The sequence below is a fragment of the Rhodoferax sp. genome, assembly GCF_034520025.1.
In the GTDB taxonomy this organism is placed as follows: domain Bacteria; phylum Pseudomonadota; class Gammaproteobacteria; order Burkholderiales; family Burkholderiaceae_C; genus Allorhodoferax.
In genome coordinates, this window is sequence record NZ_JAXHNZ010000001.1 from 1075872 (window position 1) to 1187890 (window position 112019).

Annotated in this window: 111 protein-coding genes, 1 tRNA gene and 2 pseudogenes (2 of these 114 cut by a window edge); 67 read left to right on the top strand and 47 right to left on the bottom strand. The window is 60.2% G+C overall.

All coding sequences use genetic code 11. From position 1 onward, the window contains the following. The 3 genes from U5L73_RS05135 to U5L73_RS05145 form a co-directional block, all read right to left on the bottom strand. A protein-coding gene (locus tag U5L73_RS05135) for a peptidase M61 (RefSeq protein WP_322561335.1) crosses the window boundary here: on the bottom strand, positions 1-333 show its beginning. Its footprint begins 1527 nt before the window's first position; 333 of the gene's 1860 nt are visible here — the first part of the coding sequence; it begins with the start codon at positions 331-333; its stop codon lies off the left edge, out of view. Between the two features lie 110 nt (positions 334-443). Then, positions 444-1169 (bottom strand): DsbC family protein, encoded by a 726-nt coding sequence (locus tag U5L73_RS05140; RefSeq protein WP_322561336.1) that lies wholly within the window; start codon positions 1167-1169, stop codon positions 444-446. A 47-nt stretch (positions 1170-1216) separates the two neighbouring features. Next, a complete protein-coding gene (locus U5L73_RS05145; RefSeq protein WP_322561337.1) occupies positions 1217-2341 on the bottom strand; it encodes an FAD-dependent monooxygenase in 1125 nt (374 codons plus the stop codon). A 56-nt stretch (positions 2342-2397) separates the two neighbouring features. On the opposite strand from U5L73_RS05145, the gene U5L73_RS05150 reads away from it, so the two are divergent. Both U5L73_RS05150 and U5L73_RS05155 read left to right on the top strand, forming a co-directional pair. Then, entirely contained in the window at positions 2398-2757 is a 360-nt protein-coding gene (locus U5L73_RS05150; RefSeq protein ID WP_322561338.1) for an MOSC domain-containing protein, read from the top strand. A 27-nt stretch (positions 2758-2784) separates the two neighbouring features. Next, on the top strand, positions 2785-3294 hold the full coding sequence (locus tag U5L73_RS05155; RefSeq protein WP_322561339.1) for an MOSC domain-containing protein: 510 nt from the start codon (positions 2785-2787) through the stop codon (positions 3292-3294). Positions 3295-3328: 34 nt separating this feature from the next. Here U5L73_RS05155 and U5L73_RS05160 read toward each other — a convergent pair whose 3' ends face one another. Next, positions 3329-5080, bottom strand: coding sequence for a diguanylate cyclase domain-containing protein (locus tag U5L73_RS05160; protein ID WP_322561340.1), 1752 nt, complete (start codon positions 5078-5080; stop codon positions 3329-3331). 31 nt (positions 5081-5111) lie between these two features. Here U5L73_RS05160 and ychF point away from each other — a divergent pair, with 31 nt between their 5' ends. From ychF to mnmH, 3 genes are read left to right on the top strand one after another with little or no spacing between them, the layout of a single operon-like run. Then, a complete protein-coding gene (gene ychF, locus U5L73_RS05165) occupies positions 5112-6203 on the top strand; it encodes a redox-regulated ATPase YchF (protein WP_313875138.1) in 1092 nt (363 codons plus the stop codon). 22 nt (positions 6204-6225) lie between these two features. Then, positions 6226-7122 carry a DMT family transporter gene (locus tag U5L73_RS05170; RefSeq protein WP_322561341.1) on the top strand — a complete coding sequence of 299 codons (897 nt, stop codon included), beginning with the start codon at positions 6226-6228 and terminating at the stop codon, positions 7120-7122. Between the two features lie 26 nt (positions 7123-7148). After that, positions 7149-8228, top strand: coding sequence for a tRNA 2-selenouridine(34) synthase MnmH (gene mnmH, locus U5L73_RS05175; RefSeq protein ID WP_322561342.1), 1080 nt, complete (start codon positions 7149-7151; stop codon positions 8226-8228). On the opposite strand, the gene U5L73_RS05180 is transcribed toward mnmH, so the two are convergent. Further along, positions 8203-8676, bottom strand: coding sequence for a YqaA family protein (locus U5L73_RS05180; protein ID WP_322561343.1), 474 nt, complete (start codon positions 8674-8676; stop codon positions 8203-8205). The genes mnmH and U5L73_RS05180 overlap by 26 nt on opposite strands. Positions 8677-8824: 148 nt before the next feature. On the opposite strand from U5L73_RS05180, the gene dusB reads away from it, so the two are divergent. From dusB to U5L73_RS05205, 5 genes are all read left to right on the top strand, one after another. Next, positions 8825-9877 carry a tRNA dihydrouridine synthase DusB gene (gene dusB, locus U5L73_RS05185; RefSeq protein WP_322561344.1) on the top strand — a complete coding sequence of 351 codons (1053 nt, stop codon included), beginning with the start codon at positions 8825-8827 and terminating at the stop codon, positions 9875-9877. Continuing rightward, a complete protein-coding gene (locus tag U5L73_RS05190) occupies positions 9874-10110 on the top strand; it encodes a Fis family transcriptional regulator (protein WP_313875143.1) in 237 nt (78 codons plus the stop codon). The genes dusB and U5L73_RS05190 overlap by 4 nt, the downstream gene beginning before the upstream one ends. 72 nt (positions 10111-10182) lie before the next feature. Continuing rightward, positions 10183-11793 carry a bifunctional phosphoribosylaminoimidazolecarboxamide formyltransferase/IMP cyclohydrolase gene (gene purH, locus U5L73_RS05195; RefSeq protein ID WP_322561345.1) on the top strand — a complete coding sequence of 537 codons (1611 nt, stop codon included), beginning with the start codon at positions 10183-10185 and terminating at the stop codon, positions 11791-11793. A 10-nt stretch (positions 11794-11803) separates the two neighbouring features. Then, positions 11804-12775 carry a tripartite tricarboxylate transporter substrate binding protein gene (locus tag U5L73_RS05200; RefSeq protein WP_322561346.1) on the top strand — a complete coding sequence of 324 codons (972 nt, stop codon included), beginning with the start codon at positions 11804-11806 and terminating at the stop codon, positions 12773-12775. A gap of 187 nt (positions 12776-12962) precedes the next feature. Continuing rightward, on the top strand, positions 12963-13556 hold the full coding sequence (locus U5L73_RS05205) for an SIS domain-containing protein (protein ID WP_322561347.1): 594 nt from the start codon (positions 12963-12965) through the stop codon (positions 13554-13556). An 81-nt stretch (positions 13557-13637) separates the two neighbouring features. On the opposite strand, the gene hemL is transcribed toward U5L73_RS05205, so the two are convergent. Next, complete coding sequence (gene hemL, locus U5L73_RS05210) at positions 13638-14939, bottom strand: glutamate-1-semialdehyde 2,1-aminomutase (protein ID WP_322561348.1); 1302 nt, start codon at positions 14937-14939, stop codon at positions 13638-13640. A gap of 14 nt (positions 14940-14953) precedes the next feature. Further along, positions 14954-15877, bottom strand: a complete 924-nt coding sequence (gene thiD / locus U5L73_RS05215; protein WP_322561349.1) for a bifunctional hydroxymethylpyrimidine kinase/phosphomethylpyrimidine kinase — start codon at positions 15875-15877, stop codon at positions 14954-14956. A gap of 141 nt (positions 15878-16018) precedes the next feature. On the opposite strand from thiD, the gene U5L73_RS05220 reads away from it, so the two are divergent. The 6 genes from U5L73_RS05220 (at position 16019) to U5L73_RS05245 (ending at position 25733) form a co-directional block, all read left to right on the top strand. Next, positions 16019-16171 carry a rubredoxin gene (locus U5L73_RS05220; RefSeq protein WP_296509851.1) on the top strand — a complete coding sequence of 51 codons (153 nt, stop codon included), beginning with the start codon at positions 16019-16021 and terminating at the stop codon, positions 16169-16171. Between the two features lie 71 nt (positions 16172-16242). Further along, a complete protein-coding gene (locus U5L73_RS05225) occupies positions 16243-16635 on the top strand; it encodes a response regulator (protein ID WP_322561350.1) in 393 nt (130 codons plus the stop codon). Then, on the top strand, positions 16635-17000 hold the full coding sequence (locus U5L73_RS05230) for a response regulator (protein WP_313875149.1): 366 nt from the start codon (positions 16635-16637) through the stop codon (positions 16998-17000). Before U5L73_RS05225 ends, U5L73_RS05230 begins: the two co-directional genes overlap by 1 nt. A gap of 12 nt (positions 17001-17012) precedes the next feature. After that, positions 17013-17540: a chemotaxis protein CheW gene (locus tag U5L73_RS05235; protein WP_313875150.1), complete on the top strand. Its 528-nt coding sequence runs from the start codon at positions 17013-17015 to the stop codon at positions 17538-17540. A gap of 20 nt (positions 17541-17560) precedes the next feature. Beyond that, positions 17561-19822: a methyl-accepting chemotaxis protein gene (locus tag U5L73_RS05240; RefSeq protein ID WP_322561351.1), complete on the top strand. Its 2262-nt coding sequence runs from the start codon at positions 17561-17563 to the stop codon at positions 19820-19822. Positions 19823-19874: 52 nt separating this feature from the next. Next, on the top strand, positions 19875-25733 hold the full coding sequence (locus U5L73_RS05245; protein ID WP_322561352.1) for an Hpt domain-containing protein: 5859 nt from the start codon (positions 19875-19877) through the stop codon (positions 25731-25733). Here U5L73_RS05245 and U5L73_RS05250 read toward each other — a convergent pair. After that, positions 25706-27202: a deoxyribodipyrimidine photo-lyase gene (locus U5L73_RS05250; RefSeq protein ID WP_322561353.1), complete on the bottom strand. Its 1497-nt coding sequence runs from the start codon at positions 27200-27202 to the stop codon at positions 25706-25708. The two genes, U5L73_RS05245 and U5L73_RS05250, sit on opposite strands and share 28 nt — an antisense overlap. A gap of 21 nt (positions 27203-27223) precedes the next feature. On the opposite strand from U5L73_RS05250, the gene U5L73_RS05255 reads away from it, so the two are divergent. The 7 genes from U5L73_RS05255 (at position 27224) to U5L73_RS05285 (ending at position 33362) form a co-directional block, all read left to right on the top strand. Beyond that, positions 27224-27823, top strand: a complete 600-nt coding sequence (locus tag U5L73_RS05255; RefSeq protein WP_322561354.1) for a YqgE/AlgH family protein — start codon at positions 27224-27226, stop codon at positions 27821-27823. Further along, the gene (gene ruvX, locus U5L73_RS05260; RefSeq protein ID WP_322561355.1) at positions 27820-28233 is read left to right on the top strand and encodes a Holliday junction resolvase RuvX; all 414 of its coding nucleotides are present in this window, start codon (positions 27820-27822) and stop codon (positions 28231-28233) included. Before U5L73_RS05255 ends, ruvX begins: the two co-directional genes overlap by 4 nt. A gap of 80 nt (positions 28234-28313) precedes the next feature. Next, a complete protein-coding gene (gene pyrR, locus U5L73_RS05265; protein ID WP_322561930.1) occupies positions 28314-28811 on the top strand; it encodes a bifunctional pyr operon transcriptional regulator/uracil phosphoribosyltransferase PyrR in 498 nt (165 codons plus the stop codon). A gap of 2 nt (positions 28812-28813) precedes the next feature. Then, a complete protein-coding gene (locus U5L73_RS05270) occupies positions 28814-29776 on the top strand; it encodes an aspartate carbamoyltransferase catalytic subunit (RefSeq protein ID WP_322561356.1) in 963 nt (320 codons plus the stop codon). A gap of 24 nt (positions 29777-29800) precedes the next feature. Beyond that, positions 29801-31096 carry a dihydroorotase gene (locus tag U5L73_RS05275; RefSeq protein ID WP_322561357.1) on the top strand — a complete coding sequence of 432 codons (1296 nt, stop codon included), beginning with the start codon at positions 29801-29803 and terminating at the stop codon, positions 31094-31096. 22 nt (positions 31097-31118) lie between these two features. Further along, positions 31119-31853: a lysophospholipid acyltransferase family protein gene (locus U5L73_RS05280; RefSeq protein ID WP_322561358.1), complete on the top strand. Its 735-nt coding sequence runs from the start codon at positions 31119-31121 to the stop codon at positions 31851-31853. 363 nt (positions 31854-32216) lie between these two features. Next, a complete protein-coding gene (locus tag U5L73_RS05285; protein ID WP_322561359.1) occupies positions 32217-33362 on the top strand; it encodes an ABC transporter substrate-binding protein in 1146 nt (381 codons plus the stop codon). Positions 33363-33404: 42 nt separating this feature from the next. Here the strand turns inward: U5L73_RS05285 and U5L73_RS05290 are convergent. The 5 genes from U5L73_RS05290 to U5L73_RS05310 form a co-directional block, all read right to left on the bottom strand. Then, positions 33405-33479 (bottom strand) — tRNA-Arg (locus tag U5L73_RS05290). Positions 33480-33534: 55 nt separating this feature from the next. Beyond that, on the bottom strand, positions 33535-34749 hold the full coding sequence (locus U5L73_RS05295) for a VWA domain-containing protein (protein ID WP_322561360.1): 1215 nt from the start codon (positions 34747-34749) through the stop codon (positions 33535-33537). A gap of 10 nt (positions 34750-34759) precedes the next feature. Next, complete coding sequence (locus U5L73_RS05300; protein WP_322561361.1) at positions 34760-35356, bottom strand: GNAT family protein; 597 nt, start codon at positions 35354-35356, stop codon at positions 34760-34762. 4 nt (positions 35357-35360) lie between these two features. Then, complete coding sequence (locus tag U5L73_RS05305; RefSeq protein WP_322561362.1) at positions 35361-35492, bottom strand: hypothetical protein; 132 nt, start codon at positions 35490-35492, stop codon at positions 35361-35363. A 10-nt stretch (positions 35493-35502) separates the two neighbouring features. Continuing rightward, positions 35503-36357 (bottom strand): MoxR family ATPase, encoded by an 855-nt coding sequence (locus U5L73_RS05310; RefSeq protein WP_322561363.1) that lies wholly within the window; start codon positions 36355-36357, stop codon positions 35503-35505. Positions 36358-36477: 120 nt separating this feature from the next. On the opposite strand from U5L73_RS05310, the gene U5L73_RS05315 reads away from it, so the two are divergent. Next, entirely contained in the window at positions 36478-37143 is a 666-nt protein-coding gene (locus U5L73_RS05315) for a c-type cytochrome (RefSeq protein WP_322561364.1), read from the top strand. A gap of 62 nt (positions 37144-37205) precedes the next feature. Here the strand turns inward: U5L73_RS05315 and U5L73_RS05320 are convergent, their stop codons facing one another. Next, positions 37206-37733, bottom strand: coding sequence for a hypothetical protein (locus tag U5L73_RS05320; protein WP_322561365.1), 528 nt, complete (start codon positions 37731-37733; stop codon positions 37206-37208). A gap of 81 nt (positions 37734-37814) precedes the next feature. On the opposite strand from U5L73_RS05320, the gene lplT reads away from it, so the two are divergent. Continuing rightward, positions 37815-39047, top strand: coding sequence for a lysophospholipid transporter LplT (gene lplT, locus U5L73_RS05325; protein WP_322561366.1), 1233 nt, complete (start codon positions 37815-37817; stop codon positions 39045-39047). A gap of 63 nt (positions 39048-39110) precedes the next feature. Continuing rightward, positions 39111-40394 (top strand): glycosyltransferase family 1 protein, encoded by a 1284-nt coding sequence (locus U5L73_RS05330; protein WP_322561367.1) that lies wholly within the window; start codon positions 39111-39113, stop codon positions 40392-40394. On the opposite strand, the gene asd is transcribed toward U5L73_RS05330, so the two are convergent. After that, positions 40338-41219 carry an archaetidylserine decarboxylase gene (gene asd / locus U5L73_RS05335; protein WP_322561368.1) on the bottom strand — a complete coding sequence of 294 codons (882 nt, stop codon included), beginning with the start codon at positions 41217-41219 and terminating at the stop codon, positions 40338-40340. The genes U5L73_RS05330 and asd overlap by 57 nt on opposite strands. 41 nt (positions 41220-41260) lie before the next feature. Between asd and U5L73_RS05340 the strand changes: the two genes are divergently transcribed. Continuing rightward, positions 41261-42925, top strand: a complete 1665-nt coding sequence (locus tag U5L73_RS05340; RefSeq protein ID WP_322561369.1) for an aminotransferase class III-fold pyridoxal phosphate-dependent enzyme — start codon at positions 41261-41263, stop codon at positions 42923-42925. A 35-nt stretch (positions 42926-42960) separates the two neighbouring features. Here the strand turns inward: U5L73_RS05340 and U5L73_RS05345 are convergent, their stop codons facing one another. From U5L73_RS05345 to U5L73_RS05360, 4 genes are all read right to left on the bottom strand, one after another. Next, complete coding sequence (locus U5L73_RS05345) at positions 42961-43575, bottom strand: hypothetical protein (RefSeq protein WP_322561370.1); 615 nt, start codon at positions 43573-43575, stop codon at positions 42961-42963. A 93-nt stretch (positions 43576-43668) separates the two neighbouring features. Continuing rightward, the gene (locus U5L73_RS05350; protein WP_322561371.1) at positions 43669-44103 is read right to left on the bottom strand and encodes a DUF1841 family protein; all 435 of its coding nucleotides are present in this window, start codon (positions 44101-44103) and stop codon (positions 43669-43671) included. 25 nt (positions 44104-44128) lie between these two features. After that, complete coding sequence (gene kefC, locus U5L73_RS05355) at positions 44129-45955, bottom strand: glutathione-regulated potassium-efflux system protein KefC (RefSeq protein WP_322561372.1); 1827 nt, start codon at positions 45953-45955, stop codon at positions 44129-44131. Position 45956: 1 nt separating this feature from the next. Beyond that, on the bottom strand, positions 45957-46580 hold the full coding sequence (locus U5L73_RS05360) for an NAD(P)H-dependent oxidoreductase (RefSeq protein WP_322561373.1): 624 nt from the start codon (positions 46578-46580) through the stop codon (positions 45957-45959). A 40-nt stretch (positions 46581-46620) separates the two neighbouring features. On the opposite strand from U5L73_RS05360, the gene U5L73_RS05365 reads away from it, so the two are divergent. Both U5L73_RS05365 and U5L73_RS05370 read left to right on the top strand, forming a co-directional pair. Next, positions 46621-47238: a ParA family protein gene (locus tag U5L73_RS05365; RefSeq protein WP_322561374.1), complete on the top strand. Its 618-nt coding sequence runs from the start codon at positions 46621-46623 to the stop codon at positions 47236-47238. Positions 47239-47292: 54 nt separating this feature from the next. Next, positions 47293-47748 (top strand): MaoC family dehydratase, encoded by a 456-nt coding sequence (locus tag U5L73_RS05370; protein ID WP_322561375.1) that lies wholly within the window; start codon positions 47293-47295, stop codon positions 47746-47748. Between the two features lie 28 nt (positions 47749-47776). Here U5L73_RS05370 and trmL read toward each other — a convergent pair whose 3' ends face one another. Together trmL and U5L73_RS05380 are read right to left on the bottom strand one after the other, a co-directional pair. After that, positions 47777-48241, bottom strand: coding sequence for a tRNA (uridine(34)/cytosine(34)/5-carboxymethylaminomethyluridine(34)-2'-O)-methyltransferase TrmL (gene trmL / locus U5L73_RS05375; RefSeq protein ID WP_322561376.1), 465 nt, complete (start codon positions 48239-48241; stop codon positions 47777-47779). Between the two features lie 11 nt (positions 48242-48252). Continuing rightward, a complete protein-coding gene (locus U5L73_RS05380) occupies positions 48253-48807 on the bottom strand; it encodes a ComF family protein (protein ID WP_322561377.1) in 555 nt (184 codons plus the stop codon). Positions 48808-49004: 197 nt separating this feature from the next. Between U5L73_RS05380 and U5L73_RS05385 the strand changes: the two genes are divergently transcribed. The 8 genes from U5L73_RS05385 (at position 49005) to U5L73_RS05420 (ending at position 55268) form a co-directional block, all read left to right on the top strand. After that, complete coding sequence (locus U5L73_RS05385) at positions 49005-49883, top strand: biotin synthase (protein WP_322561378.1); 879 nt, start codon at positions 49005-49007, stop codon at positions 49881-49883. Between the two features lie 152 nt (positions 49884-50035). Beyond that, a complete protein-coding gene (locus tag U5L73_RS05390; protein WP_322561379.1) occupies positions 50036-50512 on the top strand; it encodes a DUF2244 domain-containing protein in 477 nt (158 codons plus the stop codon). 56 nt (positions 50513-50568) lie between these two features. After that, the gene (gene coxB, locus U5L73_RS05395; protein WP_322561380.1) at positions 50569-51753 is read left to right on the top strand and encodes a cytochrome c oxidase subunit II; all 1185 of its coding nucleotides are present in this window, start codon (positions 50569-50571) and stop codon (positions 51751-51753) included. A 41-nt stretch (positions 51754-51794) separates the two neighbouring features. Continuing rightward, positions 51795-53411 (top strand): cytochrome c oxidase subunit I, encoded by a 1617-nt coding sequence (gene ctaD / locus U5L73_RS05400; protein ID WP_322561381.1) that lies wholly within the window; start codon positions 51795-51797, stop codon positions 53409-53411. Beyond that, the gene (locus tag U5L73_RS05405) at positions 53411-53527 is read left to right on the top strand and encodes a cytochrome oxidase small assembly protein (RefSeq protein WP_322561382.1); all 117 of its coding nucleotides are present in this window, start codon (positions 53411-53413) and stop codon (positions 53525-53527) included. The genes ctaD and U5L73_RS05405 overlap by 1 nt, the downstream gene beginning before the upstream one ends. Before the next feature lies 1 nt (position 53528). Next, on the top strand, positions 53529-54125 hold the full coding sequence (locus U5L73_RS05410) for a cytochrome c oxidase assembly protein (protein ID WP_322561383.1): 597 nt from the start codon (positions 53529-53531) through the stop codon (positions 54123-54125). 26 nt (positions 54126-54151) lie between these two features. Further along, positions 54152-54334 (top strand): DUF2970 domain-containing protein, encoded by a 183-nt coding sequence (locus U5L73_RS05415; protein WP_322561384.1) that lies wholly within the window; start codon positions 54152-54154, stop codon positions 54332-54334. Between the two features lie 52 nt (positions 54335-54386). After that, entirely contained in the window at positions 54387-55268 is an 882-nt protein-coding gene (locus U5L73_RS05420; RefSeq protein WP_322561385.1) for a cytochrome c oxidase subunit 3, read from the top strand. A 55-nt stretch (positions 55269-55323) separates the two neighbouring features. On the opposite strand, the gene U5L73_RS05425 is transcribed toward U5L73_RS05420, so the two are convergent. Then, positions 55324-55545, bottom strand: a complete 222-nt coding sequence (locus U5L73_RS05425) for a twin transmembrane helix small protein (RefSeq protein ID WP_313875186.1) — start codon at positions 55543-55545, stop codon at positions 55324-55326. Between the two features lie 27 nt (positions 55546-55572). Between U5L73_RS05425 and U5L73_RS05430 the strand changes: the two genes are divergently transcribed. The 5 genes from U5L73_RS05430 to U5L73_RS05450 are packed head-to-tail and all read left to right on the top strand — an operon-like array spanning position 55573 to position 59639. Continuing rightward, complete coding sequence (locus tag U5L73_RS05430; RefSeq protein ID WP_322561386.1) at positions 55573-56298, top strand: SURF1 family protein; 726 nt, start codon at positions 55573-55575, stop codon at positions 56296-56298. Next, on the top strand, positions 56291-56983 hold the full coding sequence (locus U5L73_RS05435) for a hypothetical protein (protein WP_322561387.1): 693 nt from the start codon (positions 56291-56293) through the stop codon (positions 56981-56983). The genes U5L73_RS05430 and U5L73_RS05435 overlap by 8 nt, the downstream gene beginning before the upstream one ends. An 8-nt stretch (positions 56984-56991) precedes the next feature. Next, complete coding sequence (locus U5L73_RS05440; RefSeq protein WP_322561388.1) at positions 56992-58116, top strand: COX15/CtaA family protein; 1125 nt, start codon at positions 56992-56994, stop codon at positions 58114-58116. A 24-nt stretch (positions 58117-58140) separates the two neighbouring features. Beyond that, positions 58141-59037, top strand: coding sequence for a heme o synthase (gene cyoE / locus U5L73_RS05445; RefSeq protein WP_322561389.1), 897 nt, complete (start codon positions 58141-58143; stop codon positions 59035-59037). Next, on the top strand, positions 59034-59639 hold the full coding sequence (locus U5L73_RS05450; RefSeq protein WP_322561390.1) for an SCO family protein: 606 nt from the start codon (positions 59034-59036) through the stop codon (positions 59637-59639). The genes cyoE and U5L73_RS05450 overlap by 4 nt, the downstream gene beginning before the upstream one ends. A 66-nt stretch (positions 59640-59705) precedes the next feature. Here U5L73_RS05450 and U5L73_RS05455 read toward each other — a convergent pair whose 3' ends face one another. The 3 genes from U5L73_RS05455 to U5L73_RS05465 form a co-directional block, all read right to left on the bottom strand. Continuing rightward, positions 59706-60701 carry a tripartite tricarboxylate transporter substrate binding protein gene (locus U5L73_RS05455; RefSeq protein WP_322561391.1) on the bottom strand — a complete coding sequence of 332 codons (996 nt, stop codon included), beginning with the start codon at positions 60699-60701 and terminating at the stop codon, positions 59706-59708. 85 nt (positions 60702-60786) lie between these two features. Further along, positions 60787-61728 (bottom strand): RNA polymerase sigma factor RpoH, encoded by a 942-nt coding sequence (rpoH, locus tag U5L73_RS05460; protein WP_322561392.1) that lies wholly within the window; start codon positions 61726-61728, stop codon positions 60787-60789. Positions 61729-61872: 144 nt separating this feature from the next. Beyond that, positions 61873-63555, bottom strand: coding sequence for an AMP-binding protein (locus tag U5L73_RS05465; protein ID WP_322561393.1), 1683 nt, complete (start codon positions 63553-63555; stop codon positions 61873-61875). 380 nt (positions 63556-63935) lie between these two features. Between U5L73_RS05465 and U5L73_RS05470 the strand changes: the two genes are divergently transcribed. The 3 genes from U5L73_RS05470 to U5L73_RS05480 are packed head-to-tail and all read left to right on the top strand — an operon-like array spanning position 63936 to position 66113. Continuing rightward, on the top strand, positions 63936-64202 hold the full coding sequence (locus U5L73_RS05470; RefSeq protein ID WP_322561394.1) for a DUF1272 domain-containing protein: 267 nt from the start codon (positions 63936-63938) through the stop codon (positions 64200-64202). Positions 64203-64216: 14 nt separating this feature from the next. Further along, entirely contained in the window at positions 64217-65140 is a 924-nt protein-coding gene (locus tag U5L73_RS05475) for an EamA family transporter (protein ID WP_322561931.1), read from the top strand. 10 nt (positions 65141-65150) lie between these two features. Beyond that, complete coding sequence (locus tag U5L73_RS05480; RefSeq protein ID WP_322561395.1) at positions 65151-66113, top strand: GlxA family transcriptional regulator; 963 nt, start codon at positions 65151-65153, stop codon at positions 66111-66113. Here U5L73_RS05480 and U5L73_RS05485 read toward each other — a convergent pair whose 3' ends face one another. After that, on the bottom strand, positions 66114-66863 hold the full coding sequence (locus U5L73_RS05485; RefSeq protein WP_322561396.1) for an ABC transporter substrate-binding protein: 750 nt from the start codon (positions 66861-66863) through the stop codon (positions 66114-66116). Between the two features lie 184 nt (positions 66864-67047). Between U5L73_RS05485 and U5L73_RS05490 the strand changes: the two are divergent. Together U5L73_RS05490 and U5L73_RS05495 are read left to right on the top strand one after the other, a co-directional pair. Then, positions 67048-68281: pseudogene (locus U5L73_RS05490) on the top strand (multidrug effflux MFS transporter). Beyond that, positions 68281-68772: a C40 family peptidase gene (locus tag U5L73_RS05495; RefSeq protein WP_322561397.1), complete on the top strand. Its 492-nt coding sequence runs from the start codon at positions 68281-68283 to the stop codon at positions 68770-68772. Before U5L73_RS05490 ends, U5L73_RS05495 begins: the two are co-directional and overlap by 1 nt. Before the next feature lie 25 nt (positions 68773-68797). Here the strand turns inward: U5L73_RS05495 and U5L73_RS05500 are convergent, their stop codons facing one another. Beyond that, entirely contained in the window at positions 68798-69433 is a 636-nt protein-coding gene (locus U5L73_RS05500) for an N-methyl-D-aspartate receptor NMDAR2C subunit (protein WP_322561398.1), read from the bottom strand. 131 nt (positions 69434-69564) lie between these two features. Here U5L73_RS05500 and imuA point away from each other — a divergent pair, with 131 nt between their 5' ends. After that, a complete protein-coding gene (imuA, locus tag U5L73_RS05505) occupies positions 69565-70578 on the top strand; it encodes a translesion DNA synthesis-associated protein ImuA (RefSeq protein ID WP_322561399.1) in 1014 nt (337 codons plus the stop codon). A gap of 169 nt (positions 70579-70747) precedes the next feature. Here the strand turns inward: imuA and U5L73_RS05510 are convergent, their stop codons facing one another. After that, positions 70748-71329: a hypothetical protein gene (locus U5L73_RS05510; RefSeq protein WP_322561400.1), complete on the bottom strand. Its 582-nt coding sequence runs from the start codon at positions 71327-71329 to the stop codon at positions 70748-70750. Between the two features lie 730 nt (positions 71330-72059). Here U5L73_RS05510 and U5L73_RS05515 point away from each other — a divergent pair. Further along, positions 72060-72557, top strand: coding sequence for an acyl-CoA thioesterase (locus U5L73_RS05515; protein WP_322561401.1), 498 nt, complete (start codon positions 72060-72062; stop codon positions 72555-72557). Positions 72558-72573: 16 nt separating this feature from the next. Here U5L73_RS05515 and U5L73_RS05520 read toward each other — a convergent pair whose 3' ends face one another. Continuing rightward, the gene (locus tag U5L73_RS05520) at positions 72574-73044 is read right to left on the bottom strand and encodes an Lrp/AsnC family transcriptional regulator (protein ID WP_322561402.1); all 471 of its coding nucleotides are present in this window, start codon (positions 73042-73044) and stop codon (positions 72574-72576) included. A 65-nt stretch (positions 73045-73109) separates the two neighbouring features. Between U5L73_RS05520 and U5L73_RS05525 the strand changes: the two genes are divergently transcribed. Next, positions 73110-74057 carry an EamA family transporter gene (locus tag U5L73_RS05525; RefSeq protein WP_322561403.1) on the top strand — a complete coding sequence of 316 codons (948 nt, stop codon included), beginning with the start codon at positions 73110-73112 and terminating at the stop codon, positions 74055-74057. A 28-nt stretch (positions 74058-74085) separates the two neighbouring features. Here the strand turns inward: U5L73_RS05525 and U5L73_RS05530 are convergent, their stop codons facing one another. After that, the gene (locus U5L73_RS05530) at positions 74086-74847 is read right to left on the bottom strand and encodes an SDR family oxidoreductase (RefSeq protein WP_322561404.1); all 762 of its coding nucleotides are present in this window, start codon (positions 74845-74847) and stop codon (positions 74086-74088) included. A 139-nt stretch (positions 74848-74986) separates the two neighbouring features. Here U5L73_RS05530 and U5L73_RS05535 point away from each other — a divergent pair, with 139 nt between their 5' ends. Beyond that, positions 74987-75739, top strand: coding sequence for a dienelactone hydrolase family protein (locus tag U5L73_RS05535; RefSeq protein ID WP_322561405.1), 753 nt, complete (start codon positions 74987-74989; stop codon positions 75737-75739). Here the strand turns inward: U5L73_RS05535 and U5L73_RS05540 are convergent. Both U5L73_RS05540 and U5L73_RS05545 read right to left on the bottom strand, forming a co-directional pair. Continuing rightward, positions 75648-76046 (bottom strand): helix-turn-helix transcriptional regulator, encoded by a 399-nt coding sequence (locus tag U5L73_RS05540; protein ID WP_322561406.1) that lies wholly within the window; start codon positions 76044-76046, stop codon positions 75648-75650. The two genes, U5L73_RS05535 and U5L73_RS05540, sit on opposite strands and share 92 nt — an antisense overlap. After that, on the bottom strand, positions 76031-76792 hold the full coding sequence (locus tag U5L73_RS05545) for an AraC family transcriptional regulator ligand-binding domain-containing protein (RefSeq protein ID WP_322561407.1): 762 nt from the start codon (positions 76790-76792) through the stop codon (positions 76031-76033). The genes U5L73_RS05540 and U5L73_RS05545 overlap by 16 nt, the downstream gene beginning before the upstream one ends. 74 nt (positions 76793-76866) lie before the next feature. Here U5L73_RS05545 and U5L73_RS05550 point away from each other — a divergent pair, with 74 nt between their 5' ends. Then, complete coding sequence (locus tag U5L73_RS05550; RefSeq protein ID WP_322561408.1) at positions 76867-78054, top strand: alkane 1-monooxygenase; 1188 nt, start codon at positions 76867-76869, stop codon at positions 78052-78054. A gap of 8 nt (positions 78055-78062) precedes the next feature. Here the strand turns inward: U5L73_RS05550 and U5L73_RS05555 are convergent, their stop codons facing one another. The 3 genes from U5L73_RS05555 to U5L73_RS05565 form a co-directional block, all read right to left on the bottom strand. Beyond that, positions 78063-78365, bottom strand: coding sequence for a low molecular weight protein tyrosine phosphatase family protein (locus U5L73_RS05555; protein WP_416221261.1), 303 nt, complete (start codon positions 78363-78365; stop codon positions 78063-78065). 795 nt (positions 78366-79160) lie between these two features. Further along, entirely contained in the window at positions 79161-79559 is a 399-nt protein-coding gene (locus U5L73_RS05560) for a type II toxin-antitoxin system VapC family toxin (RefSeq protein ID WP_322561410.1), read from the bottom strand. Positions 79560-79564: 5 nt separating this feature from the next. After that, a complete protein-coding gene (locus U5L73_RS05565) occupies positions 79565-79819 on the bottom strand; it encodes an antitoxin (RefSeq protein ID WP_322561411.1) in 255 nt (84 codons plus the stop codon). Positions 79820-79921: 102 nt separating this feature from the next. Here U5L73_RS05565 and U5L73_RS05570 point away from each other — a divergent pair, with 102 nt between their 5' ends. From U5L73_RS05570 to U5L73_RS05580, 3 genes are all read left to right on the top strand, one after another. Continuing rightward, positions 79922-83422 carry an error-prone DNA polymerase gene (locus U5L73_RS05570; RefSeq protein ID WP_322561412.1) on the top strand — a complete coding sequence of 1167 codons (3501 nt, stop codon included), beginning with the start codon at positions 79922-79924 and terminating at the stop codon, positions 83420-83422. A 106-nt stretch (positions 83423-83528) separates the two neighbouring features. Continuing rightward, entirely contained in the window at positions 83529-83951 is a 423-nt protein-coding gene (locus tag U5L73_RS05575) for a universal stress protein (RefSeq protein ID WP_322561413.1), read from the top strand. A 64-nt stretch (positions 83952-84015) separates the two neighbouring features. Further along, positions 84016-84900, top strand: coding sequence for an alpha/beta hydrolase (locus tag U5L73_RS05580; RefSeq protein WP_322561414.1), 885 nt, complete (start codon positions 84016-84018; stop codon positions 84898-84900). Here U5L73_RS05580 and U5L73_RS05585 read toward each other — a convergent pair. Next, positions 84897-85538, bottom strand: a complete 642-nt coding sequence (locus tag U5L73_RS05585) for a hypothetical protein (RefSeq protein ID WP_322561415.1) — start codon at positions 85536-85538, stop codon at positions 84897-84899. The two genes, U5L73_RS05580 and U5L73_RS05585, sit on opposite strands and share 4 nt — an antisense overlap. Positions 85539-85752: 214 nt before the next feature. Further along, positions 85753-85851, bottom strand: a pseudogene (locus U5L73_RS17280) (PEP-CTERM sorting domain-containing protein); the annotation flags it as partial. A gap of 1143 nt (positions 85852-86994) precedes the next feature. On the opposite strand from U5L73_RS17280, the gene U5L73_RS05595 reads away from it, so the two are divergent. Both U5L73_RS05595 and U5L73_RS05600 read left to right on the top strand, forming a co-directional pair. Next, on the top strand, positions 86995-87954 hold the full coding sequence (locus U5L73_RS05595; protein ID WP_322561417.1) for a chemotaxis protein CheX: 960 nt from the start codon (positions 86995-86997) through the stop codon (positions 87952-87954). Positions 87955-87999: 45 nt separating this feature from the next. Further along, positions 88000-88371, top strand: a complete 372-nt coding sequence (locus U5L73_RS05600) for a response regulator (RefSeq protein WP_322561418.1) — start codon at positions 88000-88002, stop codon at positions 88369-88371. A 7-nt stretch (positions 88372-88378) separates the two neighbouring features. Here the strand turns inward: U5L73_RS05600 and U5L73_RS05605 are convergent, their stop codons facing one another. Continuing rightward, positions 88379-89749, bottom strand: coding sequence for a PTS transporter subunit IIC (locus U5L73_RS05605; RefSeq protein WP_322561419.1), 1371 nt, complete (start codon positions 89747-89749; stop codon positions 88379-88381). Positions 89750-89879: 130 nt separating this feature from the next. On the opposite strand from U5L73_RS05605, the gene U5L73_RS05610 reads away from it, so the two are divergent. Further along, on the top strand, positions 89880-91049 hold the full coding sequence (locus tag U5L73_RS05610; RefSeq protein WP_322561420.1) for an MFS transporter: 1170 nt from the start codon (positions 89880-89882) through the stop codon (positions 91047-91049). A gap of 170 nt (positions 91050-91219) precedes the next feature. Next, entirely contained in the window at positions 91220-91648 is a 429-nt protein-coding gene (locus tag U5L73_RS05615; RefSeq protein ID WP_322561421.1) for a TfoX/Sxy family protein, read from the top strand. A gap of 43 nt (positions 91649-91691) precedes the next feature. Here the strand turns inward: U5L73_RS05615 and U5L73_RS05620 are convergent, their stop codons facing one another. Beyond that, entirely contained in the window at positions 91692-92165 is a 474-nt protein-coding gene (locus U5L73_RS05620; RefSeq protein WP_322561422.1) for a GreA/GreB family elongation factor, read from the bottom strand. A 380-nt stretch (positions 92166-92545) separates the two neighbouring features. Between U5L73_RS05620 and U5L73_RS05625 the strand changes: the two genes are divergently transcribed. From U5L73_RS05625 to U5L73_RS05650, 6 genes are read left to right on the top strand one after another with little or no spacing between them, the layout of a single operon-like run. Continuing rightward, on the top strand, positions 92546-94234 hold the full coding sequence (locus tag U5L73_RS05625; protein ID WP_322561423.1) for a ShlB/FhaC/HecB family hemolysin secretion/activation protein: 1689 nt from the start codon (positions 92546-92548) through the stop codon (positions 94232-94234). Positions 94235-94249: 15 nt separating this feature from the next. Beyond that, positions 94250-96832 (top strand): filamentous hemagglutinin N-terminal domain-containing protein, encoded by a 2583-nt coding sequence (locus U5L73_RS05630; protein WP_322561424.1) that lies wholly within the window; start codon positions 94250-94252, stop codon positions 96830-96832. A 14-nt stretch (positions 96833-96846) separates the two neighbouring features. Next, a complete protein-coding gene (locus U5L73_RS05635) occupies positions 96847-98178 on the top strand; it encodes a FecR domain-containing protein (RefSeq protein WP_322561425.1) in 1332 nt (443 codons plus the stop codon). Next, entirely contained in the window at positions 98141-100345 is a 2205-nt protein-coding gene (locus U5L73_RS05640; RefSeq protein WP_322561426.1) for an adenylate/guanylate cyclase domain-containing protein, read from the top strand. Before U5L73_RS05635 ends, U5L73_RS05640 begins: the two co-directional genes overlap by 38 nt. A gap of 27 nt (positions 100346-100372) precedes the next feature. Continuing rightward, positions 100373-101134: a GAF domain-containing protein gene (locus U5L73_RS05645; protein WP_322561427.1), complete on the top strand. Its 762-nt coding sequence runs from the start codon at positions 100373-100375 to the stop codon at positions 101132-101134. 41 nt (positions 101135-101175) lie between these two features. Then, positions 101176-101757, top strand: coding sequence for a cyclic nucleotide-binding domain-containing protein (locus U5L73_RS05650; protein ID WP_322561428.1), 582 nt, complete (start codon positions 101176-101178; stop codon positions 101755-101757). A gap of 8 nt (positions 101758-101765) precedes the next feature. Here the strand turns inward: U5L73_RS05650 and U5L73_RS05655 are convergent, their stop codons facing one another. Both U5L73_RS05655 and U5L73_RS05660 read right to left on the bottom strand, forming a co-directional pair. Beyond that, on the bottom strand, positions 101766-102266 hold the full coding sequence (locus U5L73_RS05655) for a hypothetical protein (protein ID WP_322561429.1): 501 nt from the start codon (positions 102264-102266) through the stop codon (positions 101766-101768). Positions 102267-102345: 79 nt separating this feature from the next. Continuing rightward, positions 102346-102981: a HupE/UreJ family protein gene (locus U5L73_RS05660; protein ID WP_322561430.1), complete on the bottom strand. Its 636-nt coding sequence runs from the start codon at positions 102979-102981 to the stop codon at positions 102346-102348. Positions 102982-103222: 241 nt separating this feature from the next. Between U5L73_RS05660 and U5L73_RS05665 the strand changes: the two genes are divergently transcribed. Then, the gene (locus U5L73_RS05665; protein WP_322561431.1) at positions 103223-104086 is read left to right on the top strand and encodes a DUF4198 domain-containing protein; all 864 of its coding nucleotides are present in this window, start codon (positions 103223-103225) and stop codon (positions 104084-104086) included. A gap of 153 nt (positions 104087-104239) precedes the next feature. Here the strand turns inward: U5L73_RS05665 and xylA are convergent, their stop codons facing one another. The 6 genes from xylA to xylF form a co-directional block, all read right to left on the bottom strand. Further along, entirely contained in the window at positions 104240-105556 is a 1317-nt protein-coding gene (gene xylA / locus U5L73_RS05670) for a xylose isomerase (protein WP_322561432.1), read from the bottom strand. A gap of 73 nt (positions 105557-105629) precedes the next feature. Further along, positions 105630-107078, bottom strand: a complete 1449-nt coding sequence (gene xylB / locus U5L73_RS05675; RefSeq protein WP_322561433.1) for a xylulokinase — start codon at positions 107076-107078, stop codon at positions 105630-105632. A gap of 2 nt (positions 107079-107080) precedes the next feature. Continuing rightward, positions 107081-108283 (bottom strand): ROK family transcriptional regulator, encoded by a 1203-nt coding sequence (locus tag U5L73_RS05680; protein WP_322561434.1) that lies wholly within the window; start codon positions 108281-108283, stop codon positions 107081-107083. A 4-nt stretch (positions 108284-108287) separates the two neighbouring features. After that, positions 108288-109061: an ATP-binding cassette domain-containing protein gene (locus U5L73_RS05685; protein ID WP_322561435.1), complete on the bottom strand. Its 774-nt coding sequence runs from the start codon at positions 109059-109061 to the stop codon at positions 108288-108290. Continuing rightward, a complete protein-coding gene (locus tag U5L73_RS05690; RefSeq protein ID WP_322561932.1) occupies positions 109058-110194 on the bottom strand; it encodes a sugar ABC transporter permease in 1137 nt (378 codons plus the stop codon). Before U5L73_RS05690 ends, U5L73_RS05685 begins: the two co-directional genes overlap by 4 nt. A gap of 137 nt (positions 110195-110331) precedes the next feature. Then, positions 110332-111351: a D-xylose ABC transporter substrate-binding protein gene (gene xylF / locus U5L73_RS05695; RefSeq protein ID WP_322561436.1), complete on the bottom strand. Its 1020-nt coding sequence runs from the start codon at positions 111349-111351 to the stop codon at positions 110332-110334. 219 nt (positions 111352-111570) lie between these two features. Between xylF and U5L73_RS05700 the strand changes: the two genes are divergently transcribed. Beyond that, positions 111571-112019 carry the 5' portion of a CRTAC1 family protein gene (locus tag U5L73_RS05700; RefSeq protein WP_322561437.1) on the top strand. 1192 nt of this gene lie beyond the right edge of the window, so the window shows 449 of its 1641 coding nt (coding positions 1-449); it begins with the start codon at positions 111571-111573; its stop codon lies off the right edge, out of view.

Here is a 112019-nt window from a genome sequence, read left to right on the forward strand (position 1 = left end):
CGCGTCAAAGGCATACACCTCGTAACTCACTTCCAAAGGCAGGCCGGCGCGGCAACTGACTTGCCAGGTGGCTTTGTCCAGCTGCGTCACCGGGACGCGTTTGCCGCCTTGCCGGCACTCCAGCTGCTGCAGGTGTTTGGCGAATTCGCGTAGCAGGTAGCTACCCGGAATCCAGGCCGGCAGGCGCAGGGTCTGGGTGCTAGCCGGCGAGGCCACGGTCATGTGCACCGTGAACAGGTGGCTGTGCACATCGGGCACTTCGATCCGGTAGTGCACCGCGGATGCGGGTGCAGCAGTTGTGAGGGATTTGGACGACTTGGACGAAGTTTTCATGCCTAAACACCGGTTGGCGCCCGCCATGCTTGCGCGAGCAGCTATGAATTCAGGAGCAATTTGTGGAGACCGGCGACCCGCGCCGGGCGCTTGTGAGGGAGGCAGTGGCCTTAGCTTTTTGCGTCTTTCAGGTATTTTTCGATTTGCTGGGCGTCAATCGCGCCGGGTACGCGGTTGCCGTCTTCAAACAGCAGGGTGGGCGTGCCCTGAATGCGGTAGGTCTTGCCGAACTCCACATTGCGGGCGAGCGGCGATGTATCGCACATCGCTGCTGCGGCCGGTGCGGGCTGGTCGCGCAGCATCCAGTCTTGCCAGGCCGCCACCTTGTCTCTGCTGCACCAGATCGCCTTGGATTTTTCTGTCGAGTCCGGCCCGAGGATGGGGTAGAGGAACATGTAGATCGTCACGTTGTCGATCTTTTGCAGATCGCGCTCAAAGCGCTTGCAGTAGCCGCAGTTCGGGTCCTCAAAGACGGCCAGCTTGCGCGAGCCGTTGCCCCGCAAGATGGTGAAAGCGTCTTTGAGGGGCAGGCTGCTGAACTTGATGGCAGTGAGCTTGTTGATCCGCTCCTCGGTCAAGTTGCGCAGTCCTTTGGTCTCGTACAGGTTGCCCTGAATCAGGTAGTTGCCCTTGGCATCGGTGTAATAGATCTCGACGCCATTGGCCCGGACCTCATACAAGCCGGGGATGCCGGCCGGGCGCACTTCGTCGATGGACTTCAGCTGGGGCACCCGTTTCGTGATGGCCTCGCGGATGGCGGCCTCCTGGGCAAAAGTGCCCGTAGCAAAGGCGGCGAGCGCCAGGCCCACGGTGGCAAACAAACGGGGGAAGTGCATAAACAAGAGTTCCGGAAAGTGTGAAAAGACGGAGCGAGCCTGAGCGCTCACAGGCCCATGGCCTGCCGGGCGACCCAGTGTTTGAGCGGGGCGCAACTGTCAAAGCCGCGCATGCCCCAGCTGCGGGCGTTTTCCGCCCAAGCGTGGGGGTGGGCAAACAGCTGTTGCAAGGAGTTGCCACTGCCACCCACCACGGCGAAGGCGGCCTTGCGGGCCCGCTCGTAGCGGCGCAGCAAGCGCATATCGTCGACAGGGCGCCAGTAGCCACGGGTATCGAGCACCTGTACCAGTTCGGCCACATCACCCAAGCCCAGGTTCAAGCCTTGGCCCGCCAGCGGGTGCACGTTGTGGGCCGCGTCACCCGCTAATACCCAGGCACGCCGATGGCCGTCCAGGGTGGTGGTGCCGGTCCAGCGGGTGGCGACGGCATGCTGCAAGGCCCAGCTCGCGCGGGGGCTAGCCAGACGCAGGGTACCCACCGCCATGCGGGTGGCCGTTTGCAGGGCGTTGGTGAATTCGAGGTCGGTGTGTTGCATCAGGGCTTGTGCGCGCTCTGGGGACACTGACCACACAAGGGCATGAAAGTTCCCCTCCGGCCCTTGCATCGGCAACAGTGCGGTCACTTCGCCTTCGCTGAACCACTGCCGGGCGGTTTGCTGGTGAGGCAGCGCGCTTTCTACTCTGGCAGCTACTGCGGTCTGGGCATAGCGATGTGCCTCGAACTCCACACCGAGCTCATCGCGAGTGGTGCTGGCGCGCCCTTCACACACGACGGTCAGGGTCGCGGGTTGCGGTGTATCGACTACGGAAATGAGGGGTTGAAACTGCACGGCTTGGGCGAGCTGTTGCTCGAGCACGGGCACGTCCACAATCCAGTTCAGGGCATCTACACCTTGCGGGGCTGCATCAAAATTTACTTGGGCGTCCGCGTCGGCCACGACCGCCATGTGCAGCACCGGTGTGGCATGGGCGTCAGCTGGCCAGCAACGGATGGCTTCGAGCAGTTGGCGCGAGCGCGCGTTCAGGGCGTATGCCCGCACATCCGGGCTAGAGTGGGGGCTGCTGGTCGTCTCGACCAGCGCCACTTTCAGGCGTTTGGCCGCCAAGTGCAGCGCCAGGGTGCGCCCCACGATGCCAGCGCCACGGATACAAATGTCATAGGTTTGGGCCATTGGGTCATTGTAGGAGGGCTGTGCACAATGCTGGCTCTATGCACCAGGAAACCCCCATGACCCCACACTTTGAAGCCGATATGCACGGACACATTGCCGCGCTGATGATTTACCCGGTGAAATCGCTCGCCGGTATCGCGGTGGAGCATGCGCGCCTGCTGGACACCGGGCTGGAGTGGGACCGGCACTGGATGGTGGTGGATGCAGAAGGGCTTTTTGTGAGCCAGCGCGAATATCCCCGCATGGCGTTGGTGCAGCCGCGCCTGCTGGCACAGGCACTGGAGTTGCAGTGCGCCGGCCTGAGCCCGCTGCAGTTGGCGCTCGACGCGCAGGGGCCGCAAACCCGGGTCCAAGTCTGGGATGACACCGTGGATGCCCTCGATATGGGGGATGCTGCTGCTTTGTGGTTGCAATAAGCGCTAGGTTGCGAAGGAGTCCGCCTTGTGCGCTTTGCGCCCGAGGGGCGGCGGGCGTGCAGCCTTCGCTGGACCGGCGGTGCGCAGGGGCACACCCAATTTGCCGACGGATACCCGGTGCTGGTCACAACCGACGCGTCCATGGCACCGCTCAACAGCCGGTTGGCGGCTGCGGGTTTGCCGCCTGCCGAAATGCGCCGTTTCCGGCCCAATGTGGTGTTGGGAGGCATGGAGGCACATGATGAAGACCACATGGCAGTTCTGCAGGTCACGACTGAGGAGGGCAGTGCTACCCCCGCGCAACTCGCCTTGGTGAAGCCGTGCGCCCGCTGCCCGATACCCAATATTGACCCCGACACGGCTGAGAGCCACCCCGGCGCGGGGGATGCCCTTCAAAGCTACCGCCGGGACGCCCGCTTGAATGGCGCGATCACCTTCGGAATGAATGCGATCGTGCAGGCCGGTGCAGGTCAGGTCCTGCGGGTGGGGCAGGTGGTGGCTGCGTCGTACCAATTTGATGGCGCTGCTGCGCCGTAAGTCACGCCGGCCATGGTGAGCGCTCGACCAGCGATCAGCTCGACAGCGAAGAGTGCAAGCTGGCTAATTGAGTGGGTACAGGCTCAAGAAAGCGGATCGGCCGGCGGGTTCGCGGTGAGATGCCGGCCAGCACGCCCGCCAACTCGTTGAGGGCTTGTGCAGGTTCGACCGGGTTTTCGTGCAGCAGTACGCACGCGGCTTGGAACTGCAGCGTGACCTCGGTGGGCATGCCTTGCAAGGGAATCAGCCCCGAGGCCACCAGTTTGACCAACCGCTCGGTGAGCGCCTGCCGCGAACCGACACCCTCCAGCAGTAGGGCGAACCGCGCGCTGCCCACCCGTGCCGCCGGGTCCACATCCCGTAGCACGCGGTGTAATTTAATCACTGCGCGCAAGAGGCATTGTTCTGCGGCCGGGTCGCCCATGCTGTGGCGGATGTGGTCGAGGTTCGCGATATTGACCAGAACCAACGCCAAGGGTTCACGGTGGGTGATGGCACGTTGGTAGGCGTCGGCTACATGGGTTTGAAAGACCTCTGCGGTGAGAAGGCCGGTCAAGGCATCCTGCGTCGGGAGTTGCTCTGCGCGGGCGACGATTTCTTTGCGGTCGTGGGTGGCACGCCCCAGTGCATAGACCAGGGCGGGCACGGACGCTGCCACGATAAATGTGAGCAAGTAGCGCAGCGGCCAGAATGCAGGGAGGTTGCCCCCAGCCTCCAGGGTCGTCCAGATCACGAGACCTAATTTAGGGCTGTAGGTCCACATCAGCCAAGCCCCCAGGGGCGAGCCCGCCCGCCAATTTACGGCGGTGGCCAGCAGGCAGCAAGCGGTGCCCAGCAAAATCACGATGCCAGAGACCGTGTCCGCCATCGCACGGTCCAGTAGCAGGTAGCTGGTGACAGAGGCCAATGCGCTGAACCCCAGCACCCCCAAGAGCTGGTCAAGCCGGGGGTGGTGGGTAGAGAGCGCGTACAGGTGCCGTACGCACAACAAAGTGACACCGATGGCCAGTGACGGCAACACACTGCTTGCGTAGTCCGCCCACACCGGATCGGGCCAGAGCAGCGCATTGAGTATTCCGTTGAACTGCGCCAGCGTGAGGGCGACCATTGCGCTGTAGAGGGCCGCGCCCAAATCTGACATGTGGCGGAACTCGGCATAGCGCATCAAGGAGACGACCGTCGGGGTCAGGATCAGGCCGAACATGACCCCCAGTCCTATCCCCTCCGCCATACGCTGGCCTTCGCGCAGGTTAGCGGGTGCCATGCGCAAGGGGACGGCGAGCGGCTTGAAGTTGCGCACTTGTAGCAGTACCTCAACCGGCTTGCCGGGTGGCAAATACAGCTCAAACTCAGGATACAGGCCGCGCACGTTCCAGTGGCGCTGGGCGTGCTTGTCGCCTGCTGTTTGGGGGTACCAAGCGCCGTCTTGCCGCTCAAAAAGCACTACGTGGTCGAGGTAGGGCTGAGGAATGTTCAGCGTCCACCGGCCGGTGCTTCCGGTCGCCCGAACCAGCGTTAGCTTGATCCAAAGCGTGTTGTTGGCGTTGAGGGGCGCCGCGTGCCCCATGTGGGTGGCTTCAAACGGCGCGGCCCAGGCTTGGGCCGCTGTTGCGTTGCGGCCCGGTTCCAGCCACTGCATGGAGCTGTCTTGGAGGGGCTGCGGCTCGCTGTTGTCTGTCAATAAAAGCGGACTGGCAGCGCGGGCTTCGGCGACAAATCCATGCGCCCAACCCGCTCCCGCCCAAAGTGCCAGCGCCACCAACAGGCGCAGGAACAGGTATGGCATACACTTGTCACCCAGTTTTTAGAGGTTTTTTATGAGTTTGAAGTGTGGCATTGTAGGCCTGCCCAACGTGGGCAAAAGTACCCTTTTTAACGCGCTGACCAAGGCGGGCATTGCTGCAGAAAACTACCCGTTTTGCACGATTGAGCCCAACGTAGGCGTGGTCGAGGTGCCTGATCCGCGTCTGCAGCAGCTCGCTGACATCATCACCCCCGAGCGCATTGTTCCGGCCATCGTGGAGTTTGTGGATATTGCGGGTCTGGTGGCGGGCGCCAGCACCGGCGAGGGCTTGGGCAACAAGTTTTTGGCACACATCCGCGAAACAGACGCCACCATCAACGTGGTGCGCTGCTTTGAAGACGATAACGTGATCCACGTTGCCGGCAAGGTGGACCCGATTGCCGATATCGAAGTCATTCAGACCGAGTTGTGCCTTGCTGATTTGGGCGCGGTGGAAAAAGCCTTGCACCGTGTGACAAAGCTGGCGCGCTCGGGCGACAAGGAGTCCATCAAGCTGGTGGCGATTCTGGAGAAGTGCCAAGCTGCGCTGAACGAAGCCAAGCCGGTGCGCACCCTGGACTTCAGCAAAGAAGAGTTGCCTTTGCTCAAGCAGTTTTTCCTGATCACGGCCAAGCCCGCGATGTTCGTGGCCAACGTGTCGGAAGATGGTTTTGAAAACAATCCTCTGCTCGACCGCTTGACCGCCTTTGCGACCGCCCAAGGCGCGCCTGTGGTGGCCATTTGCGCCAAGATGGAAGCTGAGCTCTCAGAGATGGACGATGCGGACCGGCTGGAGTTCTTGCAGGAACTCGGCCAAACCGAACCCGGTTTAAACCGCCTGATTCGCTCTGCCTACAGCCTGTTGGGCTTGCAAACCTACTTCACCGCTGGGGTGAAAGAGGTGCGCGCCTGGACCATCCATGTGGGCGACACCGGCCCCCAGGCGGCTGGCGTGATCCACACGGATTTCGAAAAAGGTTACATCCGCGCCCAGACTATTGCCTTTGATGACTTCATCAGCCACAAGGGTGAGCAGGGCGCCAAAGACGCGGGCAAGATGCGCGCTGAAGGCAAGGAATACGTGGTCAAAGATGGCGACGTGATGAACTTCCTGTTCAGTTCTTGATGGCACGTGCTGCGGCGGCAGCGTGACGCTGTCTTTTGATTGGTTGGCCCTGGGCGCTGCGGCTTGCTGGGCGGTGACCGGGCTGATTTCAGCCCCCCAAGCGCGCCATCTCGGCGCGTTTGCATTTACCCGTTGGCGTATGGGGCTGGTGTTTGTGATGCTGGCGCCCGTGGTCCTGCTGAATGGGGCTTGGCACAGCATCCATGCCGAGCAAGCTTGGGTCTTGATTCTTAGTGGATTGATCGGCATCTTCATCGGCGACACCGCTCTGTTTGCCTCCATGAACCGGCTAGGCCCACGCCGTACCGGGGTGCTGTTTGCCACGCACGCCTTGTTTAGTGCACTGCTAGGGTTTGTGGTGCTGGGTGAGCGCATGGGTCCTCAGGCCATGATGGGCGGAGGCTTGGTGGTGGGCGGCGTCATGTTGGCGATTGCCTTGGGTAGCCGCAAAGATGAGTCGCACGCTTTGGAGCAGCTTCGCGGGCATATTCCATCAGGGATCGCGCTGGGCCTGTTGGCCGCCTTGTGCCAGGCCACCGGCTCATTGATTGCCAAGCCTGTGATGGCCTCGGGCGTGGACCCTGTCGCAGCCACGGTGCTGCGGGTGGGGGCAACTTGTGCCGCTCACTTGGTGCTTCTGTGGGCGGGTGCTTCGGTGGCTCGTACCCAAAACCCCTTGTCTTTAGCCGTATTGGGTAAAGTCGGTTTGAGCGGCATGATCGGTATGGGCTTGGGGATGAGCCTCATCCTGCTGGCGCTGCAGCGTGGCAATGTCGGCATGGTGGGCATCTTGTCATCGGTGTCGCCGGTGTTGGTATTGCCCTTGTTATGGTGGCACCTGGGCCGCTCGCCCGCGCAGGGCGCTTGGTGGGGCGCCGGTCTCACCGTGCTGGGCACGGTGTTGGTGTTGGTCCGTTAAATGGGGCCGTTAATGAGGGGATGCCCGTGACTTCTGTGAATCACACGTTTGCTGACATCGAGCAGCTGGCCACCTTTGATGCGGTGATCGACGCGCGTTCGCCCGGCGAATACGCGTTAGACCATATTCCCGGCGCCATCAACTGCCCGGTGCTGAATGACGAAGAGCGTATCCGCGTCGGCACCATGTACAAGCAGGTCTCGCCGTTCGAGGCGCGCAAGGTCGGGGCCGTCTTGGTCGCGCGCAATGTGGCAACGCATGTCGACAGCTTGTTTGCCGCGCACCCCAAGTCGTGGCGGCCGCTGGTGTATTGCTGGCGCGGTGGTCAGCGCAGCGGCTCGTTCACCCATATCCTGAACGAGGTGGGTTGGACCGCGCGGCGCTTGTCAGGGGGCTACAAGTCCTGGCGCCACCATGTGCTTGAAGAGTTGGTGCGTCTGCCCGCGCAATTCCGCTTTCAGGTGCTGGCCGGCCCGACAGGCTCGGGCAAGACCAAGGTACTCGAAGCCTTGCAGGCGCAGGGTCATCAGGTGCTGAACCTGGAGGCGCTGGCGGCTCACAAGGGCTCGGTACTGGGTGGCTTGCCAGATCAGGCCCAGCCTTCCCAGAAAATGTTCGAGACGCAGATACTCCATACCCTCTCAAGCTTTGACCCTGGCCGCCCGGTGTATGTCGAGGCGGAAAGCAAGCGCATCGGTTTACTGCGTTTGCCGGATTCGATTTACCAAGGCATCCAGCAAGGCCAGTGGTGGGGGCTGGATGTGCCGGTGGGCCTCAGGGTGCAATTTTTGTTGCAGGACTATGCCTACTTTCTGCACAGTGACACGCTTCTGGAGCAGCTGGACCGTTTGGTCCCGACCTGTGGCAGAGCCCAAGTGGACCAGTGGAAAGAGTGGGTGGCGGCGTCGCGTTATGCAGAGCTGGTGGAGGACCTACTGGTCAAGCACTACGACCGGTACTACGACCGCTCCATGCGCCAGCTCCAATCCGGGGAGGCGCGGGACTTTCTCTTGAGTACCGATGATGTCTCTGACACCGGCTTCATCGACCTTGCCAGCCGCTTGGCACTGCGCGCGCAACTCACCACAGGCGCACCAGCCCGCTAAGCGCTGCCGTCATGGTGATATAGCGTAGGCACTTGCCGATCGCCATGTAAATCACGCACGGCCAAAACGGAAGGCGCAGCCAGCCGGCGACTCCACACAAAGGATCGCCGACGACCGGTAGCCACGACAGCAAACAGGCCTTGGGCCCCAGGCGTGTGAGCCAGGCCAGCGCCCGCACATGACTTGCGGATCGGCCATACCGGTTTGCAAGATGGCAGGCCGCGTGGCCCATCCACCAGGTGATGGCTCCACCTAGGGTGTTGCCGGCAGTCGCCACCGCGATGACCCGCCAGAACCAATCCGGCTGCAATTGCACCAGCCCGAAGACAACCGGCTCTGACCCCATCGGCAACAAGGTGGCAGACATCAGCGAGACCGCAAACACCGTGCTCAGCCCGAACTCAGGGAGCGAAAGCCATTGCAACAAAGAGTGAAACCAAGCATCCATAGCGGCCCAGTATAGGGATCAGAGGGCGGCAGCCAGTGAGGTGCCTGCGCATTTCAATTGCTGAAATTTTGAGCAGTTAGAATGCAGGCCGGGCCCGCTGAAATGCGGGCCTTCACGCTTTCTAACGCCTCCAGCTTTCCTCATACCCATGCAAATCGGCCCATTCGCTTTGGCGAATCACCTCTTTGTTGCCCCCATGGCGGGGGTGACGGACCGGCCCTTCCGCCAACTTTGCAAAAAGCTCGGCGCAGGGTATGCGGTGAGCGAAATGGTGACCTCCCGCAAGGACTTGTGGAAGAGCCTCAAGACCTCGCGCCGGGCCAACCACGATGGGGAACCCGGCCCGATTGCCGTGCAAATTGCCGGTACCGATGCGCAAATGATGGCGGAAGCCGCGGTCTACAACATCGACCGTGGCGCCCAGATCATCGATATCAACATGGGTTGCCCCGCCAAAAAGGTGTGTAACAAGTGGGCCGGCTCTGCCCTGATGCAGGATGAGCAGCTCGCCATCGAGATCGTAGAGGCTGTGGTCAACGCCTGCGCCCCCCGCAATGTGCCCGTGACCCTGAAAATGCGCACCGGTTGGTGCCAAGCAGAGAGGAACGCGGTGGTGCTGGCCCGTGCCGCCGAGGCCGTGGGTGTGCAAATGGTGACGGTGCACGGCCGCACCCGAGAGCAGGGCTACCAAGGAGCTGCCGAGTACGACACCATTGCAGCCGTCAAGGCCGCTTTACGCATCCCGGTGGTGGCCAATGGCGACATCACCACCCCTGAGAAGGCGCGTGAGGTGCTAGCCGCGACCGGTGCAGACGCCATCATGATCGGCCGTGCCGCTCAGGGGTACCCGTGGATATTCAGGGAAGTGGCGCACTTTCTGGCCACTGGCACACACCTTGCACCGCCGCTGGTGAGCGAGGTGAAAAAGCTGTTGGTCGAGCACCTCTACGACCATTACAGCCTGTATGACGAATTTATCGGTGTGCGCTCGGCGCGCAAGCACATCGGCTGGTATTTGCAGGATTTACCCGGTGGTGAGGATTTCCGCCAGGGCATGAATCTACTGGAAGACAGCGCCTCCCAGGTGGCGGCGGTCCAAGGGTATTTGGACACGTTGAACGCAAAAATGGATCGCATCCCTGCACGGGGATCCGCGAACGGTCAGGCAAAGGGACATGACATGACGGAATTGGCAGTATGAGCGGCACGAATTTGGATGATTGCGTGCGCGCGAGCCTGGAGCTTTACTTTGCAGACCTCGACGGCACAGAGCCCGCCGGCATGTATGACATGTTGGTGCGCGCGGTAGAAAAGCCGTTGCTGGAGGTGGTGATGGCACAGGCGGACCACAACCAATCCAAAGCAGCGCAATGGCTGGGCCTGAATCGCAATACCCTGCGCAAAAAATTGGTCGAGCACAAGCTGCTCGCGTAAGCCCCCCACCGGCATCCGCCTTGGTGCGGTTGCCCGGTGAAACGTTTTCTGGTTTCACTTTACTCCCGCACTATGAACGCACAAAAAACCGCACTGCTGTCCGTCTCTGACAAGACCGGCATCGTTGAACTCGCCCAAGCGCTGCACGCCCAAGGCGTCAAGCTTTTGTCCACTGGCGGTACCGCCAAGCTACTGGCCGACAAAGGTTTGCCGGTGACCGAAGTGGCCGAGATGACCGGCTTCCCCGAGATGCTGGACGGCCGTGTGAAGACCTTGCACCCCCGCGTGCACGGTGGCTTGCTGGCGCGCCGCGACTTCCCCACCCACATGGCGGCACTGGCCGAGCACAACATCAACACCATCGACTTTCTGGTGGTGAACCTGTACCCGTTTGAAGCCACCGTGGCCAAGGCTGGTTGCACGCTGGAAGACGCGATCGAGAACATCGACATTGGCGGCCCCGCCATGGTGCGCAGCGCTGCCAAAAACTGGAAAGACGTGGCGGTGCTGACCGACGCGGCTCAGTACGACACGGTGATCGCTGAACTGAAAGCCAAGGGCGTAGTTAGCGACAAGACCAAGCTCGGCCTGTCCATCGCTGCGTTCAACCGCATCAGCCAGTACGACGGTGCTATCAGCGACTACTTGTCGGCCATCCAGATTGGCGACGAAGTGCCCGCAGGCGACAAAGCCCCGGTGCTGGACCTGTTCCCCGGCCAGAGCAACGGCCGCTTCATCAAGGTGCAAGACCTGCGCTACGGTGAAAACAGCCACCAGCAAGCTGCGCTGTACCGTGATTTGATGCCTGCCCCTGGCTCGCTGGTGACTGCCAAGCAGCTGCAGGGCAAAGAGCTCAGCTACAACAACATCGCCGACGCGGACGCCGCGTGGGAGTGTGTGAAGAGCTTTGACACGCCGGCCTGCGTGATCGTCAAGCATGCCAACCCCTGTGGCGTGGCTGTCGGCGCGAATGCCTTGGAGGCCTACAGCAAGGCCTTCCAGACCGACCCCACCAGCGCATTCGGCGGCATCATTGCCCTGAACACCGAGCTGGACGAAGCCGGTGCGCAACAAATCTCCAAGCAATTTGTGGAAGTGTTGATGGCGCCTAGCTTCACACCCGCAGCGCTGGAAGTCTTCAAGAGCAAAGTCAATGTGCGGATTCTGCAAATCGACCTGCCCAAGGGTGGCACTACGCCATGGGACCAGGGCCGCAACCTGATGGACATGAAACGTATCGGCTCCGGCATCCTGCTGCAAACGGCCGACAACCATGAGCTGGCTCTGAGCGACTTGAAGGTCGTAACGACTAAGCAACCTACGGCTGAAGAGCTCAACGACTTGTTATTCGCCTGGAAAGTGGCTAAGTACGTCAAGTCCAACGCCATCGTCTTCTGCAAAGGCGGCATGACCATGGGTGTGGGCGCAGGCCAGATGAGCCGCTTGGACTCTGCCCGCATTGCCTCCATCAAAGCCGGCCACGCCAACCTGTCATTGGCAGGCACCGTGGTGGCGAGCGATGCTTTCTTTCCCTTCCGCGATGGCTTGGATGTGGTGGTGGACCATGGCGCGACTTGCGTCATTCAGCCTGGTGGCTCCATGCGCGACCAGGAAGTGATTGACGCTGCTAACGAGCGCGGCGTGTCTATGGTGTTCAGTGGCGTGCGCCACTTCCGCCACTGATCGGCCTGCCATGAACGCTTTGCGATTCGTCACTCTCGTTGGTGCCCTTGTGTTGGGCGTCTCCAGCAGTTGGGCCCAAGGGGCGAACAAGCCGATCCGCCTCGTGGTTCCTTATGCCGCAGGCGGTCCGCTGGACATTACCGCCCGAGTGCTGGCCGAGCGGGTCAAAGACAGCCTCGGCACAGTGGTGGTGGAAAACCGCCCCGGCGCCGGCGGCAACATCGGTGCGGATGTGGTGGCCAAAGCTGCGCCTGACGGTTACACCATCGGCATCGCGGCCACAGCTACGCACGCGGTGAACCCGTGGCTGTTTGCCAAGATGCCCTACAACGCAGCGACGGACTTTGCCGGCATCACGCAGATGGTGCGTGTGCCCAACGTGCTGGTGATGAATGCCGAGGTGGCGCAGCGCCTGCGCATCGGGACCCTGGCGGACCTGATTGCTTACGCTAAGGCCAACCCTGCCAAGCTCAACTACGGCAGCGGCGGCAACGGCAGTGCCGGACACTTGGCGGGGGAGATGTTCAAGAAAGAAGCCGGAATTTTCGCGCTGCATATTCCTTACAACGGCGGAAACCCTGCGCAACTGGCATTGCTCAGCGCGCAGGTGGATTTCAATCTGGACAACCTGGCCACGGCAGCGCCCAATATCCGCTCGGGCAAGCTCAAGGCCTTGGCGGTCACTTCCCTCAGCCGCAGCGCAGCCCTGCCGGAGGTGCCGGCCATGTCTGAAACGCTCAAGGGTTTTGCGATTGACACATGGTGGGGGCTGGTCGCTCCGGCAGGTACGCCCAAGGAGCGGATCGCGCAGCTCCACCAGGCCTTTACCGCGGCCCTGCAAGCGCCTGAGACCAAGACCCGCTTTAACACTTTGTTCGCCGAACCCGCACCTTCCACTCCCGCTGCCTTTGATGCGTGGATGCAGGCAGAGCGACGCAAGTATGAAAAAGTGGTGAAAGACACGGGCGCCCGCGTGGATTGAAGGGCACTGCATCAATTCAAAAGCCGCTCTTGAGCGGCTTTTTTTATGCCTATTTGATATGTAGCCCACGCGAAATAGGCGTAGCCAGCTATTATTTTGATAGCAATTCAAGATATAAACGGGGCCTGCACCAGGTCTTGCGCTGCTGTTGATCCGGGCTGGTGGGGATTGCGCGAAAATGAGCGCCATGCAAAACCACATCACCTCCAGCCTGCAAGAGGCGCATACCGCTTTGACCAATCTGCTGGCCAACCCGGCCGCATTGGCGACCATCGAGCAGGCCGCGCAACTACTGATCTCCATTTTTGAGAATCACGGTCGGGTTTACTCCTGTGGCAACGGTGGCTCCATGTGTGATGCCATGCACTTTGCGGAAGAGCTGACAGGCCGTTACCGTAAAGACCGCAAAGCCTTGGGTGCCACCGCCATCAGTGATGCCGGCCACCTGACCTGCGTGGGCAACGACCACGGCTATGAGCAAGTGTTCGCCCGCTATGTCGAAGGCCACGGCCGCCCCGGCGATTGCCTGGTGGCGCTCAGTACCAGCGGCACCAGCAAGAATGTGATCAAGGCCGCCGAGGCGGCCAAGGCATTGGGCATGAAGGTCATCATCCTCAGCGGCAAACGCAGCGACAAGCTGGAGCCTCTGAGCGATGTGTACATTTGCACCCCCGGTGGCATGTATGCAGACCGGGTGCAGGAGCTGCACATCAAGGTGCTGCACATCCTGATTGAGCTGATCGAGCGTCACTTCTTTCCTGAGAACTACGTCGGCGAGTGAGTGCGTAGTCCACGGCACCATAAAACAAGGGCTGGAAGCCAAATCGGCTTCCAGCCCTTGTTTTGTTTGCGCGAGTAGCTTCTATTTTGATAGCAATTTGAACACGTCACCCGCCGCGGCGACCGTCTCTGCAATGTCGGCATCGGTATGTGCTGCGCTCATGAAGCCAGCCTCATAAAGCGCCGGGGCGATGTAAACACCGCGGTCTAGCAGGCCGTGGAACAAGGTGTTGAAACGCGCGTTGTCGGTGGTCATGACTTTGGCGTAGTTTTGCGGTAGTTCTTTGAAGAAGAAAAAGCCGAACATGCCGCCCTCAGAGTCGCCGCAGAAGTCGATTCCCGCTTTGTCGGCTTCTGCTTGCAGCCCGCTGATCAGGGCCCGTGTTTTGCGGCCCAGGTCTTCGTAGAAGCCGGGTTTGCTGATTTCTGCCAGCGTCGCCAAGCCGCAAGCGGTGGCCACCGGGTTGCCGGACAAGGTGCCGGCTTGATACACCGGGCCCAAGGGGGCCAGCTGCTCCATGACCGCGCGCTTGCCGCCAAAGGCTGCCAAGGGCATCCCACCGCCGATGACCTTACCCATGACGGTCATGTCAGGCTCAAAGCCGGGGATGCTGCGGGCATAGACCTGCTGGGCGCTGCCGGGTGCGACGCGAAAACCCGTCATCACTTCGTCAAATACAAACAAGGCGCCGTATTCCGTGCACAGCTCGCTGCAGCGTTTGATGAAGGGCACGCTGGCGCGCACGAAGTTCATATTGCCGGCAATCGGCTCGATCATCACGCACGCCAGCTCTTTGCCGTGCAGGGCAAAAGCTTCTTCCAATTGCTGGATGTTGTTGTACTCCAGCACCAAGGTGTGTTGCACCACTTCAGGGGGCACACCTGCGCTGGTGGGGTTGCCGAAGGTGGCCAAGCCGGAGCCGGCTTTGACCAGCAGTGCGTCGGCATGGCCGTGATAGCAGCCTTCAAACTTCAAGATCTTGCTACGGCCTGTAGCGCCGCGGGCCAGGCGGATGGCACTCATGCCGGCCTCGGTGCCGCTGCTGACCAGGCGCACCATGTCCATGCTGGGCACCAGTGCGAGGATGGCTTCGGCCAGTTCGACTTCGCGCTCAGTCGGGGCGCCAAATGAGAAGCCGTCGAGTGCTGCTTTTTGCACCGCCTCCAGTACCGCAGGGTGGCCGTGGCCTAGGATCATCGGGCCCCAGGAGCCGATGTAGTCGATATAGCGCTTGCCGTCGGCATCCCAAAAGTAGGCGCCTTGCGCACGCTGCACGAAGCGCGGCGTGCCGCCCACGGCCTTGAATGCACGCACAGGCGAGTTCACGCCACCGGGAATCACGCGCTTGGCGCGCTCAAAGAGTTCTAAATTACGATCTGTCACAAAATTTCTGCCAGTTAGTGTCGGGTGGAGTTGGGAGGGACTTCGAAGTCGGCTTCGAGGGCGCTGATGGTGCTTTCGTCGTCGTCATCGGATTCCGGCTGTGCCCAGAAAAGCCGGTCTGGAATCACGTGCCCCATGCCGGGGCGGAACCCGTTTTCCAGACATCTGTCCAGGTAACTCAGGGCTTCGGTCACGGCTTCGTTCAGTTCCGTGCCGCTGGCAATCAATGCGGCCAATGCCGCGGAGAGGGTATCGCCTGCCCCCGTGAAGATGGCTTCAAAGCGCTCGAATTTTTCACTGCACAACACCGAGGTTGGCGAAGCCAACACGTTATCAATGAACTGGTCCGGCAGCGGGATGCCGGTGACCAGGGTGTAGGGCACGCCAAAGGCATTGGCTGCTTTGGCGATATCACGGGCCGAGGGGCTCTTGTCGGCGCTCCAGTCCGGTAGCAGCCAGCGCGAGAGCGTGCTGTGGTTTCCTACCAACAGAGTGGTCTGTGGCAAAAGTAACTCTGTGCAAGCGTCTTGATACAAATCGATCTTGTCCTCCTCCCACCAGGAGAGGTCGGGCATGTAGGCAACGAGCGGGATATCGGCATAGTCAGAGGCCAGTTCTGCAATGGCGGAAAGGTTCTCTGGAGTACCTACAAAACCCACCTTGAAGACCTGTGCGGGGACGTCTTCCAGAATGATGCGGGCTTGCTCAGTGACCGCCTCGTCATCAAAGGGGAAATGGTCCACGATCTCTGTGGTGTCGCGGGCATAGGCACCGGTGACTACTGGCAGGGCATGGGCGCCTACGGACGCGATCGCAGTGAGGTCCGCAGAGGTGCCGGCGCTACCGCTCGGGTCGTTGGCGTTAAATGCCATGACGCAAGCCGAAGGGCCGTCATCGTCCATGGTTTCGTCAAGTTCGGGGGGGAGGGATGCCGACATCTAGAGGCCTCTATTAGGGTAAGTCATCGTGCAGAATGGCGTTCTTTAGATGGGCGGTCGTCTTTTTCACAAAACCTGCTCTATACAATCGTTGGATTCTATTTGAAGGCTCAATAAGCTGTGACTGATACCAAAACTTGGATGTGCTTGATTTGCGGTTGGATTTACGACGAAACCGCCGGAGCGCCTGACCATGGCATCGCACCCGGTACTTTGTGGGCGGATGTTCCGATGAACTGGACTTGCCCCGAATGTGGTGCTCGTAAAGAAGATTTTGAAATGGTGCAGATCTGACACCCGTTGCGGGTGTGAAATTTGCTTGTACTGACGTATCTCGCCAACGCGGGGAGTATCCCCCTTAACGTATGACCATTCCCACCTTCAAAGTGCTCGTGATAGACGACAGCAACACGATAAGACGTAGCGCGGAAATCTTTCTCAAGCAGGGTGGGCACGATGTCTTGTTGGCAGAGGACGGTTTCGATGCGCTCGCCAAGGTAAATGATTACCAGCCGCACATCATCTTCTGTGACATTCTCATGCCACGGTTGGACGGCTATCAGACTTGCGCCATCATCAAGCGCAACGCCAAATTCTCTAGTGTGCCGGTGGTCATGTTGTCCTCCAAGGACGGAGTCTTCGACAAAGCTCGGGGTCGCATGGTCGGCGCGCAAGACTACCTCACCAAACCTTTTACCAAAGACCAATTGCTGAAAGCGGTTCAGCAATTTGGAGCTGCCATGCAAGGAGCGAATTGATGCCTATCCAAAAAGTACTGATCGTTGACGATTCCAAAACAGAGTTGCTGTTTTTGACTGAAATTTTGCAGAAGAACGGATTCAGCGTCCGTTCGGCAGAGAACGCTGACGAGGCGTTCAAGCGTCTTACAGAAGACCGCCCGCACTTGATCCTGATGGATGTGGTGATGCCCGGGCAAAACGGCTTCCAGCTGACGCGCGCCATCAACCGCACGCCTGAATACGCGGACATCCCGATCATCATGTGTACCAGCAAGAGCCTGGAGACCGACCGTGTCTGGGGCATGCGCCAGGGCGCCAAAGACTACATCACCAAGCCGGTCGATGCATCTGAGTTGCTAGCCAAAATCAAGGCACTGGGCTAACGCCGACTTGATATGGCCAACAGAGACGCACTCCGAGAATTACAAGCCCGGCTCGCGAGCCGTTTGCAAGCTGCGAAGACCGAAGGTATGTCGGTGGCGTGGTTGGCTGTTCAGGCCGGCGCCCGGAAGTATCTGTTTCCATTGGGGCAGTCTGGCGAAATTGTTCCTGTGTCCCATCTGCAAGCGGTCCCCTACTCGGTGGACTGGTTCTTGGGTGTCATGAATATCCGGGGTGGTCTTTTTGGAGTCGTCGATCTTGCGGCGTATTTGGCGCAAGACGGAGTGGGTTCCAGGCAGGTAGTTGCCGGGGAGCCCAGTGTGGTGACGCTCAATGCAGCATTGGATGTGAATTGCGCGTTACAGGTGGATGTTTTGTCCGGCCTGCGCGGCGCTGATGCGTTCACCCAGTCACATGGTCCGGCAGAAGGCTCTCCGCCTTACCTGGGGAATGTGTTCATCGATAGCGCGGGTGAGTCTTGGCAAGAAATCAACTTGCGCGTTCTCTCTCAGTCTCCGCAGTTTTTAAGCATCACCGCTTAGTTCACCTGTAAGGTCTCAACATGTCTGTCGTCGATCAATTGAAGAATTTGTTTTCTAAGAAGCAGCTTGACTCTGAGCTGGACTCGCGTTTGAGTTTGGCGATGCCCGATGTGACTATCGTCAATACAGACAATGAGATGCAGCCCGAGTCGCGGAACGCGCCTTTGCAGGGTGCAGCAGCGGCAGCAGTTGAAGAGGCGGCGCCGACAGAGGGTGACTTGATCACCATTCCGGTGCTCGGGCGCAAGACGGTGGTGGAGCACCAGCGGACGTTGTTCGTTCTGTTGGGGGGCGCGTTGATTGTGTTGGCCGGCGTTACTTTTTATGCGCTGAATCAATCGGACCGTGTCGCTCAGCAGCTGGGTGCGACGGGTCAATCGCTGATGCAGTCACAACGCTTGGCGAAGTCAGTGTCCCAGGCGGTGGTGGGTAGTGCCCAGGCCTTCCCTGACGTGTCGGACAGTGCCAGTATTCTGTCGAAATCGGTTCGGGGTCTCCAGGCGGGTGACGACGAGATGCGCATTAACCCTCTGAGCGAAGACTACGCGCCGGAGCTCGGCAAGGTTCTCCCCCTCGTAGAGCGCGCTGACAAAAACGCCAAGGCTGTGATCGCGCAACAAAAAATGCTGACCCAGATCGGGTCCGCGCTCCGCTTGATTAACCGTCAGTCCTCTGACTTGCTGGAAGTTGCGGAAACCGTTTCCTCTTTGAAGCTGCAACAGAATGCGCCTGCCGCTGAAATTTCTGCGGTCGGTCAGTTAGTGATGCTGACGCAGCGGATTGGCAAGTCCTCCAACGAGTTCCTGACCGCCGAGGGTGTGAGCCCTGAAGCTGTGTTCTTGTTGGGTAAGGACTTGAACACGTTCAAGGAAATTTCTGAAGCACTGCTGTCAGGGAGCACCGAGCTCCGACTCACCGCCACAAAAGATGAAGCTACCCGCGAGCAACTCGAAGCACTGATCAAGATGTACGAAGAGACCCGGGTTCAAGCGGGCGCGATCTTGGGCAACTTGCAGGGCTTGGTGTCTGCGCGTGAAGCGCAAGGCGCGATCATTGCGGATAGCGAGCCCTTGCGCCGCAACCTGGAAGACTTGCAAGCCAAGTTGTCCGGTCAAGCGGGTATCGGTGGCGCCTCTTTGGCATTGCTAATCTTGGCGGCGCTGTTCGCTTTGGTGTGTGCGGGTGGACTGTCTAATGTGCAGCTGCAAGACAGCCGCAAGCGTCAAGTGGTGGCCGAAGACCAGCGTTTGGAAGCGGAGCGGCAAGAGCAGGAAGCCAAGCGCGTGAACGACGCCAACCAGGCTGCGATTCTGCGTTTGATGAACGAACTCCAAACGGTTGCGGAAGGTGATTTGACCCAAGAAGCGACCGTGACCGAAGACATTACCGGCGCTATTGCTGACTCGGTGAACTACACGGTGGAAGAACTGCGCTCGCTGGTGTCGAACGTACAAAACACGGCGGCCCGGGTGGCGCAGACGACCGCAGATGTGGATGCAACCTCGACCGAGCTGCTTGCAGCATCCAACGAGCAACTCCACGAAATTCGAGAAACCGGCAAGTCGGTTCTTGATATGGCGGGCCGTATTAACGAAGTGTCTGCACAAGCCCAAGAGTCTGCGACGGTAGCCCGTCAATCCTTGCAAGCGGCGGAGTCCGGTTTGCAGGCGGTGCAAAATGCGATCGGCGGTATGAACTCCATCCGTGATCAGATTCAGGAAACCTCCAAGCGGATCAAGCGACTGGGTGAATCCTCTCAGGAGATTGGTGAAATTACAGAGCTGATTTCTGACATTACTGAGCAGACCAACGTCTTGGCTCTGAACGCCGCCATTCAGGCCGCATCGGCTGGTGAGGCTGGTCGCGGATTCTCTGTGGTGGCGGAAGAAGTGCAGCGTCTGGCTGAACGCTCCGCCGATGCGACGCGCCAGATTGCGGCGCTGGTGAAGGCCATTCAGACGGATACGCAGGATGCCATCGGCGCGATGGAGCGCTCCACGCAGGGTGTGGTGGAAGGGGCCAAGCTTTCCGATAACGCCGGTACCGCGCTGACTGAAATTGATCGGGTGTCCCGCCAAGTGGCCGACCTGATTGAGCAGATCTCGAACGCTGCTTCCCGCGAAGCGGGTTTGGCGAACGTGGTGGCTGACAACATCCAGCACATTTTTGCGGTGACCGAGCAGACGGGTGAAGGTACCCGCGCGACTGCTAATCAAGTGCGTGAACTCTCCCGTATGGCCGAGGAACTCCGTCAATCGGTGTCCCGGTTCAAGATTTCCTGATCGCGTGCCCACGTGACCTCCCGCCCCGTGATTTCCAGGAGTGCCTGAACCCATGTCGTCCAACCTTCTTGATTCCGGAGATAACGAACTCGCTATCGGTGACTTGGGGCCGTTGGCTTGGGTGCTCGAAGAGCTGCGCAAGTCCCTAGACGGAGCCACCAAGGCGATGCGTCGTTTTGTCCGCGATGCTGAAATGGCCCGCGGAGCGGATTTGACGGAGTTGGATGCCAGCCACCTGCGCATAGCGCGCCAGCAGCTGCATCAAGCAGTGGGTGCTTTGGAAATGGTGGGGCTAGAGGCGCCCGCTAAGTTTGTGCGAGCCATGGAAACACTGGCTCAAAAGTTCGTGCAGAGGCCCGAGCAGTGCAGCGATGACGCGGCGAACGCCATGGAGCGCGCCAGCTTCGCCCTGACGGAATACCTGGATGGTGTTATCAAGGGCAAGTCTGCTTCCTCGGTGGCGTTGTTCCCGCAGTACAAAGTTCTGCTCGAGATGGCGGGCGCGGAACGGATTCACCCTGCGGATTTGTGGCCACCGGCGTGGCAGTGGATCCCGGTGCAGGTGCCCGAAGGTGTGGAGCCGCACACTGCTGGCCCGCAGGTCCGCCGGGAGATGGATCATGCAGTGTTGCGACTCGTCAAATACGGCGAGAAGGATGCCGCACTTCGCTTGTTGCAAGTCAGTCTGGGCTTGGCTGCCGCAGCGCAGTCTATGGAAGAGCGCACCTTTTGGATGGTCTGCGGCGCCTACTTTGAGGGTGTGTCGCAAGACCTGTTTGATAGCGACATCTACACCAAGCGCGCTGCATCGCGCATCCTGCAGCAATATGTGGCGCTGACAAAGGGTCAAACTGCAGTGTCTGAGCGACTTGCCCAAGACATTGTGTTTTTCTGCTCCCGGGCGATACCTGCAGACCCCACTGTGGCACCTGTGTTGACGGCAGTCCGCACCGCTTACGGCTTGACCCGCAACAAGCAAGTGGACTATGTCAGTGAGCAGTTCGGTCGCTTTGACCCTGCGATGCTGGTTCTCGCGCGCAAGCGTATCGCAGCAGCTGCCGAGACATGGTCGGCCTTGGCAGGCGGAGATGTCAATCGCCTCAAAGCAGCAGCTGAACAGTTTGCTGCGGTGTCGGAGGCCGTGACCAAATTGCATCCTGAGAGTGGTGAGTTGGCTCGCGGCTTGTCGCAGGTGATCGAGGCAACTGCCCGCTCTGGCGTGGCGCCTACACCGGCAGTGGCGATGGAAGTTGCCACTTCGATTCTTTACCTCGAGGCGGCTTACGAGGACCTCGACCCCACAGACAACCAGTTGGCTGAGCGGAGTGCCCGGTTGGCGCAGCGTCTCCAGCATGTGACAGACGGCGAAGAGCCGGAGCCGCTGGAAACGTGGATGGAAGAACTGTACCGCCGCGTGAGTGATCGCCAAACCATGGGCAGTGTGGTGGATGAGCTCCGCACGACCCTGGGAGATATTGAAAAGTCGCTGGATCAATTCTTTCGAGACCCGCGCGACAAAAGCCCCCTTCGCAGCGTGCCCGGGCAGTTTGCCCAAATGCGCGGCGTGTTCTCAGTGCTGGGGTTGGATCAGCCCTCGCTCGCCGCTTTGCGGATGCGTACGACGGTGGAACAGCTCCTGGTCGATGAGGTCGACGCCTCTACCGCGCCCACAGGCGTGTTCGAAAAGCTCGGTAACAGCTTGGGTGTGTTGGGCTTCTTAATCGACATGTTGAGCTTTCAGCGCTCGCTGGCAAAGACCCTTTTCGTTTATGACGAGAGCCTTGGCGAGTTCAAGCCCGTGATGGGCCGCGAGCGTATGGTGGTTCCAGAAATGCAGGTCGTGCAGGACGACGTCCAAGACGATCTGGCCAGCTTGGCGGCGGTTGCAGCGGCTGCCCCAATTCCAGCCAGCGCGCCTGCCCATCCCGCCGCCGCGGACTTGGACGATGACGATGCGGCAGAGCTCCAGGACATCTTCCTCGAAGAAGCCCGTGACGTTATTGAGCGCGGACGTGAGGCGCTTGCCGCATTGCGTCTGGACTCTACCAATCTTGCAGACCAAACCACTTTGCGCAGAGCTTTCCACACGCTCAAGGGCAGTTCCCGGATGGTCGGTTTGGATGACTTCGGTGAGGCGTCTTGGGCGTTTGAGCAGCTCCTCAATACATCGTTGGCCGAACAGCGGCCTGCGAGCAACGCGCTGATGGATGTCGCAGACCAGGCCATCGCTGGTCTGGCTCGCTGGGTCACCGATATTGCTCAGGGGCAAGCATCGGGCTGGAGTTCTGTGCCTTTCCGGGCCACCGCTGATGCATTGCGATTGCATGGCCAAAGCGTGGCACTGGATATTCCGTCAGAACTTCCCGCCGCGGTAATTTCCTCGGATGAGGCCCTAATCGAGCCAGAGGCTTCGCTTGCACAAGACGCTCCGTCAATCGAGCAACCTGCAGAAGAAGCTCCGGAGCTGGAGTTGCCTGACCTCGAAGAGATTCAGGTCGATTTTGCAGCCACCGAAATGGGGTCTGTCGTTTTGGATGACCTGCCTTCTCCGCCGCCGCTCGAAGAGGCCAAGCCAGATTTCGTGGCAACACAGATTTTCGACTTCGACGCGACAAGTCTGGATACGGCCGAGCCCACTGCGCAGTCGTTGGACTCCGTGGAAAGCGTCGAGCTCTCAGACGTCGACTTGGGTGACTTCGACTTTTCTGATTTCGATGCGCCTTCACAAACGATCCATGCGCCTCTGGAAACCCGCTTGCTCGATATCGGCGAGCTGGAGAGCAGTGAAGCTCCGGTAGCAGATGCTCTGGACGAGCCGGAAGAGCTTGTGGCAGAGGAATTCAATAGCGAAGAGCTCGTTGAAGAGCAACCCCAGCCAACCACCACAGGGCTGGTGTTGCAATTCCCTGAACGTGTTTCTGCAGATCCCGATGAAGGCATGAAGGTCATCGGCCCGCTGCGCATGAGTATCCCGCTCTACAACGTCTACCTGAACGAGGCCGACGAATGGTCGCGCAGGCTGCAAACAGAGCTGGGTGAGTGGGCCATAGAGCTTCAAGAGCCAGTGTCCGATACCGTCATTTCTTTGGCCCATTCTTTGCTGGGCAGTTCCGCGACGGTGGGCTTTACTGCGCTTTCAGAAACCGCCAAAGCCTTAGAGCAAGCCCTGCAGCATGTTCAGTTGCATCGGCAAGTGCAGGTAGACCATGCAGATGTGTTTTGCGACGCCGCGGAAGACATTCGCCGCTTGCTGCACCAGTTTGCCGCAGGTTTTGTGAAAGAGGCGGATTCACGCATTTTGCAAGCTTTGCAAGACATCACCGAAACGGAATTCCCGGCACCGGTGATGGAGTCCGGGGATATCTTGCAAGAGCCGGACGAGGAGTCGGACTTCAACATCCTTGAATCGGTTGCGCCCGTGGTTTCCGAGCCAGTGCCACTCGCCGAGCCCGAAGCCTCCGCGGATGTGTCTTTGCCGACTGAAATACCAGCCTCCGAGGCGGTGAATGCGCCTACGCCTTTGCCAGAAGCTGCTCCTCTCATCGTGTTGGATGGGGATGATGAAGAATGGGTCGCGCAAGACAGCCTCGATGTGGACTTGCTGCCCATCTTTGAAGAAGAGGCTAATGATTTGATGCCTCAATTGGGTGCTGCGCTGCGCCAATGGGTGTCTCATCCCGATGAGATGGCCGCCCGGCAAGAAGTGATGCGTTTGCTCCACACACTCAAAGGCAGTGCGCGCCTTGCGGGTGCCATGCGCTTGGGTGAAATGGGGCACCGGATGGAGTCCTCCATCGAGACCTTGGGCGCCGAAGGTTTGCAATCACTGCAGCTCGAACCCCTACTCACTCGCTTTGATGCGATGCAGGCGGTGTTTGTGGGCTTGGGTAAAGCGCTCCGGGACGCGGAACAAGAAGCGGCTGTGCCGGCCCCCCCAGTGCCCACGCCAGCAACCGAAGCAACGGCTCCTGAGTCTGGTGCAGCGGCACGCATGCCCAAGCTGTTGCCCGCAGTGGCCGCCACGGCGCCCCAGCCACGCGCGCAAGGTAACCAATCGGTGCGTGTGCGTGCGCAGCTGTTGGATCGACTCGTTAACCAAGCGGGCGAGGTCATGATTGCGCGTTCGCGGGTGGATGAGCGTATCGGTCAGATCCGCATGTCGCTGGGCGAGCTTTCGGGCAACCTGGATCGCTTGCGGCAGCAACTGCGCGATGTTGAATTGCAAGCCGAGTCACAAATGCAGTCTCGACTGGCGCAGACCAAAGACTCGCAACAGGCCTTCGACCCGCTGGAGTTTGACCGGTTCACACGCGTGCAAGAGCTGACCCGCATGATGGCCGAGTCGGTGAACGACGTGGCGACTGTGCAGCGCAATTTGCTCCGCTCGGTGGAAGGCGCCGAGGACGACTTGATCGCACAAGGCCGCCAAGCCCGCGAACTGCAAAAAGACTTGCTCCGCACCCGGATGGTGGAGTTCGACAGCGTGTCAGACCGCCTCTATGGCGTGGTCCGCCAAGCGGCGAAAGATGTCGGAAAGCAAGTCAAGCTGGACATCATCGGGGACGCGATTGAAGTGGACCGCGGTGTATTAGATCGTATGGCTCCCGCCTTTGAGCACTTGTTGCGTAACGCGGTGGCACACGGTGTCGAGATGCCTGCAGTGCGAGTGGCCGCTGGTAAGCCGGCGGCAGGCGCGATTCAGGTCCAGGTCTTGCAAGAAAGCAATGACATCACGGTGACCTTCAGTGACGACGGTGCCGGGCTGGATCTGGCGCGTATCCGCAGCAAGGCAGAGGCTAAGCAGCTGATTGCGTCGGGCGCCGCGATGAGCGACGCTGATGCGGCGAATTTAATATTTATGCCGGGCTTTTCTACGGCGGATGAAGTCACCGAGCTCTCCGGGCGCGGTGTCGGCATGGATGTGGTGCGCGCAGAGGTGCATGCGCTCGGTGGGCGCATTGAGACCCAAAGCCAAGCAAATGCCGGGACCTCATTCAAGTTGGTGTTGCCACTCACCACTGCGGTGACCCAGGTGGTGATTTTGCGGATGGGGGATTTCTCCATTGGCGTTCCGGCCAACATCATGGAAACCGTGTTGCGAGTGCCGAGCGGTCAGCTCAAAGACGCATATGCCGCGCAGAGTTTTTCATTCGGCGAAGAGCCCTTACCCTTCTTTTGGGGCGGTGCATTGTTGCAAGTGTCCGCACAAAGTGAAGAAATGGCGGGCAAAACTCTGCCGGTAGCCATCTTCCGCAGTGCGGGCCAGCGGCTGGCGGTTCACGTCGACGAAGTTCTGGGCAACCGCGAAGTGGTGGTGAAGAACCTCGGCCCACAATTGGCCCGCTTGCCCGGCTTGACAGGTATGTCTGTGCTGGCTTCGGGTGCTGTGGTGTTGATCTACAACCCGGTCGCGTTGGCATCGGTGTACGGCGATCAAGCCCGCGCCTTGGTGACGCAGCGTCAGGATCTCAGTGCACAAGGCACAGACCTAGCCGAGGCGCAGCAGCCCGCCACCGTGGTTGCGGCTACCCAGCTGCCCCTGGTGCTGGTGGTCGATGATTCGATCACGGTGCGCCGCGTGACCCAGCGTTTGCTCAAGCGCGAAGGTTACCGTGTGGCGTTGGCGAATGACGGCTTGCAGGCCTTGGAGCGATTGCAGGAAGAAGTGCCTGCGGTGGTCTTGTCTGACATTGAAATGCCGCGTATGGACGGGTTCGACTTGGCCCGCAACATCCGTGCGGATGCCAAGTTGCGAAGCCTGCCTATCATCATGATCACGTCGCGTATTGCTGAAAAACACCGCGAGCACGCCCGCGAGCTCGGCGTAGACCACTATCTCGGCAAGCCCTACTCAGAAGATGAGCTGCTGGGCTTGGTGCGAGCTTATTGCTCGGTCGCGGTGCCCGCCTGATCCCCTGACTTCTTGAGAAAGCCATAGCGCGCCAAGGTGCGCTCCCTGGCTTGCGCATGGTCCACGATGGGCGCGGGGTAGTTCGTGCCTAATTCCACACCGGCAGCGAGCAGCTCCATCGGCTTGGCGGCCCAAGGTGCGTGGATCGCTTTGTCTGACAGGCCTGCCAGTTGGGGGATATAGCGCCGGATGAACTTGCCCTGCGCATCAAAGCGCTCACTTTGGGTGACGGGATTAAAAATCCGGAAGTAAGGTTGCGCATCGCAACCACTCGAGGCGACCCACTGCCATCCACCGTTGTTAGCAGACAAGTCAAAGTCATTGAGATGGGTCGCGAAGTAGCGTTCGCCCCAGCGCCAATCCAGCCCCAAGTGTTTCACCAAAAAGCTTCCAGCCACCATCCGCAAGCGGTTGTGCATATAGCCGGTCTGGTTGAGCTGGGCCATGGCGGCATCAACGATCGGGTAGCCGGTGCGGCCTTCGCACCATGCTGCATACAAGGCCTCAGCGTGCTCGCCGCTCTCCCACTGAATGTGGTCGTATTCCGGTTTGAATGCGTGTCGGGCCACACGCGGAAAGTTCGCCAGAATTTGAAAATAAAAATCGCGCCACGCCAGCTCCGCAAGCCAAACAGATGCCCCTTGGCTGCCTGCGCGCACCCGCTCCAAGGCCAGGTTAACCAAGTGCCGGATGGACACGGTGCCAAAGCGCAAATGCACGCCCAGGTAGCTCGGGCCCTTCAGGCTAGGGTAGTCACGGGCCTCGCCATAGCGATCCATGCGGACCACAAAATCGTTCAGGAGTGCTTGACCGGCTGACTCGCCGCCGTGCATTCCGAGTGTCTGCAGATTGGTCTCCTCAAAACCCAGAGAAGTAAGGGCGGGAACGGCGCTAGGCAATTCATCAGGCACCGGGGCCAAAACTGTCGCTATGTTTTCGGGGAGCTGATGTTGGGCTACGGTACTCGCCCCGATACGGGCCAGCCACGCGCGGTGATAAGGCGTGAACACGCCGTAGGGCTTGCCCATCTGCGTCAAAACTTCGCGCTCTTCAAAAATCACCTGGTCTTTGAGCAGCTTGAGCTGACGGCCGTCACGCAACAGTTGTTGTTGCACGGCGGTGTCGCGCTCGAGCGCCGCTGGCTCGTAGTCCCTGGCTGCGAACACGGCTTGCACACCCAAGCGCGCTGCCAACGCGGGAATCGCATCCACCGAGTCCGCATGGAGGACGATCAGTCCCCCACGGTCGGATGCCATCTCTTGAAGCCGGGTGTGCAGTTCAGAAACCGCGCCATGGATGAATTCCACACGCCGGTCCTGCCGGGGCAGGTGTTTCAGGATCGCCTTGTCGAAAACAAAAACGCAATACACCGCCTCACAGGATGCGGCAGCGATGGCCAAGGCCGCGTTGTCTTGGGTGCGTAAATCGCGGCGGAACCAAACCAGCCCTTTGGAGAATTCAGATTGCATGTCAGCCGTTAAAATCAGGGAATGTCCGGCGATTCTGCACCTTTCAATCTCACCCATCATTTCCTGATCGCAATGCCCGGGCTGGACGATGAGATGTTCGCCAAAAGCGTGGTCTTTTTGTGCGAGCACTCAGAGCGCGGCGCCTTGGGCCTCATCATCAATAAGCCCGCAGACATGCCCTTGACGGCATTGTTTGACAAGATCGATCTGACCTTGCAGCGGGCAGACCTGCTCGAGAAGCCGGTTTTTCAAGGTGGTCCCGTACAAACCGAGCGTGGCTTTGTGTTGCACGAACCCGTGATCACAGGGAATTCCGAGGCCGCCGAGACTCTCTATGCCTCCACAATGACCATACCCGGCGGGTTGGAGATGACCACCTCCCGCGATGTGCTCGAAGCGCTGTCGATGGGCTCTGGCCCCAAACGTGTGCTGGTCACATTGGGCTATGCGGCTTGGGGCAAAGGGCAGTTGGAATCCGAGTTGGGCGAAAACAGCTGGCTCACGACGCCCGCAGATCACGCCATCATTTTTGACACGCCAGTAGACCAGCGTTACGAGCGGGCGCTGGGCTTACTCGGTCTGCAGTCGTGGATGATTTCTCAGCAAGTGGGGCACGCATGAGCGAGGTCGCAGTGCCTGTCCCCGCGGCATTCACGACCTTTATTGCTTTTGATTTCGGCTTGAAACGTACCGGCGTAGCAGTGGGTAACCGGCTTATGCGTACAGCCCAACCGCAGGGCTCGATCCATGCCGAAGGCAATGCCCGTTTCGATGGCGTAGCCGCCAAGCTTAAAGAGTGGCAGCCCGACGCCATCGTGATCGGCGTGCCCTACCACCCCGATGGCGCGCCACACGAAAACACCGCTCGCGCCAAAAAATTCGGCCGGCAGTTGCAGGGTCGGTTCGGGCTGCAAGTGTTTGAGGTGGATGAGCGCTACAGCACCACCGAGGCGATTGCCAGCGGCGCCAAAGACGCCGATGCCATGTCCGCCTGCATTATTTTGGAACAATTTTTGAGGAACCTCCCGTGATTACATTGACGAACGCCGCCGGGCCGTCCCAAGGCGAGAGCGCCCCCTCGGGGGGCAGCGAAGTACGCGTTGCGACGAGCGTGGGGGCCTTGTTGCTAGATGCAGAGGCGCTGTACCGCGAACTGCTGCGCGGCGTACAGCAGTTGTGCAATGCAGATACCCGCTTGGTGGGTATCACCTCGGGCGGAGCCTGGCTCGCCGAGCGCCTGCAGGCGGACCTGAAGCTCGCGGGCAAGCACGGAACAATTTCGTCCGCCATGCACCGAGACGACTTCGCGAAACGCGGGCTGTCCTCCAGCGGCCAGACCCAGTTGCCCTTTGATGTGAATGGCGCCCACATTCTGGTGCTGGACGATGTGCTCTACACCGGCCGCACCATCCGTGCGGTGATCAACGAGCTGTTTGACTACGGCCGCCCTGCGCAAGTGCGTTTGGCGGTGCTGGTGGACCGCGGCGGGCGCCAGTTGCCCATCCAGGCCGAATTCGCGGCAGCGCGGGTCAGCCTGGCAGCCCACCAGTCTTTGGCGCTGGCCCGCAGCGCTGAGGGTGTGTTTTCTTTTGATGTGCAGGAGGTCTGAGCATGTTGTACAAGCGCAATCCGCAACTCAACAAACACGGCGAGCTGATCCACCTGCTGTCCACTGAAGGCCTGCCCAAAGGCATCTTGACCCACATTCTGGACACCGCCACCAACTTCGTGTCGCTCAACGACCGCGAAGTCAAAAAAGTGCCCCTGCTGCGCGGAAAAAGTGTCTTCAACCTGTTTTTTGAGAACAGCACCCGCACCCGCACCACCTTCGAGATTGCGGCCACCCGCCTGAGTGCGGACGTCATCAACCTCGACATAGCGCGCTCCAGTGCCTCCAAGGGCGAGTCGCTGCTGGACACTATTGCCAACCTGAGCGCGATGGCCGCCGACATGTTCGTCGTGCGCCACAGCGAGTCCGGCGCGCCTTATCTGATCGCCCAGCATGTGGCGCCCCATGTACATGTGATCAACGCCGGTGATGGCCGCCATGGCCACCCCACCCAAGGGCTGCTGGATATGTTCACCATCCGGCACTACAAAAAAGACTTTTCCAACCTCACCGTCGCCATCGTGGGGGACGTGCTGCATTCCCGCGTTGCTCGCTCTGACATCCATGCACTGACGACACTCGGCTGTGCGGAGGTGCGCGTGGTGGGGCCCAAAACGCTGGTGCCCTCTGACATGGCGCAGATGGGCGTGCGGGTGTGCCACACGCTGGAAGAGGGCATCAAAGACTGCGACGTCATCATCATGTTGCGCCTGCAAAACGAGCGCATGAGTGGCGCATTGCTGCCTTCCATGCATGAGTACTTCAAAAGCTTTGGCCTCACGCCTGAAAAGCTGCAACTCGCCAAGTCCGACGCCATCGTCATGCACCCCGGCCCCATCAACCGCGGGGTGGAAATTGACTCGGCGGTGGTAGACGGTGCTCAAGCCGTGATCCTGCCGCAGGTGACCTTCGGCATCGCCGTGCGCATGGCGGTGATGAGCATCGTCGCGGGCAACGAGGCCTGAGGCCCAGATTCAAGGACTGAAGCAATGCAAATTCTGATTCAAGGCGGCCGCGTTATCGACCCCGCCAGCGGCACCGACACCGTGGCCGATGTGGCCATTTCCAGCGGTCGCATTCTGGCCATTGGCACTGCGCCCGCCGGCTTTGCCCCGCAAACCACCATCAAAGCCCAAGGCTGCATCGTCGCCCCGGGCCTGGTCGATTTGTCCGTGCGCTTGCGCGAGCCCGGCCACGAGCATGAAGGCATGCTGGCCAGCGAAATGGCCGCTGCGGTGGCTGGCGGCGTCACCAGCGTGGTCTGCCCCCCCGATACCGAGCCGGTGCTGGATGAAGCAGGCTTGGTCGAAATGCTGCGCTACCGCGCTGAGCGCTTGCACCAGGCGCGCGTGTTCCCGCTGGGCGCGCTCACCCGCAACCTGCAGGGCGAGGTGCTGACCGAAATGCTGCAGCTCACCCAAGCCGGCTGCGTGGCCTTTAGCCAGGCCGAAGTGCCCTTGCTCAATACCCAAGTCACCCAGCGCGCTTTGCAGTACGCCAGCACCTTCGGCTACACCGTGTGGCTGCGCCCGCAAGAGGCCTACCTCGGTAAGGGCGTGGCCGCCAGCGGCCCCTTGGCCACGCGCATGGGCCTCTCCGGCGTGCCGGTAGCCGCTGAAACCATCGCCCTGCACACCATCTTTGAGCTGGTGCGCGCAACAAAGGCTCGCGTTCACCTGTGCCGCATCAGCAGCGCCGCCGGTGTGGAGTTGGTGCGCCAGGCCAAGGCCGAAGGCCTGCCGGTAACCTGTGATGTGAGCATCAACTCCCTGCACCTGACCGATGTGGACATTGGCTACTTCGACAGCCGCATGCGCCTGAACCCGCCCTTGCGCCAGCAGCGCGATCGCGATGCTCTGCGTGCCGGCCTGGCCGATGGCACTATTGATGCGCTGGTCTCGGACCACAACCCTGTTAGCGCCGACGAAAAAACACTGCCATTTGCTGAAGCCGAACCCGGCGCCACCGGCCTGGAGCTGCTGCTGAGCCTGGCCCTCAAGTGGGCGCAAGAGAGCGGCTTGGGCGTCGCCGATGCAGTGGCCACCGTCACCAGCCGTTCAGCTCAGGTACTTGGCGGCGCATTGGGCACCTTTGCCGCCAGCGCAGGCCGACTCACAGCAGGCGGTGCGGCCGACATCTGCGTGTTTGACCCCGCCGCCCATTGGGTGGTGGAGCCATCCGCGCTGGCCAGCCAAGGGCAGCACACTCCCTTCGGCGGCTACGAACTGCCCGGCCGCGTGAAAGCCACGCTGGTCGGTGGCCGCGTAGCCTACACCGCGGCTTAAACGGCGCGACAGGTTCCATCCCATGCGCCAACTCAAAGCCCTGTGGCGCATTGCCCGCGTTTTATCGCACGTGCTGGCGGGTGCCTGGCGCATTCGCATGGTGTTCCCCCGGCTAACACAGCCGGAGCGTGATGCAGAAGTTCAGGCCTGGGCCCTCGCCATGCTTGCGCGACTAGCTATCAAATTGGTAGTAAATGGCACGCCGCCCGCAAGTGGTCCGGTGCTGCTGGCCGCCAACCATATCTCCTGGTTGGACATCGTGGTCATCCATGCGGCGCGGCATTGCCGCTTTATCTCCAAGGCCGATATTCAGCATTGGCCTGTGGTGGGCACGCTGGCCACCGGCGCCGGCACGCTGTACATCGAGCGCGAATCCCGTCGCGACGCCATGCGGGTGGTTCACCACATGGCCGAGCGCTTGAGCTTGGGCGAAGTGCTGGCCGTGTTCCCCGAGGGCACCACGGGCGACGGCACGGGTGTGCTGCCCTTTCATGCCAATTTGTTGCAAGCAGCCATCTCCGCAGGTGCGCCCATTCAGCCAGTGGCGCTCCAGTTCCTCGACGCAGAAGGACAACAGAGCTTTGCACCATGCTACGTTGGCGACGATACCTTGCTGAGCTCCTTGTGGCGCACCCTGTGCAGCGACGGCATTCAAGTCGTGGTGAGCTTTGGAGCCTTACAAACCGCAAACGGACGCGACCGCAGGGCTTTAGCAGAGGCGGCGCGGGAAGACATCATCGCATTGCGCCAGCGCTGAATTGCTATTGTTTTAATAGCTAATGCGGAATGATGGACAAGCGCTAATGCCAGATTGGACATAAAAACAAACACCTTCTTATGGCAAGGCGAACGCAGCTTTTAGTTTCACAGCCGTTGCCATAAGCGGGTTTTTCTTCAGTCAGCAGTTTGCAGGCAGCTGAACGCTGCGCACGTTCGGCCGCGCATCAAGTTGGCAATACCTTGAGCAAAGTCACAGAAGGGCTTTCAGAGTGGCGACCCTCGCATCAGAATCAAAGCAGATTCGAGCACAATAAAACATGCGGCACTGCAGGTGGCGGCGCGTTTGCCGAGATGGCCAGGGTGGTTTAGGCGCCGCATGGATTTTTTCAGGAGTGTTCCTATGAGTCAGTTAACTATTTTCATGCGCCAGTGGTGCTTCGCCGCATGCGTTGGAATTGCTTGTATTGGCGCTGCGCATGCACAGGGCGTGACGGACTCCACCATTGTGTTGGGGCAGAACCTAAGTCTTCAGAGCGGGAGTAACGGGTATGGCGTTGCTGCTGCCGCAGGAATGAAGCTGTATTTTGACCAAGTTAATGCGGCTGGTGGAGTGCATGGCCGCAAGATCGTGAGCCGCATCTTTGATGACGATAGCAAGGCCGAAAAGGCAGAGGCCAATGCCCGTCAGCTCGTTGCAGATAGTGTTTTTATTTTGTTTGGTTCTATCGATGGTGGGCCGTCTGCAGCTGTGATGAAAGCTGCCAATGAGCTGAAAGTGCCATTTTTTGGTCCCTTGGCTGGCGCGCCGAACTTGCGCAGCCCCCATCAGCCGCTGGTGTTTCCTGTGCGCGCTGAGCATAAAGACGAGTTCGAGGCCCTAATGACGTGGGGCAAAAACACGGGTTTAAAGACAGTAGGTTTTCTGCGCGCGGATACGCCGGTCGGGCAACTGCATTTGGGGAACGTACAGCGCATTGCAAAAGAGCTGGGGCTGCAGTTTGTGCAAGACATCCCCTTCAGTGGGGACGAGAGTGATGCGCAAATTGCTGGATGGATCAAAAGCATTGGAGTCAACAAACCGGACATGGTTCTGAATCACGGATCGGCTACGCTATACACAAAGCTGGTGGCGGGTGCTAAGGCAGCGGGGCTGAAAACTACCTTTATGGCCGTGAACTCCGGGTCGTCGCAAATTGCAAAAGCCTTAGGGCCGTTGGCTAATGGCATGGTCTTTGCCCAGGTGGTTCCCCGCCCCACGGCCCGCAAGTTTGCCATTACTCGCGAATACCAAGATGCTGCGCGTAAGGCCGACTCCAAAGCGGAATTCAGCTACGGTGGGCTAGAGGGGTACATGACTGCAAAAGCATTTGCGATGACCCTGCAGGCCAATGGGCGCGATCTGACACGTGCACGCTGGTTGCAGACCATGTCCAATTCGCGCTTCGATCTGGGGGGAGTGGTCATTCAATATCGACAAGGCAATCACGAGGGAGCCCGCTTCGTAGACTTGTCCATGGTGGACCGTGAAGGCCGTTTCTTGCAATAAACCACTATGGCTCGGCGCGCGGGTTGAGGGCCAGTGTGCATATGGTGCCCCCGACAGGAATCGAACCTGTATCTGTCCCTTAGGAGGGGACCGTTCTGTCCATTGAACTACGGAGACTCCGGGTCGCATTGTATCGGCCCGCGAGGCTGCATCCTGCGCAGCGGAGCCGCACCTATTTGGTCAGGTGCCGCATGGCCTCTTCCAGGCCCTTGAGGGTGAGCGGGTACATTTTGTTTTGCACGATTTGCTGGATGACGCTGATGCTTTGCCGGTACTGCCAGACGCCCTGAGGCTCTGGGTTAATCCACGCGAATTTGGGAAAAGCATTCATGAGCCGTTGCAGCCATTCAGCGCCGGGCTCTTCATTGTTGTATTCCACACTGCCGCCGGGTTGCAAAATCTCATACGGGCTCATGGTGGCATCGCCCACAAAGATCAGCTTGTAGTCCTTGTTGTACTTGCGGATGATGTCCCAGGTGTCAAACTTCTCAGCAAACCGGCGGCGGTTGTTCTTCCACATGAAGTCATAGACGCAGTTGTGGAAGTAATAAAACTCAAGGTGTTTGAACTCGGTTTTAGTGGCACTAAATAGTTCCTCTACCCGTTGGATGTGGTCGTCCATTGATCCGCCAACATCCATTAATAGGAGTACCTTGACGTTGTTGTGGCGCTCCGGGCGCATCTTGATGTCCAGAAAGCCGGCATTCGCTGCAGTCTTGCTGATGGTCTCGTCCAGATCCAGTTCGTCCTCATGGCCTTCGCGCGCGAACTTGCGCAGGCGGCGCAGCGCCACTTTGATGTTGCGGGTGCCGAGTTCCTGGGTGTCGTCGTAGTCTTTGTAGGCTCGCTGGTCCCACACCTTCACGGCGCTGCGGTTGCGGCTCTTGTCTTGCCCGATGCGGATGCCCTGTGGGTTCTGCCCGTAAGCGCCAAAGGGCGAAGTGCCGCCTGTGCCAATCCATTTGCTGCCGCCCTCATGGCGTTCTTTTTGTTCTTCGAGGCGCTTCTTGAGCGTCTCCATCAGCTCGTTCCAGCCCATGGCCTGCAGCTTGGCTTGTTCCTCGGGCGTCAAAAACTTCTCTAAGTTTTTGCGCAGCCACTCGGCCGGAATGTCTTTGGTGAAGTCGCTGACGTGCTCGATGCCCTTGAAGTAAGCGCCGAAAGCCCGGTCGAACTTGTCGTAGTGCTTCTCGTCCTTGACTAGCGTGGTGCGGGCCAGAAAGTAGAAGTCGTCAATGCTGTAGCCGCTGGCCTCGCCTTCACCATCCACCTGCTGAGTGTTGGGCCCGACCACTCCTTTTTGCAGCGCTTCTAGCAGGGTCAGGTATTCCTTGACCGAGACGGGTAGCTTGGCGGAGCGCAGGGTGTAGAAGAAGTCCAGAAGCATGGGGGTGCCCTCAGGTGCGCGGTTTGTCCAGCAGGTACAAGAGTTGTGCCTTCACTTCCGGCCACTCACCACTGCGCAGGCTGTACATCACGGTGTCGCGGATGGTTCCGTCGCGGCGCAGGGCGTGGCCGCGGATCACGCCGTCTTTTTTGGCACCCAAGCGCTCGATGGCGGCTTGGGATGCGAAGTTGAAGTTGTCGGTGCGCCAGCCCACCACGTGGCAGCCCAGCGTCTCGAACGCGTGTGTCAAAAGCAGCAGCTTGGCGGTGGTGTTGACGTGGCTGCGCTGGCTGCTTTTGGCGTACCAAGTCCAGCCGATTTCGACGCGCTTCACAGCCGGCACGATGTCGTGGTAGCTGCTGCAGCCCAGCACCTTGCCGGTGGCCGTTTCGGTGACGGCGAAGGCAAAGCGGTTGCCGGCCTCGCGCATGGCCAGCGCGTCTTCAATGTATTTGCGGGTGTTCTCCGGCTCGGGAACTGAGGTCACGCGGATAGTCCAGAGCTCACCGTCAGCTGCCGCAGCGCGCAAACCGTCTTCGTGCTCCAAAGCCAGGGGCAGGAGTGTGACCCCGCGGGCGCTCAGGGTGACGGGTTCGACGAATGCCATGGGCTTAGTCTGCCTTGTTCTGGTTGTGCTTGCGCCAGCGGCGCGCAGCCTGTTGGTCTGACCACGAGCCTGGCAGTACATCTCTCGAAAAACCTACAGCGCCGGCTAGACCTTCAATCAACGAATTGTTTTTCATCGGGTATGGCTCAGCGGTTGTGGCGTTGCATGAACATCAGCTTTTCAAACAGCGTGACGTCTTGTTCGTTTTTCAGCAGTGCACCCACCAACGGGGGCATAGCCATTTTGTCGTCCTTGCTTTGCAGGGCTTCGGCCGGAATGTCTTCGGCCAGCAGCAGCTTGAGCCAATCCAGCAGTTCGCTGGTGGAGGGCTTTTTCTTGAGGCCCGGTAGGTTGCGCACCTCGAAGAAGGTTTTCATGGCGGCGCTGACCAGCTCTTTTTTCAGGCCGGGGAAGTGCACATCCACAATGCTCTGCATGGTGGCCGCGTCCGGGAACTTGATGTAGTGAAAGAAGCAGCGGCGCAAAAAGGCGTCGGGCAGTTCTTTTTCGTTGTTGGAGGTGATGAACACGAGCGGCCGGTGCTTGGCCTTGATCAGTTGGCGGGTCTCGTAGCAGTAAAACTCCATGCGGTCGATCTCGCGCAACAGGTCGTTGGGGAATTCGATGTCGGCCTTGTCGATTTCGTCAATCAGCAGCGCCACGGGCTGGTCGGCAGTGAAGGCTTGCCACAGCACCCCCTTGATGATGTAGTTGTTGATGTCTTTGACGCGTTCACCGCCATCCACATCGGAGAGCTGCGAGTCGCGCAGGCGGCTCACGGCGTCGTATTCATACAGGCCCTGCTGGGCCTTGGTGGTGGACTTGATGTGCCACTGCAGCAAGGGCATGCCCAAGGCCTCAGACACCTCTTCGGCCAGCATGGTTTTGCCGGTGCCGGGCTCGCCCTTGGCGAGCAACGGGCGCTGCAGGGTGATGGCGGCATTAACCGACAGCATCAGGTCTTGGGTGGCAACGTAGTTAGAGGTACCGGTGAATTTCATAGCAAAAGCGTCTGTGTTGCTGCTTGATAGCGATCAAACATAGGGGTTCTACGGAGGGCCTTCTCGATATAATGGTTTCACAAAACCACCACGTCATCACTCTGTGATTGTCATCGCAAAATGAACAAACTTCTCTTGTCGCTGTCCGCCGCGCTTGTCGCTTCTGTGACCGTTTTCGCTGCTCATGCTGAGGGTGTGCAGGGCGACGTGAAGGCGGGAGCCAAAAAGAACGCCATGTGTATTGGCTGTCATGGCATCGTGGGTTACCAGTCCAGCTTCCCCGAAATCCACAAGGTTCCGAAGATTTCCGGGCAAACCGGCCAGTATATTGCGGCCTCGTTGAATGCCTACAAGAAGGGCGAGCGCAAGCACCCCTCCATGAAGGGTATCTCTGCCTCCTTGACCGACCAAGACATTGCGGACTTGGCGGCTTATTACGAAGCCAGTGGCGTGGTGGCCGGTGCCCCAGCATTGGGCAAAGCGCCGGCAGCCTCTGAAAAGGTCAACGCACTGTTGACCAAAGGCAACTGCGCCTCCTGCCACGGTGAGTCTTTGAGCAAGCCTATCGACCCGACTTACCCCAAAATTGCCGGCCAGCACAGCGACTACCTGTTTGTTGCGCTGAAGGCTTACAAAGTCGAGGGCAACGCCAATATCGGTCGTGGCAACGCCATCATGGGTGGTATTGCCAAGCAGTTCAGCAATGCTGAACTCAAAGAGCTGGCGAATTACGTGGGTTCATTGCCCTCCGATTTGCAAGTGGTGCCGCAAAACCGATTCAAGTAATCGCCACTGTCTCCCACAACAAAAAGCCGCTGTTTCAGCGGCTTTTTGTTTGGGCGTGCGCCTTAAACCCGTGCCGGGTGGATCGGGATGACTGGCTTGTCTTGCCCGCCCGAGACGTAGTAGCTGGGGCATTGGTATCGGGCGATGTCATGGCCGTGGAGCGGAAACGAACCGCAGTTGGACCAACGGCGCAGTGGGGAGTGATAGATACCGCACTGGAATTTTTCTGCGCCTGCAGGCTCCAGAAACATGCATTGGTGGTTCATGCAGCAGTTGCCGCACTGCACGCATTCGCCTTCAATGTGCTCGGGCACTTGTTTCACCTGGCCAGCCACGTCCCGGAAGTAATGCAGTGCAGGGCCCTGCCGCAGCGCCTGAATATGGGTCAGCGTTTTGCGCATCGTGGTCCGGTAGCGGAGCAGGTATCGCCGCCGCCAAAACACCAGGCTGGCCACGGCCGGAGCCACCGGAACGCTGAGATACGCGCAGCCAATCAACGCATGGGTAGCCCAGTGGGCAAGTCGGTGTCGCAAGACGTGCTCCGGTAGCAAGTTTTGCAGCATGCTAGGGACGGATTGCGGCAAATCCATGACACGGCCGCGTCACGAGGGCGTGTCACGCAGGCTTCATAACCCGCGGGCAGCATGCGCAGCTTTACTCTCCGCAACGCCATGCCGAACTCCAGCCGCCCCATGCCCCGCGCGTTCTATTCGTTGTTGGGTGTTCAATTTCTGTCCACGCTTGCGGACAACGCGTTCTTGATTGTGGCGATCGCCCGGGTGATGGAGTTGGCAGAGGCGGATTGGCGGATACCAATGCTCAAAATCGGGTTCACCGTGTTTTATGTGGTGTTGGCACCGTTTGTGGGGCCTGCGTCAGATGCATTCCGCAAAGGGCGGGTGATGGTGTTGTCCAACGCATTCAAGGTCATCGCCATGTTGCTATTGCTGCAGGGGGCGGATCCTCTGCTGGCCATTGCAGTGGCGGGCTGGGGCGCAGCCCTCTATGCGCCTGCGAAATACGGGCTGATGACGGAGTTGCTGCCGCCCGCAGCACTGGTGCGGGCGAATGGTTTTTTTGAAGGGGCCACGGTGTGTGCCGTGATCTTGGGCACGGTTCTGGGAGGGCTCTTAATTAGCCCTCTATTGCTAGCCTGGCAGCCCGCTGAGGGCAGTGCTTATGCGGGTGGCATGGGGGTCTTGCTGCTATTGAACAGCATTGCCATGGTGGTGTGCCTGTGGATCCCTGATAGTGGTGCCTGCTACGACGCCCATTCGATGCACCCGCGTACGTTGGTGCTGCGGTTCTGGCGTGAAAACCTGGTGCTCTGGCGAGACAAGGTCGGGGGCATGTCCATGGCGGTGACCACCTTGTTGTGGGGCGTCGGCGCGACGCTTCAACTCGTGGTGTTGCGTTGGGCGCACGAGGCGTTTGGCCTGCCGTTGGATCAAGCGGCCTACCTGCAGGGGGTCACTGCGCTGGGTGTCGTGGCCGGCGCCATGGCTGCGAGCCGATTTGTGGTGCTGGAGCGGGCTGTCCATCTATTGCCGCTGGGGCTGTTGCTGGGTGTCGTGATACCGATGATGTTGTGGGTGCAGTCGATATATGCCGCCGCGGTGCTGATGGTCGTGGTGGGCGCCATGGCGGGGTTTTTTGTGGTCCCCATGAATGCGCTGTTGCAGCATCGAGGCTACACCTTGCTCACAGCGGGGCGCTCGATTGCAGTGCAGGGTTTTAATGAAAACGCAGGCATGTTGGCCATGCTGGTGGTCTACGCCGGTGTTACTGCGTTCAACCTGCCTTTGCACACCTTGATATGGGGCTTTGGCGTCATGGTGGTTGTGGGGATGGCGCTGGTGTGTGTGCTCTACCGCGGGCAATGGTGGCCGCTGCGGGTGGCGTGAGCGACGCCAAACTGTCAAAAAACCATCATCAAGCTGTTATGTGCGCTGCCTAGTCTCGGGTGTGTGAAAACCTCCGACGACCTCCTCATCGAGTCCTTCGCTCCGCAGCTTTCCAGTTTGCGGATTGCCGTCGTGACTGAAACCTTCCCCCCGGAAGTCAATGGCGTGGCCATGACGCTGGGGTGGCTTGTCAACGGCATGCTGCAAAAGGGCTACTCGGTGCAGGTGGTGCGACCGCGCCAGCCGCGCGAGCAGGCGGGTGTGCAGCATGAGGGCTTGGACGAAGTGCTCTCCAAAGGTGTGCCCTTGCCCGCTTATGGTGAGCTGCGCTTCGGCATGCCATCGAAGAACCGCCTGATCAAGCTGTGGGGTGAGCGCAGGCCCGATATCGTGCACGTGGTCACCGAAGGGCCGCTAGGCTGGTCTGCGGTGGCGGCAGCTCGCAAGTTGCAGCTGCCCATCACCAGCTCGTTCCACACCAATTTTCAGAGCTATTCGCAGCACTACGGCATTGGTCTCTTAAAGACGCCGATCGAGTCTTACCTGCGCAAACTGCACAACCGCACCCAAGCCACCATGGTGCCGACCCGCAGCCTGGTGCAGGACCTGACCGCACGCGGCTACGAGAATGTGACCCTGCTGTCGCGTGGCGTGGCACTGGAGCAATTTGGTCCGCAACACCGCTCGGATGCGCTGCGCCGCCAATGGGGTGTGCAGGGCGATGAGCCCGTCATCTTGCTGGTCGGGCGCTTGGCGAAAGAGAAAAACGTAGGCTTGGTGGTGGCTGCGTTCCGCGCCATCAAAGTCCGCGTGCCGGATGTGAAACTGGTGTTTGTGGGCGATGGCCCTTTGCGCAAGGCGCTGACCGAAGCCTGCCCCGAAGCCCACTTTGCCGGTGTGCAAAAGGGCGGCGACCTCGCGGCGCACTACGCCTCGGCCGACCTGTTTTTGTTCCCCAGCATGACCGAGACCTATGGCAACGTGGTGCCCGAAGCATTGGCCAGCGGGCTGGCGGTGGTGTCATACGACTGTGCCGCGGCGCTGGAATTGATTGAAAGCGGTGACAACGGGGTGCTGGTGCCTACAGGCGACGATGTGTCCTTTGTCAATGCCGCAGTGCAATTGGCGGTGGACCCTGAGCGCCTTGCACGCTTCCGCGCGGCGGCTGCCAAGGCGGTGGCCGACCGCAGCTGGGATGCGGTGGCCGACACGTTTTTGCACACCTTGCGCTCGGTGCTGGAGCGCCATGGACGGCCGTTTGCTTCCGTCCCCGCGAGCAGGGCGAACGCCTCAGGATTGCCAGCGAAGGAGCGGCTGGCCCATTCGCACGCGCGCCCCTTGCTCTAGGCCTGCGTCGAGCACAAAGCCTTTGGGCGCCAGCACGATCACGGTGGAGCCATGCTGAAACCAGCCCATTTCCTGCCCGCGCTCAAAACTTGCGTCACAGGCGATCTTTTTGGGGCCGGTGTACTTCAGGTGAAACAACACATCCAGAAAGTGCAGCCGGATGCTGGCTACCAACACCGCAGCCACCGGAACCAACGCCACCCGTTGTCCATTCAGCGGGCCCGGGCCGTTAAGCCGGGTTCCGATGAAGGCGCGCTCGTTTTTGCAGAACAGTTTTTCCACCCGCTTGAGGGCAATCGGGTTCACGTTCCAGGTGTCGCCCGAGAAGTAGCGCACTTCGTCCACGGTGCAGTGGTGGGGCGCGTGGAAGCGGTGGTACATGCTGGATGTCAGTCGCAAGGTCACAAAGCTGCCGTCGCGCCATTCGCTGACGTCTGCGTCCGGGCCCAGCAGGTCTTCTAGGGTGTATGGAAAGCCCTTGGCCTGAAACACACGGGTGCCTTCGATGGGGCCGCTCGCGCCCACGATGGCATCGACCGGGCTGGTCATCGCGTCAAGGTCTTGCGCCACCGGGCGTGCGCCGTCTTTGAGTTCGCGGGTGAAGCAGTCATGCATGCTGGAAAAGCGCTGCTTTTTGGCTTCGCGCAAGTCCAGGTCACTGAAGAACTTCCAGATACCGATCGAGGCATCCCGCACCAGCGGCTGCTCGATTTTGCTGAACCACCCCAGAAAGCGGGTGAGCGCCTGGCGCGGAATGCGGTTGGTCAGCAGGAAGTTCAGGTCTTCCTGGCTGAGGATTTTTTGAATCTGTGCACGTAGTTGCATGGTGATTGTTGATAGTGAAGTTGGATTGAAAGGTGAATGTCGTGAATGAATCTCTAGAACTCCAAACCCTGCTGCTGGCCGGCGTGGGCACGGCGGCGGCCATAGCGGCTTTGCGCAAACTGAAGGCACGTGCCGAGCTGTCCTTTGCCAAGCATCGCTCGCTGGCAGGCCATCCGCGCAATGCGCGCCTGCTGGCTTCTTTGCTGCCTAACTACAGCTACGACGAGCACCAGGTTTTCGCCGTGGACGGTGCGCCAGTCGATGTGGTGGCACGCCGCAAGGCAGCATTTGCCGCACTGGTACAAGGTATTGCGCAGCGTTACCCCAAGACCCTGGAGGCGGGTGCTTCGGTGATCGATGGCTTGTCGGACATGCAGTTCGTCAGTGCCTACCGCGTGCCCTACCAGTTCAAGTCCATGGTCAAGCAAGGCTTGAAGATCGGCTCGTTTTTGCAGTCGTCTTCCGGCGTGACCGTGACCGACTTGGACGGCAACGTGTTCATCGACCTGACTGGCTCCTATGGCGTGAACCTGATGGGCAATGACTTTTACAAAGAGTGCATTGACGAAGGTGCAGCCATCGCGCGCGACCTGGGTCCGGTGCTGGGCGCATACCACCCGGTCATGGTGGACAACGTGCAGCGCCTGCGCAAAGCCTCGGGCATGGACGAGATGTCTTTCCACATGTCCGGCACCGAGGCAGTGATGCAAGCCGTGCGCCTGGCCCGCTACCACACCGGCCGCAAGAAGCTGGTGCGGTTTTGCGGCTCTTACCATGGCTGGTGGGGAGATGTACAACCTGGTATCGGCAACCCGATGACGGCCAAAGACACCTTCACCTTGTCTGAAATGGGCGAGGGCACTCTGCGCGTGCTGCGCAAGCGCCGTGACATTGCCTGCATCTTGATCAACCCCTTGCAGGCCCTGCACCCCAACATGCCTGCGCCCAGCGACGGATCCTTGCTGGACGGTTCGCGCAAAGCCGGGTTCGACAAAGCGGCTTACACCGCATGGCTGCAAACCCTGCGCACGATTTGCGATGAACGCGGCATTGCGCTGATTTTTGACGAGGTGTTTGTCGGCTTCCGCCTCGCACCCGGTGGCGCACAGGAATACTTCGGCGTGCGTGCCGATATGGTGACGTACGGCAAAACACTGGGCGGCGGGCTGCCCATCGGCGTGCTGTGCGGCAAGCGCGAATGGATGCGCCGCTTCCGCGATGAAGCACCGGCTGATATCTGCTTTGCCCGCGGCACTTTCAATTCGCACCCCTATGTCATGGGCGCCATGAATGCCTTTATGCGCAGGCTCGAAACACCCGAGGTACAAGCGCTGTACACCGATCTGGATGGTGTCTGGAACCGCCGCGCATCGCAGCTCAACCATGCCATGGGGGTGGCGGGTCTGCCGGTACGCGTGGCCAACCTGTCGACCATCTGGACCGTGACCTACACGCAGCCCGGTTGCTACCACTGGTTGTTTCAGCACTATTTGCGTTTGCAAGGGCTGGCCTTGAGCTGGGTGGGAACCGGTCGCATGATTTTCAGCTTGAACTTCAGCGATACGGACTTTGAGGAGGTAACCCGACGGTTTGTGGCGGCGGGTCAGGCGATGCAGCAGGACGGTTGGTGGTGGACCGATGGCGCCCAGACGCACAAGGTCATCAAGCGCCGCATCCTGCGGGAGATGCTGGCCGCCAAGTTCTGAGCCGCAGGGGGCCGGAACCTGGCGACGGGTTCCGGTCAGGTGGGGGCGTGGTCCATATTGCCGCGGGGTTCGATGAGTTCGCCGCGCATCAGGGCCAGAGGTGCTTTGTAGTAAAGCTTGATGTCGTGGAAGGGGTCGGTGATGATTTTGGTCATCCACACCAGACCGGACATCACGTCCTTGATGAAGAAGAGGTGCACGGTCCGGAAAATCAGGCCACCGACGCCCACTGCCAGCCAAAGTTCGCCGGTGTGGCGGGCAAATGCTTCAAAGCCGTTGGTGGCTTCGTAGTAACCGAACAGGGTCGGGTCTATCCAGAGCATCACCGGAGCTGCGGCCCAGACGGCCATGAGCACTACTTTGCGCTGCAGGTTGTAGCCGACTTTGATCTCTTCCTTGTATTCGTGGGTGGCCTTGTTGACCTCGTCATAGCCCCGCGGTTCAAAGAAAAAGTGGCCGGATTGTCGGGCCGTCATCGAAATGAGCCAGGCGACCAAAGCCGCTAAGGCGGGGTCTTTGAACAGCAGCGCATAGGCCACCACAAAGCTGATGGCGCTGACCAGGTGCAAAGACTGGTTGATGCGACTGTGGTGGTAATAGCGGTGGTCATCCCAGCGCTGGATTTTGAGTTGCTTAAGAAATTCCTGCATGGACAGAGTCTCCTGAAAACAGAAGATTCATGCTATCGCCGCATGATGGCAGCGGCGTGACAAGGTCCGTGACAGTTGCGTGAAAGCGCAGGCTCAGTCTTTGGTGGCGTGGCGCTGCACGCAGGCGATGTACGCATTGCCGTCGGGTGGCCGGCCGGCCCGCTGGCTTTCCCACAGCATGGTGCCCAGGCACTCCATGGTTTCGTGGTGGGCCTGGTGCAATGAGTTCCGCTTGTGGGTCAGCAGCTCCACCGCCTGCCGTATGCCCCGCGGCTGGTCGATGCTGCACTGTTCGCTAATCGACAAGTGCATGCTCAGGTGCAGGAAGGGGTTGGTGCGACCTTCGGTTGCCTCGTACATCGTTGTCAAGGCCCTGTCCACATCCGCAAAATCCGCCTGGTATTCAGGATGCTCGTCCATCCATTGTGACGCTATGATTTCTATAGCTTCAAGCGATTGCCCTGCCTTGGCTTTGGCGTAAGTGGAGCAAAAAAATCGACGTACGTCTTCTTGGGATGGATTGAACATGGGCTCAAGGTTAGCACGGTGAGAATTAGTCCACCCACCGGGTGGTGTCCCGCTTTTCCTGGTCTGCCCGCTCTTGGGTCATTTGCTCTTCGAGCTGCTGGCGGCCTTGTTTGATGGTGGCAATCAGCTTGCTGCGGTCTTTGAAGTGCGGGCGCATTTTTTCAAACAAGGCAAGGTTGTGGTGCCGAAAGCGCATGGCGGTCTGGCGTGCCACATGGGCGGGCTGGCCGAGCAACTGCAACACGCTGCGGGCGCTGCTCAGGCTGGATTCAAACAGTTCCCGCTCTACCAAGGTGACACCACGCTCGCGCAGCTGGTTCCAGTGGGTGACGTCCCGGGCGCGGGCCACGATGGGCAGGGTGGGAAAGTGCTCACGCGCCAGATCCACAATAGCCAAGGACTGCTCGACATCATCCACGGCGACTACCAGTACACGCGCAGTCCCGGCACCCGCAGTGCGGAGCAGGTCAAGGCGGGTGGCATCGCCAAAGAACACGCGGTAGCCGAAGCTGCGGGCGGCTTCCACCATCTCGGCATCATGGTCCAGCACGGTGGCTGGAATACCCTCCGCCAACATCACCCGGCCGACGATCTGACCATAGCGGCCGAAGCCGGCAAGGATGACGGGCGCCTCTTGCTGCTCTGCGATTTCCTCTAACGTTGTGGCGTCCGACCTCGCAAAACGCGGCAGCAACAGGCGGTCCACCGCCACCAGTACCAAGGGGCTTAGCAACATCGAGACTGCGACCGCGCCGATCAGCAGGGAAGCAGTCTCCGCTGGGAACACACGGGCTCCGGCGGCGGCCTGAAACACGACAAATGCGAATTCGCCCCCTTGGGCCAGCAGCAGGGTGAACACCGGGCGTTCGGCCAAGGGGAGTTGGATGTGGCTTGCCAGGGTGTAAATCACGACACCCTTCACCGCCAGAAAGCCGAGTACCACGAGTGCCATTGCCCCCGGTGATTCGCGCAGCACGCCAAAGTCAATGCTCATGCCCACCGCAATAAAAAACAGCCCGAGCAGCAGGCCTTTGAAAGGCTCTAAGTCGGTCTCCAGCTCGCGCCGGTACTCGCTGTCGGCCAGCAGCACGCCCGCCAGAAAGGCGCCCAAAGCCATGCTCAAGCCAACCAACAGCATCAAGGCGGAAATGCCGACCACCAGCAGCAAAGCGGCTGCGGTGAATATCTCTGGTGTGTTGGAGCGAGCAATCCAGCGAAACACGGGGCGCAACAACAAGCGCCCACCCAAGATGAAGCTGGCGATAACCGCTATTATTTTGATAGCTGCTTGCGCATATTCTACGGGGGCTAGATCGCTGTTTTGCCCTGAAGCAGCGCCGAGCAAAGGCAGTGGCGCCAAGATCGGGATGGCTGCCACATCCTGAAACAACAATATGGAGAACGCCGCCTGGCCGCTAGGGGTGGGGAGCAGGTTGCGTTCCTCCATCACCTGCAGGGCGATGGCAGTGCTCGACAGTGCCAAGCCGAGCGCGCCCACCAGACTCAAGCGCCAGCTCACACCACACGCCATGGCCACGAGCATCAAAAGTGTGGCGCATCCCAGTACTTGCATGGCGCCCCAGCCGAAGATGGATCGGCGCAGGCTCCAAAGCCGGCGCGGCTCCAGCTCCAAGCCCACCAAAAACAGCATCAGTACCACACCGAACTCGGCAAAGTGAAGAATGTCTTCCACGTTAGTGACCAGCCCTGCGCCCCAGGGGCCGATGGCGATACCAGCGGCCAGGTAGCCGATGATGGCGCCCAGTCCCAGGGCCTTGGAGATCGGCACCGCAATGACTGCAGCGCTCAGGTAAATCAGGCTGTTGAGCAGCCAGGCGGGTGCATGCTCCATCTCAGTGCTCCCCTGCAGGGCGGTCCTGCTCCGGCACTTCGCAGGCAACACAGTCCGCCAGGTCGTCTAGCTCCGGCCAGTGTGGGTAGGTCTGCAGTCGTTCACGGAAAGTGCTCACGTGCTCGGCTACCAACGCTGCAGGCGCGCTATGCGCACCGTGCAACACCATGGGCGGGAGAAAGCGCATGCCGCACAGCGCCGCGGTCTGCTCGTAGGGTGGCAAAAATGCGTCAAAAAAGTAGCGGTTGTAGCCCTGCAGGTGGTAGGGCGATTCAGCCCCGCCTGTGCTGGCTACCAGCCAAAGGTCTTTGCCTTTGAGGGCGCTGGCACCCCGGCCGTAGGCCCAGCCATAGCTCAGCACTTCGTCGACCCAGAGCTTGAGCAGTGCAGGCATGGAGTACCACTGGATCGGGTGCATGAGCACGACCAGTTGTGCCGCTTCAAGCTTGGCTTGCTCGGCCTGTACCTCGATCGCGTAATCGGGATAGGTTTCATACAGGTCGCATACGCTTACGCCTGCTGTGGTGGTTGCGGTGGTGTGCAGCTGGCGATTGGCCCGCGAGTCGCGCCAGTTCGGGTGAGCCGAGATCACATAAATAGAGGAAGGTTGGTTTTCATTGACCATGCCGATAACATAGCGCAGTTATTTGCAGGAGACTTTGTTTATGCCCGTGGTTGTTGTTGCGAACCCCAAAGGCGGGGTGGGGAAGTCCACGCTGTCCACCCAAATTGCCGGGTATTTCGCGTCCCAAGGGCATGCCGTCATGCTGGGGGACGCCGATCGTCAGCAATCCTCACAGCTCTGGTTGAGTTTGCGCCCCGCCGCCGCCAAGCCGATTGCCGGCTGGACCCTCAGCGACGAAGGCGTCGCCAAGCCGCCCAAAGGCACCAGCCACGTAGTGCTGGATACCCCCGCCGGATTACATGGCAAGCGCTTGAAGGAAATTTTGAAGATCGCGACCCATGTGGTCGTGCCCTTGCAGCCCAGTATTTTTGACATATTTGCGACCAAGCCTTTCTTGGATGAGCTGGCTGCCAGCTCGCGTGCCGACAAATTCAAAGTGGGCATTGTCGGGATGCGGGTCGACGAGCGCACACTGGCTGCCGAGCAGCTCCAGAACTTTGTCACCGGCTTGGGCTTGCCGGTGCTCGGCTCTGTGCGCGATACCCAAAACTACATCCAGACTACCGCGCGAGGGCTCACCATATTCGACGTGGCGCCCGGCAAGGTCGAGCGCGATTTGCAGCAGTGGCAACCGATTTGCGACTGGTTGAGCACCTAAATTACTGTCACCCCGGCTACAAGCACTTGGGTTCGCGCTCACTAACGTTTGCGCATGAAAACCTTCAACACCCTAGCGGAGTTGTCCGCCCAAGTCGGTACCACGGTCGCGGTCAGCGAGTGGCTTACTGTTAGCCAGTCTCAGATTGATTTGTTCGCCCAGGCGACGGGAGACCATCAGTGGATCCATGTGGACCCGGTGCGCGCAGCCCAAGGGCCTTTTGGCACCCCGATTGCGCATGGCTTTTTGACCTTGTCTTTGATTCCCCGTTTTATGGAGGCCAGCTTGGCGGTGACCGAGGCCCGCATGGGAGTTAATTACGGGCTCAACAAGGTCCGCTTTGTGTCACCGGTGCCGGTGAACAGCCGGCTGCGTGCCCACCTGAAGCTGCTGTCAGCCGAGCCGATTGATAACGGGGGTGTCCAGCAAAGCTGGGAGGTGACGATCGAGCGCGAAGGGGCTGCCAAGCCTGCTTGTGTGGCAGAGGCCTTGGTCCGCCAGTACCCTTAAACCACCCGATAGGGGGCACCTTCTGGCGTCAGCCGCCGAAACCGTTTTGGCGCCAGGCCTCGAATACGGTGACCGCCACCGCGTTGGACAGGTTGAGGCTGCGTTGGTCCGGCCGCATGGGCAAGCGCAAACTGCGCTCGGGGCTGAACGAAGTCCGCACAAAGTCAGAAATTCCCTTGGTTTCTGAGCCGAAGACCAGCCAATCCCCCGCTTGAAATGCAACCTCAAAGGGGCTGCGTGTCCCCCGGGTGGTGAGGGTAAAGAGGCGCTCAGGATCGGGTTTCTCGTCATCCAGAAACTGCTGCCAGCTGGCGTGCCGCTTGAGTTGAGCGTACTCGTGGTAGTCCAAGCCCGCGCGACGCATGTGCTTGTCATCCATCGAAAAGCCTAATGGCTCCACCAAGTGCAATTGGCAGCCGGTGTTGGCCGCCAGCCGGATCACGTTGCCAGTGTTGGGCGGAATTTCTGGTTCAACTAAAACAATATGAAACATGCCCCGATTGTCTACGCTCCGGCATCCCCCCGGGCTGTGCGCGCAAACACCAGTGCGGTAATGTGCCGTGCGCCGGCGCGCTGCAAGACAACGCTTGCAGCGGCCATGGTGGCACCACTGGTCATGACGTCGTCCACCAAAATGATGTTTTCATCCTGCAAGCGCGCGCCGCTGTGCGGCTCCATCGCAAAAGCGTGTTGCAGGTTGTGTTGCCGCCCTTCGCGTGACAGTCCACTTTGCGGCGGGGTGTGAAAAAGGCGTAAGAGCCAGTCTTCTTGCACTTTGGCAGGGCTCAGGTGGCGGGCTAATAGTGCGGATTGGTTAAAACCCCGCTCCAGTAAACGTTCCCGGGCCAATGGCATCGGGATCACCCAATCAGCCGCTTCCAATGCGGGTTCTACCCATGGCGCGCTGCGCATGATGGTCGCGAAGTGGCTCCCCCAAGCCGGGTTGCCTTGGAACTTGAAGTCCGCAATCAGCCGGTCCCACGGGTAGCCATAGTCCACGGCCGCAAGCGCTGCACTCCATACGGGCGGTGTGTCAGTGCAGGCTCTACAGTGATGCAAGGTGGTAGGGATGGCGAGCGCACATACCGCGCAGCGGTGTACTGGCTGGGCAAATGCGTGCACACAGTCTTCGCACACCGGGTGCGAGGGCCAAGCTCTGCAAACCCGGCATACGCTGGGTACTTGGCGGCTTAACCCTTGGAGTAAGGCGCTGAACATGGGGCCAATATACTCGCGCTCCAACGCTTTTCCTGGCCATGACTGATCACAAGCCCCCTACCATAGACCCGGTTGCCGCAGCCCGTTGGGCCCATGCGCCGGTGGTGTCCGCCCCTTGGCTGCATGAGGAGGTCGCCCGTCGCATGGAAGACCGGTTGCAGTGGATCGTGCAAAAGCCAGTAACGTGGTTGGATTGGGAGCCCTCGCGGGGTGGCTATGAAGGACATTTGCTGGTGCAAAAGCGCTATCCCAAAGCGCAAAGTTACGTGTGCGAAAGCACCGCTGCCAGACAACTGCATTCGCGGAAGATATTGACGCCCGCGTGGTGGAGTCCCGGGCGGTGGACGGGCGCCACGCCCCGGTTTGAAAGAGCGGCGGATCCGGTGCAAATGTTGTGGGCCAATATGGCGCTGCACATGGCCGCGGACCCACAGGCTTTAATACGGGATTGGCACACCCACTTGGCTGTCGATGGGTTTGTGATGTTTTCTTGCTTTGGCCCCGATACTTTGCGTGAGTTGCGTCGTGTTTTTGACGTCGCGGGCTGGCCGCAGCCGCATCACCAGTTCACTGATATGCACGACTGGGGTGACATGCTGGTACATGCTGGCTTTGCGGAGCCTGTGATGGACATGGAGCGCATTACCCTGAGTTACTCTTCGGCGGAGCGTCTGTTGGAAGAGTTGCGTGGTTTGGGGCGCAACTTGCACACGAACCGCTTTGCCGGCACCAGAACCAAAGGGTGGCGCAAAGATTTGTTGGAGCGGCTCACCCGCGAGCTAGGCGCAAAAGATGGTCGCTTGACGATCACTTTTGAAGTGGTTTACGGGCATGCCTTCAAGCCTAAGCTTCGTTTGAAGGTCGCACCAGAGACGCGTGTTTCCTTGGGTGACATGCGCGCCGCCCTGAAAAACTAGGCAAAACCCCTACGGATTCCCCTTTGCGTGGCGCCTGGCTGACGCCTGTCAAGTTCGTTACTGTCATACAATGTTAGCAACGAGGTGATGGCATATTCCCCCTCCAGTTTGGACTGAGTTTTTATCGACGCAGTTCATTTCGGGTGACACGCATGACGAATCCGGGTTTTCGCTTTGCGACAGTAGAAGGGCAACAGGTCCACTGGCTTCTCCGGCGGAATTGTTCCGTAACGCCCCTGCAGTTGGTGTGGACTTATGTGGCGCTATGCGTAATTTCCATGGGAATCGGGCTTTTCTTCTGGTTCCAGGGTGCAACGTTGGTGATTCCATTCGCCTCCTTGGAGTTGATTGCCGTCGGGCTGGCCTTTTACGTGTACGCAAGGCATTCGACCGACGGAGAGCACATTGCATTGCTGGACAACCGGCTCGTTGTTGAGCTGGAGTGTGGCGGTAAGCTGGAAAAAGCAGAGTTTCAAAGAGGCTGGGTAAGAGTTGAGCCGCGCGCAAGTGATACTTCGCTGATTGAGTTGTCAGAGCGCGGGCGAACCATTCAGGTCGGGCGGTACATCCGCCCTGAGTTGCGACCGCAACTGGCTAGAGAGATTCGTTCGGCTTTGCGTGCTGCCTGAGGGCGGGCGTGAATCCGGTGCGGTGAATTATTTTGGGGCATCTAAAAGTGAACGAGATGAAGAACACAACGAACAAACTGGCTTCAATGCTGTGGACCGCCGGTGCTTTTGCCAGTACATCCCTCTTGACGCAAGCACATGCTGTGAATGATTTGCCAGGCGGCCCAGCTGTGAATCAGCTGAATCTCGCACCCGCAGTCACCAAAATTGCCCAAGAGCAGCAATGGCTTCACTGGTTTATGCTGATCGTGTGTTCCGTGATCTTCGTGGCGGTTTTTGCCGTCATGTTCTATTCCATCTGGAAGCACCGCAAATCGGTAGGCCATAAGCCCGCTACCTTCCATGAGTCGGTCACAGTTGAAATCATCTGGACGATCGTTCCCTTCGTCATTGTGATTTTGATGGCGCTACCTGCTACCAAAGTGGTGGTCGCGATGAAGGACACCACCAATGCTGACTTGACGATCAAGGCGACAGGCATGCAGTGGAAATGGGGCTATGACTACATCAAGGGCGAGGGCGAGGGTATCGGCTTCGTATCCACCTTGGACAGCGATCAGCGCGCATTGTCAGACGCTGGTGGCCCCAAGAAAGGCGAGTCCATCGACAACTATTTGTTGAAGGTGGACAACCCGTTGGTGGTGCCTGTCGACAAGAAGGTCCGCATCATCACAACAGCCAATGACGTGATCCACGCCTTCATGGTCCCTGCATTCGGTATCAAGCAAGACGCGATCCCCGGGTTTGTGCGTGACACTTGGTTCCGTGCTGAGAAAACCGGCGACTTTTATGGTCAGTGTGCTGAGCTGTGCGGAAAAGAGCACGCCTACATGCCCATCCATGTAAAGGTGCTCTCTGCAGAAAATTACTCCGCTTGGGTGGCCGGCGAGAAGAAAAAGCTTGCTGCCAAAGCAGACGATCCAGCGAAAGTTTGGGCCTTGGACGACATCTCCAAACGCGGTGAAAAGGTGTATGCCCAGAACTGTGCAGCCTGCCACCAAGCTAATGGCAAAGGCGCTGGCCCCATCAAGGCTCTGGACGGCGCTGCCGTAGTGCTTGATGCTGACAAGAGCAAGCAAATCGCTATTTTGTTGAATGGTCAAAACAACGGCTCAATGCCAGCATGGAAAACATTGAGCGACACAGACATCGCTGCTGTGATCACTTACACGAAGAATAACTGGTCCAACAAAACCGGTCAGGTTGTGCAGCCCGCCGAAGTGCTGGCTTTGCGCAAATAAAGGCTTCAGGCAGAACGTAGAAATTTGAGAAGGACCTCACCATGAGCGCCGTACTAGACCACCACGATCACGCCCACGACGATCACCACCATGCCCCTACGGGTTGGCAGCGTTGGGTGTTTGCGACTAACCACAAAGACATCGGTACTTTGTACCTATTGTTCAGCTTTACGATGTTGATCATCGGCGGCGTGCTGGCTTTGTTGATTCGCGCTGAGTTGTTTCAACCCGGCTTACAACTGGTCAATCCTGAGTTGTTCAACTCGTTGACAACGATGCACGGCTTGATCATGGTGTTCGGCGCCATCATGCCGGGCTTTGTGGGTTTCGCGAACTGGATGATTCCGTTGCAAATCGGTGCATCTGATATGGCCTTTGCCCGCATGAACAACTTCAGCTTCTGGCTGATGATTCCTGCCGCGCTGATGTTGGTGTCTTCGTTTTTCATGCCTGGTGGCGCACCTGCTGCTGGCTGGACTCTGTACGCGCCTTTGACCCTGCAAATGGGGCCTTCGATGGATGCCGGTATTTTTGCAATGCACATCCTTGGCGCTTCGTCCATCATGGGTTCGATCAACATCATCGTCACCATCTTGAACATGCGCGCTCCCGGCATGACCCTGATGAAGATGCCAATGTTCTGCTGGACATGGTTGATCACTGCCTACCTGCTGATTGCAGTGATGCCGGTGCTGGCGGGCGCCATCACCATGACATTGACAGACCGTCATTTTGGTACCAGCTTCTTCAACCCCGCTGGTGGTGGTGACCCAGTGATGTACCAGCACATTTTCTGGTTCTTCGGTCACCCTGAGGTCTACATCATGATCTTGCCGGCCTTCGGTATCGTGAGTCAGATCGTTCCCGCTTTTGCCCGCAAGAAGCTGTTTGGTTACGCCTCCATGGTGTACGCCACTTCTTCCATTGCAATCTTGTCGTTCATCGTGTGGGCTCACCACATGTTCACAACCGGCATGCCAGTTACGGGTCAGCTGTTCTTCATGTATGCGACCATGTTGATTGCTGTCCCAACAGCTGTGAAGATCTTCAACTGGATAGCCACCATGTGGCAGGGCTCGATGACTTTCGAAATCCCCATGTTGTTTGCAGTGGGCTTCATTTTTGTGTTCACCATGGGCGGTTTCACCGGTCTGATTTTGGCCATGGCGCCCATCGACATCCAACTGCAAGACACTTACTACGTGGTGGCTCACTTCCACTATGTGTTGGTGGCGGGTTCTTTGTATGCGATGTTTGCCGGCTTCTATTACTGGGCACCTAAGTGGACCGGTGTGATGATCCCTGAGTGGAAAGGTCGTTTGCACTTCTGGTGGTCGCTGATCGCGTTTAACGTGACTTTCTTCCCAATGCACTTCTTGGGTCTGGCAGGTATGCCACGTCGCTACGCGGACTACCCGATGCAGTTCGCTGACTTCAACATGATTGCGTCCATTGGTTCCTTTGCCTTCGGTTTGGCGCAGGTGTATTTCTTCTTTGGTGTGGTCTTGCCTGCCATGTTGGGCAAAGGCGAAAAAGCGCCTCAGAAACCTTGGGAAGCGGCTGAAGGTTTGGAATGGGAAGTGCCTTCCCCTGCTCCATTCCACACTTTTGAAAATCCACCCAAGTTGGACGCTACTGCGACCAAGGTGATCGGCTAATGTCTGAGCCTACCAATCAGAAGAAGGCGAACGCACGATTGGGGCTGATTCTGGCCTCCGTGGCCGCAGTCTTCTTTCTCGGGTTCATGGTCAAAATGATTTTGTTGGGGAAGTAGCATGGCCAATGTCCGCGCAAACCGGAAAATGATGGGCAAGTTGGCGGTGATTACTGTCAGCATGTTCGCTTTTGGTTATGCGTTGGTGCCTTTGTATCAAGCTATTTGTGAGATGACCGGGATCAATATCTTGGCTCTCGGCGAACAAGTGATCATGGGCAAAAAGGCCCCACCAGCGAATTCGCAGGTGGATACCTCCAGGAGCATCACCGTCGAGTTCGACGCCAACTCCCGGGGGCCGTGGGAGTTTCGCCCGGCTCAGCGCTCCATGGTCGTTCACCCCGGCGAAATGAGCACGGTGGTATACGAGTTCCAGAACGTGCAAAACCGCCGGATGTCAGCCCAAGCTATCCCCAGCTACGCACCGATGCAAGCCTCTGCGCACTTCAACAAGCTCGAGTGCTTCTGCTTCAGTCAGTACACCCTGGAGCCAGGTGAGAAGAAGTCGTGGCCGGTGGTATTCGTCATTGATCCCAAACTGTCGAAAGACGTGACGACCATCACTTTGTCGTATACCTTTTTCGAAGTTGGTGGAAAGACGCCTCCGGCACCCGTGGCTGTGGTGAAGCCCTCGCTTGATGAGTCTGCAGGTTCTTGATGCCTCAGGAAGCCACATCAGGGAAGGTGTCTTTTCTGACCAGTGTGAAGCTGGTGGCTTGGTCTTTTTTGGGGATTCGCAGTAACAAAGGTTACCGCGAGGATCTGTCCAAGGTGAACCCATTGCATGTGGTGCTCGTGGGTTTGATGGCTGCCGTGCTTCTTGTGGTGGGGCTGATCAGCCTAGCGAAGTGGGTGGTAAGCACTTAAGCGTGCGTCAACTCAGTGTAAAGATTCGGATTTGAGAAGAAATGGAGAAGAAATGAGCTCAGCGACACACGGCACAACGCCTTATTACTTTGTGCCCGGCCCCTCGCGCCACCCTGTGATGGCGTCGGCGGGTTTGTTCTTCGTGATTCTCGGCGCAGGTCAGTGGATCAACGGTTCTGCTTGGGGTAAATACTCCTTGATGCTGGGTATGGTCTGGTGGCTGTTCGTTTTGTACCAATGGTTCCGCGACGCCGTCATGGAGAGCGAAGGCGGCCAATACGGCCGGAAAATCGATATCTCTTACCGCTGGAGCATGAGCTGGTTCATTTTTTCCGAAGTCATGTTCTTCGGCGCCTTCTTCACGGCGCTCTGGTGGGCACGTTCACATTCGGTGCCTGCGCTCGGTAGCTTGGAAAATTCCTTGCTCTGGCCCGATTTCAAGGCTGTTTGGCCCAGTGTCGCTGCCGGCATGACCGCTTCCCCCGGCGGCATCGTCGAGCCCTTTACCACCATGGGCCCTTTCTGGCTGCCCACGATCAACACGGCACTGTTGTTGACATCGGGCGTCACTTTGACGATCGCGCACCACGCTTTGATTGACGGCAATCGTTCAAAGACGATCACCTTTATGTGGGCGACTGTCTTGCTGGGTGTGACCTTCTTGTTCGTTCAAGGCTACGAGTACTACCACGCGTACACCGCGTACAACTTGAAGCTGAACTCTGGGGTATTCGGCTCTACGTTCTACATGCTGACCGGTTTCCACGGTTTTCACGTACTCGTGGGCATGTTGATGTTGCTGTTCATTACCTTGCGTCTGCAAAAGGGCCACTTCACCCCTGAGCGCCACTTCGGCTTTGAAGGCGCAGCTTGGTACTGGCACTTTGTGGACGTGGTCTGGTTGGGACTTTACGTGCTGGTTTATTGGTTCTGATAGTGCACACCGTCAAAAAAGGCACCCTCGGGTGCCTTTTTTGTTTCAGTCACAATCAGCGGCCTTCAGGAATACCTGTCGGGTGGATATAGCCCAGCTTCCAGGCCACCAAAATACAAAGAAATAAGAATACGGATACACCGACACGCAAGCCCAAGGCGCGGGCCATGTTTTTCGATTTTGCGTGCTGGGAATTTCCGCCACGCAACATGAAATAGAGGGCAGCCCCTAGGCTACCCAGAATTGCAACAAAGGCTAAAATTGCGAGATAGGTCATGAAAGGCATTATTACGTGAATAGGAATATGCGCTGGTGGACGATGGCAATAGCCGCTTTTCTGTCTGCAGCGCTGACACTATCGCTTGGCTTTTGGCAGTTGCGTCGTGCGGCCGAGAAGCAGGATTTTGTCCGTGCAATGCAAGTCGCCCAAAACGCGAAGCCTCTTGCTGGTGACGATTGGATCCAGGGCGAGGACCCCTCGTCGGTATTGCATCGACCGGTTCAGCTACGCGGGCAATGGATCGCTGACCGCACCGTCTTTTTGGATAACCGGCAGATGAATGCTAAGGTCGGATTTTATGTTCTTACGCCTTTGCGTATCCAGAACACCGACACTGTGGTTATGGTCCAGCGTGGCTGGGCCCCTCGCAATTTTGTGGATCGCAGCCAACTCCCGGTGGTCGAGTCGCCTGTGGGGTCGGTGGATGTCACCGGTCGAATTGCCTTGCCACCATCCAAGCTTTATGAGATGGGAGGCCCAAGCCTTGGGGCGATACGGCAAAATCTGGAACTATCGCAATTTCGCCTGGAGACCGGGCTCGCACTTGCGACCCATGTGACGGTAGTTCAAACCGGACCCGCCTCTGAGGGGCTCTTGCGGGATTGGCCAGCCGTTAACGCCGGAGTCGAAAAACACCATGGTTATGCAGCGCAGTGGTTCGCACTCACCGCGCTGATTGTCGGACTGTTTGCCTGGTTTCAATTGCGACGACGCCCTTCACTACCCAAGGATACTGATTTCCATGTCTAGCCCGCCGATTTCTGATGACCGCCCGCTGGGACTGACCGTTCACTCCTTGCCAGAGCCTTCTGGCGAGCTCCAGACCCGTGCAGTCAATACACGCGCCGGTCGTTGGCGCATGTTGGCTGTCATGTTGGTATGTGCTGCGCCAGTGATTGCATCGTATTTCACCTACTACGTCATCCGGCCCGAAGGGCGTCGCAATTTCGGCGAGTTGATTCAACCGCAGCGACCTTTGCCGGCTGTTGCTGCTGCTAACCTGCAGGGTGCTCCGGTGCAACTTCCGGCGCTCAAGGGGCAGTGGCTCTTTGTGAGTGTCGCCAGTGGTGCGTGTGATTCCGCATGCCAACAGCATCTTTACCTCCAACGCCAACTGCGCGAGGGTCTGGGGAAAGAGAAAGACCGACTCGATTGGGTCTGGCTAGTGAAGGATGAGGTGCCGGTGTCTGCCGAACTGCAGCCTGCACTGAAAGACGCCACTGTACTTCGGGTGCCCGGGGAGGCATTGGCCCAGTGGCTGCAGGCAGAGCAGGGCCGCCAGCTGGAAGATCATTTGTATCTGGTAGATCCTCTAGGTAACTGGATGATGCGTTTCCCTGCTGGGTTGAATGCGGAGACCGCCCTGAAGGTCAAACGTGATTTAGACCGATTGATGCGCGCCGCCCAGTTCTGGGATCGTGCCGGGCGCGAATAGGTACCACCATGGAAACAAGCTTGTACGACTTGAGCCCGCTCTTGCGGGTACTGGTGATTGGCGCCTTGATTGCCAGCGTGCCCGCACTCTGGGTCTATCTGCGCCACCGGGGCGGCACCGGCCCGAGCCGCTACCAAGCGTTGGTAGCGGTGACCCTGTTTCTTACCTTCGACCTGGTGCTCTTTGGCGCATTTACGCGGCTGACGGACAGCGGACTCGGTTGCCCTGACTGGCCCGGTTGCTATGGCAATGCCAGCCCCTTGGGCGCCAAACATGACATCGCCATGGCGCAGTCCCTCTTGCCAGAGGGCCCTGTGACCCACGGAAAAGCCTGGATCGAAATGGTCCACCGCTACATGGCAACTGGCGTGGGCGCATTGATCACGCTGATGACTGTCTGGGCTTGGCGGAGCTATAAGCGTTCGCCGTCGACCTCCGTGAACCCATGGTGGCCGACAGTTACGCTGGTGTGGGTCTGTGTGCAGGGCGCTTTTGGAGCCTTGACAGTCACCATGAAGCTTTTTCCTGCGATTGTCAGTTTGCACTTGCTGGGGGGTTACACCTTGCTGGCACTGCTCGTGGCGCAAGTGGCCATGGGGCAACCCCAGAGTGTGCTGTCCTCCCGTAGCAGGGGGTTGCCGCGTTCTTATGTGATCTGGACCGTCGCGGGCCTTGCACTTTTGGTGGTGCAGGCAGCATCGGGTGCATGGGTCAGCACTAACTACGCGGTTTTGGCCTGTACCGAATTCCCGGGGTGCCAAGGCACCATGTGGCCGCCTATGGACTGGGGTGCCGCCCTAGAGTTTTGGCGCCCCTTGGGGCTGACCGCCGCTGGGGAGTCGCTAAGCTTTCAGGCGCTTACCGCCATCCACATGGGGCACCGCATGATGGCGATGCTCACCTTTGCCTTGTTGGGGGCCTTGGCTTGGTATTGGTACCGGCAGCCGGTGCTGAAGCGGCCAGCGCTTTGGTTGTGCGCCTTGTTGCTGCTGCAACTAGCCACTGGCTTGAGCAACGTGGTACTCGGCTGGCCCTTGCTGGCCGCCGTCATGCACACAGGCGGCGCAGGCGCGCTGGTCATGGTCTTAGTGTGGGCGTGGGTCCGGAGCCGCAATGCGGATGCCGCCGGCTGATAGAACAAAAACCAGAGAATCCGAATGACTGTTGATATGGCCGCCCCCAAGCCCTCTGTGCTGGCGCAATTCCACGCCCTGACGAAGCCCCGTGTGATTCAGCTGATTGTTTTTTGTGCGCTCATCGGCATGGTGTTGGCTGTGCCGGGGGTGCCGACGGCAGAGCAAGTACTCCATGCCGCTGTGGCTTGCTTTGGCATTTACCTCGTCGCCGGCGCTGCGGCGGCGTTCAATTGCATCGTGGAAAAAGGCATTGACGCCAAAATGAAGCGCACTGCGTGGCGTCCTACTGCGAGAGGCGAATTGAGTGACACCCAGACGCTGATCTTCTCAGCCATGTTGTGTGCAGCCGGCTCTGCCATCTTGTACCTCTGGGTCAACCCGCTCACCATGTGGCTCACCTTCGCTACCTTTGTCGGCTACGCGGTGATCTACACCGTGATCCTCAAGCCCTTGACTCCTCAGAACATCGTGATCGGCGGCGCATCGGGCGCCATGCCGCCCGTGTTGGGCTGGTCGGCCATGACCGGGGACGTCGGCCCTGAAGCCCTGATCCTGTTTTTGATCATCTTCTTGTGGACACCTCCGCACTTCTGGGCCTTGGCCTTGTACCGGGTCGAGGACTACCGCAAGTCGGGGCTGCCGATGTTGCCCGTCACCCATGGCAGCGAATTCACCCGCCTGCAAATCCTGCTCTACACCTTCATGCTGCTGGCTGCGTGCTTGTTGCCCTTTGTGTATGGCATGAGCAGCTGGTTGTATCTGGTGGTAGCGGTGGGCCTGAGTCTGGGTTTTTGCTGGTACGCGGTGCGGCTGCTGCGCAATTACTCGGATGATCTAGCGCGTGCCACCTTTCGCTTTTCGCTCATTCACTTGAGTGTGTTGTTTGCGGCCTTGCTGCTGGATAATTACTTACTATGAAAAAACGTTCTGCTATTCGTTTGATAGCTACCGGCGCCCTATTTTCGGGCGTTGCTGGCTTGTTGAGTGCTTGCTCTGAGTCCAAGCCCCAGTTTTCGTCGGTGGATGTGACTGGGGTGACCTACGCCAAAGACTTTGAACTCACCGACCACAACGGTCAGGTGCGCCGCCTCGGAGACTTCAAAGGCAAGATCGTGGTGATGTTTTTTGGCTTCACCCAGTGCCCTGACGTGTGCCCCACCTCCATGACCGAGTTGGCCGAAGTCAAAAAAGCGCTGGGTGTCGATGGGGACAAGTTGCAAGGCCTATTCGTCACCGTGGACCCGGCGCGCGATACGCCCGAGGTGCTCAAGGGCTATATGGAGAACTTTGACTCCACCTTCCTCGCGCTCTACACCACACCCGACAAGCTGGCTACTTTGGCGAAAGATTTCAAGGTGTACTACAAGCGTGTCGATGGCCAGACCCCGACCAGCTACACCATGGACCACTCTGCCGGTAGCTACATCTATGACACCAAAGGCAACCTCCGCTTGTTTACCCGCTATGGCAGCGGGGCGAAGGTGCTTGCAGCCGATATTCAGCAGCTACTGAAGTCCTAAGCTGCTGCTAAAGCTGAGCGCCACGCCACCCGCGGTGTGAGCGCTCCGGCGGGCGGTGGCCGCCGATTAATCGGTCTTGATGCTCTGCTGAGTGATGATGCCGCCCAGCAGGGCGGTATCCGCTCTGACCCGGTTGGCTAGTCCTTCGGCCGAGGTGCCCTGCACCGTCCAACCCTGCTGGAACATTTTTTGGCGCATTTCCGGGCTGCGGGCAATCTCACTGAACAAGCTAGACAAACGCGCTACCACCGGTTTGGGCATGCTGTTGGGCGCGGCCACTGCGTTCCAGATCTCTAGGTTCAGGTCTTTCACCCCGGCTTCTGACAAGCTGGGAATCTCCGGAGCCAAAGCACTGCGCACACTGGCGGTAATACCGATGGCTTTGAGCTTGCCGGCTTTGATTTGCGCCGATGCCAGGGCCGGCGGTAACAGGCTCAGCTGCAAATCACCCGCAATCATGGCGGTGGCGACTTGCGGGTAACCAGCGTAGGGCACGTGCAGGGGCGCAATACGGGCCTTGGCTTTGAGCAGTTCCATGCCGATATGGCCCACCGTGCCAACGCCCGGTGTGCCGTAGTTCCACTTGTCGCCGGAGGCGCGCGCTGCGGCCAGAAACTCAGTGGCATTGTTGCCCGGAGCACCAGCAGGCGCTGTGAGCACCAGCGGCGACACGCCCAGCAGGCTCACTGGCGTCAGGTCTTTGAGCGGGTCGTAGTTCAGTTTGGGGTTAAGCAACTTGGCAATCGTCATGTTGCCGTTGATCATTAGCCCGATGGTGTGGTCATCCGTGGCTTTGGCGACCGCGTCGGCGGCGATGTTGCCTGCAGCACCCACCTTGTTTTCCACAATCACCGGCTGCCCCAAGGCTTTGGACAGGGGTTCGGCAAACGCCCGCGCCGTCAGGTCTGGCGATGACCCACCCGGGAAACCGACGATGATGCGGACCGGCTTGGTCGGCCACGATGCAGTTTGGGTGTTGTTTTGGGCGTAGGCGCCCGTAGATAGTGCGCAGGCAGCTATGGAAAGCATAGCAACTGCAGCGGTGCGGCGTGTAGGTGTCATAACTCTGTGTCCAAGAAAAAGCCCCTGCAGGCGGGGCCGGCAGGGGCATTGTGCGTGAAGTTGCGCGGTCTGTGCCGCTGCAGTTTCAAGCGTAGGCGGCGAGTGCCATTTTCATCTTTTTCATGGCGGCTACTTCGATCTGGCGAATGCGCTCAGCGCTCACCCCGTACTCGGCGGCCAGGTCGTGCAGCGTCATGCCGCCGGAGTTGTCGTCGTTCACCTTGAGCCAGCGCTCTTCCACGATGCGGCGGCTGCGGTCGTCCAAGCTGTTCAGCGCAGTGGCGATGCCATCCGTGGCCAACACGTCGCGTTGGCGGGCCTCGATCATGGCGACCGGCTCGTGGTTGGTGTCTGTCAGATAGGTGATAGGGCCGAAGGCATCTTCACCATCATCCGAAGGGCTGGGGTCCAGCAGCACGTCGCCACCGGCCAGGCGTGCTTCCATCTCCAGCACCTCTTCGGGTTTCACGTTCAGTTCCCGCGCCATGGTGCGCACTTGGTCGGGGTTCAGGGTGTCGCGATGGGTGTCGAGGTCGGCAGCGGCGTCTTCGCCCTTGAAGCGTTGCTTCATGGAGCGCAGGTTGAAAAACAGTTTGCGCTGCGCCTTGGTGGTGGCTACCTTCACCATGCGCCAGTTTTTCAGGATGTATTCGTGGATTTCGGCCTTGATCCAGTGCAGCGCGTAGCTCACCAGGCGCACACCCTGTTCGGGGTCGAAGCGTTTGACCGCTTTCATGAGGCCCACATTGCCTTCTTGGATCAGGTCGCCGTGGGGCAGACCATAGCCCAGATACTGGCGAGCCACAGACACGACGAGGCGCAAGTGAGAGAGCACTAACTTACCGGCAGCCTCAAGGTCGTTATCGTTCTTGAACTTGCGGGCGTATTCCTGCTCTTCTTCCAGCGTGAGCATAGGCAAGCGGTTAGCGGCGGAAATATAGGCGTCCAAGTTCCCCAGCGGCGGCACCAATGACCACGGGTTGGCCGTGGCCAGGGCGGTGCGGGGGGCTGCGATCAATGCGGACATAAGGAACTCCTTCTCTTCAGGTTTTTATATTAGCACTCGTTGGGGGTGAGTGCTAATAGAGAAGTTCAATCCATCAACACAAGTAGGGATACGGACGTCAAAAAGGGCCCGAAGGCCCTTTTCGCAGAAGGTGCAGGGCAGGCGTTAGGCCCAGCGCACTTTGTCCTTGCCGGAATACCAGTTGGAGAGCTGTGGCTCGACCGCGGACTCGATGCGGGCGCGCTTGATTTTCATGGTGGGCGTCAGCATACCGTTCTCGATCGACCACGGCTCCGGTGCTACCACCAGCATCTGCAGCTTCTCGTAGTCCGGCAGTTCTGCGTTGACGCTGTCGAGCAGTTGCTCGAGTTCGGCATGGACAGCGGCTTTGAACGCGGGGTCTGCCTTTACCTGGGGGCGCACGGTTTCCGCCAGCACTACGATGGCATAGGCCGATGGCTGGCCGACGCCGGACACCATGCTGGTCTCGATGCGGGGGCAGGCGTTCAGGCGGTTTTCAATCGGCGCAGGCGCCACATATTTGCCCTTGGAGGTTTTGAAGAGTTCTTTCACCCGACCGGTGAGCTTGAGCAGGCCGTCAGCGCGGCGCTCCCCCTTGTCGCCGGTGCGGAAGAAGCCGTCCTCGGTAAACACCTCAGCATCCAGATCAGGGCGCTTGTAATAGCCCACAAACTGGCCCGGGGACTTGATCAGCACTTCGCCTTCCTCGCTGATGCGCACCTCTACGCCCTTGAGCGGTACACCCACGCAACCGGGGGCATTGATCTTGTCGGTGGAGTTGTGCGAATACGCAAAGTCCTCCGTCATGGCATAACCCTCGATCAGGTTCAGGCCCAAGCGGCGGTACCAGGCAATCAGCTCGGCCGGAATGGGCGCCGAGCCGCTGCCCGCCAGCAACGCGTGGTCCAGGCCCAAGCCCTTGAGCACCTTGCGGCCCACGATCTTGCCCAGAATCGGAATGCTCAGCAGCCGGTCCAGCTTTTTGGGCGGCATCTTGGCGAAGACACCTTGTTGGAACTTCAGCCAGAGGCGGGGTACTGAGATGAAGGTCACGGGCTTGGCGCGGTTCAAGTCCTGAATGAAGGTGTCCAGCGACTCGGCAAAAAACAGCTGGGTGTTGCCGTTCACCAGCGTGGCCGACTCGACCCACGCCCGCTCAAACACGTGCGCCAGTGGCAGGTAGGACAGCATGCGGTTGCGGGTATTGGCGCCAATCCGGTTCTGAGTGTCTTGATTGATGCCCTCAGCCGCGGCGGTGATGCGCTCAAAGCTGTGCATCACGCCCTTGGGCTGTCCGGTAGAGCCGGAGGTGTACATCAGGATGGCGATGTCCTTGCCGCCACGGGCCGGCTGGCCGGTCAGGGGTTTGGTGCGGCCGGTGATGGCATCCCACGCCTCGTAGCTGTTCTTTGGGGCCAGCGGGAAGGCAATGATCGGCATGCCAGCAGGAATGCCGGGCTGCTGCTGGTCAAAGGTGTCGAGCTTGCCAACAAACAGCAGGCTGGCCTCGCTGTGCTCCAGCACATAGCGCACGGTGTCTGCGGTCTCGGTCGGGAAAATAGCCACCGTCGTGCAACCGGCCATCCAGATGGCGAGCTCCGCCATGATGAAGTGGGCACAGTTCTTGGACAGGATGGCGACGCGCGCACCGGGCTCCAGGTTCTGCGCCTTCAGGTGCGCGGCCATGCGGCGCGCCTGGTCGAGGGTTTGTTTCCAGGTGTAGTCCACCACCTGCCCGCCACCGACTGGCTGGGTCATGAAAATCTGATCGGCGTGTGTGGTTTCGTGGCTGTAAACGTAGTCCAGCATGAGTTTGGCTTGGGCCATTTTTGTCTCCTTGTTATGGTTTGTTCGCATCATTGTCTGGTCTTTTGAGTGCAAAAGAGCGCTTTATGTGACCAAGCCCCCTTGGAATAGAGGGGGGCTACTATTTGTGGGTCTTTTTGATCGAACAGATACTGGCGTTTTTTGTCCTTTGCTTGTCGCGTAATGTGCTTTCGCGCACATGCAACGGCGGCTAGCATTGAATCACCGTTTAACCAAAGGTGTCCTTCCATGTCCTCCGTATCTACCCTGAAGCCTGCACTCATCTGCGTTGGGGCGCAGCATTTTTTCGTCCAAATGCCCTTTCCATTCAAGGGCATTCTGGGCTTTTGTTGGGCTGTCATCTGTCGTATCCATCGTCGCCCCTGAGATCGAATCCCGCCATGCTCCAACTCCGCCCCAACTGCGAATGCTGCAACACCGATTTGCCGCCCGCCGCCCTGAATGCCCGCATCTGCTCGTTTGAATGCACGTTTTGTGCGGACTGCGCAGACACCAAGCTGCATGGCATCTGCCCCAATTGCGGGGGCGAGTTGGTGCGCCGCCCGGTTCGCCCTGCCGCCAAGTTGGCCAACAACCCGCCGTCCACCGAGCGGGTCTTCAAACCGCAGGGGTGCGCGCCCCAAGCGCACCCGGCGGCACCTGTATGAGCGCGGCCATGCCCATGCGCCCCAAAGACTTGGGGCTGGCGCTGCTGGTTATTCTGGTGTGGGGGGTGAACTTTGCGGTCATCAAGGTGGGGGTGGTGGGGGTGCTGCCCTTGTTGCTGGGGGCTTTGCGCTTTGCGCTGGCGGCGTTCCCGGCGCTGCTGTTCTTGAAGCCGCCCAAGGTACCCCTGCGCTGGTACCTGGCCTATGGCCTGACCATTTCGGTGGGGCAGTTTGCCTTTCTGTTCACCGCGATTCACGTGGGCATGCCATCGGGCTTGGCGTCGCTGGTGCTGCAGTCGCAATCGTTTTTCACGCTGTTGCTAGCGGCGTGGTGGCTCAAAGAGCGTTGGCAGGCCAACCAGATGGCCGGGCTGTTGCTGGCCGCCTGCGGCTTGGTGTTGATAGGTAGCGCCGCTGGGCCGGCAGGCGCTGGCGTGTCTATGCCCTTGCTGGGTTTTTTGCTCACGGTGGCAGCAGCGGTCATGTGGGCCTGCGGCAATATCGTGACCCGCACCGTCAGCCGCTACGGCCCCATGAACCAGTTGGCCTTTGTGGTGTGGGCGAGCCTGGTGCCGCCGCTGCCGTTTCTGGCGCTGTCGCTGGTGATGGAAGGGCCCGACGCGATCGCCACGGCCTTGCAGAATATCGGCTGGAGCACCTTCGCGGCCATCGCCTATTTGGCCTGGGCTGCCACTTTGCTGGGTTATGGTTTGTGGACGCATCTCATGTCCCGCTATGCCACCAACCGGGTGGCACCCTTTACCTTGCTGGTGCCCGTGGTTGGCTTGACTACGGGTTGGGTGGTATTCGGCGAGGCCCTGCGGCCGGTGCACTTTGCCGGTGGTGCGCTGTTGATGGCGGGGCTGCTGCTCAATGTGTTCGGCGCGCCGCTCTTGGCGCCGTGGGTGGCGCGTTGGCAGCGCGGCCGTGCTGAGTGATGCGCACACCATGACGGCTGTCACACCGCTTCATATTTACCTGGTGCTCACGCCCAATGTGCTGATGCTGGACTACGCCGGTCCGGCCGAGGCGCTGCGCATGGCGCGTGACATGGGCGCACCGATTGCGCTGCACGCGTGCGGTCCGCAGGGCGATATTCCTACGTCCCTGAACACCGGCCTGACCGGCCTGGAGGCACTGCCTAGCGCTTTGCCCGAGCGCAGCCTGGTGCTGGTGGTGGGCAATAGCAACGAGGCGGTGGACTACGCCACCGACGCCGCACGCGCCGTGGTGCACTGGCTGCAGGCTTTGCCACCGGGCACCCGCTTGGCCAGCATTTGCTCCGGGGCCTTGTTGCTGGCGCAGGCCGGCTGCCTGGACGGCCGGCACTGCACCACCCACCACACCCTGATTGCCGACTTGCAGGCCCTGGCCCCGCGCGCGCAGGTGGTGTCAGACCGCATCTTTGTGGACGACGGCGAGGTGCTTACCAGTGCGGGCATTACCACCGGCATAGACCTCGCGCTGTACTTGATCGAGCTGGAGGCGGGGGCTGAACTGGCCGCCCGCGTGGCCCGCCGTTTGGTGATGTACCAGCGCCGCGGCACCCACGACCCGCAGGTCTCGCCCTGGCTGGCGCACCGCAACCACATGCACCCCGCAGTCCACCGCGCCCAAGACGCGGTGGCCCGCGAGCCGCAGCGCGATTGGACTCTGGCTGACCTAGCGGATGTGGCTTGCGTGAGCCCGCGCCATTTGACCCGCTTGTTTGCGCAGCACGCCGGCATCAGCGTGGTGGTGTACCAGCAGCAGTTGCGTATTGCCCGCGCCAAACAGCTGCTGGCCCAGCATGGTTGGCCGGTCGAGCGGGTGGCCGAGGCATGTGGCTTTGCCTCCGCGCGTGACTTGCGCCGGGTGTGGCGGAAATATGAGTCCGGCACACCGGTAAACGCGCGCGCCGTGGGCGCGTGACTATGGACGCTCAACGTAGAGATTGCGCTCGATGATCTTTTGTATTTCGCCGCGCGCATACCCTTGGCGGATGACTTCGTTAAACCCCCTCAGCCATTCGCCCATCTGCATGGTTTTGGGGAAGGCCAGGTAGTTCGGGTCTTTGCGCAGCGGCACCGGCAGCACGACAAAGTTCTTCCACTGGCTTTTGGGTACTTTGTGGAGGCGCAGAGTTTCTTGAAACCCGGCCTTGCCCACATTGAAGAGTGCGCAGTCAATCCGCCCGGCGGCGAGTTTGCTCAGGCGGTCGCGCGCGCCGCTGTCCCCCTCGATCGAGAACACGCCGTCTTGGTGCGCGCGGTCAAAGGCACTGCCAAAACTGGCGCCCCGCACCGTGCCCAGGGTTTTGCCCTGCAGGTCGCTCAGGCTCTGGTAGTTGAACTCTTGGCCCTTGCGCACCACGATCACGACCTCGTCGTAAAACAGGGGCTCGGAGTAATCAAACACCTCGTCGCGCCGCCATGTCCAGGAAATGCCCAGCAAACCGCCCTGGCCTGATGCCGACGCCATGTAAGCCCGGGCCCACGGGTACAAACTCAGCTCAAAGCGGTGCTGCGGCATCTGCTTGTCCGCGTAGTTCAAGATGTCAATCAACACGCCGCGCTGCTCACCCTCGTGCACAAACATCTTGGGGGGCGAGCCATCGCCACTGAGGACCGGAATCACCGGCGCTGTCGCATAGGCACTGCCGGCCAGGCTGAGCGCCAGCATGCAAAGCCTCACCATGAATACGAAACTGCGAGTGAACCAGCGTTTCAAAGTAATCCTTTTTTGCGATTTTGTCTAGTTGGTGCACCCATGTTCGGCCGCAAGTATGCAGGTTTTTGAAAACGGTTTCCTCGGCGTGGCGTTGCCTCGTGTTTCAATAGCGAGCTATACCTGTTTGCTGCATCTCATGACCCCCGAAGCCCAAAAACTCTGGCGCGCCCCGCAATGGGCGTTCTCCATCCTGCTCGCCTTGCTGGGCATGTTGGGGCCGTTTTCCATTGACACCTATCTGCCTGCGTTTGCCGGCATCAGCCAGTCGCTGGGCGCCACGCCGGTGCAGATGCAGCAAACGCTGTCGGCTTACCTGTTCGGGTTTGCTTTTATGGCGCTGTTTCATGGCTCCATTTCCGACAGCTTCGGCCGGCGCCCGGTGGTGCTGTGGGGGCTAGCGGCGTTCACTGTGGCCTCGGTCGGGTGTGCGCTGTCGCAGACTATCGGCCAGCTCATCTTCTTCCGGGCCATGCAGGGTTTGTGCACCGGCGCGGGCATTGTGATTTCACGCGCGGTCATTCGTGATGTGTACCCGCCGTCACAAGCGCAAAAGGTGATGAGCCAGGTCACCATTTTCTTCGGGGTGGCGCCTGCGATCGCACCCATGGTGGGGGGCTGGCTGCTGATTCACGCCAGCTGGCACGGCATCTTCTGGTTCCTGGCCGCAGTCGGCGTGGCGCTGTGGACGTCCAACTACTTTCCTGTTGCCCGAGACCTTGCCACCGGCACAGCGCCAGCACTTTCATGTCAAAAACCTGTTGGCGGGGTATTGGAAGCTGGGCTCCGACCCGCGCTTCTTGTTGCTGGCGCTGGCCAGCGGCATTCCATTCAACGGCATGTTTTTGTATGTGCTGAGTGCGCCGGTGTTTTTGGGTGAACACTTGGAGCTGCAACCGCAGCAGTTTTTCTGGTTTTTTGTACTCACCATCAGCGGCATCATGGGCGGTGCCTGGTTCAGTGGTCGTGCTGCAGGCAAGATCAGTCCGAAGCGCCAGATTCGTAACGGCTTTCTCATCATGCTCACCATTGGGGTGATCAACCTTGTCGCCAACCTGCTGTTCAAGGCACATGTGAGCTGGGCGCTGTTCCCCATCGCCATTTTTGCTTTCGGCTGGGCACTCATGGTGCCGGTGGTGACCTTGCTGGTGCTGGACTTGCACCCGGACCGCCGGGGCATGGCGTCTAGCCTGCAGATGTTTGTGGGCTCTACGGCCAACGGCATCGTGGCCGGGGTGGTGTCTCCGCTGGTGATGCATTCCACCATCGGCTTGGCCACAGCCTCGGTGCTGATGATGTGTGTGGGCCTGTGCTCCTGGGTGTTCATTCGCAGCCGCTGGCCAGAAATCGGACGGCGCGTGGAGGAGTTGTGATGCGAGCGCTGTGTGCTTTGCTGTTTGCCAGCGCAGTGCTGGTGTTGGCGGGCTGTTCGAGTGCGCCTACGACCCCTTCATCGCCCGCTGCAGTACCCTCGCCGGCTGCCCGCTTGACGCTGGATCAGGCCAACGACGTCACCGTCATGGCCATTGGCTTGGTGGGCACGCCCTATCGCTACGGCGGCAACACACCCGCTAGCGGGTTTGATTGCAGCGGCCTGATTAGCTACGTGTACCAACAGCGCGCCGGTGTCGTAGCGCCGCGCACCACCGGTGGCCTGATCGATTGGGGCACCAGCATCCCCGCGCCCAGCTTGCGCACGGGCGACCTGGTGGTATTCGCCCAAAATGGCCGCGCCAACCATGCGGGCATCTACGTGGGCGAAGGCCGCTTTGTGCATGCGCCGTCTACCGGAGGCACCGTACGGCTGGATCGCTTGAATTCGTCGTACTGGTCCAAACAGCAGGTGAGTTACCGGCGGCCTTGAGGGGCGGCGTTGCGCCGGTTGGGCGCTATGGTGAAGTCACTGCCCGCGCCAGATTCGCTCGCGCACGGGCCTCCAGAGCGGCGTGGAAATAGTCAGTGCCGTAGATGCGTGAGCGTTTTGCGAAGGACAGCAACACCTCTTTGCGCTTGGTGCGGAACAGGTCCTCGGGTACGAAGGCATATTCCTTGCGGATTTGCCGCTCGTATTGCGCAAAGCGCTGCGCGTCGGCGCCCAGGATGGAGAGGTCAATGTCTACCAGCAACTGCGCATCGCCCGCGGCGGGCACGCTGGTGTGGCGGGTAGCCATCACTAATTCGTAGACGCGCTCTGCCACCTCGGCCTGCACACCGGCGGTGGTAAGCGCTTGCCGGGCCCAGTCCGCGCTTTGGGCCTCGTTGTCGTGGCGCTGCACGTCATACACCGCGTCGTGAAACCAGAGTGCCAGCGCCACCTCGGCAGGCCGCTGCGCTAGATGCCGCACGACTTCAAACCCGTGCAGGCACTCGGCCAGATGCTGGGTGCTGTGGTAGTGCCGGTGCGGCTCGGCGTAGGCCGCCAGCAGTGCGTCGCACAGCGCGACTCCGTCAGTGTGTGCGCCTGCTTCCTGCCAGGCGGATGCAAACAGGGGTTTCAAGGCGGTCCAAGACGGTGCGGTGTTCATGGCGAGCACTCTAGCAAAACCGGCCACCTCGCCAGCGCCCGCCAGGCCTGCAAACCCTGTTCTTGATTTTGATAGCAAGGGGCTTTTCCATATACTGTTTAAAAATACAGTAATTTATTGAAGCCCCTGCCATGACTAGCGCTGCGCGCCATTCCCATCTTGCTGACACTGCCTCAGCCACCGGTGTGCCGGATCCGCAGGACATCCACGCCGGTGTCTGGCACGCGCACACCTTGGCCACGCCCACAGAGGCGGTGCAGGCCACGGGCGATGCACTACTGGACGCGCATTTGCCCGGCGGCGGTTGGCCGGTGGGTGCCTTGGTGGAGCTGTTGCAGCCTGCTGGTGCGCACAGCGAATGGCGTCTGCTGCTGCCTGCGCTGGCAGCCTGCGGGCGCGGCCCGGTGGTGCTGGTGGGGCCGCCCCAGCTGCCGTTTGCACCGGCGCTCTCCCGCTTGGGCTTGCGCTCGGGGCGGCTGCTGTCGGTGCTGGCATCTGCTAAGGCCGGGGAGGGCGCGCGCGCCAAAGATGAAGCCGCCGGCCGTCTCTGGGCCACCGAGCAGGTGCTACGCTGCGCCGAGGTGGATGCTGTGCTGGCTTGGCTGCCGCAGGCCCGGGGCGATCAGCTCCGTCGCCTGCACTTGGCTGCGGCCGAGCACCACAAGCTGCTGTTTGTGATGCGGCCAGACCGGGCGCGCAGTGACGCATCCCCCGCCCTTCTGCGCCTCTTGGTGCAGCCGATGGCTCGCGCCCGGCAAGCGCTGCACGGGCGGTGGCTCGACGGGCTGGAGGTCGACATCCTCAAGCGGCGCGGCCCGCCTTTGGCCGAGCCCTTGCACTTGCAGGCCCGTAGCCAGCAATTGGGCTTGCTGTTGGCCGCCAGCCGTGCTTTGACACGGGGCATGGAGCAAGAGCGCGCTTCAGCGTGGGGCATGCTGTCTGCCACGCCGCTAGATGCACACGCCATGCGCGCCGCTTTTCAGCAGCAGGCCTTGGGCGGCACGGAGAGCCAAGCACTGCCGTGGCCGCCCCTGCCGCCCGCGCAGGGCGAGCTGGCCGTTGCTGCGCACGGTGCGGCCGATGCGGTTGGGTATGCGGATGTGGAGGCTGGCCATGCACTGGATCGCGCTGCGGCCGTCGCCTGATGCAGCGGCCGCCCCGACCGAGCCTGCGCTGGTGGATGCGTCCACCGCGCTGGCATGGTGGGCGCTGCGCTTCACGCCGCTGGTGGCTCGCGTGGGCGATGTACTGGTGCTGGAGGTGTCGGCCAGCGAGCGTCTGTTTGGCGGGCGCACAGCGTTGCTTCGGCAGCTTTTAGAGCCAAATAAGCCTGTAGCCCTCGCAGAATATGCGCAAGGCGCTACTTCTTTGATAGCGCTTGCCGCGCTGCAGGTGCACGCCTGTCGGGTGGGGCAGGCCGCGCCGGTGCGTGCGGTGCTGCCCGATGCCCTGCCGGTGCACACCTTGGCGGCGGCCCACGTGCACTTGCCCACGCTGGCCCGCTTGGGCGTGCGCACCTGGGGCCAGCTGCGGGCCCTGCCGCGCGGGGGCGTGGTGCGGCGCTTTGGTGCCGAGGTGGTGGACGCGTTGGACCGCGCCTATGGCCAGCGCCCCGAGGTCTACCCCTGGCTTGCGCTGCCCGATGTATTTGATGCCCCGCTGGAGCTGGCGGCGAGCGTGGATTCGGCGCCCGCCTTGCTGTTCGGCGCGCGCCGCCTGCTGGCGCAGCTGCTGGTGTGGCTGCGCGCCCGCCAGGCCGGGGTGCTGGCGCTGGAGCTGCTGTGGGAGCTGGATGCGCGCCGCGCCAACACCCGCCATGTGGACGCCCACCACCACGGCGGCCAGCAAGGTCGCTTGGAGCTGCGCACTGCCGAGGCCACGCAAGACATCACCCACCTACAGCGCATTCTGGGTGAGCAGCTGGCTCGCGTGACGTTGCCCGCGCCGGTGCTGTACCTGCGCCTGCGCAGCCTGCAGACCCAGCCGCTGGGCGGCGAGAGCCACAGCCTGCTGCCCGAAGACGTGCGCAAGGGCGACAGCCTGCACCAGACCCTGGAGCGCTTAGCTGCCCGGTTGGGTCCGCACAGCGTGCAGTGCGCCATCCCGCAGGCCGACCACCGGCCCGAATGCATGCAGCGCTGGCAGCCGTGGCGGGCAGATACGGCGCGCAAAGAAAACCAATCTGCTATGAAATCAGGAGCTGCTCGCGCAAATTCCACGAGCGCTAGAGGCCAAAAAGGCTCTGAATCTGAGACTGCAGTGCTGCCCGCGGCCGACCTGTACCCCACTTGGCTGCTGCCGGTGCCGCAGCGTTTGGTGGTGTGCCACACGCCGCAGCACAGCGTTCCCTACTACCACGGCGAACTCACGCTGCTCGCCGGCCCGCAACGTCTGGAGACCGGCTGGTTGGAGGGCGAGCCCGCCTTGCGCGACTACTTTATTGCCCGCAGCCCGCAGGCGGGGCTGGTGTGGGTGTACCGCGAGCGGCTGGCCGCGTGCACTCCGCGGCAGCCTCCGGGCCTGCAGACCCGGACGCATTGGCGTGGTTTCTGCACGGGCTGTTTGCCTGAAGGCGAAGCAAAACGGTGGCCCCTTACACTGGCACGCCTTTCGCTATCCACAAGCCATGAACCTACCCACCCACCAACTCTCCATGACCGTGCTCATGTCACCCGACATGGCCAACTTTTCCGGCAACGTGCACGGCGGCGCCATCCTCAAGCTGCTCGACCAGGTGGCCTATGCCTGTGCCAGCCGCTATGCCTCGCGCTATGTGGTGACGCTGAGTGTGGACCGGGTGCTATTTCTGCAGGCTATCCATGTGGGGGAGCTGGTGACCTTTTTAGCCAGCGTGAACTACACCGGCAAGTCGTCCATGGAAGTGGGTATCAAGGTGATTGCCGAGAACATCCGCACCCAGGAGGTGCGCCACGTGAACAGCTGCTTTTTCACTATGGTGGCGGTGGATGACGACCGCAAGGTGGCGCCCGTGCCTCCCCTGCAACCCCAAACCCCTGACGAATTGCGCCGTTTTGCCGAAGCCCAGATGCGCAAAACCCTGCGCCAGGAGCTGGAGGCCAAGTTCCATGGCATCAAACACCCCAAGGTAACCGACGCAGTCTGACGCCGAAGACCGCCCCTCAGGTGCCCGGCAGGCGCAGGGGCTGGTCCTCGAACTCAGTGTTCAGCACCACCGTGCTGGTGGTGCGCGCCACGCCGGGGATAGCTTTGATCTGTAGTAACACCGCCTCCAGGTCGCGCGCATGCGGGGTACGCACCTTGGCCAGCAGGTCGTATTCACCGGCCACGCTGTGCAGCTCTTGCACCGAGGGCAGCTCGCGCAGGCGGGGCGCAATGTCGCGGCAGTGGGCGCCACCGTCGTTGCGAATGGCCACAAACGCAGTGAAGTTCAGCCCCACGGTGTGCGGGTCCACGCTGATCGAGAAGCGGCGAATGATCCCGCGCTCCAGCATTTTCTTGACCCGCTCATGCACCGCCGCGGTAGACAAGCCCACATTCGCACCCACCTCGGCGTAAGAACGTCGGCCGTCTTCACCTAATGCCGTAAGAATTTTGGCATCGATGGTGTCTGTCTGAATATTTGCTTGCATTGGGCGTGTTTTTCGGTAATATCACGCCCTGCGGCGCTAGGTGCCGTAAATTTTACGGACTATCCATGAATTCGGCACTAAATTTTCAGCAAGGCTGGCGCATCTCTCCGTTCTGGCGGCTCATGGTGGCGTTGTGGTTGGTGTACATCGTTTGGGGCACCACCTACTTTGCCATTGGGGTAGCGGTGCAGAGCTTTCTCCCGCTGTGGATGAATGCCACCCGCTTCACCCTGGCTGGCGCCATCATGCTCGCCTGGGCCCTGTGGCGCGGCGAAAAGCTGCCCAGCTGGCGCCAGTGGCGCAATGCCGCGCTGGTGGGCGGGCTGATGGTGTTTGTGTCCATGAACCTGGTAGTGTTTGCGCAAAAGCAGGGCATCGGATCCGGGCTCATGGCCACCGTCATCACCACCATGCCCATGTGGCTCGCGCTATGGACACGCCTGGGCGGCGAGCGTGTGCCCACTACCAGCTGGGTAGGCTTGGTGCTGGGTGTGGCGGGGGCTTTGTTGCTGGCGATGGAGGGCGACTTTTCTGCCAGCTGGCTGGGTGCATTGGCCGCTTTTGGCGCGCCCTTGTGCTGGAGTATTGGCTCTTACGCATCCCGCAAGCTGGACTTGCCCGGCCCCGCCATGGCTTCGGCCACCGAGTGGCTGGCCGGCGGGTTGATGGGCGTGGTGGCCGCGTCGGTCATCGAGCCACAAGGCTCGCTAGGCAACGTAACCCACGAAGCCTGGCTGGCCTGGTGGTACCTATTGGTGTTCGGCACGCTCATCGCGCTCAACGCCTACCTCTGGCTGCTGCAAAACACCACCGCGGCGGTGGCGGGCAGCTACTCGTTTGTGAATCCCGCCGTAGCCTTGGTGGTGGGGGTGATGATTGGCAAGGAAGTGCTCACCGGCTGGGTGTTTTTGGCCCTGCCGCTGATTGCCGGTGCGCTGGCCATGATCATGTACGGCCCGGCGATTTGGGGCTGGGTGCAGCGCCTGCGCAATCGCAACGGCGCGGCGGCCTGATCCGCACCCATCACTAGGCCTGGCGGCGTTACACCGAAGTCAGCCCACCATCCACTGTGTGGGCCAAGCCGGTCACAAAGCCGGACGCCTCCGAGCTGAGCCACAACACGGCGGCGGCCACTTCATCAGGCTCGCCGATACGGCCGATCGGGTGAGCGCCTGCCACGGTAGTGGCTACCTTGGGGTCGGCTTGCACGGCGCGCTCCAACATCTCGGTGCGGATCACACCGGGGCACACCGCGTTTACGCGAATGCCTTTGCGCCCGTATTCCACGGCGGCTGATTTGGTGAGGCCAATCACCGCGTGTTTGCTCGCGCTGTAGGCTGACATTTTGGGCGCACCCACCAGCCCGGCTACCGACGCGGTGTTCACAATGGCGCCGCCACCTTGGGTGAGCATTTGCGCGATTTGGTACTTCATGCACAGCCACACGCCTTTGACGTTCACGCCCATGATGCGGTCAAAGGTGGCCTCTTCGCAGTCCGCTAGGCGCATGTGTTCTTCTTCAATGCCGGCGTTGTTGAACGCGCAGTCCAGCCGCCCAAAGTGCGCCACCACCTGCGCCACCATGGCTTGTACCTGCGCGGCCTGCATCACGTCCGCCGCAATGAACAGCGCCTCGGCCCCCAGCGCTTTGACTTGGGCGGTGGTTTTTTCACCCGCGGCCACGTCGCGGTCGGTCACCGCGACCTTGGCACCCGCCCGCGCAAACGCCAGCGCACTGGCCCGCCCGATGCCACCACCACCGCCGGTGACCAAAACCACTTTGTTGTCGAATCGAATCTGCATGGTGCGCCTCTTGCTGTAAAAAAAGCATCTTAGGCCGCGCACTGACGCTGCACCGCTGCCGGCGTAACCCGCGCGACAGGCGCAGAGGCACCTGCCGGTGCCGGATACTCGGGGCACGTTATTTACCGGAGTTCTTGCCGTGCAAATTCAGTCTCACGAAGTCGACCTTTCCACCCCCACCGGCGTGATGCGCTGCTATGTGTACCGCCCCAAAGAGGCGGAGGGCGTAGCGCCCAAGCAGTACGCCGCCATCATTCTGTATTCCGAGATTTTTCAGCAGACCGGTCCCATTCGTCGCAGCGCGCAAATCATGGCGGGGCACGGCTTTGTGGTGGTAGTGCCCGAGGTGTTTCATGAGCTCAACCCCATCGGTACCGTGCTGGGTTATGACGACGCCGGGCGCGACAAGGGCAATGCCGACAAAGTGGCCAAAACGCTGGAGGCGCACGACAGCGATGCGCAAGTCATCATCAATCATCTGCGCACCCTGCCTCACTGCTCGGGCCGCGTAGGCGCCATGGGCTTTTGCTTAGGGGGCGGGCTGGCCTACCGCGCGGCCATGAACCCGGCCATCAGCGCTACGTCGTGCTTTTACGCCACCGACATCCATTCCGGCATGGTGCCATCCAAGGCCGGCAACGACAGCCTGACCCGTACGCCCGACATCAAAGGTGAGCTGCAAATGGTCTGGGGCAAGCAAGACCCCCACATCCCGCCCGAAGGCCGGGCGCTGGTCTACAGCACCCTGGTGAAAGCCGGTGTGAACTTCACCTGGCACGAGTTCAACGGCGTGCACGCCTTCATGCGCGACGAAGGTGAGCGCTACGACGCGGAGCTGCAACTGCTGGGCTACCAGATGGCGATTGGGATGTTTCGGCGGGTGCTGAACTGAGCGTGCCTTTGCGCAAGGCGCTGGGCGTATGGCCGAACCAGCGCTTGACGGTGCGACTGAAGTTGGAGGTGTCGGTGTAGCCCAAGCGGCCGGCAATGTCTTCTACGCTGTCGCTGGTGTGTTGCAAGAGCCAGAGTGTGCGGCTTTGTTGGTGCGCGTCCAGCAGTTGCTGGAACGAGGTGCCCTCCAGGGCCAGGCGCCGCATCAGGGTGCGCTCGGACACTTCGCATTGGGCCGCAATATCCGGCAGGCGGGGGTAGCTGCCCTCCGGAGTGTGGCCCAGCAAGCTGGCTACGCGCTGCGCCATGCTGCTTTGCACCAGCTCAGCCAAGCGGCATCGCATTCATGGCAGGCGGCGGCGTGCGCACGTGCGTCCGCGCCCAGCAAGGGCAGTCGCAAGGCGGCGGCCGGCACATGCAAAGCCAGTGTGGGCTGCCCGAATTGCAAGGGCAGGGCGCGCTCGTAGTGCGCCACCCATGCAGGGCGGAGCAGAGGCACATCCAGTCGCAGGCCTGCAGGCAGAGAGCCCACTGCGGCATGCAGCACCCGCACCAGGGCCGCGGCCATGGTGTCGAGCACAAAGCTGCGCGCACTGCCCCAGTCCAGCCGGTCAATCACTTGCAGGGTGCCGCCTTCGGGGCGCATCTGGAAGGACCAGCTGAAACTGTCTTCCCGCACCGGGCCATAGCGCCCCAACACCATCAGGCAATGTTGCAGGTCCGGTGCTGTGACGGCGGCATAGCCCAGCGGGCCGTGGGCTGACACCGGCGCCTGATCGCCCAGCTCCAAGCCCAGCCAAGGTTTGCCGGTGGCCTGCATGGCGGCTTGCACCAGCCGGATCACCGTGTCGCGCGGCAAGCGCTGTTCGGTGGTGAGCAGCTGGTTCCAGTTGAGTGCAGCGGCGGCGAGCACGCGGTCGCTGTCCACCGCGGCTTGCTGGAGCAGCATGCGCAGCAGGCGCGCGTAAATCGGGTGTACCAAGGCCTCGGCTCCGGCCGCGGGGCGGGCCTGCGGGGCCGGGTGTTTTCCCTTGGTGGCGGGCAAATGGGGCATGTTTGGCAGTTTAAGACGACCTTTTGGCGGCGCTATCGGTGGTAACCCATGCTTGGCGCTTTGACACTGCGGCCATGACTACTGCCAAGCTCCACATCCCCCCGTCATCCCCCGAACCCGTGCAGCCTTATGAAGACCGCAAGCGGTTTGCCTGGGTGTTGTCGTTGTTGGTGCCCTTGTCGATCGCGACCGGCCCTTTGCTGTGGTTCTGGTACCCGCACACGCTGATGCTGTGGCTGCCGGTGTTCTTTGTGTATGGCGTGGCACCCGCACTCGATTGGATGCTGGGCACCGACACCAGCAACCCGCCCGAATCGGCAGTGCCCGGGCTGGAAGCTGACCCTTACTACCGCCGCGTGACCTTTGCGCTGGTGCCTTTGCTGTGGGCGGCGTTTATCGGTGCGGCCTGGTTCAGCCAGGTGGCCGGCATTACCTGGGTGGGGCTGTTGGGGCTCATCATTTCCACTGGTGGTGTGGGCGGCTTCTGTATCAATCTGGGCCATGAGATCGGCCACAAGCGCGCGCCGCTGGAGCGCTGGCTAGCCAAACTGATTTTGGCGCCCACGTTTTACGGCCACTTCACCATCGAGCACAACCGCGGCCACCACCGCGATGTGGCCACCCCACAAGACCCGGCCTCTTCGCGCATGGGCGAATCGATCTGGCGTTTTGTGTGGCGCGAAATGCCCGGTGCCTGGCGCCGCGCATGGGCACTGGAGCGCGAACGCACCCGCTTGGACGGACAGGCCTTCTGGTCATGGCACAACGAGATATTGCAACCAGCAGCCATTACCGTCGCACTGTGGGCGGCGCTTTGTGTGTGGCTGGGGCCGCAGGTGCTGGGCTTTTTGGTGCTGGCGTCGCTGTGGTCGAACTTTCAGCTCACATCGGCCAACTACATCGAGCACTACGGCCTGCTTCGCCAGCAGGATGCTAACGGCCGGTTTGAAACCTGCAAGCCGCAGCATTCTTGGAACAGCAACCACGTGTTCTCCAACTGGGCGACCTTCCACTTGCAGCGCCACTCGGACCACCACGCCCACCCACTGCGGCGTTACCAGTCGCTGCGGCACTTCGACGAAGCACCGCAGCTGCCCAGTGGCTACTTCGGCATGTTCCCCATCGCCTATGTGCCGCCTTTGTGGTTTGCGGTGATGGACAAGCGCCTGCTTGCGGCCGTGGGCCATGACCCGGCGCGCATCAACTTTGCACCGGGGCAGCGGGAACGGTTGATGGCCAAATACGGTTTGGTGGAACGGTAAGCGGTTCCCTAGCCACGGGGCAGAAACGGCAAGACCTTGCGTTCAAGCAATTGCACCAATGTCGGGTCCATGAACTTGTAGTTGTCGGGAATGCCGAGGCAGATCACTCGCTTTCCCTCTAGGTGGGGTTTGAACTCTGCCGAGAGCTTGGCTTTGTGGCTGCGCTCCATGACAAAAATAAGTTCAGCCCAATCGACCAACTCAGAAGTCAGCGGGTTTTCAGCCCCACGATTCAAGCCTGCTGATGTGCATTCGATGCCTGGATGTTCGGAAAAAACCTGCTCCGCAGTAGGACTGCGCCAACGGTTCATGCTGCAGATGAAGAGGACTTTTTGCAAATGAGTACTAAAAGCAAGTTCAGGGCTTATGTGCAACCTCATCGCGATGCCTTTCGCCCCCAGCAGTTTGCGGCCGCATAAGGCGGAAAACTGCCCGTGTCAACTTGAAAGAAAAAAGGGTCGAAACGCACCAGAAAATGATCGCAATCCAGTAATAAACCGGTAATTCGGTACGAGATACAAATGAGTTTGACTTTGATAAGGCAGGAACGTGCCCGGTCCAAAGTCCCACACAAACTGCCACAGTGAAAGCCATTGCCAAGAGCGAACTAAAGATGAGCAAAATGGTAATTCCATACCAGTCGGAGGCGCAACTTGGTCTACGTTTAAATTTGACTAAAAACTGGAGGACTGAAGTTGCTCCTCTGAGTAGTGCCCAGACACCATAGAGCCACGTTACGAGAGCAGCAATTGATCCCACTCCGACAACAAGCTGTGAAGGGTGGGCGTGAATAGCAGTGATATTGGTACTAAGTAGTACTCCAATAAAAAGAGAGACGCTTCCGCGCACTAGACGCTATTGGTTTTTTTTGCGCTCTTCCCAAGGGTCAAGGAAACGGGGTGAAGCGTTAGCCCACTTGTAGCGATAGAAGCCCCAACCAATGGCAAGGGCGACCGCAAATGCGAAGAAGATCAGGCCTTTGTTCAATGCAAGGCCTCACTCATTGAATATCGCGCAATCATGCCAAGTGTCTCGGGTTCAATGGAATAAGTTAAACATTTCCAAGGATTAGGTTAAGGCTCGTGCTTGAGATGTCTTTCCCAGTTTCACCCCACCCAGTTCTCCAACCTGAGCCCCTGCACCCGCTCAAACTCCCCGAGGTTGTTGGTCACCAGCGTGCAATCGTCCGCGAGCGCGTGGCAAGCAATCCACAGGTCGTTGGCACCTATGGGGGTGCCTGCGGCGCGTAGTTGGGTGAACTGCGTGGCGTAGTGTTCGCACAAGCTGGCGCTGGTGCCGTAGCGCACGGGGATGGAGCGAGTGAGGTCCGTCAGTCGTTTGAGCACTTCGGGTTTGCGGGTGCTTCGTTCTGCGCCCTTGAGCAGTTCCGCATAGGTCACAAAGGACATGCACAGCGCATCAGTGGGGTCGAGTGCGTTGATGCGCTCTGCGATCGCGGGAGGCTTGTTCTTGATCAGGTAGATCAGGATGTTGGTGTCCAGCATGTACCTCACAGCGGCTCCCGGTCTTGCAGCGGCAGTGGGGCTTCTTGGTTGGCCACTAGAAGGTCGGCAAAGTCGTCGTCAAACGCCTCCAGCGCTTGCAGGAAGGTCGCGCCCCGGTCTGCCGGAATCGGGTGCAGCACCAAGTCGCCATCGGTGTTGCGGTAAATCTCGACCCGGCTGGTGTCCAGCCGGAACTCTTGCGGAATGCGCACGGCTTGGCTGTTGCCGTTCATGAAGACGCGGCTGATGGCAGTGGTCATGGGAGTCTCCTTGTACACACGGTGTTGTGTGTATTCTAGATTTTCAAGTGTGTTTTGCATAGCAGGCGCCTCGCTAGTAAACTGTATTTTTATACAGTTTAAATGCAATCCCCCAAGCCCATCAAGCCCCAGCAGTCGGTAGCCACCGCGCCACCGGCCTACGCCGAGCTGCATTGCCTCTCCAACTTCAGCTTCCAGCGCGGTGCCTCGCAGCTGGAAGAGCTGGTGGAGCGGGCGCACCGGCTCGGCTATGCGGCGCTGGCCATTACCGACGAGTGTTCGGTGGCCGGGGTGGTGCGCGCGCATGGCGAGGCGCAGCGCCTGGGGCTGCAGCTATTGCCGGGGGCGGAGTTTGCGGTGCCTTACCCGGCAGCGCAGGGTGGGCAGGCGGCGGGGGGCAGCTTCACCGTGGTGGTGTTGCCGCACAACCTGCAGGGCTGGGGCAACCTGTGTGAGTTCATCACCCGCGCGCGCATGGCGGCGCCCAAGGGCGACTACCGGGTGGCCTGGTTGGGGCAGCCGGACGCCTCTGCCTGGCACACGCTGCGGCATTGCGAGGTGCTGCTGCACCTGCCACTTGCTATAAAAACAGAAGCTGCTTGCTCAATAGCTACGAGGGCTAGAGGGCTATTAGGTATGAATTGCTGGCTTGCGGTGTCCGCGGGGCTGGGCGGCATGCAGGCGCTGGAGCGGGCGCACTGGCAGCAGATTACGGCGGTGAGCGGGCTGGCGCCGGTGGCCACCGGGCAGGTGCGCATGCACACCCGCTCGCGCAAGCCGCTGCACGATGTGCTGACCGCCGTGCGCTGCGGCCTGCCGGTGGCGCAGTGCGGCTTCGCGCTGCAGGCCAATGCCGAGCACCACCTGCGCAGCCGCGCCCGGCTGGCTGCCCTGTTCACGACCGATGAGCTGACCCACACGCTGGTGGTGGCGGGGCGCTGCAGCTTTTCGCTGGATGCGCTGCGCTACCAGTACCCCATGGAGGCCGTGCTGCCCGGCCACACCCCGGCGCAGACGCTGCGCCAGTACACCGAAAAGGGGGCTTTGGAGCGCTACCCGGCAGGTATGCCATCCAACGTGCGCACTCAGGTGGAGCATGAGCTGGCCCTCATCACCGAGCTGAAGTACGAGATGTATTTCCTCACCGTGCACGACCTGGTGCGCTTTGCGCGGGGGCGCGGCATCTTGTGCCAAGGGCGGGGCTCGGCAGCGAACTCGGCGGTGTGCTACTGCTTGGGCGTGACCGAGGTGGATCCCAGCCGCATGAACGTGCTGTTTGAGCGCTTCATCAGCCGCGAGCGCGACGAGCCGCCCGATATCGACGTGGACTTTGAGCATCAGCGGCGCGAAGAGGTTATTCAGTACATCTACGCCAAATACGGCCGCGAGCGCGCCGCCATTACCGGCGTGGTGGCCAGTTACCGCCCGCGCAGTGCCTTGCGCGATGTGGGCCGGGCGCTGGAAATTCCCGAGGTGCTGATTACCGCCATGGCCAAGGAACACCCGGGCATGTACAGCCGCACGGTGCTGGCGGAGCGGCTGCAGTCTGCTATCGAAAAAGTAGCTTCTCGCGCATATTCCACGAGCGCTAGAGGTGGTTTTGATGCCAAATTGCAGGCGGATGGTGCGGCCGGACAGAGCCAGGGCGGCAGGGCGCACAGCGTAGGTCAAGGAGGAGCCCGCAACGCGGGCGGGGGACACGGAGCTGTGCGCCCTGCCGCTCTGGCTCCTAAAGGTAGCGTTGCCGAACACGGCAATGACTTGGCCGCAGGTTCACCACCATCGTCTACTTGCGACAAGTTGGTGGACGGCTCACCAATGCCGCCCTTGCGCCGCCTGCAACTCTGGCTGGACCTGTCCACGCAGTTGCAAGGCTTCCCCCGCCACCTGAGCCAGCACGTAGGTGGCTTTGTGCTCACCCAAGGCCCGCTCACAAGGCTGGTGCCGGTGGAAAACGCCTCTATGCCCGACCGCTCGGTCATCCAGTGGGACAAGGACGACCTAGACGCCGTGGGCCTCTTGAAGGTGGATGTACTGGCACTGGGCATGCTCAGCGCCATACGCCGCTGCCTCAACCTCATCGGTCAGTGGCGCGGCGCGCCTATGCGGCTGCAAGATGTGCCTGCCGAAGACCCTGCCACCTACGCCATGATCTGCCAAGCCGACACGGTGGGCGTGTTTCAGATCGAGAGTCGGGCACAGATGAGCATGCTGCCGCGCTTGAAGCCGCAGTGTTTTTACGACCTGGTGGTCGAGGTCGCCATCGTGCGGCCGGGGCCGATTCAGGGCGGCATGGTGCACCCTTACCTCAAGGCGCGGGCCAACCCGCAGGCGGTGGTGTACGAGTCTCCTGCCCTGAAGGAGGCTTTGAAGCGCACCTTAGGCGTGCCGATTTTTCAGGAACAGGTGATGCAGATCGCCATGGCGGCAGCCAACTTCAGTGCGGGGGAGGCGGACCAGTTGCGCCGCTCCATGGCCGCCTGGAAGCGCAAAGGCGGCGTGGGCAAGTTTTACGAACGGCTGGTGGGCGGCATGCTGGCCAACGGCTACACCCAGGAGTTTGCCGACACGCTGTTCAAGCAGATCGAGGGCTTTGGCGAATACGGCTTTCCCGAAAGCCACGCCGCCAGCTTTGCGCTGCTGGTTTACGTGAGCTGCTGGCTCAAGCGGCATGAGCCGGCCTGCTTTCTGGCGGCCATGCTCAACAGCCAGCCGCTGGGCTTTTACGGCCCGGCGCAACTGGTGCAAGACGCACAGCGCCACGGTGTGGAGGTGCGCGCGGTCGATGTGCAGCACAGCGCTTGGGACTGCACTCTGGAGCCACCGCACGCACCACACCCTGCAGACCGCCATCCCAACCCGTACGGATGGGTGATGCAAACCCAACCTGCCATCCGGCTGGGCTTGCGCATGGTGAGCGGCTTGCAGCAGGCGGTGGCCGAGCGCATCTGCGTCGAGCGCAAAAACGGGCTGTTCACCAGCACCCAAGATTTGGCCCTGCGCTGCGCGCTTGATGCAGGCGACCTCAAAGCCTTGGCCAGCGCCGATGCCCTCATCAGCCTCAGCGGTCACCGCCGCCAGCAGGTGTGGGATGCGTCGGCCCTGCGCCCCGCGCTCGCACTGCTGCAAGGCGTGCCGATTGAGGAAGAGGTGTTGGAGCTGCCGCCGGCCGAGGAGGGCGAGGAAGTGACCTTTGACTACGCCGCTACCGGCCTCACTTTGCGCTCCCACCCCCTGCTGCTATTGCGCGAGCAGCTATCAAAACAGAAGCTACTCACTGCTGCTCAGATGCGCGATTACCCCAGCGGCCGCCTGGTGCGCGCCTGCGGCATCGTCACCGCCCGCCAGCAACCCGGCACCGCCAAAGGCGTAGTGTTTGTCACGCTGGAGGACGAAACCGGCAGTGTGAATGTGATCGTCTGGAAGGCCGTGAAAGAGCAGTTTCGCGACGTGGTGTACCAAGCGCGGCTCATGGCGGTCTACGGCGTGTGGCAGCGCGACGAGGCCACTGGCGGACAGGTCCGCCACGTCATTGCCAAGCGGGTGGTCGACATGACGCACCTGCTGGGCGAGCTGGCGACGACCAGCCGGGACTTTCATTAGCAAATTTGATCTAGCGCAATGTGCCACAAGCTACAGGGCCACTGGTGTACGAAAGGCGCTGAAGTCGATAGCCTCAGGTTTTTGTACACCTTGAAAGGCGGCTGAAATGAAGATTCTCCTGGCGATTGACGGAAGTGCTTACAGCAAGAAAATGTTGGCGTATCTGGTGAATCACGACACCTTGTTCACCCCGTCCAATGAGTACACCGCGCTTACCGTGCCGGTTGCGGTACCTCCCAGAGCGCGGGCTGCGGTGGGCAAGGCCATCGTCGAAAAATACTATGCCGACGAGGCTGAGAAAGTTATTGCCCCGATCGACAAGTTCTTGCAGCGCCACAACATCAGCGCCAAGAGTATGTGGAGGGCAGGCTCGCCGGGCGAGGTGATTTCCAAGATCGCCACCGAGGGCAAATATGACCTCGTCATCATGGGGTCGCACGGCAATGGCGCCGTTGCCAGTTTGGTCATGGGCTCCGTCGCGACCCAGGTGCTGGCGCATTGCAAAGTGCCGGTGCTGTTGGTGCGCTGATGCCTTCGAGTGGAAGCCGAATCCGGGGCTGAATCCAAAAGCCACCGGCGTGCGTATCCGGTGGATGAACCACCGGATTAGCCTCTTCTTTGCATTTCTGACCACCCTGGCGAACCCCGCCGCCTTGGCTGCAGGCTTTTCGCCTGTGGATGTGTTGAATTTTTTAACCCCCTCACGCACCCACACCTTGCACGAGGGGGTGACCTACGGCCCATTGCACCGCCAGCGACTGGATGTGTATGTGCCACGCGCTGCACAACCGCCCAAGGGCTGGCCGGTGGTGGTGTTCTATTACGGTGGCTCATGGAACCGCGGCGAGCGGGCGCAGTACCGGTTTGTGGGCGAAGCGCTGGCATCGCGCGGAATACTGGCCCTCGTAGCCGACTACCGGCTGTATCCCGAGGTGCGCTATCCCGATTTCTTAAAAGACAGCGCGGCCGCCTTGTCGTATGGGCTGGACCATGCCGCCGACTGGGGCGGCAACCCTGACAAGGTGTATGTGATGGGGCACAGCGCGGGCGCCTACAACGCCGCGATGATGGCGCTCGACCCCCGTTGGCTAGCTGCCCACGGGCGCTCACCCCAGCAACTGGCGGGCTGGGTAGGCTTGGCAGGCCCCTATGACTTTTTGCCCCTGACCAATGTGGATGCCATGCCAGTGTTTCACCACCCGCATTACCCCGCTCACTCGCAGCCACTCGACCATGTGCAGCCCGGCGCGCCCCGCGCTTTGCTACTGGCGGCCTTGGAGGACGACTTGGTCAATCCTCAGCGTAATACCGCAGGTCTGGCGGAGCGGCTGAACGCAGCGCAGGTTCCGGTGCTCGTGAAAATGCACACCCGGGTGAACCACATCACGCTGGTGGCGGCTTTGTCACTGCCGTTGCGGTGGATGGCGCCGGTGCTTAACGATGTGGTGCAGTTCATCCAAGCGCCAGGCCGCCCTTAGAACTTACGACGGTAGCCAAAGCTTAAAAAGTCCTCGCCGTTGGCCCCGTAATTGTTCAGCAGGTCATAAATTGCACAGCGGTGGTGCAAGCGCACAAAAAACTCATGCGCGGTTGCTTTGGGGCTGGAGAAGGCCGCCTCTACAAACAAGTAGTTCAGGGTGCGGCTGCCGCGCCCGTCCGGCCCTGTCTCCATGGGGCCGACCCGGCTGGTGTACGACACGCCCAGGGGTGCTAGTCGAATGTCGGTGCGCAAAACATCCCGCCAAGGAAAGCCACTCCAGCGCAAAGTGGGCGCGAAGGCAACTTCCGTCAGGTTGGCCAAGCCGCTTTGCTGGCCCGCCATGGCGTCCAACTCAATGGCGATGGGCCACTCGCTGTGCCGCCAGATGGTCTTACTGCCAGTAACTGCGAGCATGTAGTGCTCGGCGTAATTTGCGCGGCCTGCCAGAGCGCCTGCCGGCTCCGCGTCGTGGTACTTGCCCACATAGGTACCGATACTCCAGTCGAACTCGTCAGCGCTTGCGGGTCCCACTGCCGCTAAGCCGGCAGCCAGGACCCAACCCAGCCAAGCGGTGGCGCGTGTGGCCCGTGTGATGGTGGGTAGGTGTGAGTGAAATATCAGATGCGGGCGTGGCATGGCTTGGGTCGTTGCAATAGTGAGCGCCGATGGTAGCCATAGCCCTTGAGTCGTCGCAAGCCCGCAAGAAAACCCCCGCTATCGCTATGTTTTCGGGAAGAGTCGGCGCGAGCATCAGCCGAGGGCGCTGTCTGGGCAATGCCGCACAGGCCAGCGTATGCCGGCCTGCGGGAGAGATGCGCAAAGGGAGCCTAGCTCCCTTCGGGAGAAGCGCTTAAGCTTTGTTTTTCTTACGACGCGCTGCTGCGCCCAACAAACCGAGTCCAGCCAACAGCATGGCGTAGGTTTCCGGTTCTGGTACGGCTGGGATCACAGGTGCTCCACCCACGCCGGAGAATCCGAAAATGTAGGTAGCCGGGGTTCCTGTGGTTTGACCGCCCAAACCTGATTGACCCAAGGAAAACACCTCTGCACCCACGGTGCCCAGAGCGCTCAAGGCGGACGCTTCTGACGCAGTTGCACCGTAAAAAATGTTGAAGGTCTTCGACTCTCCGGCTGCCAACGAGCCAAATCCGAAAGTAAAAAATGCGCCGTGGTCATTGGGGCCAGAATCTACAAAACTGACGTTGCTCGTGCCGGAAACTCTATCGCTCGGATTGATCAATGGGTTGGGTGTGCCAAAACCGTTGTCGTTGGAAAAGAGCAGGTTGCTCGACGTGCCACGGTTGATGGTCACATACTCGCTGAAAGTGGTCGGGGGAATATCCCAATCCATCGAGCGCGAGTAGCGAACGTCCGACACCGCGGATACACCAGTGTTGGTGAGTGTGACGGTATTTTTGAACAAACCGGCGCTGGCAGAAGGCGCATAGGCTTGAGTCACGCTCAGGCTCGACCCCACAAGCACTGATGACACCGCAGTTGAGGCGGTAGATGCGAAACTCAACGCGCTTACATTGACGTTGCCGCCGTTAGCATTGCCGGAGTATCCGAAGACGGAGCCGTAAGAAGCGCCCCAACCTTCGCACAGGCAACCCGGAATGATGGCGTCGCCTACGCCGGCAAACGAAATGCCGACTCCGTTGCCTCCTAGGGCTCCCAAGCGCTGCACTCCAATGCTGACGTCACCGAATGTTATTGTGGCGTTGGCAGAGGCTTGCTGTGCGAACGACATGAGCGCCATGCCGGCGACAAGTGCGGATTTTTTGAAACTGACCATAAAACTCCCCTTGGTTGAAATGAAAGCGCTACCTCTAGATAGCCCGAACATGCTAGGTCTCTCCGGTTTGGCGTGCACTAGTCTTTTCAGACTAAAAGCGCCGTTACAAGCCCTTGATAACGGGCTTCGCGATGGCGTTTCGTGTAACTTTTTGTAACGTGATCGGCCCTGTTGGCTCCAAGGGTGTTCTTTGCGACAGAAACGCTTCTATTGCGGGATGAGTCTTTTTTGCCCTTAAATCGACCAATTGACGGTGTAGGATGAAGTGCCGATTTAGCCTATGCCAGAGGCCCATTGATGACTGAAACTACACACTTGGAAGCCAAAGTACTGTTGCTAGAGCACGATGCCCAGCAGTGCAAGTTGCTCTCTGATTTCTGCGATTCTGTAGGCTTGCTCCCTTTGCTGCGCACCTCCCATGACGCCTTGGACTGCCTCGAACAAAACAAAGACTTGGCTGGTGTTCTGCTGGCAGAGGACTTGCCCTGTGGTACCCATGATGCGCTGCATCTTGCCGAGTCGATCCACCGCTTGCGCCCCGAGCTCCCTATTTTTTTACGCAGGACTACCACCGGCGACTTGAACGCGCTGTACCGGGAGTTCATCCGGTACCCCTGGGCTACGGGGGAGATCGAGCAATTGCGCCTTGGCGTCGAGCGCTCCATCTTCAGCCTGCGCTATCCCACGGCGCTGGTGGAGGGGATTGTGGATCTGACCTTGTCTTCCATGCGGTCCATGTTTCCTAACGCGACGGTGACGGCCGAGCCCCCGTATGTGGTGCACGACCGCATCATCCATGGCGAGGTCTCGACCATCATCCCGCTGGAGAGTTCATGGTGCCGCGGTTACATGATGCTGCAAACCGAAGAGAGCGCCCTGCGGCAGGGCATGCTCAAAGGCTTCAGTTATGACGGCGTGGGCGGTGAGCTCAACTTCCGGGACCTCAACAACATGTTGGGCGAGACCACCAACCTGATCTGGGGGGCGTTTAAGAACCGCTACATTGCGCCCATCAGTGTTTCGACCCAGTTGGCCCAAGTGCCGATCGTGATCAATCACGCCCACAAATACATCTCTTTCGGCTCACCCGATCCTCAGCTCTGTGTGCGTTACTCGCTCTGCGAGAGCACCCGCCGGGGCGGTCAGCCACTGGTGATCGTGCAGCGGTTTATATTCAACCTCCATTGGTCACCGGAGCAGTTTGCGGAATACGCGGCCTCCAATTCGAGTGAAGCGGGTGAACTAGATTTGTTTTAAACGGCGCAACGCGCTACTGGCAGTGCGGATAGGAAGTAGGCAGAGATGGCGAATGTTTTGGTAGTGGACGACTCCAGCACGATGCGGGAGATCGTCTCCAGCTACTTACAGCAACACGGGTTCGAGGTCACACTGGCCACTGACGGACGCGATGGGCTCTTACAGCTAGAGGCAGATCCCGATATCAAGTTGGTCATCAGCGATGTGAATATGCCCAATATGGACGGGCTGGCTATGGCTGAAAAAATCCGCACGGAGCAAGGCAACAAGTCGGTGCACATCATCATGCTGACCACGGAAGACAATGCCCCGATGCGCCAGCGCGGCCGCGCCATTGGCGTGACCGGCTGGATCGTCAAGCCCTTCCGCGGCGACGCGGTGCTCGGGCCATTCAAGAAGTTTTGCGGGTTGGTATAAGCCTGCTTCAGGCTGCTACCAGCTTTTGATAGCGCCGGTAGGTAAACCAGACCGCGGCACACAAGGCTATGGTGGCTGGGAATGTCCACCATGCGCCGTTGAGCGCCTCAAGCATCAAGAAGCGGATTTGGTGCCCACCATCAGTGAACGAAGTAATTTGGCCTAGGCCCGTGGAATCAAAAGATGGTGTGCCTTTGGCCAGCTCTGTGTAGAGCGGCGCCATCTTGGATGAAATCAGCAAAAAGCTCACCACAACCGGGATGCCTGCCAATACGGCGCGAATCACATTGCCCCTGAACACCAGCACGGACATAGACATTACCGAGATGAGGTTGGACAGGTCTCCTAGCGGCAGCACCTGATTGCCCGGTAACACCAGGGCAATCACGATCGCCAATGCCATGAGTAGCAGCCCGGTGATAACGACTGATTTGTGGTGCATGAGAAACCCCGTATCCATGGCCACGACAAGCTGGCCACGCGATGGAAAACGCTCCTCCACCTGCTCCCGTAGCGCGGTCGTGATCGGAATCATGGCCTCACCAATTAGCCCTGCGCTTTTGGGCAATATGAACATCACAGCAGCAATGTGCACTGCCAGTTCCAGGGTGTTTTTCACGTCGTAGCCAGCGGCTAGTGCCAATGCAAGCCCCATCAGTAGCCCGATCATCATCGGCTCACCCGCAAACGCAAGGAAAACACTACCCTGCCCGTCTCGGGCAGCCTCGTGTTCTTTCTGCGGGTTGTAAGTCCAGCGCTTGAGCCCGGGCACCTTATTCATCACGGCATCTGCACAAGCAAAATAGGGCAGCAAGCCATTCACCGAAACGGGCGACACCGCAATACCTTTCAGCCCGGTTTCACGCTCAACCTCAGGGGCGTTCCATTCGGTCATTTTGAAGCAGTACACCGCAAGCACCAGCGTTGCTCCAAGCCCTACCCACCACTGATTGCTCACGGTCATAGCCAAGGCGCCCATCAGTGCAAAGTGCCAGTAATTCCAGATGTCGATGTAGATCGCACGTGTCCAGCCCAAGCCCAGCATGGCGATATTGAGCGCCAGCACGACGGGGATAGAAATAGCCGCCAATGGAGACGCCCATGTGATCGCCGCTAAAGGTAACCAGCCTACGTCCAGCACTTGAAAGTCAAGCCCGCGCGCTTGGGACAGTTGTTGTACCGCAGGGCTGATGTTGGCCACAAAAAAGTTAAAGGCGATAAACACTCCCGCAAAACCCGCGGCGAGGGTGATGGTACTGAGAATCGCCTGCCGTGCAGGTACTCGCGCTACAAGCGCAATGACCAGCATCAGGATGGGCAACATCACATACGCTTTGAAGGTGAAAAACGTAGCAATTGAGGTCTGCAGGGTAGTCATGTCGATAAGCGTAAACGCTAAAACATCTCTTTGTGCGATGGGCGAACAAAATTCTCAACCGCTGCAGTGAGGAAACGCCAGCTCAGTGTGTCAGCGGGCTAGACTCCCACCACGTCTCTCGTTTCGTTCCATGTCCCGCACCACCCCCGCCCACACCGCCTACGACTGGCGCACCATCACCGCCCTCAACACCGTCTCTACCCTGGCCCAGATCGGGCAGTTCGGCATCATCTTTGTCATGGTGCCGGTGTGGCTGGCGCTTCAAGGCCTGAGCGCCGTGCAGCTGGGTTTTTTTGCGGCTTCGTTGTGGATGGGGCAAATGCCAGGCCTCGGGTTGGCGCCTTGGCTGTGCCGCCATTGGGGTGCTCGCACCGTAGTGGTGGTCGGGCTGGGCGGTTCGGTGGTGGCGCTGCTGGGTATTGCATGGGTGCCGATAGCGTCATTGCCTTGGTATGCGTACTTGGCTTGCGGCCTGCTGGCCGGTTTGGGCATGGGCCTGCGCTGGGTCGGGCTGGAGCCTTGGCTCTACAACATTGCCCCCGCCCATGCGCGCGGGCGCTTGGTAGGTTTTCATGAAACGCTGATTGCCGCTGCCCCTGTGGTCGCCCCGGCCATTGCTGCCTGGGTGGGTGTGCAGGGCCACACTATCTTGTGGGTGGGGGTGGGCTTTACCGTGTCGGCGCTGGTGCCGCTGGCATTTGCCCGCACCCCGCCGGTGGAAGCGGCGCACCACGTCAACAGCTGGCCCCAGTCCGCCCGCGCGGCGTGGCCGCACCGCATCTTCAAGCAAGGGCTGCTGATTGCGCTGTGCGGCGGAATGCTGGAGTCCGCGCTCGCAGGTTTGTTTGCCGTGTTCGCGGGTGACCGCGGGTTTGAGGCTGACGGCATCGCCCATTTGCTTACTGCTTTTGGCTTGGGCGGCTTGCTGCTGCAATACCCCGTGGGCTGGATGGCCGACCACTGGGGCCTGCGTGCCGCTGGCGCATCGGCTGCACTGGGCACCGCCATGGCTGCGGCATTGCTGGCGTGCATGCCCGGCGTACCGGTGGCGTTTGCCACCCTGTTTGTGCTGGGCGGGTTGATCACCGCCTTCCTCACCCTGGCGCTCATTGCCGCCACCAAGACCCCCACGCCCGACATGGCCTGGAACGTCAGCAGCCTTTCCATGGCCTATTCCCTCAGCGCTGTCGTCGGCCCGGTGGTAGCTGGCGGCGCCATGACCGGGACCAGCAGCGTGGCGCTGATGTGGTTTGTGGCGGCAGTCGGTGTAGTGATGGTGGGGTTGCTATTGAAAAGATAGCTGGTCGCGCATATTCGATGGGCGCTGGAGTCGGATTTGATGATATTTTTTCGACCCTAAGCGGTCCTCCGCTCGGTTACCAATGAGGCGGGCTTGTCGAGGCCACCTATGCCGCGATGAGCGTCGTCCGAGTTTCGGCCGGGGGCGACTGCCCCATTTAAGATGTGCCAATGCCCGCCATCGTGAACCCCGCAAAAAATCGCCAGTTTGCAGACTATTGCTGCGATCTGCTCTCCACGCAAGGGCGTTGCGTAGCCAAGCGGATGTTCGGCGGTTGGGGCATATCGGTTGAGGGGCTTACTTTCGCCATCATTGCTGACCTTGGCGGCGGCGACAAACTATGGCTCAAGGCGGATGAGTTCTGTCGTAGCCGCTTTGAAGCGGCTGGGTGTGAGCGGTTTATGTATGTGGGAAAGTCCAAAACGGCTTCGATGGGCTACTACACCGCGCCTGATGAGGCGATGGACTCTCAAGATGCCATGCTCCCGTGGGCGCGCCTGTCGCTGGAATGCGCGATCCGCGCGAATGCGGCCAAGGCAACCGTCAAACGTGCAGGGGTAAAAAAACGCGCTGAAAGAGCAGACCAGAAGTCTCGATGAGACTAGCCATGCTCAGCCCATTGGGCGTGGGCTTGCTTGCGGGTTAATAGGCCCGCAGCACATCAAACTGTTGTCGGATTGAAGCGACCTGTACCCACAACTCATCACCCTCACATTTACCCAGCATCGCCCGTCCTAAAGGGGCTTGCCTGCTGATGACTTGGATGCCGCTGTCCAATTTCATGCTGCCACCATCCGGACCGAGAAAAAGCAGTTGCTCCTTGTCGTCTGCATCGACCAAGCAGACCAGCGCACCGAGCTGTATGCCTGTGCTGGCGTCGTAGGGGCGCGGGCGGAATTGGCGCCAACTAGCCATCACTTGGCGTATGCCTTCGGCACGCCGAGCCTGGCCTGTGGCCAGGTAGGCGGCTTCGAGACCCAGTGTGTCGTATTTGTTTTCGGCAATGTTTTCTTCGTGCGTCGCCGTTTCATGGGCCGCGCGCACGGCTTGTTCGGCTTGCAGCAGGTCTTCGGCAAGCCGCTCAAGCACCTGTTGTTGCAGCAAAAATTTATCCATGATCAAAGCTAGGCAAATCGAGAAGCGGGGGAAATGAGTGAACTATGGAGTGCTTTACCACCCCGTTGAGGCTGATGTTGGCTCCGCGCTAATTTCAGCTTGCCGGCTGTGTTTCCCGGGGCGCAACAAGTGGGCGGAATTGTCTTCCAGAAGGCAGTCACTGGCCAATTTCCTCAACCGGCCTCACCGAGTCCTCAATCCATCGCGAAGTCGATCACTTATGAAGGCCCGGTAGGACTTCACCTGCAGGGCCTCCCGCACGCATGTTTTCCCCGTCCCGTCTATGGGTTTGCTCTCGTACACTACCCCTCCATCACCCCTGCGAGCGCCTCTGCTGAGGCTGGCGCCCGCCAGGAATACGACCGAACCCTGCTTCAGCCGTGCCACACATCACCTTTTTTCCGTCTCTGTTGTTGGGCTCCTTCATGCTTGCCGCCACTACGGCACCGCGGGCTCAGCAAACCCCCAATGCGGGTACCCAGCTGCAGCAAATTCCTGCATCGCCCAGTTTGCCCACCCAGCAGCCGGATTGGGGCGCTGATGCAAAACAGGCGCAGCCCTCGGTAGAGCCCAATGGGCCCAAGGTACGGGTCGACGCGCTCACATGGGCCGGCAATCAGACGTTCACCACGCAGGAGCTGACCCAGGCCAGTGGCTTCACTGCAGGGCGCTACTACACGCTCAGCGAATTGCGTCAGATGGCGGCTAAGGTCAGCAGCTACTACCGCGAGCGGGGCTATTTTCTTGCGCAGGCCTTGGTGCCCGCCCAAGAGATCACCAACGGCGTGGTGCAGCTGCAGGTGCTAGAGGGGCGCCTGGGGCAAGTCGAGTTAAGCAATGCCTCCAGCGTGTCGGATCGCACCGCGTCCCGCCTGCTGGCCGGCTTGCAGGATGCGAGCCCGGTGACACAGGCAAACCTAGAGCGTCGGATTTTGCTGCTCAGCGATTTGCCGGGTGTGCTGGCGCGCTCAACCTTGCGCCCAGGTGCGACGCCCGGCACTGCTGATGTGGTGGTGCAACTTGCCACGGGCCCTAAGGTGGGCGGTAGTCTGGAGTTGGACAACCAAGGCAACCATTACACGGGCACCTACAGGGTTGGGGCCAGCCTGTATGTCAACGAACCCATGGGGTGGGGCGATATGGCATCGGCCCGGCTGCTGACCTCGGGCGAGGGGCTGTCTTATGGCCGTGTGGCTTACCAATCACTGGTGGGGCCTTTCACCTTGGGAGTGGCTACCAGCAGCCTTTATTACCAGCTGGGCGGTGCGTTTGCCCGTTTGGAGTCCAGCGGGACAGCAAACACCGGTTCAGCTTTTGCGAGCTACCCCTTGCTGCGCTCACGCCAGCAAAACCTGAGCGTTCAATGGTCGCTGGACCACAAGGATTTCAACGACCGCACGGGTGCGGGTTCGCCCAGCCAGGCGTCCAAAACGACCCAGATTCACACCCTGGGATTGAAAGGCAACCACCAGGACGCTATGGGCCAGCGTGCATTGCAATACAACGCAGCGTGGGCCATGGGGAATGTTTCTCTGCAGGACGCCACCACCCGCAACAACGACGCCATCACCTCGCAAAGCAACGGCGCCTTTGAAAAACTGGTGTACGGAGTGAGCTGGCAACAAGAGCTCGCTCAAAAGCGCAGCCTGTACCTCAGTCTGAATGGGCAATCGGCCTCCAAGAATTTAGACGCCTCTGAGAAATTCAGCTTGGGTGGCACGGGCGGCGTTCGCGCGTATCCGGCGGGTGAAGCGAGCGGGGATGAGGGCTTTGTCCTGACCATGGAGGGAAGAGTCCCATGGCCGGCTTTGTCGCAGTACCTTGCCGGATCGGCCCAGGCCGTCGCTTTTATCGATACGGGTACCGTGACCGCCAACAAGTCCCCCTGGGACTCTGGCGCCAGCACAAAACGTAGAACTTTGAGCGGCGCAGGCTTTGGTCTGAACTTTACGAGCCCCAACCAATGGATGGCCACTGCCTATTGCGCCGTGAAAGTAGGAGACGAAGTGGCTACCTCTGCACCCGATGCCACTTGGAGAGTCTGGCTCCAGGCGGCCAAGTTTTTCTGACCGTCGCGCCGCATCATGTCTCGTCTCACCACTTCGATATTCAAACGCCGCGTCATCGTCATGGCCGTGCTCGCAAGCCTGGGTTCTGCAGCCTTCGCTTTGCCGGTGGATGGGGTCGTCACCAACGGAGCTGCGGCCATCACCAGCGGTGGCACTGGCGTATTGGTGGTGAACCAAACCAGCAATGCTGCCACCATCAATTGGCAAAGCTTCAGCATCGGGGCCAGCGAAACGGTGCGGTTTGTGCAGCCCAGCAGCAACTCGGTAGCCCTGAACCGGGTGCTGGGCTCAGACCCTTCGCAGATTCTGGGCAAGCTGTCTGCCAATGGGCAGGTCTTTTTGGTCAACCCGAACGGCATCTTGTTCGGGCAAGGGGCTTCGGTCAACGTGGGCGGCTTGGTTGCTTCGACGCTGGACATGGCCGACTCGGATTTCCTCGCGGGCCGCTACAGCTTGCAGGGCAGCGCGTCCTCCAGTATCCGTAACTTGGGTGCCATCCACGCCCGAGAGGGCGGCTACGTGGCCCTGGTGGGCCAGACGGTAGAAAACGAGGGCAACATCTCCGCCCCCAAGGGCAGCGTCGCGCTGGTTGCTGGTAGTGCTGTTACTTTGGACTTTGCCGGTGATGGCCTGCTAAAGGTGGCGGTGAGCGAGTCTGCGCTGAACGCGCTGGTGCGCAACGGTGGCGTCGTGCAGGCCGATGGTGGCGCGGTCTGGATGTCCGCATCGGCGCGGGATGCATTGCTGTCCACGGTCATTGACAACACCGGCATCGTGCAGGCCCATACGGTGGGCAACCGCAATGGGCGTATCTACCTGGACGGCGGGGAGTCTGGCGTGGTCAGCGTGGGCGGCACCTTGCAGGCCGCTGGAACGGCAGCGGGCACCACAGGCGGCAGCATCACGGTGAGTGGCGACAAGGTGGCCGTCAATGACGGGGCACTGCTGGATGCCACGGGCCATGCCGGCGGTGGGACTATTGCCGTGGGTGGCGGTTGGCAAGGCAAGGACCCCGATATCCGCCAAGCCAGCGCTGTCTACATTGCGCGGGGTGCCACGCTGGATGCGTCCGCCACGAGCACGGGTGATGGCGGGACAATTGTGGCGTGGTCGGATGTTTTCAAGCCAGGGGGCAGTACCCGTGTGTACGGAACACTGCGCGCCCGGGGTGGCGCCTTGTCAGGCAACGGGGGGCGCATTGAGACGTCCGGGCATTGGCTTGACGTGCAAGGCATGCGCCTGGATGCGGCCGCGCCGAACGGAAACGGAGGGACATGGTTGCTCGACCCGGAAGACCTGACCATTGGTGCCCTCCCTACCGATGCCATGTTCATCCCGCCTGGTCCCTTTGCAATTTTTGCTTCCGGCCCGGGGACTCCTAACGTACTCAACACCGACATCGAAACCCAACTGAATCTGGGCGTCAGTGTAGTGCTGCAAACCGCGCCCACCGGGACCGGCGCCGGCAACATCACAGTCAATGCCAATGTCGCCAAGACCGGTGGTGGCGATGCTGCGCTCACGCTCCAGGCCATTGGCGGTATTGCGTTGGCAAACGGGGTGAGCATCAGTTCCAGCTCTGGCGCATTGGATGTCAATCTTTTGGCTGGCGGGGGCATCAGCCTGGGCGCCGGTAGCAGCATTTCCAGCAACGGTGGCGCCATCGTTTTGGCGGGGGCCAGCCTTTCCAACAATGCAGGCGCAGGAGTCTTTAACACCGCCGGTGGCCGGTGGCTGGTCTACACCAACAGCCCGCTGAACGACTCCGTGGGCGGCCTCAATAGTGGCAATGTCGCGATCTACGGCCAAGACCCCGGCAGCCTGCCACCGCCATCGGTCGTGCCAGGCAATAGGTTTATCTACGCCTCCGCGAACCCCACTACTGCCGTGAACCAAACACTGGCTGCCATGCAATCAGGTCTTGTGGCTCCGCCCCCCACGACCGGTATCACAGCTGCGCCGCCGCTGCTGTTGGCTTTCGATCCACCGGACTGGCTTTTCAGATCTGTCGAAGAAGGGGGCTTGGCGATATTGCAGACCAGCAGTACCGGCTCGCCTGTACTCACGATGGGGGGCGCTCCGGCTACCGTGGCCGCAGCCGGTGCTACGGGGGGTAATGTGGCGCCCGGGCCTGTGGCAGGCGGCGCAACAGCGCCCACCAGCCGTCTGCGCAGCAGCGGCTTCTCGGGTGGCGCAAGGCCCGTTACCGCGTCACCCCCGGCAGTCGCCCCCCGGCCGTCACTAGAGGCGTTTTTGAAGGGCGCTGCACAGTCTCTCCAAGTGGGTGCCAGCAGCAGTGGTGCGGTCTTGTTGGCCACTCTCAGCGGCCTCGGAAAGCCTCTGGTCATGACGGTGGCGGTTGCGCCTGGCGAAGGCTTTCGGGTCAACCTGCCACGGCAATTTCTGCAAACATTGCAGTCCAACGGAGGCACGACCACCCTTCAGGCCCGAGTGGGCGGTGGCCCGCTCCCCGCATGGCTCCGCCTTGACCGTGCCACGGCCAGTTTGAGTGCCAGTGCTGTACCTGCCAATAGCTTGCCACTGACGGTGCGTCTTGTGAGCCCGAATGGCAAATTCGCGGACGTGGTCTTCCAATGAGCGCCCCGATGTTTATGAAACGTTCGCTTGCTTTGGTGATGGGCCTGTGTTTGGCAGGCGTTGCGTTGGCCCAAGCGCAGCCCCCCGGTGCAGTCTGGGGCTATAAGGTCAAGCCGGGTGACCGGCTGGTGGATATTGCCAAGACCTATCAAAAAAAGCCGGATGAGTGGAAGCAATTGCAGCTGCGCAACGGCGTTACCGAGCCGAAGCTGCTGACGCCGGGCAAGCAACTCAACATTCCCGTTGGCGAGCTGAAACAAGGCAACCCGGTGGCAGAGGCGGTGTTGGTGCATGGGGGTGTCCAGCGCCTGGACAAGTCTGGGCAGCCCATAGGCAAGCTGTCGTCTGGCGACATTCTCAAAATGGGGGACCGCCTGCAAACAAGCGCCCGCAGCACCCTGACGATTCGCTTCGCCGACGACTCCCGCATGCTGGTGACTGAAAAAAGCACCATCGATCTGACCAGCCTCGTCAATTACGGTAAGACCGGCATGGCGGATACCAAGGTGCAAGTGCTGGAGGGCGGCACCGACTCCCAGGTGACTCCGCAAAGGGGGCCGGCCGCGCGCTATGAAATCGGCACGCCTGCTATCAACCTAGCGGTGCGTGGCACCGGCTTCCGCATCCAAGTGGATAGCCGCAGCGGCGAGACACGTACGGAGGTGGACGAGGGCTTGATCGCCGGAACCGCGAAGGGGCAGCAGGCCCTGATCGGCCGAGGGTTTGGACTGATTGCCGAACCCGGCAAGCCACTGGGCACACCCCAAGCCTTGTTGCCTGCGCCGCAGCTGGAGGCGCGGGACGAGGTCATTGGCAAACTGCCGATCCAGTTTGCTTGGCAATCGCTGGCGGGGGCGCAGCAATACCGCCTGCAATTGCTCGCGCAAGTGCAGGGTGCAGAGGCCATCATTGAAGATGCGCTGTTGCAAACCACCCGTGTGCAATGGGATGACCTGCCCGATGGCGACTATGTACTTCGCATCCGGGGTGTGCACGCGTCCGGGCTGGAGGGGTTGAATGCCGTCAAGGCCTTCGCGCTTCGCACCAAGCCCGAGCCTCCCAAGCTCACCTTCCCGGGCGACGGTCAACGCAGCACGGGTTCTAAAATTTCCTTCCGCTGGGACGCGGCTACTGAGGCCCACAGCTACCGGTTCCAGGCCGCTGAAGACGAACGTTTTGCGCAGGTGGTGGCCCTAGTCCCGAACATAGCGGGTGATGTGGGCGCCGTGCTGCTTGCGCTGCCACCAGGGTCCTATTTCTGGCGTGTTGCGAGTGTGACCCGCGCTGGTGTCATCGGGCCCTACAGCGATGCGTTCCGCCTCGAGCTGCAAGGCGGAGTTCCGTAAGGCTGAGGCCATGCGCAAGCTGCTGACCCACTCACTGCGTTTGTTACTCCCGTTGGGAGTGCTCTGCGCTTTGCTGATCGTGCAGTTCGAGGATCCGCTGTTTCGCATGCGCATTCGCGATCTGGCGTTTGATCAGCTGCAAAAGCTGCATCCGGCCCCGTATGTGGATGACATTCCGGTGCGTGTGGTCGCCATTGACGACCCCAGCTTAGCGGCGGTTGGCCAGTGGCCTTGGCCACGCACCGTCATGGCACAAGTCGTGGACCAGTTGACCGCATGGGGCGCCCGGGTGGTGGTGATGGACCTTATTCTGGCCGAGCCGGACCGTACCTCCCCTGAGCAAGTCAGACAGTTCTGGCCCGACAACGCTGCGCTGGATGCGATGTTGGCCAAGTTCCCATCGCACGACCAGATCCTGGCGGAGAGCATGGCTCGCAGCCGTGTGGTCACGGGTGTGCTTGCGCACAATCAAAGTGCATCAGGCCCACTGCCGGAGCGCCCGGCCCGGTTTGTCAGCCAAGGTGGGGATGCCCGCGATTGGCTCAAGGACTGGGCGGGTGGCACAGGTTTTCTGCCTCCGCTGTCGGCCAATGCTGCCGGGGCAGGTGTGGTAACGGTCGTTCCGGACTACGACGGGATATTGCGCTCAGTGCCACTGGTTCACCTTTTGGGCGGACGCGTGTACCCCAGCCTTGCACTTGATGCGTTGCGGGTTTACATGGGCGAAGAGGCGCTGTCTCTGCAGGTCAGGCCCGCCACCGAGGCAGGCTGGTTGCGCGACGCGGGTATTTCCGGTGTGGGCTTGGGGAGCACGGCGTTTCTGCCCACCGCGCCAGATAGCCGGGTTTGGCTCCATGCGCGCCCGCAAAACACCGAGCGCTACGTATCCGCCATCGACGTGCTGACGGGGCAGGTCGATCCCCAACGTATCAAGGGGCGTATCGTCCTCATCGGCGCTACGTCGGCGGGGCTGGGTGACATGGTGCGCACGCCTTTGGGCGAAGCGGTGCCGGGGCTGGAGGGCCATTTGCAGCTCATGGAGCAGTTGCTGACCGGTGAATACCTGCTACGCCCCTCCTGGGAGAACGCATTGGTTACCGCCGTGTGGGGTTTGTCGGGTTTGCTGTTGGCTGTGATGCTCGGCCGACTTCGGCCAGTGTGGGCGGTGGCTTTCTTGGGGGCGGGAACTACGGGGTTACTGTTGCTGTCGGTCTATCTTTTCCGGTCGCAGCAATTGCTGTTTGACCCCCTGTTTCCCTGCGTGGGCTTGCTGGCCATCTTTTTGTCACTCGCAGTGCCCCGCTATCTGCTCACTGAGCACGAGCAGCGTTGGATCAAAAACGCGTTCTCCCGTTATGTGTCGCCCAACCGTGTCAAATACTTGCAAGAGCACCCTGAGACCTTAGCCTTGGGGGGCGAGTACCGCGAATGCTCTTTCGTTATGACCGATCTTGCGGGTTTCACTGCGATGATGGAAAAATACGAACCGTCCCTGTTGTCGGCACTGCTCAATGAATACCTGGATGGCATGATCGCGATTGCTTTCTCCCACGAAGGCACTTTGGACCGCATTGTGGGTGACGCCGTGGCGGTCATGTTTTCGGCGCCGGTCGCCCAGCCCGACCATGCCGCAAGAGCCCTGGCATGCGCCTTAGCGATGGACCAGTTTGCTCACCATTTCAGCACTCAGCAACAGGCCCGCGGCATACCGTTCGGTAAAACCCGTATCGGGGTGAACACCGGTGATGTGCTGGTCGGTAACTTTGGCGGGCAAGTCATGCTGGACTACCGGGCGCTGGGTGATGCCATCAACACCGCCGCGCGGCTCGAAACGCTAAACAACCACCTGGGCACCCGGATCGCGGTGAGCGCATCGACCGCTGAACAGTGCCCACACTTTCGGGGGCGTCCCGCCGGGAGCTGGGTGCTCAAAGGCAAACACATTTCCACCCCCGTATTCGAACCCCTGACCCCAGAAGAGATCGGTAGCGATCGGATCACAGCGTACCTTGCCGCCTATCAGCTGATGGACGCCTTTGCGCCGGGCGCTTTGGCAGCCTTTCAGGCGCTGTATGAGCGCTATCCGGACGACGCCCTGGTGGGCTACCATCTGCGGAGATTGCAGGCGGGTGAAAACGGTAGCCTGATAGTGATGGAACGCAAGTAGCTAAATTTTTGTGGAAAAAATACGATCATGAACGCCGAACTCATCGATTTGTTGGAGCTGGTGGCCAAGCACCACGAAGTAGCCACCATGGCGACCAAGGCCATGCCCCTTATGGTCGAGTACCTTGGCGCGGACAACGGCTCACTCTTGCTCCTGTCACAAGAGCGTGTGGTGCACAAAGTGCTCGCCACCAAAGAAACCTTTACGCAGGTCTCCGACCACAAGGTCCGCACCGTCATCGCCGAAGGGCTTGCCGGCTGGGCTCTGCAGCACCGTCAGGGCGGGCTCGCATCCAACACCAGCCTGGACGCTCGCTGGACCTCTATGGGGGATGCCTCCATCGGATCCGCGCTGGTGGTGCCTCTGTTGAGCCGCAATGCGGTGATCGGTTTGCTGTCTTTCCACCATGCAAAGCCAGGCTTTTTGCGCGAGCGGCACCTTGCACGTGCTGCCGAGCTGGCGCAGCTGATCGCGCCCATGTTTGACGTCGCGCTCACGGCAGAGGCCTCGTTGGAGACCCTGTCCCACATTTGCCGATCTGCCAGCCAGCCCTCTGTTTTGTTGGATTGGCATGGCAACGTCCGTGTGGTGAATCTGGCGATGAAGACGCTTGATATTGTCTGGAGCCCGGGTCAATTTTCCCAGAGCCTGCTGCAACGCGAACTGGGGGTGGATACCGTCGTGCAATGTGACTGGGAGGGCTTGCGAGCCCTCAAGACACTGCCGTTTGAGGCTCAGTCATTCCCGTTCTCTGGCGTCGGCGTGTGGATTCAATTGTCCAGCCGTTAATTGCAAACAGAGCCCAATTCCCCCTCACTCGACGTTCACCCATGAACCCTAGCGCTGCGCCCTCAATCACCCCATCGACCCGGTCGATCACTGAAGTCCCTGAGTTCGCTGCCAAAGCGGCGGAGTTGTTGCGCAAAACGCGCCCTAACTTTCCACTCACGATGCAGGATGCCACTTGCATCGTCTCGCTCATGCGTTTGGTGAAATTCCCGGCTGGCACAACTTTGTTTACTGCGGGAGATGTCAGCAACTCTGGCTATATGTTGCTGTTGCTCGAGGGAGATGTCACGGTGGATACCGGTGGTGTCGGCGGTACTACTAAAGTGGACATCGCGGCCATCGGCCCGGGGGAGCTGATCGGCGAACTCGCCCTGATCGATGGAGCGCCACGCTCTGCGACCTGCACGGCCATTTCCCCAGTTATTGCTGCCGGGCTCTCGTCGGGCGGGTTGAATCGTTTGATTGAACAGTTTCCCCAAGTCGCCAACAAGTTGGTGATCTACATCGCCCAGAGCGCCGCCGAGCGGCTGCGTTCGCTCAGCGAGCAGCTGCAAATGTATGACCAGGTCATCGAAAACATGCGGCAAGAAAATGAAAAGCTTCGGCTTGCCGCGAAGCGCTAAGAGCCCCGTCAGCCGGCATAAAGCACCAAAGCAGTCATCAGCAAACCCATCGCTGCAATCCAAGATCCCAGTACCCGTTTTGCAATCGGCAGCACTGGCGCAAGTTTTTGCACACCCGCAAGGTCTTGGTATGCAATCAATAAGCCAAACAAAACGGAGATTTCTGCCAAGAAAACACCCGCTATGGTGAGCGATGAGGGTGCATCGACATCTGCCGCCAGCCCGCCTGCCAAGCCTGCAAATGTTGCGACTAAGAAATACTGGCCCGAAGACAGCCGCCACGCACCCACGCCAACCAAGCCTAATATCGCAACGATCGCTGGGGCAGTGCAGGCCGGCAGGTAACTCGATATCAGAAATGCCGATGCTGCAGTCACTGCTGCGCAAAGGGACAGAGCAAGAATAAAACGCTCATGCGCCCCTGTCAGCACGGTGCAGGCGCCCACCACCGCGGCGAGAGACAAGGGCGTTGCCAACACATGCAGTGCTCCATCCCACACCGCTCTCATGCCCACAAGACCGCTGTGCGCCCACACAGGCGAGCAGAAAAGCAGGCAAAGAGCTAGCGTCGAATAACGTTTCAACAACTTAGGCGACACCTGGCATTCCCACGAATATCCAGATGCCAAGGGCCGCGATGAGCGCACCGCTTGCCCGCAGGCCTTGCTCACCTTTGGGAAGTCGCTTCAGCGTGCCAATGGCGACGCCCATAAGGTGTAGCGCGCCCGTGCAAAGGACGAACCCGGCCACGTAGGCTGACGGTGAGGTGGCTTCCGGAAGTTCAGCACCATGGGCATAGCCATGAAAAACACCGAACACAGCCACAATCACGAGCGCAATAGGAACTGGTGCGCGCCATGCCGCTGCGATGGCAAGTCCAAGAACCACCACCGAGGCAGCAATCCCAGATTCGATAAATGGCAAAGGCACTCCCGCAATTCCCAGAATGCCTCCCACAACCATCAGCATCGGAAAAGCGACTGGTAAAGCCCAAACCAAAGGTTTTCCGAGTGTGGCGCCCCAAATGCCGACTGCAACCATGGCGAGCAAGTGGTCGAACCCCGTGATGGGATGAAGAACGCCAGCCAGGAACCCATTGGCTGCCCCTTCGCCAGTGTGTGCATAGGCGCTCGCAGCAATCCACCCCAGTATGAAGACGGAGATGCGCTTCAGCGAAGTGTTGGTCGCAGTGGTTGCCGTAAATTGAAAGCGTTTACTGTTCATGGGAATTCCCTTGTTGGCGTTGATAAGACATGAGCCAAGGCATGGTACTCAAATTTGTATGAGCAGGCGCTAAAACTTCGATACCGTCGTCTCTACAGGAAGTGCGAAGTGCACGGCCTAGCTTGGTGTCGGCTCGCTTCATCAAGTCGGCCCATGGCGAGCGCGAAAAATTGACACACGCGTCGGGCCTCTGCTTAAATCTCCCGACGTGTTCGTACGGCAAATTTATCCGAAAGAGCTTATGAAATCATTGGCAGTTATGGGTCGGGGTATTGCGCAGAGTGCGTGTTTTCTCTGGATGGGCCTATCACCTTCAGTACAGGCGCATGAGTTTTGGTTTGTGCCCGTGCGCTCTCCACAACCAGTCGGTGAGTCGGTGCCTTTGAGGCTGGAGGTGGGTGAGCAGTTTGAAGGAGAACCAGCAGGCCTATCGATATCTAAATCGGCTCGAATGCTGCATTTCACAGCCGCTACCCAAACAGACTTGAAACCCTTTTTGTCTCCGGGTGGGCCTGAGGAGGAGGTGTTGTTTAGCCTCGATAAGCGTGGCACCCACCTGATCGCCTACGACACTGAACCGCTCAAGGTTACGCTGAGCGCGGACACCTTCCATGCTTACTTGCGTGAAGAAGGATTGGATTTTGTGAAGGTACAGCGAGAGAAAAACGGCACTGATGCGCTACCCGGGCGAGAGCGTTATTTTCGCAACGTAAAAACGCTGATCCTCGCAGGTGCGCCGGATAGCAAAGACCGTACTTTCGCTATCAACACAGGTCAGCGTTTGGAGCTTGTACCGTCTAGAAACCCATTAACCATGCGTCCCGGCGATGCGCTGGAGCTCAGCGTTACTTTTGATAGGCGGCCACTCGCCGGTGCCTTGGTGAAGGCCTGGCATAAACAAAACGGGCAGTTGTTGATCATCAGAACTCAAACGTCTGACCTTGGTCGGGTCAAGGTTCAGTTGCCGTACCCGGGAGGGTGGATGTTTAGCGTGGTCCACATGATTCCGTCCAACGACTCTGCCGACATAGATTGGGAAAGCTATTGGGGAAACCTGAGTTTTTATCTCTCCGGACGCGCGCTGTCCTCCAACGCTCGGAAATAGCGCGATCGATCTTGATGTGCCAGCCCAGCAATATCTTTTCCTACAACCTGCGCATTTGTCCTCAAACAGGGAATCGATAAAGTTGACAAACAAAAAGGCCCCGCAGGCATTTACCTGCGGGGCCTTTGGCTTTCCGCTTGTCTGCGGCGTAACTCAGATGTAGCTGTTCAGCAGATTCTCAATCCGCTCTTGGCGGCCGGAGACGGGCTGCACGTCCATGTTCTGGTCCAGCACACGTTGGGCCACAGCGTCCAGGCCGAGCTTGCCGGTCAGCACGTCCTGGCCGAAGCTGCCTTTCCAGCCGGCGTAGCGGTCTTCGGTCACCTGGGCGAATTTGCCGTCGTTGATCATCTTTTCGGCGATCAGCAGGGCGCGGGCGGATACGTCCATGCCGCCAATGTGGCCGTGGAAGATGTCTTCGGGGTCAATGCTCTGGCGGCGCACTTTGGCGTCAAAGTTCAGGCCGCCGGTGGTGAAGCCGCCGCCCTTCAGGATCAGGTACATCGCCAGTGCGGTTTCGGGAATGTTGTTGGGGAACTGGTCGGTGTCCCAGCCGCACTGCATGTCGCCGCGGTTCATGTCGATGGAGCCGAAGATGCCCAGGTCAATGGCCGTGGCAATTTCATGCTCGAAGCTGTGGCCCGACAGGGTGGCGTGGTTGGCTTCGATGTTGACTTTGATTTCTTTCTCCAGACCGTAGCGGCACAGGAAGCCGTACACGGTGGCGGTGTCAAAGTCGTACTGGTGCTTGGAGGGTTCGCGGGGCTTGGGTTCGAGCAGAATGGTGCCCTTGAAGCCGATCTTGTGTTTGTACTCCACCACCATGTTCAGGAAGCGGCCCATCTGGTCCAGCTCGTGGCCCATGCGGGTGTTGAGCAGGGTCTCGTAGCCTTCGCGGCCGCCCCACAGCACGTAGTTTTCGCCGCCCAGTTTTAGGGTGGCGTCCATGGCTTCTTTCACCTGCAGGGCGCCCATGGCGAAGACTTCGGGGTTCGGGTTGGTGGCAGCGCCCGACATGAAACGGCGGTGGCTAAACAGATTGGCCGTGCCCCACAGCAGCTTCATGCCGGTGGCTTGCTGCTTGGCGCCCAGGATGTCCACCATCTCGCGCAGGTTGTTCACGCTCTCACGCGGGGTGGCGCCTTCGGGGGCTACATCACGGTCGTGGAAGCAGTAATAGGGCGCGCCTAGCTTGGCAAAAAACTCAAACGCCACTTCGGCTTTGGCTTTGGCGGCGGCCATGGGGTCGGTCATGGCGTGCCAGGGGCGCTGGAAGGTGTCGCCCCCGAACGGGTCCAGCCCGTTCCAGCAGAAGGTGTGCCAGTAGCAGCTGGCAAAGCGCAGGTGGTCTTCCATGCGCTTGCCCAAGACCATGCGGTCTTTGTCGTACCACTTGAAGGCCAGCGGGTTGTTGGATTGCGCGCCTTCATAGGCAATGGGCGCCGCGACGGTAGAGAAGTAGTTACTCATGGTGGTCTCCTGGGTGGTTTAGTTGTGTGGTCGAATTAAATAGGCGGCCCAACACGTGGTTAGGCGCTGGTTTTTAGGTGTTGCGGTACAGGCTGCGGAAGGTCGCGTAGCGCTCCAGCAGCAGGGGTTGATCGGCGGGGTCGGGGTGGTAGGTGGCGTCTACCTCGGGGGTCAGGCACACCGCCGCCATGTCGGCACCGGTAGCCAGCCAGCCCAGGCGCGCTGCGCCCAGCGCGCCGCCCACTGCCGAGCTGCCGTGGGTAACGACTTCCACATCCAGCGCGGTGGCCAGTTGCTGTGCCCAGAAGGTGCTGCGCGCACCGCCGCCCACGAGCGAGAGGCGTTGCACGCTGCTGCCTGCGGCGTTGAGGGCGGCCAGGCCGTCTTTCAGGCCGAAGGTCACGCCTTCAATGACGGCGTAGCCCAGGCGATCGGCGTCGGTGTCAAAGCTCAGGCTATGAAAGCTGCCGCGCACGTTAGCGTCGTTATGCGGTGTTCGCTCGCCGCCCAAGTAGGGCAAAAACAGGGGGGACGCGGCGCGCTGTGCCGCGCTTAGGGCGCCGGCTTTTTCGGCCACCACACCCGCGTTGGGCGCGCCTAGCAGGTCGGTCACCCACTGCAGGCTGCTGGCGGCAGAGAGCATTACGCTCATTTGGTGCCAGCGGCCGGGCACGGCGTGGCAAAACGCATGCGTGGCGCTGGCGGCGTTGGGCTGGTAGCTGGGTGTCACCACAAACAACACGCCGCTGGTGCCCAGCGACAAAAAGCCTTGGCCGCTGTCTACCGCGCCCATGCCGACGGCGCTGGCGGCGTTGTCGCCCGCGCCACCGGCTACCACGATGCCGGCTGTCAGGCCCAGCGCACCGGCCACATCGGCCTTCAGTGTGCCACTGGGGGCACTGCCCTCCACTAAACGGGGCATGTGGCTGCGGTTCAGGCCGGTCAGCGCCAACAACGCGTCCGACCAGTCGCGCTGCTGCACGTCCAGCCACAGGGTGCCACTGGCGTCAGACATGTCGCAAGCGTATTCGCCAGTCAGCATTAGGCGCACATAGTCCTTGGGCAGCAGCACTTTGGCCACTTGCGCAAAGACGGCGGGCTCGTGCTTGGCCACCCAGCGCAGCTTGGGTGCAGTGAAGCCGGGCATGGCTAGGCTGCCCGCTAGGTCGGTGAGGCCGGGTAACTCGGCCATCATCTCGGTGCATTCGAGGGCGCAGCGGGTGTCGTTCCACAAAATGGCAGGGCGCAGCACTCGGTCTTGCGCGTCCAGCAGCACCGCGCCATGCATCTGGCCCGATAGCCCGATCGCGCGTGCCGCGGCATATTCAGTGGGGTGGGCAGCTTGCAGTTTCAGCAAAGCGCTTTGGGTGGCCGCCCACCAGTCAGCAGGAGATTGCTCGCTGTGGCCGGGGTGCGGACGTTGCACTGTGAGGGTGGTGCCGGCCGAACCGATGATGCGGTGGTTGTCCGAGAGCAGAAGTGCTTTGACTTCCGAAGTGCCGATATCAATACCTAAAAACATAGTTAAACCGTAGTACTCGCTGTCATGGAAAGAGTTTCATCCGGTGCCTCAAGCACCGGGATAGGGGATGCGGGCAGGCGGGTGTGCATGGGGCGCAGTTCATGGTGCAGCACCAATGCGGCTGCGCCAACGGCAGAGGCCAGCAGCCCATAGCGAGCCGGGCGCACTTGCGGGGGCGCCATGCCGGCGGCGTCTGCATAGGCTTGCAAGGTGGTTTGTGCCACCTTGACGATGCCGGGGTAGGTGTCGCACGACGGGCCGCCCACCACCAGGGTGCTAGGGTTGAAGGTGGTCCACAGGTTCTGCAGTACCACGCCCAGGTATCGACCGCCCTGCGCGGGGTCCGGCAGCTTGGCCAAGGTGCGCGCGCCAAAAAAGGTTTCTGCGCAGCCTCTGCGGCCACACGAGCACAGTGGCCCATCAATCTGCAAAGTGCTGTGGCCGATTTCACCGGCCATGCCTTGTTTGCCGGTAAAGAGGCGGTCATTGATCACAATACCCGCACCCACGCCGGCGCCGCAGGTCACAAAAATTAAGGAGTCGTGGGCGTCACCATCTGCAAATTCGTATTCACTGAGTGCCGCAGTGTCGGCCTCGTTTTGCACATGCACCGGCACTTCAGGCACTCTGGCTTGGGCGAGGGCTTGCGTGATCGTGGGTAAAAAATTTACATTGCGCCACCCCAGATTCGGGGCAAAGCGCAGCATGCCGGTCGCCTCGTCGAATGCACCGGGCAAGCCCACGCCCACGCCAGTGAGGGCAATGCCGCGTTGTTGGAGTTGGCCGTAGGTGCGCGCGACCAGTCGGGCCGCCTGACGGCATAAGTCTTCCGGTCTTGTGCCCATCAGCGCCTCTTCGGCGGCGCATAACACCTGCCCGGTGAGCGAGACTCCCACCACTCGCAGGGCTTCGACTGCGACCTCTACGCCAATCAGTCCACGCGCGCTGCCATCGATATGCAGCGGCGTAGAAGGACGGCCGAGGCCTTGGGCCGCAGTGATGTCGGTCTCGGTGACCCAGCCTTCGTCAATCAGTTCGCGTACCAAAAGGCTCACGGTCGATTTAGTGAGCCCACTGCCGGTGGCCAGCTGGGCTCTGGAGTAGCCCGGCTGCGCGCGCAACAACCGCAGCAGCACGCTACGGTTGATGCGCTTAACTAGCTGTTGATCGCCGGTGGTTTTCATGATGTCGCGGGTGAATGGCACAGGCCTACAGGGTGTGGGTCTGTGCTTTTCCTTCAGGTTGTTTGCCAGCGATGATCATGCCAAGAACTTCGTCCTCCGCCACGTCTGCGGTGCGATAAGTACCTACTAATTTACCGTTTTTCATGACCGAGAGGCGGTCGCTGAGGCCGAACACGTCGGGCATGTCGTGGGTGATCAAGAAAATGCCCACCCCTTCCGCCTTTAACTGGCGCACAAGGTTGCCCACCATAGCCGTCTCCTCGGGCCCAAGGGCCGCGGTGGGCTCGTCCATGATGAGGATCTTGGCGTTGAAGTAAATGGCCCGCGAAATCGCCACCACCTGCCGCTGTCCGCCCGAGAGGCGGCGCACTGGCGTGCGCACGTTTTTGAAGTTTTTGTTGAGTCGGTGAAACACCTTGCGGGCGTCTGCATCCATGCGGTGGTCGTCCAGGGTGTTCCAGCGGGTCAGTAGCTCACGTCCCAAAAACAGGTTGGCGACCGCGTCCAGGTTGTCGGCCAGGGCCAGCGTCTGGTAAATGGACTCGATGCCGCAGTGCTGGGCGTCCACCGGGGTACGGATGTTGGCCTTGTCGCCATTGATAAGCACTTCGCCGCTGTCAATCGGGTAGGCACCGGCCAGCATTTTCATGAGGGTGGATTTGCCTGCGCCGTTGTGGCCCAAGAGGGCCACCACTTCGCCGGGGTAGAGGTTGATGCTCACATCCTCGACCGCATGCACGCCACCAAAGGCTTTACGGATGTTGCGCATGGCAACGAGGGGAGTGCGTGGCTCGCTCATACGGTGTCTCCTGTCATGCGGCGATAAATCACATCAAACACCACCGCAGCAATCAGCACCTGCCCGATGATCACGTAGCGCACTCCGATGGAGACATCCAGCAGCAACATGCCGCTGTCAATGCTTTGCATGATGAGTGCGCCCAGTACCGAGCCCACGATAGACCCACTGCCACCTGCAAGTGCGGTGCCGCCAATCACGGCAGCGGCAATCACATACAGCTCCATGCTGGTGCCCAGCGAGTTGGTGCCGGCATTCAGCCGGGCAATCGACACCATGGCTGCAATCGTGATGAGTACACCCATCAGTGCGAACAGCATCAGGGTGACTTTACGCACTGGTATACCCACAAGTGCCGCGGCTTCGGGGTTGCCGCCCATGGCGAACACATAGCGGCCGAAGCGGGTGCGGTGCACGATGAATGAAAGCACCAGCGCCACGCTGGCCCAGATCAACACCGGAATCGGCACACCCTGGGGCGCGTCTTTGCTAGGGATCTGGTAGCGGTTCATGGCGGCCACAAAGCCCACCACGAGGATGACCGGCACCAGCACCATGAGTGCGTCCAGCCACAAGGGATTGTTAGGTACTTCGTAAGAAGCCTTGGCGCGGCGCTTGGCCCACATTTGCAGCACCAGGGCCAGGACAATGGCTCCAGCCAGTGCCCAGCTGGCGCTCACACCGATAGCGCCATCAAAGCCACCGCCCAGGCGTTGAAAAAACAAGTCGTTGACCGGCTGGGTTTTGCCATCGGCCACTAAAAAAGCTGCGCCACGAAACGACATCAAACCGCCCAGCGTGACCACAAACGAGGGCACACCCAGCTTGGCTGTCAGGGCGCCTTGGTACAGCGACACGGCAATCGCGACCGCCAGCCCAGCTAGCGAGGCCGGCATCCAGTGCCAGCCGCCGGTGTACATCAGGGTAGCAATGAGCACGCCTACAAAGCCCGTGACCGAGCCTACTGACAAGTCAATATGGCGTGCCACGATGACGAGCACCACCACGGTGGCAACTACACCTACCACCGCAGTTTGCTGGGCAATGTTGTAAAGATTCTCGGGGGACATAAATAGCCCGCCGGACATGATGTTGAACACGATGGCGATCACAGCCAGCACCATGCCCATCATCACCAAGCGCCAATCAATGGCAGCCTGTTTCAGGGAGTTCAAAACGGGATTCACATGCGTTCTCCGCAAGACATAAAAAAACCGCAGGGCGCGCCCCGTCGTAGGGGGCTGCCGCTCTGCGGCTCGGAGGCTGCTTCTTACTTACAAGCTGCAGGAGCTTTGGCCATATCGACGCCCTTGCACAGGTCTTCTTTCTTGATCCAGCCGGCCTTGACCACGAGGTCCAGGTTCTTGGCGGTCACTGGCACAGGCTTCAAGAACTGGGCTTGCAGTGCTACTTTCTTCTCGCCACCGCTCCAGGTCTGGGCTGCTGCGACTTTTTTCCCTTTGGCCAACACCACTGCTGCCGCGGCTGCGTCGCGGCCTAAGTCACGTGCGTCTTTCCACACCGACACGGTTTGGCTGCCCAGAGCCACGCGGTTCAGCGCTGCATGGTCGCCATCCTGGCCGGAAACGGGAATGCCTTTGATGCCCTTGGCCGTCAGGGCCGCCACCACACCACCAGCGGTGCCGTCGTTGGAGGCGACCACGGCGTCAATCTTGCCGCCGGTCTTGGTGATGATTTGCTCCATATTCTTCTGAGCAACTTCGGGCTTCCAGCCGTCGGTGTATTCCTCGCCCACGATCTTGATGTCGCCCTTCTTCACCGCAGCATCAATGATCTCTTGCTGGCCACCGCGCAGGAAGTTGGCGTTCGGGTCGGTAGGCGAGCCCTTGATCATCACGTAGTTGCCCTTGGGCTTGGCTTCCAAAATGGCGCGGGCTTGCATGCGACCCACTTCCACGTTGTCGAAGGTGATGTAGAACACGCCGGGCGCCTCAATCAGGCGGTCATAGGCCACCACGGGGATTTTTTGTTGGGCCGCTTTGTTGATAGCGGGCAGGATGGCGTCTTTGTCCATCGCCAGAATGATCAGGGCCTTGGCGCCCTTGGCAATCAGGCTGTCGATGTCGGCCAATTGCTTCTCGGGGGAGCCGCCAGCGTCTGCGCTGATGTAGCTGGCACCGTCTTTGGTGAGCTGGGCTTTGATGGCCGCCTCATCAGTCTTCCAACGCTCTTCCTGAAAGTTGGACCAGCTTACGCCCACCACCTGGGCAAAAGCACCCGCAGCACCCAGGCTCAGGGCAAGTGCGGTCAGTGTTGTCTTCAATTTCATGGTTGTCTCCAGTGATTGGTCTGTCCCAGACCTATGGTTTTGGAAGGACTCTGCCGAGTCATCGCACCGATATAAATGCGAAACCGGCATTTAGTAAGAGCGACAAACTAATTGTTTGAGACTTCGTTCTTTGCGCGAATAGGGATAAACCCGACATAGTTTATCGATCGAACTTAATAAGATGCGCTCGACTATTCATACTTCATAAAGGTTTGCGGCGTGCGACTTTCCCTCTCGTTTATGCCCGGCTCTAGCCTGGTGCTGGCGCTCTTGTGCGGCGCGGCCGCTTGGGCTCAGGTGCCTGTACCCGGCCCGCTGCTATCCACGCCCCGCTTTCAGGAAGAGACCGACACCGCCGGCCTGCAAAGCCGCTTTGAAGGCGAGGGCGAATACATGGTGGGTGGCGGTGTGGCCACCTTTGATTGCGATGGCGATGGTCTGCCCGAGGTGTATGTGACCGCCGGGGTCAACAAAGCCAAGTTCTATCGCAACCGCAGCGCACGTGGCGGCGCACTCAAGCTGCTAGAAGAACGCTCGGGCCTGGAGCTGACCAATGCCGTAGGCGCCTACCCCCTCGATGTGGATGGCGATGGCCAGACTGATCTGGTGGTGTTGCGCGTGGGGGAGGTGCAGGTCTACAAAGGGCTGGGCCAGTGCAAGTTTGAGCG

Coding starts and splice junctions, on each gene's coding strand:
- U5L73_RS05570 (WP_322561412.1), top strand. CDS start 79,922: ATGCAATCCCCCAAGCCCATCAAGCCCCAGCAGTCGGTAGCCACCGCG.
- ruvX (WP_322561355.1), top strand. CDS start 27,820: ATGAGCGAGGTCGCAGTGCCTGTCCCCGCGGCATTCACGACCTTTATT.
- U5L73_RS05385 (WP_322561378.1), top strand. CDS start 49,005: ATGACTGATCACAAGCCCCCTACCATAGACCCGGTTGCCGCAGCCCGT.
- dusB (WP_322561344.1), top strand. CDS start 8,825: ATGCAAATCGGCCCATTCGCTTTGGCGAATCACCTCTTTGTTGCCCCC.
- lplT (WP_322561366.1), top strand. CDS start 37,815: ATGCCGAACTCCAGCCGCCCCATGCCCCGCGCGTTCTATTCGTTGTTG.
- kefC (WP_322561372.1), bottom strand. CDS start 45,955: ATGGAGCATGCACCCGCCTGGCTGCTCAACAGCCTGATTTACCTGAGC.
- U5L73_RS05630 (WP_322561424.1), top strand. CDS start 94,250: ATGTCTCGTCTCACCACTTCGATATTCAAACGCCGCGTCATCGTCATG.
- U5L73_RS05145 (WP_322561337.1), bottom strand. CDS start 2,341: ATGGCCCAAACCTATGACATTTGTATCCGTGGCGCTGGCATCGTGGGG.
- U5L73_RS05435 (WP_322561387.1), top strand. CDS start 56,291: ATGTCTAGCCCGCCGATTTCTGATGACCGCCCGCTGGGACTGACCGTT.
- U5L73_RS05605 (WP_322561419.1), bottom strand. CDS start 89,749: ATGACTACCCTGCAGACCTCAATTGCTACGTTTTTCACCTTCAAAGCG.
- U5L73_RS05465 (WP_322561393.1), bottom strand. CDS start 63,555: ATGGCCCAAGCCAAACTCATGCTGGACTACGTTTACAGCCACGAAACC.
- coxB (WP_322561380.1), top strand. CDS start 50,569: ATGAAGAACACAACGAACAAACTGGCTTCAATGCTGTGGACCGCCGGT.
- trmL (WP_322561376.1), bottom strand. CDS start 48,241: ATGTTTCATATTGTTTTAGTTGAACCAGAAATTCCGCCCAACACTGGC.
- U5L73_RS05425 (WP_313875186.1), bottom strand. CDS start 55,545: ATGACCTATCTCGCAATTTTAGCCTTTGTTGCAATTCTGGGTAGCCTA.
- U5L73_RS05255 (WP_322561354.1), top strand. CDS start 27,224: ATGTCCGGCGATTCTGCACCTTTCAATCTCACCCATCATTTCCTGATC.
- U5L73_RS05440 (WP_322561388.1), top strand. CDS start 56,992: ATGGAAACAAGCTTGTACGACTTGAGCCCGCTCTTGCGGGTACTGGTG.
- U5L73_RS05520 (WP_322561402.1), bottom strand. CDS start 73,044: ATGCAAGCAAATATTCAGACAGACACCATCGATGCCAAAATTCTTACG.
- asd (WP_322561368.1), bottom strand. CDS start 41,219: ATGCAACTACGTGCACAGATTCAAAAAATCCTCAGCCAGGAAGACCTG.
- U5L73_RS05550 (WP_322561408.1), top strand. CDS start 76,867: ATGACTACTGCCAAGCTCCACATCCCCCCGTCATCCCCCGAACCCGTG.
- U5L73_RS05690 (WP_322561932.1), bottom strand. CDS start 110,194: ATGATGGGCATGGTGCTGGCTGTGATCGCCATCGTGTTCAACATCATG.
- U5L73_RS05530 (WP_322561404.1), bottom strand. CDS start 74,847: ATGCAGATTCGATTCGACAACAAAGTGGTTTTGGTCACCGGCGGTGGT.
- U5L73_RS05650 (WP_322561428.1), top strand. CDS start 101,176: ATGAACCCTAGCGCTGCGCCCTCAATCACCCCATCGACCCGGTCGATC.
- U5L73_RS05620 (WP_322561422.1), bottom strand. CDS start 92,165: ATGGATAAATTTTTGCTGCAACAACAGGTGCTTGAGCGGCTTGCCGAA.
- U5L73_RS05615 (WP_322561421.1), top strand. CDS start 91,220: ATGCCCGCCATCGTGAACCCCGCAAAAAATCGCCAGTTTGCAGACTAT.
- U5L73_RS05640 (WP_322561426.1), top strand. CDS start 98,141: ATGCGTTCCGCCTCGAGCTGCAAGGCGGAGTTCCGTAAGGCTGAGGCC.
- U5L73_RS05280 (WP_322561358.1), top strand. CDS start 31,119: ATGCGCCAACTCAAAGCCCTGTGGCGCATTGCCCGCGTTTTATCGCAC.
- rpoH (WP_322561392.1), bottom strand. CDS start 61,728: ATGTCCGCATTGATCGCAGCCCCCCGCACCGCCCTGGCCACGGCCAAC.
- imuA (WP_322561399.1), top strand. CDS start 69,565: ATGACTAGCGCTGCGCGCCATTCCCATCTTGCTGACACTGCCTCAGCC.
- U5L73_RS05475 (WP_322561931.1), top strand. CDS start 64,217: ATGCGCCCCAAAGACTTGGGGCTGGCGCTGCTGGTTATTCTGGTGTGG.
- U5L73_RS05160 (WP_322561340.1), bottom strand. CDS start 5,080: ATGCCATACCTGTTCCTGCGCCTGTTGGTGGCGCTGGCACTTTGGGCG.
- U5L73_RS05595 (WP_322561417.1), top strand. CDS start 86,995: ATGACTGAAACTACACACTTGGAAGCCAAAGTACTGTTGCTAGAGCAC.
- U5L73_RS05205 (WP_322561347.1), top strand. CDS start 12,963: ATGCAAAACCACATCACCTCCAGCCTGCAAGAGGCGCATACCGCTTTG.
- U5L73_RS05310 (WP_322561363.1), bottom strand. CDS start 36,357: ATGAAATTCACCGGTACCTCTAACTACGTTGCCACCCAAGACCTGATG.
- U5L73_RS05420 (WP_322561385.1), top strand. CDS start 54,387: ATGAGCTCAGCGACACACGGCACAACGCCTTATTACTTTGTGCCCGGC.
- U5L73_RS05345 (WP_322561370.1), bottom strand. CDS start 43,575: ATGCAGGAATTTCTTAAGCAACTCAAAATCCAGCGCTGGGATGACCAC.
- U5L73_RS05235 (WP_313875150.1), top strand. CDS start 17,013: ATGGCCAACAGAGACGCACTCCGAGAATTACAAGCCCGGCTCGCGAGC.
- U5L73_RS05610 (WP_322561420.1), top strand. CDS start 89,880: ATGTCCCGCACCACCCCCGCCCACACCGCCTACGACTGGCGCACCATC.
- U5L73_RS05220 (WP_296509851.1), top strand. CDS start 16,019: ATGTGCTTGATTTGCGGTTGGATTTACGACGAAACCGCCGGAGCGCCT.
- U5L73_RS05430 (WP_322561386.1), top strand. CDS start 55,573: ATGCGCTGGTGGACGATGGCAATAGCCGCTTTTCTGTCTGCAGCGCTG.
- U5L73_RS05545 (WP_322561407.1), bottom strand. CDS start 76,792: ATGCCCCATTTGCCCGCCACCAAGGGAAAACACCCGGCCCCGCAGGCC.
- U5L73_RS05370 (WP_322561375.1), top strand. CDS start 47,293: ATGAAAACCTTCAACACCCTAGCGGAGTTGTCCGCCCAAGTCGGTACC.
- U5L73_RS05575 (WP_322561413.1), top strand. CDS start 83,529: ATGAAGATTCTCCTGGCGATTGACGGAAGTGCTTACAGCAAGAAAATG.
- U5L73_RS05315 (WP_322561364.1), top strand. CDS start 36,478: ATGAACAAACTTCTCTTGTCGCTGTCCGCCGCGCTTGTCGCTTCTGTG.
- U5L73_RS05225 (WP_322561350.1), top strand. CDS start 16,243: ATGACCATTCCCACCTTCAAAGTGCTCGTGATAGACGACAGCAACACG.
- U5L73_RS05585 (WP_322561415.1), bottom strand. CDS start 85,538: ATGCCACGCCCGCATCTGATATTTCACTCACACCTACCCACCATCACA.
- cyoE (WP_322561389.1), top strand. CDS start 58,141: ATGACTGTTGATATGGCCGCCCCCAAGCCCTCTGTGCTGGCGCAATTC.
- U5L73_RS05515 (WP_322561401.1), top strand. CDS start 72,060: ATGAACCTACCCACCCACCAACTCTCCATGACCGTGCTCATGTCACCC.
- U5L73_RS05300 (WP_322561361.1), bottom strand. CDS start 35,356: ATGGCATTCGTCGAACCCGTCACCCTGAGCGCCCGCGGGGTCACACTC.
- xylF (WP_322561436.1), bottom strand. CDS start 111,351: ATGAAATTGAAGACAACACTGACCGCACTTGCCCTGAGCCTGGGTGCT.
- U5L73_RS05485 (WP_322561396.1), bottom strand. CDS start 66,863: ATGCTGGCGCTCAGCCTGGCCGGCAGTGCCTATGCGACAGCGCCGGTG.
- U5L73_RS05685 (WP_322561435.1), bottom strand. CDS start 109,061: ATGAGCGAGCCACGCACTCCCCTCGTTGCCATGCGCAACATCCGTAAA.
- U5L73_RS05540 (WP_322561406.1), bottom strand. CDS start 76,046: ATGGCGCAGCGCGTAGCCAGCTTGCTGGGCCACACTCCGGAGGGCAGC.
- U5L73_RS05245 (WP_322561352.1), top strand. CDS start 19,875: ATGTCGTCCAACCTTCTTGATTCCGGAGATAACGAACTCGCTATCGGT.
- U5L73_RS05180 (WP_322561343.1), bottom strand. CDS start 8,676: ATGGATGCTTGGTTTCACTCTTTGTTGCAATGGCTTTCGCTCCCTGAG.
- U5L73_RS05285 (WP_322561359.1), top strand. CDS start 32,217: ATGAGTCAGTTAACTATTTTCATGCGCCAGTGGTGCTTCGCCGCATGC.
- U5L73_RS05230 (WP_313875149.1), top strand. CDS start 16,635: ATGCCTATCCAAAAAGTACTGATCGTTGACGATTCCAAAACAGAGTTG.
- U5L73_RS05250 (WP_322561353.1), bottom strand. CDS start 27,202: ATGCAATCTGAATTCTCCAAAGGGCTGGTTTGGTTCCGCCGCGATTTA.
- U5L73_RS05450 (WP_322561390.1), top strand. CDS start 59,034: ATGAAAAAACGTTCTGCTATTCGTTTGATAGCTACCGGCGCCCTATTT.
- U5L73_RS05410 (WP_322561383.1), top strand. CDS start 53,529: ATGGCCAATGTCCGCGCAAACCGGAAAATGATGGGCAAGTTGGCGGTG.
- U5L73_RS05470 (WP_322561394.1), top strand. CDS start 63,936: ATGCTCCAACTCCGCCCCAACTGCGAATGCTGCAACACCGATTTGCCG.
- U5L73_RS05480 (WP_322561395.1), top strand. CDS start 65,151: ATGACGGCTGTCACACCGCTTCATATTTACCTGGTGCTCACGCCCAAT.
- purH (WP_322561345.1), top strand. CDS start 10,183: ATGAACGCACAAAAAACCGCACTGCTGTCCGTCTCTGACAAGACCGGC.
- U5L73_RS05645 (WP_322561427.1), top strand. CDS start 100,373: ATGAACGCCGAACTCATCGATTTGTTGGAGCTGGTGGCCAAGCACCAC.
- xylA (WP_322561432.1), bottom strand. CDS start 105,556: ATGAGTAACTACTTCTCTACCGTCGCGGCGCCCATTGCCTATGAAGGC.
- U5L73_RS05350 (WP_322561371.1), bottom strand. CDS start 44,103: ATGTTCAATCCATCCCAAGAAGACGTACGTCGATTTTTTTGCTCCACT.
- U5L73_RS05275 (WP_322561357.1), top strand. CDS start 29,801: ATGCAAATTCTGATTCAAGGCGGCCGCGTTATCGACCCCGCCAGCGGC.
- U5L73_RS05295 (WP_322561360.1), bottom strand. CDS start 34,749: ATGCTTCTGGACTTCTTCTACACCCTGCGCTCCGCCAAGCTACCCGTC.
- U5L73_RS05655 (WP_322561429.1), bottom strand. CDS start 102,266: ATGAGAGCGGTGTGGGATGGAGCACTGCATGTGTTGGCAACGCCCTTG.
- ychF (WP_313875138.1), top strand. CDS start 5,112: ATGAGTTTGAAGTGTGGCATTGTAGGCCTGCCCAACGTGGGCAAAAGT.
- U5L73_RS05525 (WP_322561403.1), top strand. CDS start 73,110: ATGAATTCGGCACTAAATTTTCAGCAAGGCTGGCGCATCTCTCCGTTC.
- xylB (WP_322561433.1), bottom strand. CDS start 107,078: ATGTTTTTAGGTATTGATATCGGCACTTCGGAAGTCAAAGCACTTCTG.
- ctaD (WP_322561381.1), top strand. CDS start 51,795: ATGAGCGCCGTACTAGACCACCACGATCACGCCCACGACGATCACCAC.
- U5L73_RS05390 (WP_322561379.1), top strand. CDS start 50,036: ATGACGAATCCGGGTTTTCGCTTTGCGACAGTAGAAGGGCAACAGGTC.
- U5L73_RS05405 (WP_322561382.1), top strand. CDS start 53,411: ATGTCTGAGCCTACCAATCAGAAGAAGGCGAACGCACGATTGGGGCTG.
- U5L73_RS05240 (WP_322561351.1), top strand. CDS start 17,561: ATGTCTGTCGTCGATCAATTGAAGAATTTGTTTTCTAAGAAGCAGCTT.
- U5L73_RS05580 (WP_322561414.1), top strand. CDS start 84,016: ATGAACCACCGGATTAGCCTCTTCTTTGCATTTCTGACCACCCTGGCG.
- U5L73_RS05320 (WP_322561365.1), bottom strand. CDS start 37,733: ATGGATTTGCCGCAATCCGTCCCTAGCATGCTGCAAAACTTGCTACCG.
- U5L73_RS05360 (WP_322561373.1), bottom strand. CDS start 46,580: ATGGTCAATGAAAACCAACCTTCCTCTATTTATGTGATCTCGGCTCAC.
- U5L73_RS05200 (WP_322561346.1), top strand. CDS start 11,804: ATGAACGCTTTGCGATTCGTCACTCTCGTTGGTGCCCTTGTGTTGGGC.
- thiD (WP_322561349.1), bottom strand. CDS start 15,877: ATGTCGGCATCCCTCCCCCCCGAACTTGACGAAACCATGGACGATGAC.
- U5L73_RS05140 (WP_322561336.1), bottom strand. CDS start 1,169: ATGCACTTCCCCCGTTTGTTTGCCACCGTGGGCCTGGCGCTCGCCGCC.
- U5L73_RS05660 (WP_322561430.1), bottom strand. CDS start 102,981: ATGAACAGTAAACGCTTTCAATTTACGGCAACCACTGCGACCAACACT.
- U5L73_RS05665 (WP_322561431.1), top strand. CDS start 103,223: ATGAAATCATTGGCAGTTATGGGTCGGGGTATTGCGCAGAGTGCGTGT.
- U5L73_RS05495 (WP_322561397.1), top strand. CDS start 68,281: ATGCGAGCGCTGTGTGCTTTGCTGTTTGCCAGCGCAGTGCTGGTGTTG.
- U5L73_RS05365 (WP_322561374.1), top strand. CDS start 46,621: ATGCCCGTGGTTGTTGTTGCGAACCCCAAAGGCGGGGTGGGGAAGTCC.
- U5L73_RS05500 (WP_322561398.1), bottom strand. CDS start 69,433: ATGAACACCGCACCGTCTTGGACCGCCTTGAAACCCCTGTTTGCATCC.
- U5L73_RS05555 (WP_416221261.1), bottom strand. CDS start 78,365: ATGAACCGTTGGCGCAGTCCTACTGCGGAGCAGGTTTTTTCCGAACAT.
- U5L73_RS05150 (WP_322561338.1), top strand. CDS start 2,398: ATGACCCCACACTTTGAAGCCGATATGCACGGACACATTGCCGCGCTG.
- U5L73_RS05305 (WP_322561362.1), bottom strand. CDS start 35,492: ATGAAAAACAATTCGTTGATTGAAGGTCTAGCCGGCGCTGTAGGTTTT.
- U5L73_RS05560 (WP_322561410.1), bottom strand. CDS start 79,559: ATGCTGGACACCAACATCCTGATCTACCTGATCAAGAACAAGCCTCCC.
- U5L73_RS05635 (WP_322561425.1), top strand. CDS start 96,847: ATGAAACGTTCGCTTGCTTTGGTGATGGGCCTGTGTTTGGCAGGCGTT.
- U5L73_RS05600 (WP_322561418.1), top strand. CDS start 88,000: ATGGCGAATGTTTTGGTAGTGGACGACTCCAGCACGATGCGGGAGATC.
- U5L73_RS05190 (WP_313875143.1), top strand. CDS start 9,874: ATGAGCGGCACGAATTTGGATGATTGCGTGCGCGCGAGCCTGGAGCTT.
- U5L73_RS05565 (WP_322561411.1), bottom strand. CDS start 79,819: ATGACCACTGCCATCAGCCGCGTCTTCATGAACGGCAACAGCCAAGCC.
- U5L73_RS05455 (WP_322561391.1), bottom strand. CDS start 60,701: ATGACACCTACACGCCGCACCGCTGCAGTTGCTATGCTTTCCATAGCT.
- U5L73_RS05270 (WP_322561356.1), top strand. CDS start 28,814: ATGTTGTACAAGCGCAATCCGCAACTCAACAAACACGGCGAGCTGATC.